At 65.7% G+C, this 90,158-nt stretch carries 63 protein-coding genes and 37 pseudogenes; 66 read left to right on the top strand and 34 right to left on the bottom strand.

The features are described from left to right. Positions 1 to 987: pseudogene (locus H0I39_RS20230) on the top strand (helix-hairpin-helix domain-containing protein); the annotation flags it as partial. Between the two features lie 105 nt (positions 988 to 1,092). On the opposite strand, the gene H0I39_RS23610 reads toward H0I39_RS20230, so the two are convergent. Further along, a complete protein-coding gene (locus H0I39_RS23610) occupies positions 1,093 to 1,299 on the bottom strand; it encodes a hypothetical protein (protein ID WP_180551507.1) in 207 nt (68 codons plus the stop codon). 184 nt (positions 1,300 to 1,483) lie between these two features. Between H0I39_RS23610 and H0I39_RS20220 the strand changes: the two genes are divergently transcribed. The 3 genes and pseudogenes from H0I39_RS20220 to H0I39_RS20210 form a co-directional block, all read left to right on the top strand. Continuing rightward, entirely contained in the window at positions 1,484 to 2,134 is a 651-nt protein-coding gene (locus H0I39_RS20220) for a glutathione S-transferase N-terminal domain-containing protein (RefSeq protein WP_180551909.1), read from the top strand. 66 nt (positions 2,135 to 2,200) lie between these two features. Continuing rightward, positions 2,201 to 2,566 (top strand): DsrE/DsrF/TusD sulfur relay family protein, encoded by a 366-nt coding sequence (locus H0I39_RS20215; protein WP_180551885.1) that lies wholly within the window; start codon positions 2,201 to 2,203, stop codon positions 2,564 to 2,566. A gap of 78 nt (positions 2,567 to 2,644) precedes the next feature. After that, positions 2,645 to 3,018 (top strand): annotated as a pseudogene (locus tag H0I39_RS20210) (phospholipase); the annotation flags it as partial. A 163-nt stretch (positions 3,019 to 3,181) separates the two neighbouring features. Here H0I39_RS20210 and gbd read toward each other — a convergent pair. Then, positions 3,182 to 4,255, bottom strand: a pseudogene (gene gbd, locus H0I39_RS20205) (4-hydroxybutyrate dehydrogenase). Here gbd and H0I39_RS22875 point away from each other — a divergent pair. From H0I39_RS22875 to H0I39_RS20180, 7 genes and pseudogenes are all read left to right on the top strand, one after another. After that, positions 4,139 to 4,381 carry a hypothetical protein gene (locus tag H0I39_RS22875; protein WP_257646287.1) on the top strand — a complete coding sequence of 81 codons (243 nt, stop codon included), beginning with the start codon at positions 4,139 to 4,141 and terminating at the stop codon, positions 4,379 to 4,381. The pseudogene gbd and the gene H0I39_RS22875 overlap by 117 nt on opposite strands. Beyond that, positions 4,378 to 4,926 (top strand): hypothetical protein, encoded by a 549-nt coding sequence (locus H0I39_RS23605; protein WP_307776938.1) that lies wholly within the window; start codon positions 4,378 to 4,380, stop codon positions 4,924 to 4,926. Before H0I39_RS22875 ends, H0I39_RS23605 begins: the two co-directional genes overlap by 4 nt. After that, positions 4,923 to 5,222, top strand: a complete 300-nt coding sequence (locus H0I39_RS23600) for a hypothetical protein (RefSeq protein ID WP_307776937.1) — start codon at positions 4,923 to 4,925, stop codon at positions 5,220 to 5,222. Before H0I39_RS23605 ends, H0I39_RS23600 begins: the two co-directional genes overlap by 4 nt. A gap of 261 nt (positions 5,223 to 5,483) precedes the next feature. Continuing rightward, a complete protein-coding gene (locus H0I39_RS23785; protein ID WP_180549139.1) occupies positions 5,484 to 5,726 on the top strand; it encodes a hypothetical protein in 243 nt (80 codons plus the stop codon). Further along, complete coding sequence (locus tag H0I39_RS22870) at positions 5,660 to 6,493, top strand: DUF3011 domain-containing protein (RefSeq protein WP_308645955.1); 834 nt, start codon at positions 5,660 to 5,662, stop codon at positions 6,491 to 6,493. Before H0I39_RS23785 ends, H0I39_RS22870 begins: the two co-directional genes overlap by 67 nt. A gap of 117 nt (positions 6,494 to 6,610) precedes the next feature. Continuing rightward, a pseudogene (locus tag H0I39_RS20185) lies at positions 6,611 to 7,574 on the top strand (alpha/beta hydrolase). 158 nt (positions 7,575 to 7,732) lie between these two features. Then, positions 7,733 to 8,598, top strand: a pseudogene (locus H0I39_RS20180) (YbgC/FadM family acyl-CoA thioesterase). A gap of 243 nt (positions 8,599 to 8,841) precedes the next feature. On the opposite strand, the gene H0I39_RS20175 reads toward H0I39_RS20180, so the two are convergent. From H0I39_RS20175 to ygfZ, 4 genes are all read right to left on the bottom strand, one after another. Further along, positions 8,842 to 9,732 (bottom strand): SMP-30/gluconolactonase/LRE family protein, encoded by an 891-nt coding sequence (locus H0I39_RS20175; protein ID WP_180551512.1) that lies wholly within the window; start codon positions 9,730 to 9,732, stop codon positions 8,842 to 8,844. Positions 9,733 to 10,001: 269 nt separating this feature from the next. After that, positions 10,002 to 11,690 carry a CLIPPER-2 domain-containing protein gene (locus H0I39_RS20170; RefSeq protein ID WP_180551513.1) on the bottom strand — a complete coding sequence of 563 codons (1,689 nt, stop codon included), beginning with the start codon at positions 11,688 to 11,690 and terminating at the stop codon, positions 10,002 to 10,004. Then, positions 11,579 to 12,115, bottom strand: a complete 537-nt coding sequence (locus H0I39_RS20165) for a hypothetical protein (RefSeq protein WP_180551907.1) — start codon at positions 12,113 to 12,115, stop codon at positions 11,579 to 11,581. The genes H0I39_RS20170 and H0I39_RS20165 overlap by 112 nt, the downstream gene beginning before the upstream one ends. 504 nt (positions 12,116 to 12,619) lie before the next feature. Continuing rightward, positions 12,620 to 13,537 carry a CAF17-like 4Fe-4S cluster assembly/insertion protein YgfZ gene (ygfZ, locus tag H0I39_RS20160; protein WP_308645954.1) on the bottom strand — a complete coding sequence of 306 codons (918 nt, stop codon included), beginning with the start codon at positions 13,535 to 13,537 and terminating at the stop codon, positions 12,620 to 12,622. Between the two features lie 84 nt (positions 13,538 to 13,621). Here ygfZ and mltG point away from each other — a divergent pair. The 6 genes and pseudogenes from mltG (at position 13,622) to H0I39_RS20130 (ending at position 18,305) form a co-directional block, all read left to right on the top strand. Further along, positions 13,622 to 14,649: pseudogene (gene mltG / locus H0I39_RS20155) on the top strand (endolytic transglycosylase MltG). Positions 14,650 to 14,657: 8 nt separating this feature from the next. Further along, a pseudogene (gene tmk / locus H0I39_RS20150) lies at positions 14,658 to 15,321 on the top strand (dTMP kinase). A 16-nt stretch (positions 15,322 to 15,337) separates the two neighbouring features. After that, positions 15,338 to 16,311, top strand: a pseudogene (locus H0I39_RS20145) (DNA polymerase III delta subunit-related protein). A gap of 17 nt (positions 16,312 to 16,328) precedes the next feature. Continuing rightward, entirely contained in the window at positions 16,329 to 16,706 is a 378-nt protein-coding gene (locus H0I39_RS20140) for a PilZ domain-containing protein (RefSeq protein ID WP_180551516.1), read from the top strand. Positions 16,707 to 16,830: 124 nt separating this feature from the next. Next, positions 16,831 to 17,637 (top strand): TatD family hydrolase, encoded by an 807-nt coding sequence (locus H0I39_RS20135; RefSeq protein ID WP_180551517.1) that lies wholly within the window; start codon positions 16,831 to 16,833, stop codon positions 17,635 to 17,637. After that, entirely contained in the window at positions 17,634 to 18,305 is a 672-nt protein-coding gene (locus tag H0I39_RS20130) for an ankyrin repeat domain-containing protein (RefSeq protein WP_180551518.1), read from the top strand. Before H0I39_RS20135 ends, H0I39_RS20130 begins: the two co-directional genes overlap by 4 nt. Before the next feature lie 300 nt (positions 18,306 to 18,605). On the opposite strand, the gene H0I39_RS20125 is transcribed toward H0I39_RS20130, so the two are convergent. Continuing rightward, positions 18,606 to 19,619 (bottom strand): FHA domain-containing protein, encoded by a 1,014-nt coding sequence (locus H0I39_RS20125; protein WP_180551519.1) that lies wholly within the window; start codon positions 19,617 to 19,619, stop codon positions 18,606 to 18,608. Positions 19,620 to 19,968: 349 nt separating this feature from the next. Between H0I39_RS20125 and H0I39_RS20120 the strand changes: the two genes are divergently transcribed. Further along, positions 19,969 to 20,223: a hypothetical protein gene (locus H0I39_RS20120; RefSeq protein ID WP_180551520.1), complete on the top strand. Its 255-nt coding sequence runs from the start codon at positions 19,969 to 19,971 to the stop codon at positions 20,221 to 20,223. Between the two features lie 36 nt (positions 20,224 to 20,259). Here H0I39_RS20120 and H0I39_RS20115 read toward each other — a convergent pair. The 3 genes and pseudogenes from H0I39_RS20115 to H0I39_RS20100 form a co-directional block, all read right to left on the bottom strand. Further along, positions 20,260 to 21,239, bottom strand: a pseudogene (locus H0I39_RS20115) (LD-carboxypeptidase). 66 nt (positions 21,240 to 21,305) lie between these two features. Then, complete coding sequence (gene tadA / locus H0I39_RS20110; RefSeq protein WP_180551522.1) at positions 21,306 to 22,712, bottom strand: tRNA adenosine(34) deaminase TadA; 1,407 nt, start codon at positions 22,710 to 22,712, stop codon at positions 21,306 to 21,308. Positions 22,713 to 23,045: 333 nt separating this feature from the next. Further along, positions 23,046 to 23,656, bottom strand: a pseudogene (locus H0I39_RS20100) (FMN-binding negative transcriptional regulator). Positions 23,657 to 23,933: 277 nt separating this feature from the next. Between H0I39_RS20100 and H0I39_RS23780 the strand changes: the two are divergent. After that, on the top strand, positions 23,934 to 24,410 hold the full coding sequence (locus tag H0I39_RS23780; RefSeq protein ID WP_308645952.1) for a DUF72 domain-containing protein: 477 nt from the start codon (positions 23,934 to 23,936) through the stop codon (positions 24,408 to 24,410). Continuing rightward, positions 24,305 to 24,733 (top strand): DUF72 domain-containing protein, encoded by a 429-nt coding sequence (locus tag H0I39_RS20095; RefSeq protein ID WP_308645951.1) that lies wholly within the window; start codon positions 24,305 to 24,307, stop codon positions 24,731 to 24,733. The genes H0I39_RS23780 and H0I39_RS20095 overlap by 106 nt, the downstream gene beginning before the upstream one ends. A 116-nt stretch (positions 24,734 to 24,849) precedes the next feature. Here H0I39_RS20095 and H0I39_RS20090 read toward each other — a convergent pair. After that, positions 24,850 to 25,383, bottom strand: a pseudogene (locus H0I39_RS20090) (Tn3 family transposase); the annotation flags it as partial. 145 nt (positions 25,384 to 25,528) lie between these two features. Between H0I39_RS20090 and H0I39_RS20085 the strand changes: the two are divergent. From H0I39_RS20085 to H0I39_RS20080, 3 pseudogenes are all read left to right on the top strand, one after another. Further along, positions 25,529 to 28,442 (top strand): annotated as a pseudogene (locus H0I39_RS20085) (Tn3-like element IS1071 family transposase). A gap of 135 nt (positions 28,443 to 28,577) precedes the next feature. Further along, positions 28,578 to 28,763: pseudogene (locus H0I39_RS24420) on the top strand (hypothetical protein); the annotation flags it as partial. 77 nt (positions 28,764 to 28,840) lie between these two features. Next, positions 28,841 to 30,384 (top strand): annotated as a pseudogene (locus H0I39_RS20080) (IS91-like element ISCR8/ISPps1 family transposase). Positions 30,385 to 30,603: 219 nt separating this feature from the next. On the opposite strand, the gene H0I39_RS20075 reads toward H0I39_RS20080, so the two are convergent. After that, entirely contained in the window at positions 30,604 to 31,221 is a 618-nt protein-coding gene (locus H0I39_RS20075; protein ID WP_373368320.1) for a VOC family protein, read from the bottom strand. A gap of 131 nt (positions 31,222 to 31,352) precedes the next feature. On the opposite strand from H0I39_RS20075, the gene H0I39_RS20070 reads away from it, so the two are divergent. The 6 genes and pseudogenes from H0I39_RS20070 to H0I39_RS20045 all read left to right on the top strand — a co-directional run bounded on the left by H0I39_RS20070 (position 31,353) and on the right by H0I39_RS20045 (position 36,047). After that, a complete protein-coding gene (locus H0I39_RS20070) occupies positions 31,353 to 31,970 on the top strand; it encodes an NADPH-dependent FMN reductase (protein ID WP_180551906.1) in 618 nt (205 codons plus the stop codon). Next, positions 31,967 to 32,815 (top strand): fumarylacetoacetate hydrolase family protein, encoded by an 849-nt coding sequence (locus H0I39_RS20065; protein WP_180551905.1) that lies wholly within the window; start codon positions 31,967 to 31,969, stop codon positions 32,813 to 32,815. Before H0I39_RS20070 ends, H0I39_RS20065 begins: the two co-directional genes overlap by 4 nt. A 20-nt stretch (positions 32,816 to 32,835) precedes the next feature. Continuing rightward, a complete protein-coding gene (locus tag H0I39_RS20060; protein WP_180551528.1) occupies positions 32,836 to 33,288 on the top strand; it encodes a Bug family tripartite tricarboxylate transporter substrate binding protein in 453 nt (150 codons plus the stop codon). Beyond that, on the top strand, positions 33,182 to 33,784 hold the full coding sequence (locus tag H0I39_RS20050; RefSeq protein ID WP_308645950.1) for a tripartite tricarboxylate transporter substrate-binding protein: 603 nt from the start codon (positions 33,182 to 33,184) through the stop codon (positions 33,782 to 33,784). Before H0I39_RS20060 ends, H0I39_RS20050 begins: the two co-directional genes overlap by 107 nt. A gap of 722 nt (positions 33,785 to 34,506) precedes the next feature. Continuing rightward, complete coding sequence (locus tag H0I39_RS24415) at positions 34,507 to 34,833, top strand: transposase zinc-binding domain-containing protein (RefSeq protein ID WP_373368362.1); 327 nt, start codon at positions 34,507 to 34,509, stop codon at positions 34,831 to 34,833. A 69-nt stretch (positions 34,834 to 34,902) separates the two neighbouring features. Beyond that, positions 34,903 to 36,047 (top strand): annotated as a pseudogene (locus tag H0I39_RS20045) (transposase). A gap of 220 nt (positions 36,048 to 36,267) precedes the next feature. Here H0I39_RS20045 and H0I39_RS20040 read toward each other — a convergent pair. Continuing rightward, complete coding sequence (locus H0I39_RS20040) at positions 36,268 to 36,885, bottom strand: VOC family protein (protein ID WP_373368320.1); 618 nt, start codon at positions 36,883 to 36,885, stop codon at positions 36,268 to 36,270. A 131-nt stretch (positions 36,886 to 37,016) separates the two neighbouring features. On the opposite strand from H0I39_RS20040, the gene H0I39_RS20035 reads away from it, so the two are divergent. From H0I39_RS20035 to H0I39_RS20010, 6 genes and pseudogenes are all read left to right on the top strand, one after another. Beyond that, positions 37,017 to 37,586 carry an NADPH-dependent FMN reductase gene (locus H0I39_RS20035; RefSeq protein ID WP_180551902.1) on the top strand — a complete coding sequence of 190 codons (570 nt, stop codon included), beginning with the start codon at positions 37,017 to 37,019 and terminating at the stop codon, positions 37,584 to 37,586. Positions 37,587 to 37,628: 42 nt separating this feature from the next. Next, positions 37,629 to 38,475: pseudogene (locus tag H0I39_RS20030) on the top strand (fumarylacetoacetate hydrolase family protein). 20 nt (positions 38,476 to 38,495) lie between these two features. Further along, entirely contained in the window at positions 38,496 to 38,948 is a 453-nt protein-coding gene (locus H0I39_RS20025) for a Bug family tripartite tricarboxylate transporter substrate binding protein (RefSeq protein ID WP_180551528.1), read from the top strand. After that, positions 38,840 to 39,448 (top strand): tripartite tricarboxylate transporter substrate binding protein, encoded by a 609-nt coding sequence (locus H0I39_RS20020; RefSeq protein ID WP_308645949.1) that lies wholly within the window; start codon positions 38,840 to 38,842, stop codon positions 39,446 to 39,448. Before H0I39_RS20025 ends, H0I39_RS20020 begins: the two co-directional genes overlap by 109 nt. 215 nt (positions 39,449 to 39,663) lie before the next feature. Further along, positions 39,664 to 40,017 carry a hypothetical protein gene (locus tag H0I39_RS20015; RefSeq protein ID WP_180551900.1) on the top strand — a complete coding sequence of 118 codons (354 nt, stop codon included), beginning with the start codon at positions 39,664 to 39,666 and terminating at the stop codon, positions 40,015 to 40,017. Between the two features lie 154 nt (positions 40,018 to 40,171). After that, positions 40,172 to 41,711 (top strand): annotated as a pseudogene (locus H0I39_RS20010) (transposase). A 189-nt stretch (positions 41,712 to 41,900) separates the two neighbouring features. Here the strand turns inward: H0I39_RS20010 and H0I39_RS20005 are convergent. Then, positions 41,901 to 42,569: pseudogene (locus H0I39_RS20005) on the bottom strand (MFS transporter); the annotation flags it as partial. A gap of 132 nt (positions 42,570 to 42,701) precedes the next feature. On the opposite strand from H0I39_RS20005, the gene H0I39_RS20000 reads away from it, so the two are divergent. Continuing rightward, positions 42,702 to 43,589: a M48 family metallopeptidase gene (locus H0I39_RS20000; RefSeq protein WP_180551899.1), complete on the top strand. Its 888-nt coding sequence runs from the start codon at positions 42,702 to 42,704 to the stop codon at positions 43,587 to 43,589. Between the two features lie 32 nt (positions 43,590 to 43,621). Here the strand turns inward: H0I39_RS20000 and H0I39_RS19995 are convergent, their stop codons facing one another. Further along, on the bottom strand, positions 43,622 to 44,413 hold the full coding sequence (locus tag H0I39_RS19995) for a GntR family transcriptional regulator (protein WP_257645893.1): 792 nt from the start codon (positions 44,411 to 44,413) through the stop codon (positions 43,622 to 43,624). Positions 44,414 to 44,437: 24 nt separating this feature from the next. Further along, positions 44,438 to 46,135: pseudogene (locus tag H0I39_RS24410) on the bottom strand (sigma 54-interacting transcriptional regulator). A gap of 287 nt (positions 46,136 to 46,422) precedes the next feature. Between H0I39_RS24410 and H0I39_RS19985 the strand changes: the two are divergent. The 10 genes and pseudogenes from H0I39_RS19985 (at position 46,423) to H0I39_RS19945 (ending at position 53,298) form a co-directional block, all read left to right on the top strand. Continuing rightward, positions 46,423 to 46,641: a phenol hydroxylase subunit gene (locus H0I39_RS19985; protein ID WP_047350239.1), complete on the top strand. Its 219-nt coding sequence runs from the start codon at positions 46,423 to 46,425 to the stop codon at positions 46,639 to 46,641. Between the two features lie 37 nt (positions 46,642 to 46,678). Beyond that, a pseudogene (locus H0I39_RS19980) lies at positions 46,679 to 47,670 on the top strand (ferritin family protein). Positions 47,671 to 47,681: 11 nt separating this feature from the next. Further along, entirely contained in the window at positions 47,682 to 47,963 is a 282-nt protein-coding gene (locus tag H0I39_RS19975) for an MmoB/DmpM family protein (RefSeq protein WP_180551531.1), read from the top strand. 49 nt (positions 47,964 to 48,012) lie between these two features. Next, positions 48,013 to 49,572, top strand: coding sequence for an aromatic/alkene/methane monooxygenase hydroxylase/oxygenase subunit alpha (locus H0I39_RS19970; protein WP_047350220.1), 1,560 nt, complete (start codon positions 48,013 to 48,015; stop codon positions 49,570 to 49,572). Next, positions 49,569 to 49,925, top strand: a complete 357-nt coding sequence (locus H0I39_RS19965) for a phenol hydroxylase subunit P4 (RefSeq protein WP_024538558.1) — start codon at positions 49,569 to 49,571, stop codon at positions 49,923 to 49,925. Before H0I39_RS19970 ends, H0I39_RS19965 begins: the two co-directional genes overlap by 4 nt. A 48-nt stretch (positions 49,926 to 49,973) precedes the next feature. Beyond that, positions 49,974 to 51,036: pseudogene (locus H0I39_RS19960) on the top strand (NADH:ubiquinone reductase (Na(+)-transporting) subunit F). 5 nt (positions 51,037 to 51,041) lie between these two features. Then, on the top strand, positions 51,042 to 51,398 hold the full coding sequence (locus H0I39_RS19955; RefSeq protein WP_180551532.1) for a 2Fe-2S iron-sulfur cluster-binding protein: 357 nt from the start codon (positions 51,042 to 51,044) through the stop codon (positions 51,396 to 51,398). Positions 51,399 to 51,434: 36 nt separating this feature from the next. Further along, positions 51,435 to 52,379: a catechol 2,3-dioxygenase gene (locus H0I39_RS19950; RefSeq protein ID WP_180551533.1), complete on the top strand. Its 945-nt coding sequence runs from the start codon at positions 51,435 to 51,437 to the stop codon at positions 52,377 to 52,379. Between the two features lie 32 nt (positions 52,380 to 52,411). Next, positions 52,412 to 52,717, top strand: a complete 306-nt coding sequence (locus tag H0I39_RS22850) for a hypothetical protein (protein ID WP_257646278.1) — start codon at positions 52,412 to 52,414, stop codon at positions 52,715 to 52,717. Next, the gene (locus H0I39_RS19945; protein WP_257646277.1) at positions 52,696 to 53,298 is read left to right on the top strand and encodes a SphA family protein; all 603 of its coding nucleotides are present in this window, start codon (positions 52,696 to 52,698) and stop codon (positions 53,296 to 53,298) included. The genes H0I39_RS22850 and H0I39_RS19945 overlap by 22 nt, the downstream gene beginning before the upstream one ends. Here H0I39_RS19945 and H0I39_RS24405 read toward each other — a convergent pair. The 4 genes and pseudogenes from H0I39_RS24405 to H0I39_RS24390 form a co-directional block, all read right to left on the bottom strand. Beyond that, positions 53,214 to 53,627 (bottom strand): annotated as a pseudogene (locus H0I39_RS24405) (LysR substrate-binding domain-containing protein); the annotation flags it as partial. The gene H0I39_RS19945 and the pseudogene H0I39_RS24405 overlap by 85 nt on opposite strands. Beyond that, positions 53,555 to 53,920, bottom strand: coding sequence for a LysR substrate-binding domain-containing protein (locus H0I39_RS24400; protein WP_373368363.1), 366 nt, complete (start codon positions 53,918 to 53,920; stop codon positions 53,555 to 53,557). The gene H0I39_RS24400 and the pseudogene H0I39_RS24405, both read right to left, overlap by 73 nt. Positions 53,921 to 53,964: 44 nt before the next feature. After that, positions 53,965 to 54,099, bottom strand: a complete 135-nt coding sequence (locus tag H0I39_RS24395; RefSeq protein ID WP_373368364.1) for a hypothetical protein — start codon at positions 54,097 to 54,099, stop codon at positions 53,965 to 53,967. 53 nt (positions 54,100 to 54,152) lie between these two features. After that, positions 54,153 to 54,230: pseudogene (locus tag H0I39_RS24390) on the bottom strand (LysR family transcriptional regulator); the annotation flags it as partial. Positions 54,231 to 54,436: 206 nt separating this feature from the next. Between H0I39_RS24390 and H0I39_RS19935 the strand changes: the two are divergent. From H0I39_RS19935 to H0I39_RS19860, 17 genes and pseudogenes are all read left to right on the top strand, one after another. After that, entirely contained in the window at positions 54,437 to 55,033 is a 597-nt protein-coding gene (locus H0I39_RS19935) for a putative antibiotic biosynthesis monooxygenase (protein WP_180551534.1), read from the top strand. A 268-nt stretch (positions 55,034 to 55,301) separates the two neighbouring features. Beyond that, positions 55,302 to 55,559 (top strand): 2Fe-2S iron-sulfur cluster-binding protein, encoded by a 258-nt coding sequence (locus H0I39_RS19930; RefSeq protein WP_308645947.1) that lies wholly within the window; start codon positions 55,302 to 55,304, stop codon positions 55,557 to 55,559. Beyond that, positions 55,550 to 56,474 (top strand): annotated as a pseudogene (locus tag H0I39_RS19925) (catechol 2,3-dioxygenase). Before H0I39_RS19930 ends, H0I39_RS19925 begins: the two are co-directional and overlap by 10 nt. 14 nt (positions 56,475 to 56,488) lie before the next feature. Beyond that, positions 56,489 to 56,920 carry a GlcG/HbpS family heme-binding protein gene (locus tag H0I39_RS19920; protein WP_180551535.1) on the top strand — a complete coding sequence of 144 codons (432 nt, stop codon included), beginning with the start codon at positions 56,489 to 56,491 and terminating at the stop codon, positions 56,918 to 56,920. Positions 56,921 to 56,982: 62 nt separating this feature from the next. Beyond that, positions 56,983 to 58,432 (top strand): annotated as a pseudogene (locus H0I39_RS19915) (2-hydroxymuconic semialdehyde dehydrogenase). Between the two features lie 73 nt (positions 58,433 to 58,505). After that, positions 58,506 to 59,368, top strand: a pseudogene (locus H0I39_RS19910) (alpha/beta fold hydrolase). Between the two features lie 42 nt (positions 59,369 to 59,410). Further along, positions 59,411 to 60,192: pseudogene (gene dmpE / locus H0I39_RS19905) on the top strand (2-oxopent-4-enoate hydratase). A 10-nt stretch (positions 60,193 to 60,202) separates the two neighbouring features. Next, positions 60,203 to 60,995, top strand: a pseudogene (locus H0I39_RS19900) (SDR family NAD(P)-dependent oxidoreductase). A 32-nt stretch (positions 60,996 to 61,027) separates the two neighbouring features. After that, positions 61,028 to 61,922: pseudogene (locus tag H0I39_RS19895) on the top strand (acetaldehyde dehydrogenase (acetylating)). A 51-nt stretch (positions 61,923 to 61,973) separates the two neighbouring features. Next, positions 61,974 to 62,957 carry a 4-hydroxy-2-oxovalerate aldolase gene (gene dmpG / locus H0I39_RS19890; RefSeq protein WP_373368361.1) on the top strand — a complete coding sequence of 328 codons (984 nt, stop codon included), beginning with the start codon at positions 61,974 to 61,976 and terminating at the stop codon, positions 62,955 to 62,957. Positions 62,958 to 63,054: 97 nt separating this feature from the next. Next, positions 63,055 to 64,512, top strand: coding sequence for a methyl-accepting chemotaxis protein (locus tag H0I39_RS19885; protein WP_180551537.1), 1,458 nt, complete (start codon positions 63,055 to 63,057; stop codon positions 64,510 to 64,512). 74 nt (positions 64,513 to 64,586) lie between these two features. Further along, positions 64,587 to 65,371, top strand: a pseudogene (dmpH, locus tag H0I39_RS19880) (2-oxo-3-hexenedioate decarboxylase). 53 nt (positions 65,372 to 65,424) lie between these two features. Then, positions 65,425 to 65,823, top strand: a complete 399-nt coding sequence (locus H0I39_RS22845; RefSeq protein WP_257646276.1) for a Bug family tripartite tricarboxylate transporter substrate binding protein — start codon at positions 65,425 to 65,427, stop codon at positions 65,821 to 65,823. Continuing rightward, on the top strand, positions 65,793 to 66,407 hold the full coding sequence (locus H0I39_RS22840) for a tripartite tricarboxylate transporter substrate-binding protein (RefSeq protein ID WP_308645946.1): 615 nt from the start codon (positions 65,793 to 65,795) through the stop codon (positions 66,405 to 66,407). The genes H0I39_RS22845 and H0I39_RS22840 overlap by 31 nt, the downstream gene beginning before the upstream one ends. A gap of 26 nt (positions 66,408 to 66,433) precedes the next feature. Continuing rightward, on the top strand, positions 66,434 to 66,625 hold the full coding sequence (thmT, locus tag H0I39_RS19870; protein ID WP_047350381.1) for a 2-hydroxymuconate tautomerase: 192 nt from the start codon (positions 66,434 to 66,436) through the stop codon (positions 66,623 to 66,625). A gap of 50 nt (positions 66,626 to 66,675) precedes the next feature. Then, positions 66,676 to 69,242, top strand: a pseudogene (locus H0I39_RS19865) (Tn3-like element IS1071 family transposase); the annotation flags it as partial. Positions 69,243 to 69,630: 388 nt separating this feature from the next. Further along, entirely contained in the window at positions 69,631 to 70,299 is a 669-nt protein-coding gene (locus H0I39_RS19860) for a hypothetical protein (protein WP_257646275.1), read from the top strand. 1,365 nt (positions 70,300 to 71,664) lie between these two features. Here H0I39_RS19860 and pntB read toward each other — a convergent pair. The 13 genes and pseudogenes from pntB to H0I39_RS19805 all read right to left on the bottom strand — a co-directional run bounded on the left by pntB (position 71,665) and on the right by H0I39_RS19805 (position 86,507). Beyond that, a pseudogene (pntB, locus tag H0I39_RS19855) lies at positions 71,665 to 73,075 on the bottom strand (Re/Si-specific NAD(P)(+) transhydrogenase subunit beta). 39 nt (positions 73,076 to 73,114) lie between these two features. Continuing rightward, positions 73,115 to 74,711: pseudogene (locus tag H0I39_RS19850) on the bottom strand (Re/Si-specific NAD(P)(+) transhydrogenase subunit alpha). A 336-nt stretch (positions 74,712 to 75,047) separates the two neighbouring features. Continuing rightward, positions 75,048 to 76,838, bottom strand: a complete 1,791-nt coding sequence (locus H0I39_RS19845; protein ID WP_180551898.1) for an acyl-CoA dehydrogenase — start codon at positions 76,836 to 76,838, stop codon at positions 75,048 to 75,050. Between the two features lie 146 nt (positions 76,839 to 76,984). Next, a pseudogene (locus tag H0I39_RS19840) lies at positions 76,985 to 77,778 on the bottom strand (enoyl-CoA hydratase-related protein). 335 nt (positions 77,779 to 78,113) lie between these two features. Next, positions 78,114 to 78,680: an EamA family transporter gene (locus H0I39_RS24755; RefSeq protein ID WP_307776936.1), complete on the bottom strand. Its 567-nt coding sequence runs from the start codon at positions 78,678 to 78,680 to the stop codon at positions 78,114 to 78,116. 86 nt (positions 78,681 to 78,766) lie between these two features. Next, positions 78,767 to 79,075, bottom strand: coding sequence for an enoyl-CoA hydratase/isomerase family protein (locus H0I39_RS23590; RefSeq protein WP_308645897.1), 309 nt, complete (start codon positions 79,073 to 79,075; stop codon positions 78,767 to 78,769). A 55-nt stretch (positions 79,076 to 79,130) separates the two neighbouring features. Further along, positions 79,131 to 79,538: an enoyl-CoA hydratase/isomerase family protein gene (locus H0I39_RS23585; RefSeq protein ID WP_307776935.1), complete on the bottom strand. Its 408-nt coding sequence runs from the start codon at positions 79,536 to 79,538 to the stop codon at positions 79,131 to 79,133. Next, a complete protein-coding gene (gene badI / locus H0I39_RS19825; protein WP_180551542.1) occupies positions 79,535 to 80,335 on the bottom strand; it encodes a 2-ketocyclohexanecarboxyl-CoA hydrolase in 801 nt (266 codons plus the stop codon). Before badI ends, H0I39_RS23585 begins: the two co-directional genes overlap by 4 nt. Before the next feature lie 18 nt (positions 80,336 to 80,353). After that, positions 80,354 to 81,121, bottom strand: coding sequence for a glucose 1-dehydrogenase (locus H0I39_RS19820; protein WP_180551543.1), 768 nt, complete (start codon positions 81,119 to 81,121; stop codon positions 80,354 to 80,356). Between the two features lie 28 nt (positions 81,122 to 81,149). Then, a pseudogene (locus tag H0I39_RS19815) lies at positions 81,150 to 82,795 on the bottom strand (AMP-binding protein). 28 nt (positions 82,796 to 82,823) lie between these two features. Further along, positions 82,824 to 84,848: pseudogene (locus H0I39_RS24380) on the bottom strand (oxidoreductase). 313 nt (positions 84,849 to 85,161) lie between these two features. Next, a complete protein-coding gene (locus H0I39_RS22835; RefSeq protein ID WP_308645945.1) occupies positions 85,162 to 85,614 on the bottom strand; it encodes an MFS transporter in 453 nt (150 codons plus the stop codon). Further along, positions 85,602 to 86,507 (bottom strand): MFS transporter, encoded by a 906-nt coding sequence (locus H0I39_RS19805; protein WP_257646274.1) that lies wholly within the window; start codon positions 86,505 to 86,507, stop codon positions 85,602 to 85,604. The genes H0I39_RS22835 and H0I39_RS19805 overlap by 13 nt, the downstream gene beginning before the upstream one ends. 344 nt (positions 86,508 to 86,851) lie before the next feature. On the opposite strand from H0I39_RS19805, the gene H0I39_RS19800 reads away from it, so the two are divergent. After that, positions 86,852 to 87,814, top strand: a complete 963-nt coding sequence (locus H0I39_RS19800; RefSeq protein WP_180551897.1) for an NADPH:quinone oxidoreductase family protein — start codon at positions 86,852 to 86,854, stop codon at positions 87,812 to 87,814. Between the two features lie 59 nt (positions 87,815 to 87,873). After that, positions 87,874 to 88,170, top strand: coding sequence for a DUF1330 domain-containing protein (locus H0I39_RS19795; protein WP_180551896.1), 297 nt, complete (start codon positions 87,874 to 87,876; stop codon positions 88,168 to 88,170). A 228-nt stretch (positions 88,171 to 88,398) separates the two neighbouring features. Here the strand turns inward: H0I39_RS19795 and H0I39_RS22830 are convergent, their stop codons facing one another. Beyond that, positions 88,399 to 88,662 (bottom strand): MarR family transcriptional regulator, encoded by a 264-nt coding sequence (locus tag H0I39_RS22830; protein WP_308645953.1) that lies wholly within the window; start codon positions 88,660 to 88,662, stop codon positions 88,399 to 88,401. Between the two features lie 984 nt (positions 88,663 to 89,646). Here H0I39_RS22830 and H0I39_RS19785 point away from each other — a divergent pair. After that, a pseudogene (locus H0I39_RS19785) lies at positions 89,647 to 90,158 on the top strand (ABC transporter ATP-binding protein); the annotation flags it as partial.

The raw sequence follows: 90,158 nt of genomic DNA, 5'->3' as shown, positions 1-90,158 counted from the left end.
CGCCGCCTGCAAGACCCGCTGGCCGAGCTGGTGAAGATCGACCCCAAGAGCATCGGCGTCGGCCAGTACCAGCACGACGTGAACCAGAGCGAACTGGCGCGCCAGCTCGACGCCGTGGTCGAGGACTGCGTGAACGGTGTCGGTGTCGATCTGAACACCGCCAGCGCGCCTGCTGGCGCGCGTGTCGGGCCTGTCGGGCACCGTGGCCAAGGCCGTGGTGCGCTGGCGCGAATCGCACGGCGCGTTCAGAAGCCGCCAACAGCTGCTGGAAGTCAGCGGCCTCGGCCCCAAGACCTTCGAGCAGAGCGCGGGCTTTCTGCGCATTCGCGGCGGCGACAACCCGCTGGACATGACCGGCGTGCACCCCGAGACCTACCCAGTGGTGGAGCAGATCATCGTCAAGACCGGCAAGCCCATCGACCAGCTCATGGGCCGCAGCGAACTGCTCAAGCCGCTCAAGCCCGAAGCCTTCGCCACCGAACAGTTCGGCGCCGTGACGGTGAAGGACATCCTGGCTGAGCTGGAAAAACCCGGCCGCGACCCGCGCCCCGACTTCAAGGTGGCGCGCTTCAACGAGGGCGTGGAAGACATTGCCGACCTCAAGGAGGGCATGGTGCTCGAAGGCACGGTGAGCAACGTCGCCCAGTTCGGCGCCTTCGTCGACCTGGGCGTGCACCAGGATGGCCTGGTGCACGTGAGCTGTCGAACAAGTTCGTCAACGACGCGCGAGGTCGTCAAGGCCGGCCAGATCGTGAAGGTGAAGGTGCTCGAAGTGGACGTGCCGCGCAAGCGCATCAGCCTGACGATGAAGCTGGACGCGCAGGCGCCGCGCCGCGATGGCCCACGCGAGAACCGCTTCGAGCACGCCGGCCGGGGCGACCGCGGCCGCGGTGGCTACGCAGGCGGGCAGGGCAGGGCAACGCGCCCACGCCCCAGGGCGCCATGGCTTCGGCGTTTGAAAAGCTCAAGGGCTTGCAGAGCAAATAGGCCTGCATCGCTTGTCTGGTCAGCGCCAGCAGCTATTGAAACGAGAGCGAAAAACAGATTCGGTCCAGCATCCGGCACCGTGGGGCGCCGAATGCGCGGTGGTCATCAGGCCGGCTTGGGCCAGGTGGCCAAAGGTACCGAGGGCACAGCCACGGTCGGCAAAGGCACCGTGGGCAGTTCGCGCGGCACTTCATCGTCGGGGTCGCTCTCGGGTGCGTGGCGCGTCATCGCGCGAAGCGCCGTGGTGGCATGGGCCGCGCCGGTCATCAGCGACAACCAGCGGACGGTGAATTGGGTCAAGAGCTGGTGCATGGTTTGTCTTCTCCATACATCGGCAGAAAGGGCGGTAGTCGGAACCTGTTCCGCCCCGCGTGGTGGGGCATGGTGCGCCACGTCCCCACTATAGGTGCGAGGCCGCACGAAGGCCAGAGTTCCCGCCCCGCCGGTGGGGGCGTGTTGTGACCAGCTGTGTCGCGCGCTTTGCCAGAATGCCCGCATGACGCCACGCCCCGTGCTCTACACCTTTCGCCGCTGCCCCTACGCCATGCGCGCCCGCTGGGCGGTGCAGGTGTCGGCGCTCGACGTGGAACTGCGCGAGATCACGCTGCGCGCCAAGCCCGCCGCCATGCTGGTCGCGTCGCCCAAGGGCACGGTGCCCGTGCTGGTGCTGCCGGGTGGCCAGGTCATCGACGAAAGCTTGGACGTGATGCGCTGGGCGCTGGCGCAGCACGATCCCGAGGGCTGGCTGACGCCCGCGCAGGGCACGCTGGCCGAGATGCTGGCCCTGATCGAGGCCTGCGAGCGCGACTTCAAGCCGCACCTCGACCGCTACAAGTACCCCGCGCGCTACCGCGCCGAGTGGGGCGGGGCGCCTGACGCGGGTGACAGCGATCCGTTGGCGCGCGCCTTTGCGGCGCAGCATTTCGATGTTGCCCAGGGCTTTCTGTCGCTGCTGGCGGTGCGGCTGGAGGGTGGTGCGGCACCGCGTTACCTGTTCGGTACCCGCCCCGCGCTGGCCGACTTCGCCATCGCGCCCTTCGTGCGCCAGTTCGCCCGCCACGACGCGGCACGCTTTGCACAGCAGACGGCGCCCGCGCTGTCGCAGTGGCTGGGCGCCTGCTCGCGCGGCCCGATTTTGAGGCCGTGATGGCGCGGCAAGCAGTGTGGGCCGACACCGGCGCGCGCTAACATCAGTCGGTCCTGATATCCCACCCTGAAAGACCATGCAAAAATCCTGCTCATCATCCATGCCGCGCCCTATGGCAGCGAGCGTTGCCTGTCCGCCCTGCGCCTGGCCCTGGCGCTGATGGGGCGCGAGGGCGAGAAGCCGCAGCTCGACGTGTTCCTGATGTCCGACGCCACCGTGCTCGGCCTGCCTAACCAGCAGGACGCCTCGGGCAACACCCTGCAGCAGATGGTGGAGCAGCTGGTGGCCCAGCAGGTGCCGGTGAAGGTGTGCAAGACTTGCGCCGGCAACCGCGGCCTGCTTTCGCTGCAGCTGATCGGCGGCGTCACCGTCGGCACGCTGGCCGAACTGGCCGACGCCACCATGGCGGCCGACAAGGTCATCACCTTCTGACGCCGCGCTTGCGGGCGCTGCGGCTGTACGCCGGCCCGGCCGCGTACCGCCACACGCGCTGCAGGCCAGCGGCTCGATCCCTTCGTGCTGAAGGTGGTGCACGACATTCCGGGGCGCCACGCGGCGCCTACTGGGACGGCGGCATCACCGACTACCACCTGCACCTGGCCTATGTCGCTTCATCTTCGATAGCTGTCAGCGCCCGCCCAGCAAGCGCTGAAGGCCGATTTGATGCTGAATTTGCCACCACCGGCGCGCTGGTGCTGTACCCGCACTTCCAGCAGGCGGTGGTGCCCAGCTGGCTGGGCGAGAGCTCAAGTGGCGCCACCGCGCCACACCACCCCGAGCGCGTGCAGGCCTGGAGCAGTGCCGTGCAGGCGGCGCGGCAACTGGCGGACGAGTTCGAGGCCTGGCCGGCGCGGCCCGATCCGGCGCAGGTGCAGCCGCTCTGAGCGCCACGCGGGCGCTGCGCCGCGGCGGCTTATAACGTCATCCCGGCGTAGGCCGGGATCCATGTTTCTCCGCACACGCTGTCTGGATTCCGGCCCCGTAGCGCGGTACGGGGCAGGCTTTGCGCCGGAATGACGAGATAGGGCAGCTTTGATCTGAATTGAATTACATCGACTCGGCCAGCATCTGCCGGTAGTCGTCGGCGCTGGCGATGCGCGGGTTGGTCTTGTGGCAGTGGTCAAGCTGGGCGTGCTCGATCACGCCAGCCCACAGGTCTTCGGTCACGCCCATGGCGGCCAGGCCGGTGGACAGGCCCAGGCGCGCGGTCATGTCGTGCACGGCGTCGGCCACGTCGCTGCCGGCGGGCAGGCCCATGGCCTGGGCCATGCGCGCCAGGCGGTCTTCCTTCTGGATGCTTTCGGCCCCAGCGTTGAAGCGGATCACGGCGGGCAGGAACACCGCATTCAGCGTGCCGTGGTGCAGGCGTGGGTTGGCGCCGCCCAGGCTGTGGCTCAGCGAATGCACCGCGCCCAGGCCTTTCTGAAAGCCCAGCGCGCCGTGCATGCTGGCGGCCATCATGTTCAGGCGCGCTTCGCGGTCGCTGCCGTCCTTCGTCGCGCGCTCGATGTGGGCCCAGCCGCGGCGCAGGCCCTCCAGCGCAATGCCGTCGGCCACCGGGTTGAAGGCGGGGGCCATGAACACCTCCATGCAGTGCGCGATGGCGTCCATGCCGGTGGCGGCGGTCAGCATGGGCGGCAGGCCCAGGTGAGCGCCGGGTCGCAGATGGCGGCCCGGGGCATCAGGCTCCAGCTGTGAAAACCCAGCTTGCGACCATCGTCGACGATGACGATGGCGCCGCGCGCCACCTCGCTCCCGGTGCCGGCGGTGGTGGGCACGGCGATCAGCGGCGCGGCCGCCTCGGTGATCTTGGGGCTGCCGCCTTCGATGGTGGCGTAGGTCTTCAGCGGGCCGGGGTGCGTGGCGGCAATGGCCACGCCCTTGGCGCAGTCGATGGCGCTGCCGCCGCCCACGGCGATCAGGCCGTCGCAACGCTCGCGCTGGTAGATCTCGGTGGCGGCGCACGGCGGCCTCGGGGTTGGGCGGCGTGCCGTCGAACACGGCATGCGGCAGGCCCTGCAGGGCGTCGATCACCGGCTGCAGCACGCCGGCGGCACGCACGCCCGCGTCGGTCACGATCAGCGGCCGCGTGATGCCCACGCGCTGGCACTGCGCCGGCAGTTGCTGCACGGCGCCGTAGTCGAACTCGATCTGGGTGAGGTATTGGATGAGGGCCATGGGTGGATTTCCAAAGTACGATGTTCAGGTTTCATTATTCAGTCAAACCCACAGGAGATCGCTACATGAAGTCCCGCACACTACAAGCCCTGGCCCTGGGGGCCGCCGTGTCGGTGCTGGCCGGCTGCGCCAGCACCTCGGCCCCGGTGGTGGCCAACACGCCCGGCTGCCTGGACGACGTCGCCGTCAACCGCCTGCTGGGCGACTACAACGCCCGCCGCCCGGCCGCCAACCTGCCGGAGAACCTGACCATGGTCGACGCCAACTGCACCCGCAGCAAGCTGCAGCAGCGCCTGGCTGGCCAGGCCGGCCGCCTGGCGGGCTACAAGGCGGGCCTGACCAACCCGGCAGTGCAAAAGCGCTTCAACACCACCGAGCCGGTGTGGGGCGCGCTGTACACCAACATGCTGCTGAACAGCGGCGCCACCGTGGACGCCGCCTTCGGCGCCCGCCCGCTGTACGAGGCCGACCTGTTGGTGCGCGTGAAGAGCGCCGCCATCAACAACGCCAAGACCCCGGCCGAGGTGCTGGCGCAGGTGGACCAGATCATTCCCTTCATCGAACTGCCCGACCTGGTGGTGGAGACCCCGCCAAGGTCAACGGCGCCGCGTTGAGCGCGCTGAACGTGGGTGCGCGCCTGGGCGTGCGCGGCGCGCCGCTGATGGTGCCGCAGGACGCCGTGGGCCAGGCCCGCGTGCTGAACGAGCTGCGCGACATGAACGTGCACCTGGTCGATGCCGCCGATGCGCCGCTGGGCGGCGGCAAGGGCAGCGACGTTCTGGGCCACCCACTGAACGCGGTGGTGTGGCTGGCGCAGGCGCTGAAGGCCGAAGGCCTGTCGCTGCGGCCGGGGCAGGTGGTCAGCCCTCGTTCTCGGCCCTGCTGCCGCCCAAGGCCGGCCAGAAGGTGACCGCGCATTACGACGGCGTGACCGGCCTGCAGCCGGTGACGGTGAGCTTCCGCTGATCGCCCAGGCATGCGCTGGAGCTATACCAATGATAGCTGCCAGCGCTTGCTGCATCAGCGCTGCAGGCCGATTTGGCTTGAAACCTGTGCCGGGCACGGTGCGCCGCCGTGGTGCGCCCTGAAGCTGGCGCGACAACCGCCCGGCCGGCCACCGCGCTGAGCAGTGGATTGCCCCTTCGGGCGCCACCCACAGGAGATCGTTCGCATGACCCGCATTCCGTCCCTCGCGGCCCTGGCACTGGCCGCCGTTGCGTTCTCGCCGCTGGCGCAGGCGCAGTACGACCAGCCCATCGGCCAGCCGCTGGGCCAGCCCTGGGGCACCGTGCCCTTCGGCAACCCGACCTATGGCAGTCCGGGGTACGACCCTACGGCGGCCCCGGCATCACCTGCGAAAGCCGTGACGGCGGCTTTCAGGAGTGCGGCACGCCCTTCCGCGGCCGGCCGGTGATTGCGGAAACCCTCTCGTCCGCGGCCTGCATCGAAGGCCAGACCTGGGGCACGCGCGGCGTCGGCTCCGTCTGGGTGATGAATGGCTGCCGCGCCCGCTTTGCCGACACCTACGGCGGCCAGGCCGGCGTGGGTGGCTATGGCGACACGCGCTACACCGTGCGCTGCGAGAGCGACCAGGGCCGGCGGCGCGACTGCCAGGCGCCGGTGGCGGCACGCCTGACCCTGCTGCGCCAGATCTCCGACGCGCCCTGCATCGAGGGGCAGACCTGGGGCAGCCATTTCAACGGCCAGGTGTGGGTCAGCGGTGGCTGCCGTGGCGACTTCGGGCCCGCGCAGGGTTGGGTCAATCCGGACTACGGCACCGCCGCCAATGCCTACCGCTGCGAAAGCGAACAAGGCCGCCACCAGGAATGCCGCGCGCCGGCGCCCGGGCGCCAGATGCTGGTGCGCCAGTTGTCCGAAACCGCCTGCGTCGAAGGCCAGACCTGGGGCAGCCGCGACGGCGGCGTCTGGGTGCGCGGTGGCTGCCGGGGCGAGTTTGCTGCCGCCGACTGGGGCGGACGCAGCCCCGGCTACGGCCGCACCGTGGTCTGCGAAAGCGTGGAGCAACGTCTGAACCGCTGCAACTGGGACCCGCGCTGGGGCCGGCCGGCGCTGATCGACCAGCTCTCGCAAGACAGCTGCCGCGAAGGCCGCAGCTGGGGCTACGACGGCCGCGAGATCTGGGTCGACCGGGGCTGCCGCGGACGCTTCGGGGCACGCTGACGGCGCCGCGCCGCGCCGCGCCGCGCCGCGGCGCAGCGGTGCGGCGCACCCTTTCCGTCACTACGTTATCAATAGCTGCCAGCTCCCGCCAGCAGGGCGCTGGCAGCTTATTTCATCATGAATCACTCGCCCGACATCCACGCCCGCCTGACCCCCGCCATGCGCCTGCTGGTCGAGCGCATGGCGCAGGCGCCTTACCCGCCCATGCACACGCTGACGGCGCAGCAGGCCAAGGCCGCCTACGCCAAGTCCATCGGCGTGCTCGACGTCAAGCCCGAACTGGCGCGCGTGGAGGAGGTGCGCATCCCGGCGCGCGACGGCCACGCCTTGCCCGCGCGCCTGGTCGCGCCCAGTACTGACACCGGCCTCCCCGTGCTGCTGTACACCCACGGCGGCGGCTTCACCATCGGCAGCATAGAATCGCACGACACCTTTTGCCGCGTGCTCAGCGCAACCAGCGGCGCCGCCGTGCTGTCGCTCGACTACCGCCTGGCGCCCGAATGGCGCTTTCCCACCGCGGTGCACGACGCCTGGGATGCGCTGCACTGGCTGGCGGGCGAGGGCGGTCGCGCCCTGGGCCTCGATACCACGCGCATCGCCGTCGGCGGCGATTCGGCCGGCGGCACGCTGGCGGCCGTCAGCGCCGTGCACGCGCGCGACGCGGGGCTGAAGCTGGCGCTGCAACTGCTCATCTACCCCGGCACCACCGACCACCAGGACACCGACTCGCACGCGCTGTTCGCGCACGGTCCGGTGCTCGACAAGGCGCTGATCGACTGGTTCTTCCACCACTACATCGACAGCGTGGACCGCAGCGACTGGCGCTTTGCGCCGCTGAAAGCGCCGACGTCGATAGCGTGGCCCCGCCTGGGTGGGCCTGGCCGAATGCGACCCGCTGGTGGACGAGGGCGTGGCCTACGCCGACAAGCTGCGCGCCGCCGGCGTGCCGGTCGATCTGGAGATCTACCGCGGCGTGGTGCACGGCTTCATCACCATGGGCCGCGCCATTGCCGAGGCGCGGCAGCTGCACCAGGATGCGGCGGCGGCGCTGCGGCAGGCCTTTGGACTGCCAGCACCATGATCCCGGGCTGTGGGAGCGGGCTTGCCCGCGATAGGGCGCTGCCGTAAGGCCGAGGTTCTATCGCGGGCAAGCCCCTCCCAGAACTTTAAGATCCATAGCTGCCAGCGCCCGCCGCCAAAGCGCTGGCCGCTGATTTGACTGAGAACAGGCAAACCGCCATGAAACCCACCGACTTCCGTCACCACCACCGCCTGCGCGTGCGCTGGGCCGAGGTGGACATGCAAAAATCGTCTTCAACCCGCACTACCTGGCCTATTTCGACTGCGCCATCAGCGACTACTGGCGCGCGCTGGCCATGCCTTATGCCGCGGCCATGCAGCGGCTGGGCGGCGACATCTTTCTGCGCAAGACGGCGGTGGAGTTCAACGCCTCGGCCGAGATGGACGACCGGCTCGACATCGGCTTGCGCTGCGACCGCATCGGCGCCTCGTCGATGACCTTCGTGGGCGGCATCTTCCGTGGCGATCGATTGCTGACGGCAGGCGAGCTGGTCTACGTGTTCGCCGACCCGGCCACGCAGACCTCGCGGCCGGTGCCGGCGCCGCTGCGCGCGCTGATCGAGGCCTACGAAGCCGGCCAGCCCGTGACCCATGTGCAGACCGGCGACTGGGCCGCGCTGGGCGACGCGGCGCGGGCTCTGCGCACGGCGGTGTTCATCGAGGAGCAGGGCATCGCCCGCGCGGACGAGTGGGACGAGGCCGATGCCACGGCCGTGCACGCCGTCGTCACCAACCTGCTGGGCATGCCCGTGGCCACCGGGCGCCTGCTGCAGCAAGCGCCGGGCGAGGGCCGCATCGGCCGCATGGCGGTGGACCGCGCGCTGCGCGGCAGCGGGGTGGGGCGGCAGCTGATCCAGGCGCTGCAGCAGGCCGCCTTCGAGCGCGGCGACCGCCGCATCGTGCTCAGCGCGCAGCGCAGTGCCGAAGGCTTCTACCAGCGGCTGGGTTATGTGCCCGAGGGCGCGCCGTACGACGAGGTGGGCATTGCACACATCGGCATGGCGCGGTCGTTTGAAAACCTTTGAACGCAGAAGATCGGCACATCTTCAAGGGCATGGCTTTCCCACCACACCGCTGGAGGGCGGAAACAAGCGATAGCCATTTGGCGCCATGTTGAAGTATCAATAACGTAGCTGCTTGCGCCCGTTATCTGGGCGCAAAGCCTTTATCAACCATGCAAAAAATCTGGGAAGTCCCCCCTTGCGGGAACCTCCTCAGCATCGCGCCGCGCCCAAGGCCGGCGGGCCGGCGGCCGGCGTCGCCGCGCGTCAGAACCCCGCGCCCGGCACGTCCACGCGCGTGGTCCAGATCTGCGCCTCGCGCGCGGCCGCGCGGTGGTGCTCCATGAAGTCGGGCGCCACGCACAGGAACAGCGTGCGCCCGTCCGGCCCGCCCAGCGTGCAGGCAAAGGTGCCCTGCGCGCCGGTCGACACCTCCTGCAGCACGCGCCCGCCCTCGGCCACGCGCAGGGCGCGGTTGCCGATGGCGTCGGCCACCCACACGGCGCCTTCGGCGTCCAGCGCGCCGCCATCGGCGGCCACCTTGCCGCCGGCGATGTAGTCGTCCAGCTTGTCGCTTTGCACCAGCGGGCCGAACACCGCCCAGTCGCGGCGCGGGCCCAGGCTGCCGTCGGCGGCGATGTCGAAGGCCGACAGGCGGTTGCCCAGCGTTTCGTTGACGATCAGCGTGCGGCCGTCGGGCGTGGGCAGGATGGCGTTGGGAAAGTAGAGGTCGCGCGCCGCCTCGTGCACGCTGCCGTCGGGGTCGACGCGCGCCAGGCTGGCCGTCTGCACCCCGCCGCCGCCCATCAGATCGAAGCCGAAGTTGCCCACCCAGGCGCGGCCCTGGGCATCCACGGCCATGTCGTTGCAGTGGCCGGTGGCGATGTTCGACAGGTCGGCGTGCGTCACCAGCTGGCCATCGGCCTCGCGCCGCAGCACGCGGCGGTCGCGCATGGAGACGATCAGCAGCCGCCCATCCGGCAGCCAGCCCAGGCCCGAGGGCTGGCCCGGCACGTCGGCGATTTTTTCGACGCGGCCCTGCAGATCGCAGGCGATGACCTGGTGCGTGTAGAAGTCCGACAGCCACAGCCGGCCGTCGTGCCAGCGCGGGCCCTCGAAGAAGCTGTAGCCGGAGAGCAGGGTGTCGAAAGCGGGCATGGCGGTGTCTCCTCGTGGTGGTGTTGTGCCGGGCATGATAGGCCGGTCACGGCGATACCGCCTTCCACCGGCGTCCTGGCGGGCCGGCGGGCCTGCACGCGACGCTCTTATTCCAATTCCAGATCAAAGCTGCCATATCTCGTCATTCCGGCGCAAAGCCTGCCCCGTACCGCGATACGGGGCCAGAATCCAGACGGCGTGTGCGGAGAAACATGGATCCCGGCCTTCGCCGGGATGACGGCGATTGACGCGTTGAATTGCAGATGGAATTACTTGCGCCCTGCCCAGGCACGGCGGCCCAGCCATGCCACCGCGCCAACCAGCAACCACCGGGCCAAGGGGTGGTTCACGGGCACGGCGGTCACGCCCTGGGGCGCCGCCCGGGTGCTGACGCTGGCCGTGCCTGTGGCCGGCGGCACGGCCACCAGGCCGTTGACCGGGTCGGCGGTTGCGGTGGCGGTGTTGCTGACCTGTCCGGCTGTGACGTCCGCGGCGTTGAGCGTGTAGGTGGCGGTGGCCGTGGCCTGCGCGCCCACGGGCAGGGTGCCGGGGTTGGCCGCATCGGGCCAGGTGATGGTGAGGGTCGAAAGGCCGGCCAGCGGGTCGGTCAGCACCACACCGCTCAGCGGCACGTTGCCGGCGTTGGTGGCGGTGAGGGTGTAGGTCACCACGTCGCCCGCATCGCCCTGCGTGCCGTTGCCATTGGTGTCGGCCACGGCGGCGGTCTTGGCCAGGGTGAGCTGCGGCGCCGGCGTGGGCAGCACGGGCTGGCTGGCCGTGGCCGTGGCGGGCGGCACGGCCACCTTGCCGTTGACCGGATCGGCGGTCACGCTGGCGGTGTTGCTGACCTGCCCGGCCGTCGCGTCCGTGACACTGAGCGTGTAGGTGGCGGTGGCGGTGGCCTGCGCGCCCACGGGCAGGGTGCCGGGATTGGCCGCATCGGGCCAGGTGATGGTGAGGGTCGAAAGGCCGGCCAGCGGGTCGGTGAGCACCACGCCGCTCAGCGGCACGTTGCCGGCGTTGGTGGCGGTGAGGGTATAGGTCACCACGTCGCCCGCGTCGCCTTGCGAGCCGTTGCCATTGGTGTCGGCCACGGCAGCGGTCTTGGCCAGGGTGAGCTGCGGCGCAGGCGTGGGCAGCACGGGCTGGGTGATGCTGTCGCTGCCCCGCGGCGTGACGCCGCCCACGGGGTTGGCCGTGGCGGTGACGGTGTTGCTCATCTGGCCCGATGCCGCGTCCGCGGGGGTCAAGGTGTAGGTGGCCGTGGCGGTGGCCTCGGTGTTGACGGGCAGGGTGCCGGGGTTGGCCGGGTCGGGCCAGGTGATGGCGAGGGCCGAGAGGCCGGCCAGCGGGTCGGTCAGGCTCACGCCGGTGAGGGCGACGTTGCCGTTGTTGCGCACCGTGAAGGCGTAGGTCACCAGGTCGCCGGCATCGCCGGTGACGCCGTTGTCGTTGGTGTCGGCCACGCCGGCGATGTCTTTGCCCACCACCAGGCTGGGCTGTGCGCTCAGGCTGTTGCTGAAGGTGCAGACGATGGGCGCGGCGCCGGCGCCCAGCGCGCCCACGGTGAGGGTGAAGCCGCTCAGGCCGACGTCGCCCGTGCATTGCAGGCCGGCGTGGTAGGTGGCCGTGGCGGGCGTGAAGGTTTCGGCCAACTCGATCACGTCGCCGGCGAAAACGGTGGTGGGCGTGGCGTCGGTGGTGGTCTGGCCGCCCGGCGCGTTGGCGGCGGCCGTGGCGGTGGAGCTGAGCGAGTCGATCTGCGTGCGCACGGCGGGCGTGCCGGCCACACGGGTGGCGGTCAGCGTCGCGGTGTTGCCCACGGTGGCGCCGGCCCAGTGCTTTTTCAGCGTGAGCGTGGTGGCGGGGCAGTCGAGATCGTCGACGGTGATCGATGCGTTGTCGAAATTGGTGGGGTTCGACATGTAGATGGCGTAGGTGATCTTGTCGCCAGGCACCACGGTGGCGGTGCCGGATACCTGCGTCCAGCGATTCCACGGCAATGCGGGGGTGAACTCACGGACGCGAGCAACACGCCCTCTCCGTCCACGGGCTGCACCCGACTGCCGGCCACCTGAACGTTGCCGCGCAGCAGGCGTACCGTGCCGCTGCCGCCGGTGCCGGTGTCGCGGCTGGAGAAATAGCCGGAGAACCGGAGCGTGCGCGGTCGGGTGTCACCGCTGCCGCAGCTGGGCACGACGAGGGTCTGGTACAGCTCGTTGACGCCGTCGATGTCCAGGTAATGCCGGCGAGTGCCGTTGGGGTTGGCCACCTCGGCATCGAAGTTGACGTTGATGCCGTAGTTGCAGGTGCCGCCGCCGGTTCGACCCAGGGCCGGGTCCACCGTCGTGCCACCGTCGACGGCGATGACGTTGGTGGCCACCGCCCGCCAACTGCCAGGGCGTGACCGACGCCCCCAGGTTATTGGCGCAAAGGGAGGGCGGCGGATTGTTCTCGAAGCCGCCGTTGACGAGAAGGTTGGCCGAAGGGGTCTGGGCCAGCGCCGGGGTGACCAGCGCCGCCAGCAGGCAGGCCCCGAACCAGGCGCCGCGCAGTTGCGCCACGGCGCGGTTGCGGGCAATGTCCGGGACACATGCCGGGTGATAGTGCGATGCCAGGGGGTGAGATGCGCACGGTGCGTTCCTGTCGTGTTGGAGGGCGCCGGCTGCCCATGCCGCTTGCGGGCACGGCAGCCGGCTTGGTGGTTCGCCCTTGGCGCCTGAGCGTAACGCGCCACATGGGGCGCGCCTATCGCAACAGGCGGCGGTGTGATTTTATCACGCCGGCGAGCGGCCGCGCTTGTGGGTGGCGACGCTTGAAAGTGCGCCGTTGCAGCGCTTCCAGGTCGCGGGCCAGAGCCTCTCGCGCCGGGGTTTTCAGCAAATGCTCAGATGTCTTCCGCGAGCGGGTACGGAATCGCCAGCCCCGTCAGCGCCGGGCCGATGGCGCTGCCGACGTGCAGTGCGGCGCCAGCCGCCACCTCGGCCACCTGCAGCACGGCGATCACCGCTGCAGCGTCGTCTGCCGCGGCGGCTTGCGCAATCTGGCCCACGGGCTGATCGGGGTCGGCCGCCGAGAACACCTCCTGCCCTGCCTGCGCCGCACCCGCCACGTGGCCGACGTAGGCACGCCGCTTGATGGCGCCGCGGAACTGGCTGCGCGCCACCACTTCCTGGCCGGGGTAGCAGCCTTTCTTGAAGTTCACGCCGCCCACGCTTTCGTAGTTCAGCATCTGCGGCACGAAGGCCTCGACCACCGGCGGCGTGATGCGCGCCACGCCGGCCAGCACCTCGGCCAGCAGCCAGTCGGCTTCGGTCAGGGGCGCCACGCCGGCGGGCAGGGCGCTGCCGGCGGGCGCCAACCACAGCGTGCGTGCCACGCCGCCTGCGGCGGGCAGGGCGATGCGGTGCGCTGGTTTTTCGGCATCGTTTTGGGCCTCAGCGCCCGCCCCATCGGCGCTGGCAGCTATCAAATCAGGAGTTTCGCCGAGTTGCCCCCAGACCGCGTAATCCCCGGTCGCGTCGCTCAGCTTGAGCCTGGCGCGCAGCACGAACATCGACAGGCGCTTGAGCGTGGCGGGCAGGGTGTCGGCGCTGGTCACCAGCAGCAGTTCGTCGGGCGCGGTCTTCAGCACCTGAAAGCTGGCCAGCATGCGGCCCTTGGCGCTGCAGAAGGCGGCCAGGCGCGCCTCGCCCTGCTTCATCAGCACCACGTCCTGCGTCAGTTGGCCCTGCAGGAAGGTGGCGGCGTCTTCGCCCCGGGCGCGGATGACGCCCAGGTGGGACAGGGGGCGATGCCGTTCGATGCGGCGACGGCGGGAAGGCAGATACGGACTCGGACATGGGCTGAATTATCATGGCCGGCTCGTTTTCAGGACGTTCATAGCCCCGTGCGAACCCTATTCAAATTGCTGGCATTGCTGCTGGCGCTGGCCCTGGCGGCCGGCGGCTGGGCCTGGTGGTGGACGCAGCAGCCGCTGCCGCTGGCGGCCGAGAAGGTCGAGATCAGCGTGCCGCAGGGCGCCTCGCTGCGCACCGCCGCCGCCAAGGCGGTGGAAGGCGGCGTGCGCACCAACGCCGATCTGCTGCACGCGTTCTTCCGCTTCGCGGTGGGCGAGCAGACCATCAAGCCCGGCGACTACGCCGTCACGCGCGGCATGACGCCGGGCGACCTGCTGGGCAAGCTGGTGCGCGGCGACCGCATCGTGCTGACGGTGACGCTGGTGGAAGGCTGGACGTTCAAGCAGTTCCGAGACGCGCTCTCCAAAGCCGAGCATCTGCGGCACGACACGCAAGGCATGGCGCCGGCCGAGATCATGAAGGCGCTGGGCAAGCCGGGCGTGGCACCCGAGGGCGCTTCTTCCCCGACACCTTCCACTACTTCAAGAACGCCAGCGATGTGGACGTGCTGCGCCAGTCGCTGCAGTTGATGGACCGGCGCCTGCAGGCCGCCTGGGACGCGCGCGCGCCCGGCCTGCCGCTGAAGTCGCCCGACGAGGCGCTGATCCTGGCCAGCATCGTCGAGAAGGAAACCGGCCAGGCCGGCGACCGGCCCGAGATCGCCGGTGTGTTCATCAACCGCCTGCGCATCGGCATGCGGCTGCAGACCGACCCGACCGTGATCTACGGCCTGGGCGATGCGTTCGACGGCAACCTGCGCCGCAGCCACCTGACCGCCGACACGCCCTTCAACACCTACACCCGCGCCGGCCTGCCGCCTACGCCGATTGCCATGCCCGGCAAGGCCTCGCTGATGGCGGCGGTGCAGCCGGCGCAGACCAAGTCGCTGTACTTCGTGGCGCGCGGCGACGGCAGCAGCAAGTTCAGCGAATCGCTGCAGGACCACAACCGTGCGGTCAACAAGTACCAGCGCGGCGGCGGCGCGCCCGCCCCGGCTCCGGCCGCCAGCGGCAACTGATGGCGGCGATGGCGACGATGGCGCAGACGGGCCTGTTCATCAGCTTCGAGGGCATCGACGGTGCCGGCAAGTCGACCCACATCGACGCGCTGGCCGACGCCCTGCGCGCTACCGGCCGCACCGTGGTGCTGACGCGCGAGCCCGGCGGCACGCCGCTGGCCGAGCAGATCCGCGCGCTGGCGCTGCACCAGCCCATGGACGCGCTGACCGAGGCGCTGCTGATGTTCGCCGCCCGGCGCGACCACATCCGCCAGGTCATCGCCCCGGCGCTGACACGCGGCGACGCGGTGCTGTGCGACCGCTTCACCGACGCGACCTTTGCCTACCAGGGCGGCGGGCGCGGGCTCGACTGGCAGTCGCTATCAAAATTGGAGCTTCTGGTGCAGGATACACGGGAGCTGGAGGCCGATTTGACCCATAAACCGCTGCTGCAGCCCGATCTGACCATCTGGTTCGATCTGCCACCCGCCGTGGCCGCCGAGCGCCTGGTGGGCGCGCGTGTGCCCGACAAGTTCGAGGCGCAACCGGCCGCCTTCTTCGACGCCGTGCGCGCCGGCTACGCCCGCCGCGCCGGCGAGGCCCGCGCGCTTCGCCCGCATCGACGCCGATCAGCCGCGCGACGCCGTGTGGCGCGACGTGCAGGCGGCGGTGCAGGGCAGGGGATGGCTGTGAGCGCGCCGGCCCCTGGATTGCGCGCCAGCTGGAAAGCCTGCTGGCCCAGCGCGGCCACGCCTGGCTGCTGCAGGGCCCGTCGGGTCTGGGCCAGTTCGAACTGGCTGAAGCCCTGGTGCGCGCCTGGCTGTGCGATGCCCCCACGCCCCAGGGCGCGTGCGGCAAGTGCGCCAGCTGCCACGGCATCGACGTGCACACGCACCCCGACCTGGTGGTGCTGATGCCCGAGACCGACATGATTGCGCGCGGCTGGCCGCTGCCCGAAAAGGCGCAATCCGACATTGACGACAAGAAGCGCAAGCCCAGCAAGGAGATCCGTGTCGATGCCATGCGCGACGCCATCGAATTCGCCCAGCGCACCAGCGGGCGCGCGCGCGGGGCGGTGCTGGTGTACCCGGCCGAGCGCATGAACCAGGTCACCGCCAACGCCCTGCTCAAGACGCTGGAAGAGCCGCCGGGCGACGTGCGCTTCGTGCTGGCCACCGACGCGGCGCACCTGCTGCTGCCCACCATTCGCAGCCGCTGCCTGGGCCACACCCTGCTGTGGCCGGACGCGGACGAGGCGCTGCCGTGGCTGAGCGCGCAGGGCATCGCGGCCGGGAGGGCGCCGCCCTGCTGCGCGCCGGCGGCGGGCGGCCGGCCGAAGCCCTGGCGCTGGCGCAGGGCAAGGACAGCGCGCGCCGCTGGGCACTGCTGCCACGGGCACTGGCGCAGGGCGAGGCCAGCGCGCTGGCCGATCTGCCACTGCCCGAAGCCGTGGCACGGCTGCAGAAGCTGTGCCACGACCTGCTGGCGTTGCAGGTGGGTGCCGCGCCGCGCTTCTTCGACCGCGCCGATCTGCCCGAGCGGCCGCTGCCCGTGGGCGCGCTCACCAAGTGGTGGCAGCAGCTGGCGCAGTCGACACGCACCGCCGAACATCCCTTAAACCCCGGTTTGGCGACAGAATTCCTGGTCAGCAGTGCACGGCAGGCCCTAAACTCGCGTCGCTGAACCCCTTTTGCACCGTCATGTCCACCAGCCCGAGCCAGAACGCCGCCCTGTCCACGCCCCGACCCAGCGTCATCCAGCTGGCGATCAAGGAAAAGGCGGCGCTGTACGCAGCCTACATCCCGATGTTCGCGGAAGGGGGCATCTTCATTCCCTCGGCGCGCGATCACAAACTGGGCGACGACGTGTACGTGCTGATCACGCTGCCGGACGACCCGCAGCGCTACCCGGTGGCCGGCAAGGTGGCCTGGATCACCCCGGCGCGCGCGACCGGCAACCGCACGCAGGGCGTGGGCATCCGCTTTCCGAAAGACGAGAAGTCGGAGCAGCTCAAGGTCAAGATCGAGCAGATTCTCGGCTCCGCACTGAGCTCGGACCGACCGACGCAGACCATCTGACGCGGGGGCTGCGGCCGGCCGGACGCGGCTCGCGCCGACAGCGCGCCTGCATGGGCGGTGCTAGCATCGAAATCAGTCATTTTTCTGCCAGCGCGCCGACGGGTTCGGCCGCTTGGCCTTGTGCATGTTCACCGATTCCCACTGCCACCTGACATTCCCCGAACTGGCGGGCGACATGGCCGGACTGCGCGCCGCCATGGCCGCTGCGCAAGTCACGCGCGCCTTGTGCATCAGCACCACGATGGAGGAGTTTCCGTCGGTGCAGGCGCTGGCCGCGCGCTACGACAACTTCTGGGCCACGGCCGGCGTGCACCCCGACAGCGAGGACGTGCACGAGCCGAGCGTCGATGAACTGGTGGCCGCCACCCGCCTGCCGCGCGTGGTGGCGGTGGGCGAGACCGGCCTGGATTACTACCAGATGGAAGAGCGCAAGGGCGGCCGCAGCATTGCCGACCTGGCATGGCAGCGCGAGCGTTTCCGCACCCACATCCGCGCCGCACGGCAGGCCGGCGTGCCGCTGGTCATACACACGCGCGCGGCGTCCGAAGACACGCTCGGCATCCTGAAGGAAGAGGGCGAGGAGGGCGGCCCCGGCAGTGCCGGCGGCGTGTTTCATTGCTTCACCGAAACGCGCGAGGTGGCCCGCGCCGCGCTGGACCTGGGCTTCTACGTGTCGCTGTCGGGCATCGTCACCTTCAAGAACGCCCGCGAACTGCACGAGGTGGCCGCGCTGGTGCCCGATGATCGCCTGCTGATCGAAACCGACGCACCCTACCTGGCGCCGGTGCCTTACCGCGGCAAGGTCAACACGCCGGCCTACGTGCCGCACGTGGCTGCGCGCCTGGCCGAGCTGCGCGGCACCACGGTCGAACGCATCGGCGAGATCACCAGCGCCAATTTCACCCGCTTGTTTCCGAGGGTTTCATCATGATCCGCAACGTCCGCAAGAGCATCACTGCCGTCGCATTCGGCCTGTTCACCGTCGCCGCCCTGGCCGATTCCGGCGCCTTCTTCCGCGCCATCAAGCAGGACAACGACGTCGCCATGCGCAGCCTGCTGGCCAGCGGGGTCGACCCCAACACCAAGGACGAAAAGGGCGTGCCGGGCCTGTACATGGCGCTGCAGGAAGGCTCGCTGCGTGTGGCCAGGCTGCTGATCGATTCGCCGCGGCTGAAACCCGAAACCCGCAACGCCACGGACGAAAGCCCGCTGATGATGGCCGCGCTGAAGGGCCACCTCGATCTGGCGCGGCAGCTGATCGCCAGGGATGCCGACGTCAACAAACCCGGCTGGACACCGCTGCATTACGCCGCCACCGGCGGTCATCTGGACATCATGCGCCTGCTGCTCGAAGAGCACGCCTTCATCGACGCTCAATCGCCCAACGGCACCACGCCGCTGATGATGGCCGCGTCGTACGGCACGCCGGAAGCCGTCAAACTGCTCATCGAAGCCGGCGCCGACATCCACATGCGCAACCAGAAAGGTTTGAGCGCCCTCGACTTCGCCCGCCGCGCCGAGCGCCGCGATTCGGTGGAACTGATGGAAACGGCGCTGCGCTGGTCGCAGCAGAAGCAAGGGCCGCGCGGACAGTGGTGATTGCCGGACGGCGCGCAGACCACTAAGCACTAAGCTGATGCGCAGCAGCCGGAAGGCCGCGAACGGGATGGCGTGGCGACCAGCTTCCCGGTTACGTAAACACCGCTCGGTGACGTGAAGATGCTTCGCGCAGTCGGCCCGCGACCCGCCGAGTGATCGGTACATGGCGCGCAGCTTGCGGCTTCGCTCGACGCGGCTTTGCACCACGTGGCCGGGTGGCCGACGCGGTGGCTTCACTTCATACGATGTGCATTATGTTAATAATAAACGAGGTGAAGCAGGATCAATCTGGGTCTCTACCTAAATTGCTGCGCTCGCGTCATCGAACAGATACGGCCCCTGGCCTGCTGAATCGCCGGAGCTGACGTTGAACGCCACCACTGGCGCGCTGAAGTCGCTGAAAGACGCACCCAGTGCGATCTCGCCGGTCGAGTGCAGAACGCAGTCGTTGCGCCGCAGCTGGACTTCGGCGTCGGGGTTCTCGCTGAAACGCACCCAGGTGCCGAAGCTGCTCAGGTCGGTCAGCACGAAGGCACCGTTGATGAACTCCAGGCGCGCGTGGCTGCGCGACACCCGCTGGTCCTTCACGACAAAGCCGCTGTCCGGAATGCGCCCGATGAACACCGGCAGTTGTGCGGCCGTGAACACCCGGGTCGTGCCGAACCAGGCCAGTGCGATGCTGCCGCCACTGCCGGCACCCGCACGTTGCGCCTCGGGCAACATGCCGCGCACGGTCATCAAGTCTGTCGTGACATCCTCGCTCCACTCGATCTGGAAGATCGACCGGGGCTCGGTCAATCCGCGCACGTTGATCATGCCCAGCGAGCGGTAACGCGCCGCGTCCATCACCCCGGGTTCGAGGTGGCCGGATTTGACGGCCGCTTCGCGATCCTGGCGCAGTTCGGCGATGACGCCCTCGTCTGCCCAGATGCCGTTGGCACCCGCCATGTCGGACAGGCGTGCCGCCAGGTTCACCGGGTCGCCATACACGTCGTCGTCGCGCTGCACCACGTCGCCGGAGGCCATGCCGATCTTCAGGCGCATGCGCAGCGGCTCGGGCCATTTTTCCAGGCGTTCGGTGTGGCTTTGCTGCAGGAAGATGGCCGATTCGACAGCCTTGGCACTGCGCGAGAACTGCGCCAGCACGCCATCGCCCAGAAACTTCACGGTGCGCCCTTCATGGGCCTCGCACACACGGCCGATCCACTGTGTCACCTTGGAGATGACATCGGCCACCTGGGCGTTCCCGAGCGCTTCATACGCGGCAGTGCTGCCGGTGAGGTCGATGAAGACCATGGTGGCGCGAACGTTCATCTGGACTGGTTTCCGATGGGAGCGGTCATGTAAAGCCGTTGCATTGGCAGGAATTCCCTTGTCTCGCCGCGGGCAATTGGCCTCAAAATGATAGCACCCGACAGCCCTTGGGGCCAAGCATGATGCTGCCCAGGGTGGCGAACGCGTTGTTTTTCACGGAATCCGTGGTTGGTCCGCCGCGTCAGGGTGGCGTCAGCACAAGCGCTTCGCTATGATCGTAACCGTTGGTTATTAACGAAACTTCATGGTAACAACACCGATGAGATGGTTCAAGCACGGGTGGGTGTCTGCCCTGTATGGCCGCTTGTCCAGGCCGCAGGAGCCTGATGCGGAGCGCCTGGCGCACCGGATGGAAGATATCCGCATGGCCATGCTGGACATGCTGGGCGATCCCGGCGCGCAGCAATACCCGCAGGTCGCCCGCCGCATTCGTGCCGGTGGCGATGCCCTGGCGCTGTGGTACGCCCGCGCCGACTTGATGGCCGCCCTCGCCGGCCTGCATGGCGAGCAGGTGGCGCGCACGCGCATGGTCAGCCTGTCGGCCATGTTCGAGGGCATGTTGCCCAGGGGCATGGTGTCGCGCCCCACCACGATCCGGGCCTGATCGGCTGCGGCCGGCCGCGGCAGGCTGCGCTGCGGTTCAGTGCTGGTGCCCCCACAGCACCAGCGCTTCCCTGCCCTCCACCAGCACGTCCACCGGCAGTCCCACGGGCAGCAGCACCTGGTGGGCACATGGCCGAAGGGCAGGCCCGTGAGCACGGGCACCTTCAGCCGGCTGCGCAGTTCCGCGACGACCTTGGCCAGCGAATAGCCCTTGTCATGGACGCTCAGGCTGTATTCGGTGAACTGGCCGAGCACGATCAGCTTCTGCCGCGCCAGCACGCCGGCGTGCAGCAATTGCAGCAGCATGCGTTCGATGCGGTAGGGGTGCTCACCCACGTCTTCCAGAAACAGCACGCCGCCCTTCACCTCGGGCCACCACGGCGTGCCCAGCAGCGACAGCACCATCGCCAGGTTACCGCCCCACAGCGGCGCCTGGCGCGCCACCAGGCCGTCCTTGCCGTTCAGCGCGGCGATGTCCGCGGCGGGCAGGCGCCAGCCCGTGCCTTCGCTGCTGCCGCTGACCATGTCGTCGAAGCAGGCCAGCATGATCTCGTCGGGGCCGCCCTGCCCGTTCGCACTGCCCAGCCCGCCATGGCCTTCGGCCGCGTCGCCGGCATCGGTGGCGCCGAAGCCCTCGCACACCGCCGGGCCGGCCCAGGTGACGGCGCCGGCCTTCTTCATCAGCGCCAGCTGCACCACCGTAAAGTCGCTGAAGCCGACAAAGCGCGTGCCGCGCTCGATGGCGCGGGCCATGGCCTTGTACGGAATCTGCTCCAGGATGCGCGTCAGCCCATAGCCGCCGCGCGAGATGAGCGCCACATCGGCCCCGCTGGCCGCGGCCCGCCCGATGGCGGCCAGGCGCGTGTCGTCGTCGCCGGCAAAGCGCTGCCAGCTGGCCAGTGCCGAGGGATCGACCTCGACCTCATGCCCCAGCGCCTTGAGCCGCGCCACACCGCGCTTGAAAGCCGCGCGGTCGCGCACAGCGCCGGAAGGGGAATACACGTAGACATGGGCCATGGCACGGCTTCTTTCAAATCAAATTGGCCTTTGCGCAGACCAGTCCTGCGCAGGCAGCTATCAAAATTATAGATCGTCGCCCGGCTGACGCGGCGGTGAGGCGAAGTGCCGCAGCGCCCGCTCGGCAATCTGGCGACCATGCTCGGGCACGAAATGGCCCGCCTCGGGCAGCAGCCACGGTTCGGAGCAACCACGGATGTCGGCGTGCAGCGCGCGCATCACCGGTTCGCCCAGCACCGGGTCTTGCGTGCCGATCACCATCAGGCTGCGGCCCTGCCAGTCGTGCTGCCAGAAGTCGCGCGCGGCGCGCGAGAGGGCCGCGCCGTCGTCATCCGGCCGCTCGGGCACCAGGGCCGGAAACGCGCGCGTCGCGGCGCGGTGCCCGGCATCCGGGAACGGCGCGCCGTAGGCCGCGCTTTCGGCCGCGCTCAACTGCGGGTTGCCGCGCGCCAGCAGGCGGCCGATGTCGAACGCCGGGTTCCTGGCGCACCAGTCGCGCCAGGCCAGAAAGCCCGCCGACAGCGGCGCCTCACCCGTCGCCAGCGTGGTGTTCATCACCAGCAGGCCGGCGTAGCGCCGGGGCGCTGCCATGGGCAGCGTCAGGCCCAGCAGGCCGCCCCAGTCCTGCACCACCAGCACCACGTTGTGCAGGTCCAGCCGCTCGACGAGTTCGAGCAGCACCTGACGGTGCCAGCTGAACGTGTGCGCGTCTTCCTTCTTCGGCTTGTCGCTCTTGCCGAAGCCGATCAGATCGGGCGCTACCACGCGGTGGCCGGCAGCGGTGAAGACGGGGATCATGTGCCGCCACAGGTAGCTCCACGCCGGGTTGCCGTGCAGGCACAGCCAAGTGCGCGGGGCGTCGGGCGGGCCTTCGTCCAGGTAATGCAGGCGCAGGCCGGCCAGCGCCGGCAGATCGCAGACGTAGTGCGGCACCCACGGGTAGCCGGGCAAGTTGTTGAACGCCGAGTCGGGCGGGCGCAGCGCGTCGTCGCGCAAGGGGCTGGCGTTCACGCGGCGCGGCTTGAAGAAATCGCGCAGCAGCGCCGCGCATTCATCGGCCAGCACGCCGCCCTGCACCTGCGTATGGTGGTTCAGGCGCGGTTCGGCAAACAGGTTCAGCACCGAGCCGGCGGCGCCGGTCTTGGGGTCGGCCGCGCCGTACACCACGCGCCCCACCCGCGCGTGCAGCATGGCGCCGGCGCACATGGCGCAGGGCTCCAGCGTCACGTACAAGGTGCAGCCGTCGAGCCGGTAGTTGCCCAGCGCGGCCGCGGCGGCGCGCAGCGCCACGATCTCGGCGTGCGCGCTCGGGTCGTGCGTGCCGATGGGGGCATTGCGGCCGGTGGCGATCATGCGCCCGTCCCTCACCACCACGGCGCCCACCGGCACCTCGCCCGCGGCGGCGGCGGCCCGGGCTTCGGCCAGCGCCAGACGCATGGCGTCGGCATCGTTGGTCAGCACGGCTTCGGGCATGGTGGTTGCTTCAATATCAATAGCTGCCGGCGCTTGATGGGCGGACGCTGGAGGCCTATTTGGCTTGAAATCGCGCGCGCACGTCGTCACCGGGCATCGTCAGGCACGTCGCGCGGCTGCGCCTTCATGGCGGCGTCCAGCGCCTCCTTGTACTGCTGCTGAATCTGCCGGCTCTGGTCGCGCACGGTGGCGGGCGGCGCATCGGCACCGGTCGATGCGGCGCGGCGGCGGCGCCGGCACGCTGGCGCGCGTGGCGCCCAGTTGCTGCTTCGCCAGCAAGCCCACGATGACCAGCGCGGCCACCAGGCCCAGCAAACCGAAGATGCGCATGGCTCAGTTCCCTCCTTGGTTGATGCGGTCCGTCATGCCCAGTGTCTCCATCCAGCCTGCCAGCGCGCGCTCGTTCGGCATGCCCTGGGCACAGGCGCTGTGCAGCGCCGCGTGCGACTCTTTCCGGTGCTGGTTCAGTTTGAGCTTGCACTGCCAGCTGGTCACTGTCAGCTCGAACGCGACGATGCCCTGCAGCAGCTTGCCCGCCAGTTCTTCGTCCAGCGCGCGCCATTGCGCGGCATAGGCCGGCTCGTGGTCGCCGATCAGGCATTTGAGCAGGCGCTCCTTGCCCGCCGCATCGTTGTGCGGCAGCAGGGTGGCCTGCACAGTGCAGTGCACGGCGACGTAGTTCCACGTCGGCACGCGCGCCAGATCGGGGTACACCTGCGGCGACATGTAGGCGTGCGGCCCCAGAAAGCTGACCACCGCGCGCGGCCGCGCCTGCAGATGGCGCCACTGCGGGTTGGGCCGGGCCACGTGCCCGAGCAGCGTGAAGCCCGCCGCGTCTTCCCCATCGGGCGATGCCTGGGGCTGCAGTGCAGCGGCAGGTGCGTGACGAAGGGCAGGCCCTCGTCGTCGGTGGTGATCAGGCTGGCGAACGGGTGCTCGCGCATCACGCGGGCGGCAAGGCGCGCGTCGCGGCTGGCAAAGTAAGGGGGCAGGTACATGGCGTGTGTGCGGCATCGGGCCGCAGGCACGATTCTGGCGCAAGGCAAGCGGCGCCGGCGCGGCAGCGTTCGATGCTATGCTCCTGATAGCTGCCGGTGTCGATGGCATAAAGGCTGCATACGGAATTTCTTTCAGGGTGACCAATCGCCTAATGCAAGGTTGAGCGCGTGAGCCGCTCTCCTGTGCGGCCAGCCCCAGCGCATCAACCCGATGGATTCTTCAATGACGCCACCGCCCCAGCCCGAGCAGAACGCCCTGTTCGACGAGCCGCTGGCGCCGGCTGATGCACCCGCCGCCGAGCCCACAGCGCCCCGGCCCGCCCGCCGCCCGCGCGCTGGCGTTGAGGCCACCGCCGTGGGCGACGCCACCCGCACACTCGCCGCCGCCCTGCCCCACGGGCTGCACCTGGGCACCTCGTCGTGGCACTTTCCCGGCTGGGCCGGGCTGGTGTGGGGCGGCGACTACGCCGAGGCGACGCTGTCGAAGCACGGCCTGGTCGCCTACGCCCGGCACCCGCTGCTGCGCAGCGTCAGCCTCGACCGCGCGTTCTACCGCCCCTCACCGCCACCCAGTACGCGGGCTATGCCGCCCAGGTGCCGGCGCACTTCCGCTTCGTCGTCAAGGCGCCTGCGCTGGTGTGCGACGCGCAGGTGCGCGCCGAAGACGGCCGCGGCCGTGCGCCCAACCCGGCCTTCCTGAGCACGGAGCTGGCCATCCGCCAGTTCGTGCAGCCCGCGCTGGAAGGGCTGGGCGACAAGATCGGCGCGCTGGTGTTCCAGATCAGCCCCTTGCCACGCCACATGCTGGCGCGCCTGCCCGAGCTGATCGACCGCATCGGCGCCCTGCTGTCTGCCCTGCCCCGCCTGCAACCCGCTGCCCCCGGCGGCGTGATCGCGCTGGAAGTGCGGGATGCGGCCTTTCTGGCGCCTGAGCATGCCCCGCACCTGGCCCGCACCCTGCGCGCCGCGCGCCGCCAGCGGCAACCGTGTCACCTAGGGGTCTCCTCGTTTTCAGTGCAATAAGTGACGGTACGAAAAGCTAGCACTGGCGCGGAGGTGGTGTTGGTAGATCGTTGATTTCATTGACTTTCCTGTTCACTTTCAAATCTGCGATTCGTGGCGTCAAACCGTGGTCGGTTTCATCCATTGGTGCCAGTTATCGATGCATTTGGCCGCGAAGGCAGGATTTGGTCAGCATAGCGGTCAACCGGGAAGCGAAACACACCCCGCAAGTTGATGCTCTCCAGCCTGGTGGGCGCAATCTTCCCGATCAGTTCCGGTGGAATGACCTGGCGGCGGTTCGACCAGCGATCCAGGACCGCCTGCATCTGTGAGGTATTCCACGCCATCACGATGTTGGCCATCAGGCTCAACGCATCGGCCACAGCCTGCATTTCATCGACACGTTTGGCCTGCGCCGGGCTGATCCGGCCGGTATAAATGGCGCGCTTGAGGGCGTTAACAGCCTCGCCCCGATTGAGCACCCGGCGCAACTCGTTCCTGAAAGCGTCCTTGACAAAGTAGTCAGCCAAAAACGCCGTACGCAGCAACCGCCCCAATTGCACGCCAGCCTCATAGATTGGATCGCCCTGGGCGGCAGAACCGAACCGCGCAAGAGCTGCCACCGCACTGGCATGTCCGCTCATGACCGAGGCTGCCAGGTGCACCAGACTAGGGTCTCCTCGTTTTCAGTGCAATAAGTGACGGTACGCAAAGCTAGCACTGGCGCGGGGGTGGTCTGGGTAGACCGTTGATTTCATTGACTTTCCTGTTCGCTTTGTAAACGGGTATGGTGGCCTCCCACTTTTGAGGTTCACGATGCAGGGTTGGCACACAACGTTTTTGGGGATGCGTGGGCCCCCGCGATATCAGCGACTTCGAGATGAAGGCATTTTTCACCTTCGATGGTGCCGAGCGCGACGCAATCAATGCACGCCGAGGTGATTCCCACAAGCTTGGTCTGGCGCTCCATATTGGTTTCCTGCGCATGAGTGGGCGTTTGCTCGGTGCCTTTCGGGTAATTCCAGTAGCCTTGTGGCGCCACCTTGGCAACGAGCTTGGCATTGCAGCACCAGAAGTCGCCTCGCTGAGAGCCATGTATGAACGCGGGCGCACGCTATTCGATCACCAACAAGTAGCCTGCACGGTCCTTGGATTCCAGTGGATGAGCGAGCACCAGCGCCGCTCACTGGTACGTGAACTGCGCGACGAAGTGGCGCGCTGCGCCGACCGCGATCAGCTACTCGTGCGGGCGCGTCAATGGCTGTACAAGAACAAGCTGGTGATCGTGCACGAGCGGGCAATTCGGACACTGATTGCGGCGGCACTTGCCCAGCTTGAAGTTGAAACAGGCACCGCCATCGCCGCCAGCGTTGATCCAGCAACACTTGATCGCTGGCGAGCCTCAGTTTCAGAGCTGCGCCCAGATGGACAAACCCAGCAGAGTTGGCTATGGGCTGCACCGGCGAAACACTCAACCCGCCAAATCAGCGAGGTACTGGAGCGCATCGACCTGCTTTACACGCTGGACGTTCATAAGCACCTGGCAGACATCCCCGATCTCATCTTGCGCCGCTACGCGCGCCGACTTGTCTCCAGGCCGCCCTCAGCCGGAGCCAAGATCAAAGAGCCAGCGCGCACCGTGGAGGTCGCATGCTTTCTTCGGTATTGCCTGTTCACCACCACAGACCAGTTGATCCTTATGGTGCAGCGCCGGATCGCCGATCTGTGGCGTCAGGCTGCCGCCGATGTCCCCGCTACCGTCAATTGGGCCGCAATGTACAAAACGCTGCTCGGCGAACTTGTTGCCTTGAGCGCGCAAGGTGCGGTGCCAGATGCTGAGTTGCGTGCCCGTCTTGAAGCCTTGATCACCGAAACCCAGAAACGCAAACCACCGAGCAGGGCCTCCCTGGTCCGCGAGGGATTGATTGATGGAATTCGCCCCGTGCGGTCGTTGCTCGTCGCCATTGCAAAGCTGCCCTGGCAGGCCACCGGCGAGCATCCTGCCATCGAGTACCTTGCCAAGCTGCAAGCTTTATATCTCAAAGGATCCAGAAAGCTGCCAGTTGAAGTGGTGGCACCAAGTCTGGGAATGATCTGGCAGGTTTCGATCTCCAGCCCAGACCGGGAACGGGCGTTTCAGGCGTTGGAGGTGGCCACCCTGTTTGCCCTGCGCCGCGCGGTGCGCAATGGCTCGGTCTGGATTGAGCACAGCCTGAGCTTTCGGGGTCGTGCGCGCTTGTTCTTCACGGACGAGCGTTGGCAGGCAGAGTCCAAGAAACACTATGCCCGTCTATCGTTACCCAGCAAGGCTGCCACTTTCTTGAAGCCTTTGCTGGCCAGAGTAACTGCCGGTGTCGATGCGGTGGCCGCTGCAGCCCGCAGTGGCGTACTGCGCGTGGATGATGAACTCCATTTGTCGCCATTGCCCGCAGAGGACGAAGACCCAGAAGTGACCAAGCTGCGCGCGGCTTTGGATCACCGCATCGGTGAGGTTCAATTGCCGGAAGTGATTCTGGCCGTTGACGCCCAGGTGCGCTTTAGCTGGATCATGCTCGGACGTGAGCCGCGCTCTACCGACGAGCTGCTGATGGTCTATGCCGGCATCATGGCCCACGGCACCAGTCTGACTGCGGTCGAATGCGCGCGCATGATTCCGCAATTGTCTGCCACCAGCATTCGCCAGGCCATGCGCTGGGCGCGGGACGAACGGCGTCTGAGCCAGGCCTGCCAGGCTGTGCTGGAATTCATGCAGCGACACCCGATTGCCGCCACCTGGGGGCGGTCCGATTTGGCATCTTCTGACATGATGAGCATGGAGACCACCAAACGGGTGTGGCAAGCCCGGCTTGATCCTCGGCGCAACACACCTTCCATTGGAATCTACTCCCATGTAAAAGACCGGTGGGGCATCTTCCATGCGCAGCCCTTTGTGCTCAATGAGCGCCAGGCGGGCGTGGCCATTGAAGGTGTCATCCGCCAAGAAAAGCTGGAGACCAGCCAGCTTGCTGTGGATACCCATGGCTACACCGACTTTGCCATGTCACATGCCCGTTTGCTTGGTTTTGATCTTTGCCCGCGGTTGAAGGAACTCAAACAGCGCCACCTCTTTGTGCCACGCGGCACCAAAGTGCCCGCAGAAATCGCTGCGGTGTGCGAAGCCAATGTCGACGTCGCTTTGATCGAAAAGCATTGGGATAGTCTGGTGCACCTGGCAGCCTCGGTCATGAGCGGACATGCCAGTGCGGTGGCAGCTCTTGCGCGGTTCGGTTCTGCCGCCCAGGGCGATCCAATCTATGAGGCTGGCGTGCAATTGGGGCGGTTGCTGCGTACGGCGTTTTTGGCTGACTACTTTGTCAAGGACGCTTTCAGGAACGAGTTGCGCCGGGTGCTCAATCGGGGCGAGGCTGTTAACGCCCTCAAGCGCGCCATTTATACCGGCCGGATCAGCCCGGCGCAGGCCAAACGTGTCGATGAAATGCAGGCTGTGGCCGATGCGTTGAGCCTGATGGCCAACATCGTGATGGCGTGGAATACCTCACAGATGCAGGCGGTCCTGGATCGCTGGTCGAACCGCCGCCAGGTCATTCCACCGGAACTGATCGGGAAGATTGCGCCCACCAGGCTGGAGAGCATCAACTTGCGGGGTGTGTTTCGCTTCCCGGTTGACCGCTATGCTGACCAAATCCTGCCTTCGCGGCCAAATGCATCGATAACTGGCACCAATGGATGAAACCGACCACGGTTTGACGCCACGAATCGCAGATTTGAAAGTGAACAGGAAAGTCAATGAAATCAACGATCTACCAACACCACCTCCGCGCCAGTGCTAGCTTTTCGTACCGTCACTTATTGCACTGAAAACGAGGAGACCCTGCATGCGGTGTTGTGCGCAGCCGGCTTCGACATCCGCTGGCTGCTGCGTGCCATCGCCCGGCGGGGCATTGCTCCAGCCTTTTTGCGCTCGCTTTGGCTGCTGTCAGCGCTCGCAGCGTCGGCGAGTCGACTCGCTACTCTTACACGTCCGGCGCTTCTCGTCGGCGCCGCGAGATGAATTTTGCAGGGCCGACGAGATCGACTCGGCGCAGTATTTCCAGGCCCTGGCGAATACTGTGCATTTGTACAGTATTCATGTCAGCCACTTCCAAGCCCAAGCTCTACAACCCACGCCACCCCGAACGCACGCTGCTCTACCAAACGGTAGCCGAGCACTACGAGACCTGGCTAGAGTTGGCCAGCGCGGGTCAGTTCGACGGCCAGGGCGACCACCACACCCCCAAGCCCTTCGTGCGCAAAGCGTTTGCCAAGTATCTTGAGTGCGGCATCTTTGCCCATGGCTTTGCCCGCGCTCGCTGCGGCGACTGTGGGCACGACTACTTTGTAGCCTTCTCCTGCAAAGGCCGGGGAGTCTGCCCCTCGTGCACCACCCGGCGCATGGTGGAGACAGCAGCGCACCTGAACGACCACGTCTCCCCGCCTGCCGGTGCGCCAGTGGGTGCTGTCGGTTCCCAAGCGGCTTCGGTACTTCATGCAGCGCGACGGAGCGGTGCTGAGCATGGTGCTGCGCATCTTTCTGCGGGTGATCGCACAAACTCTGCAGACCCACAGCCCCGGTGCGGCCCATATGGACAAGGCAGGCCTGCACATCGGTGCCATCGCCTTCATTCACCGATTCGGCTCCAGCCTCAATGAACACGTCCACTTCCACGTTTGTGTGGTGGACGGGGTGTTTGAGGAAGTGGAGGGCGAGGGCGATGCTGATGCGACCCCTCGAATCTCATCGCCGGGTGTCATCTTTCACGCGGCCACCGGCATCGATGCGGCTACCGTGGCCCCAGTGCAGACCACACTGCAAAAACGCATCCTGCGCGCCTTCGTTGCTCGGGGCCTGCTGGAGAACTGTGACGCCAAAGACATGCTGGGCTACAAACACAGCGGCTTCTCGGTGGACGCCGGTGTCTGCATCGAAGCCCACGACCGCGCTGCGCTGGAGCGGCTGCTGCGCTATTGCGCGCGTCCACCGTTTTCCATGGAGCGCCTACGCAAAGAGGAAGCAAACTGGTGTACCGCTGTGCCAAACAGCGCAGCGAGCCCACCAGTGACAAGCGTGGTGCCAAGGCAGATGAGCTGCACCTCACACCGCTGGAGCTCATCGACCGCATTGCCGCGCTGGTGCCACCGCCACGCACCCACCGGCACCGCTACTTTGGTGTGCTGGCACCAACTCGCCGCTGAGAGCGGCGGTAACGGCGCTGGCTCAGCCTGCTGCGTCGCAACCAGCCACGGTGGAGACTGCACAACCTGGCGCGGGCGTACCTGGGGTGGCGGCGCCGGGCAACGCGGCCACACCCACACCCGAACCTGAAGCACGCCCGAAGCGAGCGGCGCATTACTTGTGGGCGGTGCTGATTGCCCGCATCTACGAGGCATTTCCGCTGCTGTGCCCCATGTGCGGTGGGCAGATGCGCATCATTGCCTTCATCACCCACAGCGCCGAAATCCGCCACATCCTGAACCACATCGGGGTGGACTCGCAGCCACCGCACATAACCCCGGCACGCGGGCCACCGCTGTGGGAGGGCTGCGACGCGCCGGTGGATGATGGTGCGCAAGGCGAGCCGGATTGGGATCTGGCAGCTCAACCCGACGAGGTAGACCAGCGCGTCAATTGGTGACCCAGTGAAGCGGCGGTATCCATCGCTGCGGGGAAGCAGCTGCGCGCGCCAGGCCCAAATGCATACTGCCTCCCAAGCTCTTGCCATTGAGCGGCAAGCGAGCGCTCAACCTTCCTTGGCCGAACGTGTTTCGAGGCCCAAAACTCGTGCCATACTTGGCCTCATGCGGTTGAATTTCCTATCCGTGGGATGGCTTTGTGCATGGCGAAGAACCGGATGCTATCCCGCCGCGCCCTCCTGCGAGGTCCATCCCATGCGCCGGGCCATCTCCGCACGCCATTGCGCGCGCGGGCGGAAACCGGGCAGGCCGCGCGCGTGCGCCTCCAGGCGCTGCAGCAGCGTGGCCTCGTCGTCCAGGTCGATCGGCACGGCCATGGGTTGCGAGACATACCAGGGCAGGTCGAAGTACAGCTCGAGCCGGTTGCCCTCGGGATCCGGGACATAGATGGACACCGCGTTGCCGTGGGTGATGGGCCTGACTTCGCCTGCGCCACGGGCCTGGAGGGTGCGGTACATGCGGCACAGCGTGTCCAGGCTGTCGGCCTTCAGCGAGATCTGGTTGATCGGGTTGAAGTCCAGCTCCTTCGGACGGCCGGAGATCAGCACGAGCTGGTGGTGTTCGTCGGGATCGCGGCTGAGGAACACCAGGTCGCGCGGGCCATTCGGCCCCGGCAACTGGCCGCGGTCCGTGACGGTGAACGCCAGCAGCTCCGTGTAGAAGGCCTCGAGGGCGGCGATGTCGTGCACGAACATGCCGAAGTGGCTGAAGGAAAAGCCGGGACGCGTCACAAGAGTCTCCATGGAATCAGGGCCCCGGCGCAGGCACCCGATGGCCATGCGCGGTGCGCCGGCGGATTCTTGCGCTTCGCGGTTAAATATCGATATTTTTGCTTTAGAGATATATTTTTCCTTTTGTCGCTATGATCGCCGCGACCTGAATCCGAAGCGGGGCGCTCCGCCCCCACCGCATGCAACCCATCCTGAACGTCATCACCTGCAGCACGCGCCCCGGCGCGTCGGCCCGCCGTGGCCGCCTGGTTCGGCAAGTGGCCCGCGCGCAAGGCGAATTCGAAGTCGTCGCCTGCGATCTCAAGGAACTGGCCCTGCCCCTGCTGGACGAGCCGGAGCATCCGCGCACGGGCAAGTACAGCCACGCGCACACCCTGCGCTGGAGCAAGCTCACGGCGGCCGCGGATGCCTACGTCTTCGTGCTGCCCGAGTACAACTTCGGCCCGCCCGCCTCGCTGCTGAACGCGCTGAGCTACCTGAGCGCCGAGTGGGCCTACAAGCCGGCGGCATTCGTCAGCTACGGCGGCATGTCCGGCGGCATCCGCGCGGTGCAGGTCGCCAAGCAGTTGATGACCACCCAGAAGATCGTGCCGCTGCTGGAAGCCGTGGCCGTCCAGAACGTCGGCACGCTCGTGGACGCCGAAGGCAAGTTCCAGCCGGCGGCGCTGCACGGCGAGTCCGCCGCCGCGATGCTCAAGGAGCTCGCACGCTGGGCCGCGGCCCTGCGCCCCTGCGCGCGCCGACGCCCTGACGCGCAAGGCGTCCCAACCCGTAGTCACCAAGGAAGCACTCCATGAAATTGATCAGTTTCACGCGGGGCGATCGCCCCGGATTCGGGGCCGTCGTCGAAGGCGGCGTCGTCGACCTGGGCGCCGCCCTGGACGGCAAGTACGCGGACCTGCGGGCGCTGCTGGCCGGCGATGCGCTGGCCGAAGCGCGCGCCGCGGTGGCGCAGCGCAAGCCCGACTTCGCCCTGGAGTCGGTCACCCTGCTGCCCGTCATCCCCGAGCCCGGCAAGATCTGGTGCTGCGGCCTGAACTACCACGAGCACGTGCAGGAGACCAACCGCGAGGTCACCGAGCAGCCCACCTTCTTCCTGCGCGTGGCCGACTCCCAGGTGGGCCACGGCCAGGCCATCGTGCGGCCCCGCGAATCCACCCAGCTGGACTACGAAGCCGAGATCGCCGTGATCATCGGCAAGGGCGGCCGCCGCATCGCCGAGGCCGACGTGGCCCGCCACATCGCCGGCTACGCCTGCTACAACGACGGCAGCGTGCGCGACTGGCAGCGCCACACCTCCCAGTGGGTGCCCGGCAAGAACTTCTGGCGCACCGGCGGCTTCGGCCCCTGGATGGTCACCGCCGACGAGATCCCCTTCGGCACCAGCATGACGCTCGTCACCCGCCTCAACGGCCAGGAGATGCAGCGCGCCACCACCGAGATGATGATCCACAGCATCGCCCGGCAGATCGCCTACGTCTCGGCCATCGCCCCGCTGCAGGCCGGCGACGTGGTCGTCACCGGCACCCCGGTGGCGTGGCGCGCGGCGCCAGCCCCGGTGTGGATGAAGGCCGGCGACGTCGTGGAGATCGAGGTCGATCGCATCGGCGTGCTGCGCAACCCCATCGTCGACGAAGACTGAACCAACGAGGAGACCGGAAGATGAACAAGACCACTCGCATCCTCGCCGCCGCTGTCCTGGGCCTGGGCGCATCGGCGGTGTCGGCTTCGGACTTTCCGCAGGGGCCGATCGAGGTGACCGTGCCCTTCGCCGCCGGCGGCGGCCTGGACCAGAACGCCCGCGCGTTCGCCAAGGCCTTCTCCGAGGCGCTGAACACGCCGGTGGCGGTGATGAACCGCGACGGCGCGGCCGGCGCGATCGGCCTGGCCTTCGTGGCCGGCGCGCGCGCCGACGGCTACGCGCTGGCGTTCACGCCCGCCGTGTCGCTCACCAGCCAGCCGCACCGCGTCAAGACGATCAAGTACGGCGTGGAGTCGTTCTCCCCGTGTGCCACGTCTTCGACAACATCTTCGCGATCGCGGTGCTGGCGAACTCGCCGTACAAGACGATCGCCGACGTGCTGGTGGGTGCACGCAAGGAGCCGGGTGCGGTGAGCTACGGCACCTCTGGCATCGGCTCGATCCCCATCTGGGCACCGCCGACATCGAGGCCGCGGCCAAGGTGCAGCTGAACCACGTCGCCTACAAGGGCGACGGCCCGATGATGCAGGACCTGCTGGGCGGCCGCCTGGGCTTCGGCGCGGTGCTGGCCAGTTCGGTGCGCGCGCAGGTGCAGGCCGGCACGCTGCGGCTGCTGGCGGTGTACTCGGACCAGCGCCATCCGCATTTCCCGGCCGTGCCCACGCTGACCGAGTCGGGCGTGCCGGTGGTGCAGCTGAGCTTCGGCGGCCTGCTGGCGCCCAAGACGCCGACCGCCGTGCTGGACAAGCTGCAAGCCGCCTGCGAACGCGCGGTGAAGTCGCCCGGCTACGTGGACTGGGCCGCCAAGGCCGGCCAGGTCGTCGAGTACCAGCCGGCCGAAGCGTTCGGGCGCAAGCTGCGCGAGGACAGCCGGGCGAAGGCAGCGACGATCCAGCGGCTGGGCCTGTAACCGGCAGCGATCGCTGATCGAGGCTGAGGGCTCCCGCGTGGGAGCCCTTTGTTTCGCTCGGGCTTGCCGCGGCGCCGAAGGCCGCCGCACAGCCGGCATCACCTACGGCCGCGCAGGAAGCGGCGCACAGGTCGCCGCTGCATGCACCGGCTGCGCACCCGGCGCGCTGCAGTGCAATGGATCCAGAGCGGAAATGGATCCGCAGGAGCAGCTCATGAAGAAGTTCATCTTGTCTGCCGTCGCCGCCAGCGCGATGGCGTTCGGCGGCTTCGCGCACGCCGACCTGATCGATGGCGTGGGAAAGACGCTGTCGCAGATCTTCGGCGTCCCGTACGACCCGACGCCGCCCGACCGGCCCGCCTTCCCCGTGGGCACCGTGTACACCGACGCCAACGGCACGCGCTACCAGGTGGACCCGGCCGGCCGCCACATTCCGCTGGCGCAGGGGCCGCGCCCTATGCCGACGTCGTCGTGCCGCCCACGGTCGCCGTCGCGCCGGTCTTCGACGACGACGGCGACGGCGTGGCGAACCAGTACGACCGCTATCCGTACGACGGTCGCTACCGCTGACCCCGGCACGCCGCCGCCGACCACGGCAGGGCCGGGCGGCGGATCACGCCAGGGATCCGCTGGCCTACACGGCCACCCGGCCAGGCGCATCGACACTGCGTCATCGGCGCTACTGGAGCTAAATAGATACCCCTTGCATTTGTACAGTATTCATGTCAGCCACTTCCAAGCCCAAGCTCTACAACCCACGCCACCCCGAACGCACGCTGCTCTACCAAACGGTAGCCGAGCACTACGAGACCTGGCTAGAGTTGGCCAGCGCGGGTCAGTTCGACGGCCAGGGCGACCACCACACCCCCAAGCCCTTCGTGCGCAAAGCGTTTGCCAAGTATCTTGAGTGCGGCATCTTTGCCCATGGCTTTGCCCGCGCTCGCTGCGGCGACTGTGGGCACGACTACTTTGTAGCCTTCTCCTGCAAAGGCCGGGAGTCTGCCCCTCGTGCACCACCCGGCGCATGGTGGAGACAGCAGCGCACCTGAACGACCACGTCTCCCCGCCTGCCGGTGCGCCAGTGGGTGCTGTCGGTTCCCAAGCGGCTTCGGTACTTCATGCAGCGCGACGGAGCGGTGCTGAGCATGGTGCTGCGCATCTTTCTGCGGGTGATCGCACAAACTCTGCAGACCCACAGCCCCGGTGCGGCCCATATGGACAAGGCAGGCCTGCACATCGGTGCCATCGCCTTCATTCACCGATTCGGCTCCAGCCTCAATGAACACGTCCACTTCCACGTTTGTGTGGTGGACGGGGTGTTTGAGGAAGTGGAGGGCGAGGGCGATGCTGATGCGACCCCTCGAATCTCATCGCCGGGTGTCATCTTTCACGCGGCCACCGGCATCGATGCGGCTACCGTGGCCCCAGTGCAGACCACACTGCAAAACGCATCCTGCGCGCCTTCGTTGCTCGGGGCCTGCTGGAGAACTGTGACGCCAAAGACATGCTGGGCTACAAACACAGCGGCTTCTCGGTGGACGCCGGTGTCTGCATCGAAGCCCACGACCGCGCTGCGCTGGAGCGGCTGCTGCGCTATTGCGCGCGTCCACCGTTTTCCATGGAGCGCCTACGCAAAGAGGGAAGCAAACTGGTGTACCGCTGTGCCAAACAGCGCAGCGAGCCCACCAGTGACAAGCGTGGTGCCAAGGCAGATGAGCTGCACCTCACACCGCTGGAGCTCATCGACCGCATTGCCGCGCTGGTGCCACCGCCACGCACCCACCGGCACCGCTACTTTGGTGTGCTGGCACCAAACTCGCCGCTGAGAGCGGCGGTAACGCTGGCTCAGCCTGCTGCGTCGCAACCAGCCACGGTGGAGACTGCACAACCTGGCGCGGGCGTACCTGGGGTGGCGGCGCCGGGCAACGCGGCCACACCCACACCCGAACCTGAAGCACGCCCGAAGCGAGCGGCGCATTACTTGTGGGCGGTGCTGATTGCCCGCATCTACGAGGCATTTCCGCTGCTGTGCCCCATGTGCGGTGGGCAGATGCGCATCATTGCCTTCATCACCCACAGCGCCGAAATCCGCCACATCCTGAACCACATCGGGGTGGACTCGCAGCCACCGCACATAACCCCGGCACGCGGGCCACCGCTGTGGGAGGGCTGCGACGCGCCGGTGGATGATGGTGCGCAAGGCGAGCCGGATTGGGATCTGGCAGCTCAACCCGACGAGGTAGACCAGCGCGTCAATTGGTGACCCAGTGAAGCGGCGGTATCCATCGCTGCGGGAAGCAGCTGCGCGCGCGCCAGGCCCAAATGCATACTGCCTCCCAAGCTCTTGCCATTGAGCGGCAAGCGAGCGCTCAACCTTCCTTGGCCGAACGTGTTTCGAGGCCCAAAACTCGTGCCATACTTGGCCTCATGCGGTTGAATTTCCTATCCGTGGGATGGCTTTGTGCATGGCGAAGAACCGGATGCTATCCCGCCGCGCCCTCCTGCGAGGTCCATCCCATGCGCCGGGCCATCTCCGCACGCCATTGCGCGCGCGGGCGGAAACCGGGCAGGCCGCGCGCGTGCGCCTCCAGGCGCTGCAGCAGCGTGGCCTCGTCGTCCAGGTCGATCGGCACGGCCATGGGTTGCGAGACATACCAGGGCAGGTCGAAGTACAGCTCGAGCCGGTTGCCCTCGGGATCCGGGACATAGATGGACACCGCGTTGCCGTGGGTGATGGGCCTGACTTCGCCTGCGCCACGGGCCTGGAGGGTGCGGTACATGCGGCACAGCGTGTCCAGGCTGTCGGCCTTCAGCGAGATCTGGTTGATCGGGTTGAAGTCCAGCTCCTTCGGACGGCCGGAGATCAGCACGAGCTGGTGGTGTTCGTCGGGATCGCGGCTGAGGAACACCAGGTCGCGCGGGCCATTCGGCCCCGGCAACTGGCCGCGGTCCGTGACGGTGAACGCCAGCAGCTCCGTGTAGAAGGCCTCGAGGGCGGCGATGTCGTGCACGAACATGCCGAAGTGGCTGAAGGAAAAGCCGGGACGCGTCACAAGAGTCTCCATGGAATCAGGGCCCCGGCGCAGGCACCCGATGGCCATGCGCGGTGCGCCGGCGGATTCTGCGCTTCGCGGTTAAATATCGATATTTTTGCTTTAGAGATATATTTTTCCTTTTTGTCGCTATGATCGCCGCGACCTGAATCCGAAGCGGGGCGCTCCGCCCCCACCGCATGCAACCCATCCTGAACGTCATCACCTGCAGCACGCGCCCCCGGCGCGTCGGCCCCGCCGTGGCCGCCTGGTTCGAGCAAGTGGCCCGCGCGCAAGGCGAATTCGAAGTCGTCGCCTGCGATCTCAAGGAACTGGCCCTGCCCCTGCTGGACGAGCCGGAGCATCCGCGCACGGGCAAGTACAGCCACGCGCACACCCTGCGCTGGAGCAAGCTCACGGCGGCCGCGGATGCCTACGTCTTCGTGCTGCCCGAGTACAACTTCGGCCCGCCCGCCTCGCTGCTGAACGCGCTGAGCTACCTGAGCGCCGAGTGGGCCTACAAGCCGGCGGCATTCGTCAGCTACGGCGGCATGTCCGGCGGCATCCGCGCGGTGCAGGTCGCCAAGCAGTTGATGACCACCCAGAAGATCGTGCCGCTGCTGGAAGCCGTGGCCGTCCAGAACGTCGGCACGCTCGTGGACGCCGAAGGCAAGTTCCAGCCGGCGGCGCTGCACGGCGAGTCCGCCGCCGCGATGCTCAAGGAGCTCGCACGCTGGGCCGCGGCGCCCCTGCGCGCGCCGACGCCCTGACGCGCAAGGCGTCCCAACCCGTAGTCACCAAGGAAGCACTCCATGAAATTGATCAGTTTCACGCGGGGCGATCGCCCCGGATTCGGGGCCGTCGTCGAAGGCGGCGTCGTCGACCTGGGCGCCGCCCTGGACGGCAAGTACGCGGACCTGCGGGCGCTGCTGGCCGGCGATGCGCTGGCCGAAGCGCGCGCCGCGGTGGCGCAGCGCAAGCCCGACTTCGCCCTGGAGTCGGTCACCCTGCTGCCCGTCATCCCCGAGCCCGGCAAGATCTGGTGCTGCGGCCTGAACTACCACGAGCACGTGCAGGAGACCAACCGCGAGGTCACCGAGCAGCCCACCTTCTTCCTGCGCGTGGCCGACTCCCAGGTGGGCCACGGCCAGGCCATCGTGCGGCCCCGCGAATCCACCCAGCTGGACTACGAAGCCGAGATCGCCGTGATCATCGGCAAGGGCGGCCGCCGCATCGCCGAGGCCGACGTGGCCCGCCACATCGCCGGCTACGCCTGCTACAACGACGGCAGCGTGCGCGACTGGCAGCGCCACACCAGTGGGTGCCCGGCAAGAACTTCTGGCGCACCGGCGGCTTCGGCCCCTGGATGGTCACCGCCGACGAGATCCCCTTCGGCACCAGCATGACGCTCGTCACCCGCCTCAACGGCCAGGAGATGCAGCGCGCCACCACCGAGATGATGATCCACAGCATCGCCCGGCAGATCGCCTACGTCTCGGCCATCGCCCCGCTGCAGGCCGGCGACGTGGTCGTCACCGGCACCCCCGGTGGCGTGGGCGCGCGGCGCCAGCCCCGGTGTGGATGAAGGCCGGCGACGTCGTGGAGATCGAGGTCGATCGCATCGGCGTGCTGCGCAACCCCATCGTCGACGAAGACTGAACCAACGAGGAGACCGGAAGATGAACAAGACCACTCGCATCCTCGCCGCCGCTGTCCTGGGCCTGGGCGCATCGGCGGTGTCGGCTTCGGACTTTCCGCAGGGGCCGATCGAGGTGACCGTGCCCTTCGCCGCCGGCGGCGGCCTGGACCAGAACGCCCGCGCGTTCGCCAAGGCCTTCTCCGAGGCGCTGAACACGCCGGTGGCGGTGATGAACCGCGACGGCGCGGCCGGCGCGATCGGCCTGGCCTTCGTGGCCGGCGCGCGCGCCGACGGCTACGCGCTGGCGTTCACGCCCGCCGTGTCGCTCACCAGCCAGCCGCACCGCGTCAAGACGATCAAGTACGGCGTGGAGTCGTTCTCCCCGTGTGCCACGTCTTCGACAACATCTTCGCGATCGCGGTGCTGGCGAACTCGCCGTACAAGACGATCGCCGACGTGCTGGTGGGTGCACGCAAGGAGCCGGGTGCGGTGAGCTACGGCACCTCTGGCATCGGCTCGATCCCCCATCTGGGCACCGCCGACATCGAGGCCGCGGCCAAGGTGCAGCTGAACCACGTCGCCTACAAGGGCGACGGCCCGATGATGCAGGACCTGCTGGGCGGCCGCCTGGGCTTCGGCGCGGTGCTGGCCAGTTCGGTGCGCGCGCAGGTGCAGGCCGGCACGCTGCGGCTGCTGGCGGTGTACTCGGACCAGCGCCATCCGCATTTCCCGGCCGTGCCCACGCTGACCGAGTCGGGCGTGCCGGTGGTGCAGCTGAGCTTCGGCGGCCTGCTGGCGCCGGCCAAGACGCCGACCGCCGTGCTGGACAAGCTGCAAGCCGCCTGCGAACGCGCGGTGAAGTCGCCCGGCTACGTGGACTGGGCCGCCAAGGCCGGCCAGGTCGTCGAGTACCAGCCGGCCGAAGCGTTCGGGCGCAAGCTGCGCGAGGACAGCCGGGCGAAGGCAGCGACGATCCAGCGGCTGGGCCTGTAACCGGCAGCGATCGCTGATCGAGGCTGAGGGCTCCCGCGTGGGAGCCCTTTTGTTTCGCTCGGGCTTGCCGCGGCGCCGAAGGCCGCCGCACAGCCGGCATCACCTACGGCCGCGCAGGAAGCGGCGCACAGGTCGCCGCTGCATGCACCGGCTGCGCACCCGGCGCGCTGCAGTGCAATGGATCCAGAGCGGAAATGGATCCGCAGGAGCAGCTCATGAAGAAGTTCATCTTGTCTGCCGTCGCCGCCAGCGCGATGGCGTTCGGCGGCTTCGCGCACGCCGACCTGATCGATGGCGTGGGAAAGACGCTGTCGCAGATCTTCGGCGTCCCGTACGACCCGACGCCGCCCGACCGGCCCGCCTTCCCCGTGGGCACCGTGTACACCGACGCCAACGGCACGCGCTACCAGGTGGACCCGGCCGGCCGCCACATTCCGCTGGCGCAGGGGCCCGCGCCCTATGCCGACGTCGTGCCGCCCACGGTCGCCGTCGCGCCGGTCTTCGACGACGACGGCGACGGCGTGGCGAACCAGTACGACCGCTATCCGTACGACGGTCGCTACCGCTGACCCCGGCACGCCGCCGCCGACCACGGCAGGGCCGGGCGGCGGATCACGCCAGGGATCCAAGCTGGCCTACACGGCCACCCGGCCAGGCGCATCGACACTGCGTCATCGGCGCTACTGGAGCTAAATAGATACCCCTTGCATTTGTACAGTATTCATGTCAGCCACTTCCAAGCCCAAGCTCTACAACCCACGCCACCCCGAACGCACGCTGCTCTACCAAACGGTAGCCGAGCACTACGAGACCTGGCTAGAGCGCCAGCGCGGGTCAGTTCGACGGCCAGGGCGACCACCACACCCCCAAGCCCTTCGTGCGCAAAGCGTTTGCCAAGTATCTTGAGTGCGGCATCTTTGCCCATGGCTTTGCCCGCGCTCGCTGCGGCGACTGTGGGCACGACTACTTTGTAGCCTTCTCCTGCAAAGGCCGGGAGTCTGCCCCTCGTGCACCACCCGGCGCATGGTGGAGACAGCAGCGCACCTGAACGACCACGTCTCCCCGCCTGCCGGTGCGCCAGTGGGTGCTGTCGGTTCCCAAGCGGCTTCGGTACTTCATGCAGCGCGACGGAGCGGTGCTGAGCATGGTGCTGCGCATCTTTCTGCGGGTGATCGCACAAACTCTGCAGACCCACAGCCCCGGTGCGGCCCATATGGACAAGGCAGGCCTGCACATCGGTGCCATCGCCTTCATTCACCGATTCGGCTCCAGCCTCAATGAACACGTCCACTTCCACGTTTGTGTGGTGGACGGGGTGTTTGAGGAAGTGGAGGGCGAGGGCGATGCTGATGCGACCCTCGAATCTCATCGCCGGGTGTCATCTTTCACGCGGCCACCGGCATCGATGCGGCTACCGTGGCCCCAGTGCAGACCACACTGCAAAACGCATCCTGCGCGCCTTCGTTGCTCGGGGCCTGCTGGAGAACTGTGACGCCAAAGACATGCTGGGCTACAAACACAGCGGCTTCTCGGTGGACGCCGGTGTCTGCATCGAAGCCCACGACCGCGCTGCGCTGGAGCGGCTGCTTATTGCGCGCGTCCACCGTTTTCCATGGAGCGCCTACGCAAAGAGGGAAGCAAACTGGTGTACCGCTGTGCCAAACAGCGCAGCGAGCCCACCAGTGACAAGCGTGGTGCCAAGGCAGATGAGCTGCACCTCACACCGCTGGAGCTCATCGACCGCATTGCCGCGCTGGTGCCACCGCCACGCACCCACCGGCACCGCTACTTTGGTGTGCTGGCACCAAACTCGCCGCTGAGAGCGGCGGTAACGGCGCTGGCTCAGCCTGCTGCGGCGCAACCAGCCACGGTCGAGACTGCACAATCTGGCGCGGGCGTGGGCGTACCTGGGGTGGCGGCGCCGGGCAACGCGGCCACACCCACACCAGAACCTGCAGCACCTCCCAAACGCCCAGCGCACTACCTATGGGCGGTGCTGATTGCCCGCATCTACGAGGTCTTCCCACTGCTGTGTCCGAACTGCGGGGGCAAATGCGCATCATTGCCTTCATCACGCACAGCGCCGAAATCCGCCACATCCTGAACCACATCGGGGTGGAGTCTGCCCCCGCACATCACCCCGGCACGCGGGCCACCGCTGTGGGAGGGCTGCGACGCGCCGGTGGATGATGGTGCGCAAGGCGAGCCGGATTGGGATCTGGCAGCTCAACCCGACGAGGTAGACCAGCGCGTCAATTGGTGACCCAGTGAAGCGGCGGTATCCATCGCTGCGGGGAAGCAGCTGCGCGCGCGCCAGGCCCAAATGCATACTGCCTCCCAAGCTCTTGCCATTGAGCGGCAAGCGAGCGCTCAACCTTCCTTGGCCGAACGTGTTTCGAGGCCCAAAACTCGTGCCATACTTGGCCTCATGCGGTTGAATTTCCTATCCGTACAGCAGTACCGTCACCACGCCCAGCAGCATGGATGCCGCCATCACCAAGTAGGCCGTGGTCCAGGCGCCGGCCTGGTAGCCCGCCAGGCCGGCCACTTCAGCGCGCGCGGCCACCCACAGCACGCCCGCGCCGGCCCAGATCAGGCGGTAGCCCGTCTGGTAGGTGGCGGCCAGGGCGGCCTGGTGGTCGGCGTCGGCGGATTCGATGCGGAAGGCGTCCAGCGCAATGTCCTGCGTGGCAGAGCCAAAGGCCACCAGCAGCGCGCACCACACTATGGGCCCCAGGGCGTCGCGCGGGTCGGCCAGCGCCATGCCGACCAGGCCGGTCATCACCAGCGCCTGCGCCAGCAGCAGCCAGCCGCGCCGCCGGCCCAGCCAGCGTGTGAGCAATGGCAGCGGCAGGCGGTCCACCAGCGGCGACCAGACCCACTTGAACGCATAGGCCAGCCCCACCCACGACAGGTAGCCGATGGTGGTGCGGTCGATGCCCGCCTCGCGCAGCCTGAAAGACAGCGTGCCCAGCACCAGCAACAGCGGCAGCCCCGCCGCAAAGCCCAGGGCCAGCATGCGCAGGCTGGCGGGCTCCAGATAGACAAGCCAGGCCTGGCGCCAGGAGCGGCGAGGGGGCAGCGGCAGCAGGGGAGCGTTGGTGGCGGTTTCGGCAGGCATGGGCAAGGGCGGGGGATGGGTGCAATCGCGGGATTATCCGCACCGCAGCGCGCAGCGCGCAGCGCGCAGGACGCCATGACACCCGCCGGCCAGCATTGGCGGGGTGCGCCAGTCTGTCCTAGACTCGCGCCCATGACCATCCGCACCCCCAACCCCTTGTCCTCGTTGTCCGCCTGGCCGGGCTGCCTGTGCTGCGTCGCGCGCGGTGATCAGTCCGGCGGAATCTGGCAGGCGCGCCGCGCCTTTGTGCTGGCGGCGGCTGGGGCGGCGGCGCTGCCGGCGGCGGCGCAGGTGGATGTGGGCAGCGCATCGGGCATGCGCATGCTGGTGCCCGCCGAGACGCTGGAAGAATCCGCCGTGCAGCAATACAACCAGCTGCTGGCGCAGGCCAAGGCCAAACGCGCACTGGCGCCGGACAACCACCCGCAGCTGGTGGCGCTGCGCGGTATTGCCCGCCGCCTCATTCCCCACGCCGCGCAGTGGAACAGCCGCGCGGCCCAGTGGCGCTGGGAGATCAACCTGATCGCTAGCCGCCAGATCAACGCCTTTGCATGCCGGGCGGCAAGATTGCGTTCTACACGGGCATCCTGGACCAGCTCGCTGACCGGCGACGAGGCCGCCATGATCATGGGCCACGAAATGGCCCACGCGCTGCGCGAGCACGCCCGCTCGCGCGTGGCCAAAAGCCAGGCCACCAGCATTGGCCTGTCGCTGGGCGCGCAGCTGCTGGGCCTGGGCGAGCTGGGCAACGTGGCGGCCAACCTGGGCACGCAGCTGCTCACGCTCAAGTTCAGCCGCTCCGACGAGACCGAGGCCGACCTGGTCGGCCTGGAGCTGGCCGCCCGCGCCGCCTACAACCCGCAGGCCGCCGTCAGCCTGTGGCGCAAGATGGGCGCGGCCACGGGCAACAACGGCGTCGCGTTCTTGTCCACCCACCCCTCGGGGCCAGACCGCATCCGCGAGCTGGAGGGCAACGTGCCCAAGGTGCAGGGGCTGTACCAGGCGGCGCGGGGTGGTTGATTTGCTTCTTTATTGATAGCTGTTGGCGCTTGTCAGTCAAGCGCTGGTGGCTGATTTGGCTTGAAGCTGCGGCGGTGCGCAGCCCGGCAAAAGGCGCGGCCTTCGCGCAGGGCGCGGATCAGCAAATCGGGCGTGGCGCGGATGTGTGCCTCCAGCGCCAGCGCGGCGCGGGCGTCCTGGCCTGACATGGCCAGCGCGAAGATTTCGGTGTGCTCGGCGTGCACATCGCGCACACCACCCGGCAGGCCCATGGCGCAGAAGCGGTAGCGCTCGCTGTGGCGCGACAGCAGGCGCAACACCCGCACCGTCCAGGGCGAGGTGTGGCCCGCCAGCAGCGCCTCATGAAAGCGCACGTTCAGCAGCTCCCACTGGCGGCGGCGGTGCGGCGCGATGGGCTGCTCTTCGGCCGAGATGGCCGCATAGGCCTCGGCAAGCGCTTCGCGCCACTGTGCATCACCGGCGCGAATGGACTGGCGCAGCGCGTCGGTCTCGATGTGCACGCGCAGCGTGGTGATGTCTTCCAGCTCTTGCAGCGCGATGGGCGCCACGCGAAAGCCGCGCTGCCCCTCCACGGTCACCAGCGCGTCGCTCACCAGCCGCGTGAGCGCCTCGCGCAGCGTGCCCGCGCCCACCTCGTACTGGGTGCGCAGGTGCTCGATGCGCAGCTTGCTGCCGGGCGCAAGGCGGCCCTCGACGATGTCGCTGCGCAGCGTGGCGTAGGTTTGCTCGATCAGCGTGCGCGAGGGTGCGCCGTGCAGGCTGGCATCGGCGGCGGCGTGGCCGCCAGCCAGCGCAATCAAAGGGTGAAAGCTGCGTTTGGCCATGGCAATGCGGGGCTGGTGTGCGCCTCACGAAGCCGCCAGCGGCCGCTCTTGCAGGCGCGACAGGCGGTAGCTCAGCTGCGGGCGCGTCAGGCCCAGCGCGCGCGCCGCCGCGGCCAGGTTGCCGCCTGCGCGCGCCACGGCCTCGCGGATCAGCGCGTCTTCGAGCGCGTCCAGCGTCAGGCCGCTGGCTTGCAGGGTGTCGTACAGACTGGCGCTTTGCTGGCAGTGCGCCTCGCTCTCCAGCGCGCCGACGGCGTTCACGGTGTGCGCCGCGGGCGTGGCGGAGGCGGGGAAAAGCATGGCGGCGTCCACCAGGTCGTCGTTGGGCGCCAGGATCACGCCGCGCTCGACCAGGTTTTCCAGCTCGCGCACGTTGCCGGGCCAGGCGTGCTGGCGCATGGCGGTCATGGCCAGGTCAGTGAAGCCCGCCAGGCGCTTGCCGTGCAGGGCGGCGTAGCGCTGCAGCAGGTGCATGGCCAGCAGTTCGATGTCGTCCGCGCGCTCGCGCAGCGCCGGTATGCGGATGGGATAGACGTTCAGGCGGTAGAGCAGGTCGCGCCGAAAGCGCCCTTCCTCCACGGCTTTTTCCAGATCGACGTTGGTGGCGGCAATCACGCGCACGTCCACCTTGCGCGGCTGCGTGCCGCCCAGGCGCTCCACTTCGCCCTGCTGCAGCACGCGCAGCAGCTTGGCCTGCGCGGGTAGCGGCAGCTCGCCCAGCTCGTCCAGCAGCAAGGTGCCGCCGTGCGCGCGCTCGAAGCGGCCCACGCGCGCGGCGGTGGCGCCGGTGTAGGCGCCTTTTTCGGCGCCGAAGAGCTCGCTTTCGATCAAATCGGCGGGCAGCGCCGCGCAGTTGACGGCCACGAAGGGCTTGTCGCGCGCGGGCCCATGGCGTGCAGCGCGCGCGCCGCTCTTTGCCCACGCCGGTCTCGCCGGTCAGCAGCACGGTGACCTGCGTGGGCGCGGCCTGCGCAGCAGCTCCACGGTGTCGTTGAAGGCGCGCGAGCGTCCCAGCAGCGGGCCCTGGTCGTCCGCGGGCTGTAGCTGGGTGCGTAGCGCATCCGCCTGCGACTGCAGCTCGCCCAGGCGCACCAGCATGGAGTCGGGGTCGTAGTCGCGCGCCAGTTGCTCGCCGTCGGGCCATTCGTGCTCAAAGCGGCCCTCGATCAGGCAGTGCGGGTGGCCGCAGGCAGTGCACTGCACTTCCTTGAAAAGGGCCGGGCGGCGAAAGAACGCGCTGGTGTAGCCCGAGGCATAGCCCAGCAGCATCCAGCACACGGGCGCACCTTGCGGGCCCCAGGCGCGCTGGTGCACCTCGGCCTCCCAGCTGTGATCCCACTGAAAGATGCCGTGAAAGTGGCTTGCCGCCTCGTCCAGCTCGAACACCTTCGGCTGCACGCGCACAGCGCCTTCCAGCATGTGCAGCTGCGGCCCTACGGCAAAGGCGTCGAACAGCGATGCGCCCGGCCGCACCTGGCGCGCCAGCAGCGCATCGCGCTCGCCCGATGCGTAGCCCGCACGCATCAGCAAGCGGCGGGCGTGCTCCGGCCCCAGGCTGGCCACCAGCTCGCGCCGCAACGCCTGAAAGGCCGCCGCATGTACCAGCAGCATGCGCTGATCAGCCAGCCAGATGCGCCCATCGACGGGCGAGAAGTGCACCAGCCGGCGCAAGTCGGCGTCGGACGGGTAGGGGGCAGGGTGGTGGCTGGCATGAAAAAGTATCGATAAACAGCGGGTGGTCGTCCATCGGGATCGACCCGGGGAGGTTTTTCATCATTTCATGAACTGGCTGACCCCTGGGTCTCATCAAAACATCATGCTGCTGTGCAGCAATCGCGGCTCCGGGCTGTCCGCGGGTGCCGCAGCCGGCGGCTACCAACCTGCGGGCGGGCCTCTTTGACGCGATTTGCTAGGGATTAACCCTGGATTTATCGATATTTGCGCGCAAAACGCCAGCATTGGCATGGCCCGTGCAAAACAGATGGCGCAAAACCGAAAAGGAGACCGTCATGACCCACACCGCCATTGCCACCGACGCATCTGCCACCCCGCAACCCGTCTGCGATCTGTCGCAGCGGTTTGTGCGCGTGCTGGGCCGCCGCGACAACGGCTTTGTCGAGTTTGCTTTCTCGATCGGATGGCCCGAGCTGTCGGTGGAGCTGATGCTCCCTGAACCGGCATTCGATGCCTTTTGCGCGGCGCACCGCGTGCGCCACCTGGATGACTGAGCCCTGCCCCAACAACCACGACCAGGAGATAAGCCCCATGAACATCGACTTGCAGGCGCGCGAAATTCAGCCGCTGCGCAACACCTTCGCCCGCGTGGCGGCCTACACGGGCGACAAGCCCGCGTCGCGCTACCTTGAAGCCACGCTGGGCATTCAGAACGCCGCGAACTTCCATTACCGCCCGACCTGGGAGCCCGAATTCGAGCTGTTTGATGCTGGCCGCACGGCCGTCAAACTGGCTGACTGGGATGCCCTGCGCGACCCGCGCCAGTATTACTACGCCAACTGGACCATGGCGCGTGCGCGCCAGCAAGAGGCGATGGAGGCCAACTACCAGTTTGTCGAGTCGCGCGGCCTGATCGACAAGATTCCCGACGCGCAGCGCGCCGCAGCCTGCGAGGTGCTCATGCCGCTGCGCCACGCGGCCTGGGGCGCCAACATGAACAATTGCCAGGTGTGTGCACGCGGCTATGGAACGGCCTTTACCGCCCCGGCCATGATGCACGCCATGGACCAGCTAGGCGTGGCCCAGTACCTGACCCGCCTGGGCCTGGCGCTGGGGAGCCCGGCGCACTGGAAGCCGGCAAGAACGACTGGCTGCAGGACCCGCGCTGGCAGGGACTGCGCAAGCTGGTGGAGGACACGCTGGTCGTCAACGACCCGTTCGAGCTGTTTGTGGCGCAGAACCTGGCGCTCGACGGTCTGCTGTACCCGCTGATCTACACGCATTTCGTGGACGACCACCTTGCGGTGCAGGGCGGTACGGCGGTGGCCATGCTCACGGCCTTCATGCCCGAATGGCATGACGAGAGCGCACGCTGGGTGGACGCGGTCATCAAAGTGGCCGCCGCCGCATCGGACGACAACCGCGCGCTGATTACCGGCTGGTTCAAGACCTATGCCGACAGTGCGCAGGCCGCGCTGGCGCCGGTGGCAGAGATGGCCTTGGGCGCTGCCGGTGCCGAAGCCCTGCTGGCCGTGCGCGAAACCCTCAACACCCGCGCCCGCAAGGCCGGTCTAACCCTCTGAGAAAGTTTGTGATGACCGAACCCGTTTCTAAAGTTTTCATTGCCTTCCAAGACAACGAAGAATCGCGCCCGATTGTCGATGCCATCTTGGCCGACAACCCCGAAGCCACTGCCGTGCATTCGCCCGGTTTGGTCAAGATCGACGCCCCCGGCCGCTTGGTAGTGCGCCGCGAGAGCATCGAAGAGCAAACCGGCCAGCGTTTTGACCTGCAACAGATTCACGTCAATCTGGTCACGATCTCAGGCTACATCAATGAAGACGACGACGAGTTGTCGTTGAGCTGGCTGCGCTAAAGCAGCCGCCACCCCCGATTTATTGCCGCAACCACCAGGAGATAACACCATGGACGCACCCGTTACCAAAAAGAAGCTCGGCCTGAAAGAACGCCACATCGCCATGACGCGCGATCTGGCCTGGGACACTACCTACCAACCGATGGACAAGGTGTTCCCGTTCGACAAATACGAAGGCATCAAGATCCACGACTGGGATAAATGGGAAGACCCGTTTCGCCTGACCATGGACGCCTACTGGAAATACCAGGGCGAGAAGGAAAAGAAGCTCTATGCCGTGATCGAGGCCTTTGCGCAGAACAATGGCCAGCTGGGTATTTCGGATGCGCGCTATGTGAATGCGATCAAGATCTTCTTCCAGGCCGTGACCCCGATAGAGTACCTCGCGCACCGCGGCTTTGCCCATGTGGGCCGCCACTTCACCGGTGCCGGTGCCCGCGTTGCCGCGCAGATGCAGTCCATTGACGAGCTGCGCCACTGCCAGACCGAAACCCACGCCCTGTCGCACTACAACAAGTATTTCAATGGCCTGCACCAGGCACCCCACATGTTTGACCGTGTGTGGTACCTGTCCGTGCCCAAGTCGTTTTTTGAAGACGCCTCCACCGCAGGGCCGTTCGAGTTCCTCACCGCCGTGAGCTTCTCGTTCGAGTACGTGCTGACCAACCTGGTGTTCGTGCCCTTCATGTCCGGCGCCGCCCACAACGGCGACATGAGCACCGTGACGTTTGGCTTCTCGGCCCAGTCCGACGAATCGCGTCACATGACCCTGGGCATCGAGTGCATCAAGTTCATGCTCGAGCAGGACCCGGCCAACGTGCCGATCGTGCAGAAGTGGATCGACAAGTGGCTCTGGCGCGGCTACCGCCTGCTGACCATCGTGGCCATGATGCAGGACTACATGCTGCCCAAGCGCGTGATGAGCTGGAAGGAGGCCTGGGAGATGTACGCCGAGGAAAACGGTGGCGCGCTGTTCCGCGATCTGGCCCGCTATGGCATCCGCGAACCCAAGGGCTGGAAGGAGGCGTGCGCCGGCAAAGACCACATCAGCCACCAGGCCTGGAATACCTTCTACAACTATGCGGCTGCTGCGCCCTTCCACACCTGGATTCCCAAGGAAGACGAGATGCAGTGGCTGAGCGAAAAGTACCCCGACACCTTCGACAAGTACTACCGGCCGCGCTTCGAGCATTTCCACGCGCAGCAGCAACAGGGCAAGCGCTTTTACAACAAGACGCTGCCCATGCTGTGCACCATCTGCCAGGTCCCCATGTTCTTTACCGAGCCCGGCGATCCGACCAAGATCTGCTACCGCGAGTCCGACTACCACGGCGACAAGTACCACTTCTGCAGCGACGGTTGCAAAGAAATTTTTGACGACGAGCCCGAGAAATATTCGCAAGCCTGGCTGCCCGTGCACCAGATTTACCAGGGCAACTGCTTCCCCGAGGGCACCGACCCGACGGTGGAGGGCTTTGACCCGATGGCTGCCGTGATGGACTACTACGACCTGAAGGTGGGCCGGGACAACCTCGACTTTGAAGGCTCGGAAGACCAGAAGAACTTTGCCGCCTGGCGTGGTGATGCTGTTCAAGGAGACAAGGCATGAGCGTCGTTGCTGTCAAACCCTACGACTTTCCCGCCCGCGACCGGCGCGAGAACTTCCCCGCACCGCTGCTCTACATCGGCTGGGAGGATCACCTGATGTTTGCATCACCGGTCTGCCTGCCGTTGCCGCCGGATACCCCGTTCGGCGCGCTGGCCCAGGGCGTGCTGCCCGGCGTGTACGGCGAGCACCCCGACTTTGCCAAGATCGACTGGTCCCAGGTCGAGTGGTTCAAGTCCGGCCAGCCGTGGACGCCCGATCCGGCCAAGTCGCTGCAGGCCAATGGCCTTCAGCACAAGGACGCGATCCGTTTTCGCACCCCGGGCCTGACCGGCATCCAGGGTACGTGCAGCTAAGTCCCATTCGGTGAAGCCCGGGGCTACCCCCGGCCCCGCGTCCATGCCATGACCTACCAACTGACCATCGAGCCCTTGGGCGCAACGATCGACGTCGAAGAGGGCCAGACCCTGCTCGACCGCCGCGCTGCGCCAGGGCATCTACATTCCCCACGCCTGCGGCCACGGCCTGTGCGGCACCTGCAAGGTGCAGGTATCCGACGGCGAGGTGGACCACGGTGCCGCCAACCCCTTTGCGCTGCTGGAGATGGAGCGCGACGACGGCAAGACCCTCGCCTGCTGCGCCACGCTGCAGTCGGACGCCACCATTGAGGCCGATATCGACGACGAGCCCGATGCACAGATCATCCCCATGCGCGACTTTGAAGCCACGGTGGCGCGCATCGAGCAGCTCACGCCAACCATCAAGGCGCTGCATTTGCGTCTGAACCAGCCCATCCGCTACCAGGCGGGGCAGTATGTGCAGGTGCAGATTCCCGGCGTGGAAGGGGGCCGTGCGTTCTCGATTGCCAATGCCCCGCAAGCCGGCGGCCAGAGCAGCGAGATCGAGCTGAATGTGCGCCGGGTGCCCGGCGGTGCGGGCACCACCTGGCTGCACGAATCGCTCAACGTGGGCGACCGGTTGCAGCTGACCGGGCCGTATGGGCGCTTTTTGTGCGCCGCTCGGCCGCCATGCCGATGGTGTTCATGGCCGGCGGCTCGGGCCTGTCGAGTCCGCGCGCCATGATTCTGGATCTGCTGGCCAGCGGTTGCACGCAGCCCATCACGCTGGTCTATGGCCAGCGCAGCGCAGGAGCTTTATTACGACGCCGAGTTTCGCGCCCTGGCGGCGCGCCACCCGCATTTCACCTACGTGCCCGCGCTGTCGGAAGCTGCCGACAGCGATGGCTGGGACGGTGCGCGCGGCTTTGTGCATGAAGCGGCCAGGGCGCACTTTGGCGGCAGCTTCACCGGTCACAAGGCATACCTCTGCGGGCCGCCGCCCATGATCGAAGCGTGCATCGGAACGCTGATGCAGGGGCGCCTTTTCGAGCGCGACATCTACACCGAGAAATTCCTCTCGGCAGCCGATGCGCAGCAGGCGCGCAGCCCGTTGTTCCGGACCATCTAGGAGCCATGGGTGCCACCACCTGCCAGCAAGTGCGTGTCAGCGTGTCGCAGACCGGCGACTGTTTTGACTGCGCCACCAACGAAAGTCTGCTCGCCGGCATGTTGCGGCTGGGCCGCAAGGGCATTCCAGCCGGGTGCGTCAATGGTGGCTGCGGGGTCTGCAAGGTGCGCATTGTGGAGGGTGCGGTGCAGTCGCTCGGACCCGTCAGCCGTGCGCATGTCAGCACCGAAGAAGAAGCCAACGGCTACACGCTGGCCTGCCGCGTGGCGCCCACCCAGGCGGTGTGCCTGGAAGTGGCCGCCCGATTGCGCAAACCGTTTCTGGGCAGTGCCGCCTCGGTGGCGCAACGTCCAGCCAATTGAGTCATTGAAGATTTATCAACCAAGAGGAGACATGAAATGGGTGTACTGAGAATCGGCCACGCGAGCCTGCGGGTCATGGATATCGCTGCTGCCGTCAAGCACTACGAAGAGGTCCTGGGCCTCAAGACCGTCATGAAGGACAGTGCGGGCAACGTCTACCTGAAATGCTGGGACGAGTGGGACAAATACTCCATCATCCTGACCCCCAGCGACCGGGCGGGCCTGAACCACGTTGCCTACAAGGTGGAGAAAGACGAGGATCTGGACGCGCTGCAGGCACGCATCGAGGCCTGGGGCATCAAGACCACGCTGCTGCCTGAAGGCACGCTGCCCTCCACCGGCCGCATGCTGCAGTTCAACCTGCCCAGCGGCCACGAAATGCGCCTGTACGCCATGAAGGAATACGTGGGCACCGATGTGGGCACTGTCAATCCCGACCCGTGGCCCGACGGTGTCCGGGGCGCGGGCGCGCACTGGCTCGACCACCTGCTGCTGATGTGCGAGATGAACCCCGAGGCCGGCATCAACACCGTGCAGGACAACACGCGTTTCATGAAGGAATGCCTGGACTTTTTCTTGACCGAGCAGGTGCTGGTGGGCCCCCAGGGCGACATGCAGGCCGCCACCTGGATGGCGCGCACGTCCACGCCACACGACATCGCCTTTGTGGGCGGCCCTGTCAGCGGCCTGCACCACATCGCGTTTTTCCTGGATTCGTGGCACGACGTGCTCAAGTCCGCCGACGTCATGGCCAAGAAGAAGGTCAAGATCGACGTGGCCCCTACGCGCCACGGCATCACGCGCGGCGAGACCATTTATTTCTTCGACCCCAGCGGCAACCGCAACGAAACCTTTGCCGGACTGGGCTACCTGGCGCAGCCCGACCGCCCAGTGACCACCTGGAGCGAGGACAAGATGGGCAGAGGGATCTTCTATCACACGGGTGACCTGGTGCCGTCCTTCACGGACGTCTATACCTGATCGGGCGCGCATCCATGCACAAGGAACACAGCATGAAAAACACAGGGTCATTGCCGCGCTTGCCCTGGCAGGCGGTCTGGCCGCGCCGCTGGCTCAGGCCGAGGGCACTACGTGCCCGGCGTCGAGGGATGCAGGCGGCGAGCGTGCCGCCGCCCGGCTTCTACTACCTGGGCTATCTCCTCAACTACGACATCGACGATTTCCGCGCGCCAGGCACCAAGAGCAACCTGCCGGGGCACAACCGCGGCACCGTCTCGGCGCTGCCAACCGCTTCGTCTGGGTCACGCAGCACAAGCTGCTGGGCGCCGACTACGGCATGGAGGCCATCGTGCCCCTGATGCGCACTTCGCTCACCATCAACGCGGCGGGCATCTCCGACACCCGCTCGGGCGTGGGCGACGTGTATCTGGGGCCGCTGGTGCTGGGCTGGCATGGCCCCCAGTGGGACGCCGTGGCGGCCGCGGGCATGTGGTTCGACACCGCCAGCACCAGCGACCCCGCCTCCCCGGGCAAGGGCTTCAAGAGCACCATGCTCACGGGCGGCCTGACCTACTACTTCGACGGCGCCAAGACCTGGTCGGGTTCGGGGCTGATGCGCTTCGAGCGCAACGGCAAGAACGGCGCGGGCATGCGCCCTGGCAACCAGATCACGCTGGAATGGGGCCTGGGCAAGTCCTTCGGCGCCTGGCAGGCGGGGCTGGTGGGCTACAGCCAGTGGCAGACCAGCGAAGACAGCGGGCCGGGCGCCAGCACCCACAAGGCATCGCGCCACGCGCTGGGCGCCGAGGTGGTCTATCCCGTGCCTGGCGCGGGCATGTTCCTGAAGGGCGCGCTCTACAAGGAGCTGAGCGCCGAGGCCGGCACCGGCGCGCAGCCCAAGGGCTCTCTGCTGCGCTTCTCGCTCGTAAAAGCCTTCTGAGCGGTGAGCGGTGAGCGCTGCCGCAGGCGGCTACCCCGGCGCAGCGGCGCGCACTTGTGCAAAGGCGCGCACCACGTCCAGAAATGCCCCCAGCACGGGGAAGGGTCATCGCTGCGGTACAGGCAGCTGAGCTCGATGTCGCTCAGGTGGCGCGAGCGCAGCGGCCGGTAGGTCACGCCGGGCAGGCGCAAGCTGGTGGCCGAGCGGGTGGTGATGCAGCAGCCAAAGCCGCCCGCCACCAGCGCCACGGCGGTCACTACGTCCTGCACCTCCTGCTCGACGCGCAGGGGACGCCCTCGGCGCGGAAAGCGTCCGTCACCTCCTGTGCCAGACCGCGCAGGGGCACGTTGGGGTAGAGGATGAGCGGCATGCCCTCCAGGTCGGACAGGCGCAGCGAGGGGCGCACCGCCAGCGGGTGGCTGGCCGCCAGGGCCACCACCAGCGGCTCGTGCAGAACGGTTTCGATGCTGATGTCGGCCTCTTGCGGCACCAGACGGTTAAAGCCCACGCTGATGCGCCGCTCGCGCAGCGCCTGCAGCTGGGCGTCTTTGGTCAGGTTATGCAAAACAATTTTGACTTCGGGGCGCTCCTCGTGAAAGCGCGCCAGGATGCGTGGGATCACATCCAGCACGCCCGAGCCGAACAGCCCCACATCCAGCTGCCCGATCAGGCCCTGGCCTGCCAGTCGCGTGCGCTCCAGCGCCTGCTGTGCCAGCGCGAGCAGTTGGGGGTTTCCTGCAGCAAGGTGTGGCCGGCGTCGGTGAGCTGCATGCCTTTGGGGGTGCGCACAAACAGCGGCACGCCGATTTTTCTTCCAGCGCCTGGATGTGGCGCGTCAGCGGCGGCTGCGACAAATGCAGGCGGGCCGCCGCACGGCCAATGTGGCCCTCTTCGGCCACGGCAAGAAAGTGGCGCAGGTCACGCAAATCCATGGGGGCTCCCGTCCGTGCTGTAAAGATGCTGAAATGGTATGGGATACCGCAAAAAACAGTATTGGAAGGTATCGGGAGGGCGTCCCATCATCGCGGGCATGGCCTGCTTGCCGAGTGGCGCAGCTTTTCAAGGACACCGAATGACGGCTTCTTCACCCGCCTCTCCCGCCTCCCACACTTCCCCTTCGGCGACCGCCCGCGGTGCAGTGTCCGACGCTTCCCGCCGTGTGGTCACCGTGCTGATTGCCCGCCGCGTGGCGCCCGCGTCGGTGGCGGCGTTTGAGGTGGCCATCCAAGGCATGCTGGCCGCTGCCGAAGGGTTTGCCGGGCACCTGGGCGGCCAGGTCATCCGACCCGGTGACAGCGACACCCCGGGCGAATCGCTTGCTGCGGACGGCAGCACCGAGCCGCTGCTCTACCACGTCGTTTTTGCGTTCGATAACGAAGCCCACCTGGCCGCCTGGCAAAACTCCGCCGAGCGCGCGCACTGGCTGGCCCAGGTGCTGCCGCACACCGTGGGGCAGCAGCAGCTGCACCGGGTTACCGGCCTGGACTACTGGTTTGCCGCCCCCAACAGCACCACCCGCCCCGCGCCGCCGCGCTGGAAGGTGGCCACCGTGACCTGGCTGGGCATTTTTCCTACCGTGCTGCTGCTGTTTCTGACCATTGCGCCGCTGATGGCCGACTGGTACCTGGTGCCGCGCGTGATGGTCATTACCGTGCTGGTCGTGCTGATCATGACCTGGGTGGTGGCGCCGCGCCTGACGCGCTGGCTGCATTCCTGGCTGCACGCCAAGCGTTGAAATCGCCCTATCACAAAAATCAAGGGAAACCCTAATAAATGCCAAAACGGTATTGAGGGTGGGCAAAAATGGTATTGGACGGTATTGAAATGTCTTTCTATCGTTGCTTCCTGGCTCGCAATTGCTGGTTTTTAAAGGCACCGCGTAAGCGACACACCACCATGCAGAAATTTGTCGTCAGCATCGAAGACACCGGCGAGCAGTACAGCTGCGTCGGCGGTCGCTCCGTGCTGGAAGGCATGGAAGCGTTGGGCAAAAAGGCATTCCCGTGGGCTGCCGGCAGGGCGGCTGCGGCGTGTGCAAGGTGCACATCCTGGAAGGCCAGTACGCGCGCCGCGTGATGAGCCGCGCGCATGTCAGTGCCGAGGAAGAAGCCGCTGGCTGCGTACTGTCGTGCCGCATCTACCCGACCAGCGACCTGCGTCTGCAGGTCGTGGGTGCAATGAAAAGAACGTCTGCCGCCCGCTGGCGGCGCCCCGTCAACCCACCCGTGAACCCCATCAAAGGAGACCCACCATGGCATTAACCGGCGTTTTGCGCCCAGGACACGCACAAATCCGCGTGCTGGATCTGGAGGAATCGGTCAAGTGGTACACCGAGGTCATGGGCCTGGTGCCCATGGGCCGCGACAGCCAGGGCCGCGCCTATTTCAAAACCCGCGCCGAGCGCGATCACAACAGCGTGATCCTGCGCCAGGCCGACCAGGCGGGTATCGACCTGTTTGCCTTCAAGGTGCTGGACAAGGCCACGCTGGAAGACTTCGACAAAGCTGCAAGCCTTCGGCGTGAAAACCGAGCGCATCCCCGCCGGTGAGCTGCTGGAGACCGGCGAGCGCGTGCGCTTCCAGATCCCCACGGGCCACACCGTCGAGCTGTACGCCGAGAAAACCGACGTGGGCAACGGCATCGGCTACTTCGACCCCGATGTGGACGTGCTCGACGGCCCTGGCATTCGCCCCATCCGCATGGACCACTGCCTGCTGTACGGCGGCGACATCGAAGGCAACCTCAAGCTGTTCACCGAAGTACTGGGCTTCACCCTGGTCGAGCGCGTGAAGCTGGAAGACGGCAAGACCGACCTGGCCATCTGGATCACCTGCAGCGCCAAGGCGCACGACATCGCCTTCGTGCGCAGCCCCGAGGACGGCAAGCTGCACCATGTGTCGTTCCAGATGCCCAGCTGGGAGAGCGTGCTGCGCGCGGCCGACATCATGAGCATCAACCGCGTCTCGATCGACATCGGCCCCACGCGCCACGGCGTCACGCAGGGCACGACGATCTACTTCTTCGACCCCAGCGGCAACCGGCTGGAGACCTTCTGCGGCGGCTACGACCACTACCCCGACATGCACCCCATCACCTGGAGCTGGGAGAACGTGGGCCGCGGCATCTTCTATCACGACCGCAAGCTCAACGACGCTTTCCTGAGCGTGGTGACCTAAAGGAGCAGGCGGCAATGGCACAACACAGCGTTGAACAACGCGCCATCACTGCCGAGGCCGCCAACGCGGCCGTGGTTGCAGCGGTGGCCAAGGCGGGCGAGCTGGGCATCCGCATCAATGTCGCCGTGACCGACGCATCGGGCGTGCTGGCGGCCTTTCTGCGCATGCCGGGGGCGTTTTTGCATTCGGTGGACATTGCCATCGACAAGGCCTACACCAGCGCCGGCTTTGGCTTTGCCACGGCGCAGTGGGCCGGCATTTTGCAGGGCGACGAAGCGCTGCGCCTGGGCATGCCCACGCGCCCGCGCAACGTGGTTTTTGGCGGCGGCCTGCCCATGCGTGAGGGCGGGGCGCTGATCGGCGGCATTGGCGTGTCCGGCGGCAGCGCCGAGCAGGACGAAATCTGTGCCCGCGCCGCGCTGGCCGCGCTGGGGCTGGATTGCTGAGGATGCCCGGCATCCCGGACAAGCCGCAGCGTTGTTCAACATTTCCATAGCAAGGTAACACCATGAAAGAGTTTCTGAATTTCATCAACGGCGAATATGTTCGCAACGCCAGCGGCAAGACCTTCCAGGACATCAACCCGGTGAACGGCAGCGTCATCGGCAATATTTACGAAGCGGGGCAGGCCGAGGTCGATGCCGCCGTGGCCGCCGCGCGCGCCGCGCTCAAGGGCGACTGGGGCCGCCTGTCGGTGGCCGAGCGCTGCAAGCTGCTGGACGCCGTGGCCGGTGAGATCAACCGCCGCTTCGACGACTTTTTGCAGGCCGAAATTGCCGACACCGGCAAGCCGCACCACCTGGCCTCGCACGTGGACATTCCGCGCGGCGCCGCCAACTTCCAGATCTTCATCGACACCATCAAGAGCACGGCCACCGAGTCGTTCAACATGCGCACGCCCGACGGCAAGACGGCATTGAGCTACGGCGTGCGCGTGCCGCGCGGCGTGATTGCCGTGGTCTGCCCCTGGAACCTGCCGCTGCTGCTGATGACCTGGAAGGTGGGCCCGGCCCTGGCCTGCGGCAACACCGTGGTCGTCAAGCCCAGCGAAGAAACCCCGCTACCGCCACGCTGCTGGGCGAGGTGATGAACGCTGTGGGCATGCCCAAGGGCGTGTACAACGTGGTGCACGGCTTTGGCCCTGCCTCGGCCGGTGAATTTTTGACCAAGCACCCCGGCGTGAACGGCATTACCTTCACCGGCGAGACGCGCACCGGTACCGCCATCATGAAGGCCGCTGCCGATGGCGTGCGCCCCGTGTCGCTGGAAATGGGCGGCAAGAACGCCGCCGTGGTGTTTGCTGATTGCGACTTCCAGGTAACCATCGATACGCTGACGCGCTCGTGCTTTGAAAACGCTGGCCAGGTCTGCCTGGGCACCGAGCGCGTGTACGTCGAGCGACCCATCTTCGACAAAGTGGTGGCTGCCCTGAAAGAGCGCGCCGAAGCCATGAAGCCCGGCCTGCCGTTTGATCACGACACCAAGATTGGCCCGCTGATCAGCAAGAAGCACCAGGCCAAGGTGCTGGGCAAGACAGCCAAGGACGAAGGCGCCACCATCGTCACCGGCGGCGGCATCCCCGACATGCCCGACGCGCTGAAGGATGGCTCCTGGGTGCAACCCACCATCTGGACCGGCCTGCCCGAAACCGCCACCGTGGTGACCGAAGAAATTTTTGGCCCCTGCTGCCACATCAGCCCCTTCGACAGCGAAGAGGAAGTGCTGGGCAAGGTCAACGCCAACCGCTACGGCCTGGCCACGGCCATCTTCACGCAAGACATTGCGCGCGCCAACCGCCTGGCGCACCAGATCGAAGTGGGCCTGTGCTGGATCAACGCCTGGTTCCTGCGCGACCTGCGCACGCCGTTTGGCGGCTCCAATCGGGCATCGGCCGCGAAGGCGGTGTGCACTCGCTCGAGTTTTATACCGAGCTGCGCAACGTGATGGTGAAGTTCTAAGCCAAATCGGCCTCTCGCGCTTGCCAGGCAAGCGCGAGTAGCTCTTATAAAAATAGCAAGGAGACAGTTTCACATGAGCAATACATCGTCCAACCCCGAGATCGGGCACAGCATCGAAGCAGCGGGCATTCGCACCAACTACCACGACAGTGGTGGCCAGGGCGCGCCCGTGCTGCTCATCCACGGCTCGGGGCCGGGTGTTTCTGCCTGGGCCAACTGGCGCCTGGTGATGCCCGCGCTGGCGCAGAACGCCCGCGTGATTGCGCCCGACATGGTGGGCTTTGGCTACTCGGAGCGCCCGCAAGGCTTTGTCTACAGCATGGACGCCTGGGTGCGCCAGGCTGTGGGCCTGCTCGATGCCCTAGGCATTGAGCGCACCGACCTGGTGGGCAACTCGTTTGGCGGCGGCCTGTCGCTGGCGCTGGCCATTGCCCACCCCGAGCGCGTGCGCCGCTTGGTGCTGATGGGCAGTGCCGGTGTCTCCTTCCCTGACCGAGGGGCTGGACGCCGTGTGGGGCTACCCCCTCGGTAGAGAACATGCGCGCCATCATGGACTACTTCGCCTTCGACCAAGGCCTGATGAGCGACGACCTGGCGCGCCTGCGCTTTGAGGCCAGCATCCGCCCCGGCTTTCAAGAATCGTTCGCCGCCATGTTCCCCGCCCCGCGCCAGCGCTGGATTGAAGCCCTGGCCAGCGCCGAGGCCGACATCCGTGCCCTGCCGCACCAAGCCCTGGTCATCCATGGCCGCGAAGACCGCGTGATCCCGCTGAGCACCTCGCTGACCTTGTCCAGCTGGATTCAGCGCTCCCAACTGCACGTCTATGGCCAATGCGGCCACTGGACGCAAATTGAACACGCCGCGCGCTTTGCCCGCCTGGTGGGCGACTTCCTTGCTGAAGCGCACCCCGACGAGCCGCTGCCGCTGCGGCCCTGAACGACTTTTCTGAACACCCTCGCCAAAGGAACCCCCATGACCATGACCCCTGCCTTGATCGAACAACTGGGCGACGAGCTGTACCAGGCCCTGACGCAGCGCCAAACGCTGGAGCCGCTGACCAACCTCCATGCCGACATCACCATTGAAGACGCCTACGCCATCCAGCAAAAATGCTGGCGCGCCGCTTGGCCGCTGGTGAAAAAGTGGTCGGCAAGAAAATTGGCGTGACCAGCCAGGCCGTGATGAACATGCTGGGCGTGTTCCAGCCCGACTTTGGCTGGCTCACCGACGGCATGGTGTTCAACGAAGGCGAGGCCGTGCCCGCCAACACGCTGATCCAACCCAAGGCCGAGGGCGAGATTGCCTTCGTGCTGAAGAAAACCCTCAAGGGCCCCGGCGTGACGGCGGCCGACGTGCTGGCCGCCACCGAGGGCGTGATGGCCTGCTTTGAAATCGTGGATTCGCGCATCCGCGACTGGAAAATCAAGATTCAAGACACCGTGGCTGACAACGCCAGCTGCGGCGTGTTCGTGCTGGGCGACCGCCTGGTCGATCCGCGCGACGTGGACTTGGGCACCTGCGGCATGGTACTGGAAAAGAATGGCGAGATCGTTGCCACCGGTGCTGGCGCTGCGGCCCTGGGCCACCCCGCCAACGCCGTGGCCTGGCTGGCCAACACGCTGGGCCGCCTGGGCATTGCGCTGGAAGCCGGTGAAGTGGTGCTGTCGGGTTCGCTGGGCATCATGGTGCCTGTGCAAGCGGGCGACAACCTGCGTGTGACCATCGGCGGCATCGGCGGTTGCTCGGTGCGTTTCCTCTAAGGAGCGCGGCATGGACTTGCAACTCAGCGGCAAACGCGCCCTGGTCACCGGCTCCACCGCAGGCATTGGCTTTGCCATTGCCACCGAACTAGCACGCGAAGGCGTGGCCGTCGTGCTCAATGGCCGCAGCGAGGAGCGCGTGGCCCAAGCCGTGCAGCGCCTGCAGGCGGCCGTGCCACAGGCCCAGGTGCGCGGCGTGGCTGCCGACGTGGCCACGGCCGTCGGCTGCGACCTGCTGGCCCAGGCCAGCGCGGGCGTGGACATTCTGGTGAACAACTTCGGCATCTTCGATCCGCAGCCCTTCGGGGCCATCGACGATGCCCAGTGGCAGCGCTTTTTGATGCCAACGTGATGAGTGGCGTGCGCCTAAGCCGCGCACTGCTGCCCGCCATGCAGGCCGCAGGCTGGGGCCGGATCGTGTTCATTAACAGCGAGTCCGGCGTGAATCCCCCACCGAAATGGTGCATTACGGCATGAGCAAGGCAGCACAGCTGTCCGTCTCACGCGGGCTGGCGCAGCACTGCGCAGGCACGGGCGTGACGGTCAATGCCGTGCTGCCCGGCCCCACCAGCACTGAGGGAGTGGGCGACTTTTTCGCCAAGCTGGCTGCCGACCAGGGCGTGGATCTGGCCGAGGCCGAGCGGCGCTTTTTCGCCCAGGCACGCCCCACCTCGCTGCTGCGCCGCTTCATCGAACCTTCCGAGGTTGCCGCACTAGTGGCCTATGTGTGCAGCCCCCGATCCTCCGCCACCAATGGTGCAGCGCTGCGGGTTGAGGGCGGCATCCTGTCTTCGATTTGCTGACCCTTTTTCCAAAGGACTTCTTATGACCCAAAATCAAATGTGCCCTGATCGGCCCCGGTAACATCGGCACCGACCTGCTGGCCAAGCTGCAGCGCAGCCCCGTGCTCGAACCCGTGTGGATGGTGGGTATCGACCCCGAATCGGACGGCTTGAAGCGTGCCCGTGAGATGGGCATCAAAACCACCCACGAAGGCGTGGATGGCCTGATCCCCTACATGAAGGCAGACGGCGTGCAAATCGTCTTCGACGCCACCAGCGCCTACGTGCACGCCGAGAACTCGCGCAAGGTCAACGCGCAGGGCGCCCTCATGATCGACCTCACGCCTGCGGCCATCGGCCCGTTCTGCGTGCCGCCCGTCAACCTGAAGGAGCACGTGGGCAAGGCCGAGATGAACGTCAACATGGTCACCTGCGGTGGCCAGGCCACCATCCCCATGGTCGCAGCGGTGAGCCGCGTGCAGCCTGTGGCGTATGGCGAGATCGTCGCCACCGTCTCCAGCCGCTCGGCGGGCCCCGGCACGCGCAAGAACATCGACGAGTTCACCCGCACCACCGCCGGTGCCATTGAGAAGGTGGGCGGCGCCAAAGGGCAAGGCCATCATCATCATCAACCCGGCCGATCCACCGCTGATCATGCGCGACACCGTGCACTGCCTGGTGGAAGGCGAGCCCGACCGCGAAGCCATCACCAAGAGCATTCACGACATGCTGGCCGAAGTGCAAAAGTACGTGCCCGGCTACAAGCTGGTCAACGGCCCGGTGTTTGACGGCAACCGCGTCTCGGTCTTTCTGGAGGTTGAAGGCCTGGGCGACTACCTGCCCAAGTACGCCGGCAACCTGGACATCATGACCGCCGCTGCCGCGCGCACCGCCGAAATGTTTGCCGAAGAAATTTTGGCCGGCACGCTCACCTTGCAAGCCGCCTAAGGAGTTTTGACATGACACAAAAAATCACCCTGCACGACATGACGCGACGGCATGCACCCCAAGCGCCACCTGATGACCTTGGAGCAAATGAAGTCCGTGGCCCAGGGGCTGGACGCTGCAGGCATCCCACTCATCGAGGTCACCCACGGCGATGGCCTGGGCGGCGCTTCGGTGAACTACGGCTTTCCGGCGCACAGCGACGAAGAGTATTTGAGCACCGTCATCCCGCTAATGAAACAGGCCAAAGTCTCGGCCCTGCTGCTGCCGGGCATCGGCACCGTCGATCACCTCAAAATGGCCCATGGCCTGGGTGTGCACACCATCCGCGTGGCCACCCACTGCACCGAGGCCGATGTGAGCGAGCAGCACATCACCATGGCCCGCAAACTGGACATGGACACCGTCGGCTTTCTGATGATGGCGCACATGAGCGATTCTGCCGGTCTCATCAAACAAGCCAAGCTGATGGAAGGCTACGGTGCTAACTGCATCTACGTCACCGACTCGGCCGGCTACCTGCTGCCCGACCAGGTGAAAGAGCGCATCGCTGCCGTGCGCGATGCCCTGAAGCCCGAGACCGAGCTGGGCTTTCACGGCCACCACAACCTCGCCATGGGCGTAGCCAACAGCGTGGCCGCCATCGAGGCCGGTGCCAACCGCATTGATGCCGCTGCTGCTGGCCTGGGCGCTGGCGCAGGCAACACCCCGATGGAAGTGCTGGTGGCCGTTCTCGACCGCATGGGCATCCAAACCGGGGTGGACGTGTGGAAGATCCAAGACGTGGCCGAAGACCTGGTCGTACCCTTGATGGACTTCCCTATCCGCATCGACCGCGACGCGCTCACGCTGGGCTACGCCGGGGTGTATGGCAGCTTCTTGCTGTTTGCCAAGCGTGCTGAGAAGAAGTACGGCATTCCGGCGCGCGATCTGCTGGTCGAGCTGGGCCGCCGTGGCATGGTGGGTGGTCAGGAAGACATGATTGAAGACACCGCCCTGACCATGGCCCGCGAACGTGGCATTGCCCTGCCTGCATAACCTGCTTGCAAAGCAACGTCAGCACTGCCCCAGCGCGGTGCTGACCTGGGCCACCACGCTCAACCCTTGATCAACCCTTGAACCAGGAGTGCCTCCAATGAACATGCTCGCATGGTGGAACCCCGCTACAGGGCTTGGCTTTGCGCTGGGCCTGCTGTGCGGAATGGCCTTGGTGGCCCTGGTGGCCTGGTGCAGTCGTGGAAGACTTCGGTGGCGCAACCGCCGGGGCGCTTCTCGCCAGACCGTATTGGCACAGATCGACCAGCACGCGCTGGACGTGATTGTCAATAACGCGAGCATGCTGTCCTCCTTCACCCGGGTGGTGGCTTTTTCTCGCACGCAAGAGAGCAGCCTGCAGGCCCTGGATCAGAGCGTGCATGGCTTGTCTGAAAGCGTCGAGACGGTGGTGCAATCGGCCGACATCTCTCGCCAGCAAGTGCAATCCATGTACGAGCTGGCACTCGATGGCGACCGCTTGCTGCGCGAGACAACAGAGCAAATCACCGCCCTGGGCAGTTCTGCCCATGGCCTGGATGTCCGTTTTGGCGAAGTCCGCCAGCACACTGCCGCCATTGACGGCATCCTGTCCATGATTAAGAACGTAGCCATGCAAACGCACTTACTCTCCCTCAACGCCGCCGTGGAAGCCGCCCGAGCGGGCGAGCAGGGTCGGGGCTTTGCCGTGGTGGCCGACGAAGTGCGCAAACTGGCCGCCCGCACCAGCGAAGCGACCCAGCAAATTCAGCAGATGGTCGTCGGCATCACCCATAGCACGCAAGAAGCCGATCAATTTCTGCAAACCGTGCTGCAAGGCATGGATAGCGGTGTGGCCCGCACCCAACAAACGAGCAATGCCCTGGCCGACATCCGCGCCCGGGCTGAACAGGCGCTGACCGCTACCAGCAGCATGGCCCAGGCGGTGCAAACACAAACCCACTGGGGCGAACGCCTGCGCCAGCAAAGCGAAACTCTGTCACAAGCGGCCAAGGAATCGGTGGAATGGATTGGCAAAAGCAACACCCAGGTGCGCACCGTGCAAGCCATGGTGGGCCAGCTCAAACGCGAAACAGCCGCCCTGCAGCCCAAGCGCCAGGCGCTGGAAGTGATCAGCGATGGGGTGGAAGAAATGCGTGCCTGCAACATCCTTATCATGAATTCCGAAACATGGAACGATGTGGCCGCCGTAGTTCACCGCATTGGTGAACTCGACCAGCTCATCGACCAGGCATGGGCCCAGGCCGCCACCCTGCGCACCCGCGCTGCCGGCCAAGACTTTGACCGCGCCATGGCGCACTACCGCCAAGTGCGTGCCCGAATGCTGGAGTGTGCCCGCCAGGGCGACTTTGACACCATCCGGCAACTGGTCCCCGAGCAGGTGCGCCCCGCTTACGACCGCGTCAAAAACGCCTTGAGCGCCCTGGGCGATAGCACAGGCCGCAACGTTCCGGCCACCGCCGCCGCAGCGACACCCCAAACAAGCGCACCGGTGCCCGCCGTACCCAGCAACCGGGTGACCCCAGTTCTGCGCCAGGCAGGGCAGCCTTTCAGGCTATAGCCCATTAACCAACGCGGCACTTGGGCTAACGATTTCCGACTTTTTATTCATCCCAACTTTTTGGAGTATTCACTATGGCACTCTCACCCCAAACCATCGCCCAACTTGCTGAACACCTGGAAACCTGCCAGCTTGAAGTTCGCGATACACCCAAAATCACCAACGACCACCCTGATATGGACTGGGACGATGCCTATGCGATTCAAGATGTCATCCTGCAGCGCAAGCTGGCACGCGGCGCGCGCGTTGTTGGCCTGAAGGCGGGCCTGACCTCACACGCCAAAATGAAACAAATGGGCGTGACCAACCCGGTGTTCGGCTTCCTGGTCGATGAATACGTGGTCTCCGAAGGGGCCACCGTGAACACCGCCGAACTGATTCACCCCAAGGTAGAACCCGAAATCGCCTTCGTGCTCAAGCACGCGCTCAAGGGCCGGGCTGCCACATCGGCGCCGTGCTGGCGGCAACCGACTTCGTGCTGCCCGGCATCGAGGTCATCGACAGCCGCTACCGCGACAAGTTTGACCTCAAGAGCGTGGTGGCCGACAACACCTCGGCCTCGCGCTTCGTGGTCGGCGGGCGCGCGATGCGCCCCGAAGACGTGGACCTGCGCACCGTGGGCATCGTGCTGGAGAAAAACGGCGAGCCCGTCGCTCTGGGCGCTGGCGCTGCCGTGCTGGGTCACCCCGCAGCGGCCATTGCCATGCTGGCCAACCACCTGGGCCGCCGCGGCCAGGAGATCCCGGCCGGCAGCCTGATTCTGTCGGGCGGCGCCACCGAAGCCGTGGCCGTGGCCGCGGGCGACAGCGTCTGCCTGCGCGTGCAGGGCATGGGCAGCGTCTCGCTGCGCTTTGCCTGAGGGGCCGCGTCGCCCCTTTTTGATGCAACCACAACGATAACTGGAGACAGCGCATGCAACGACGTGACTTCATGACCGCAGGCGCGCTGGCCGCGCTGGGCGCAACCCTGCCCGGCGCCGCCTGGGCGCAGTCGGCCTACCCGACCAGGCCTGTGCGCCTGATCGTGCCCTTTCCGCCCGGCGGGCCGACAGACATCATGGGCCGCACGGCCGCCAAGGCCATGGGCGACCAGCTGGGCCAGCAGTTCGTGGTGGAAAACAAGGCCGGCGCGGGCGGCAACATCGGCACCGACGCGGTGGCCAAGTCCGCGCCGGATGGCTACACCGTCGGCCTGTCGGCCATCAGCAGCCTGGCGATTGCCCCGCACCTGTATGGCAGCGTGCCGTTCAATGTCGAAAAAGACTTTGTCCCGATCTCCTGGTGGGCACCACGCCTTGCGCGCTGGTCGTGAATCCGTCGGCGCCGTTCTCCGACTTCAAGGGCATGGTGGCCTATGCCAGGGCCAACCCCGGCAAGCTCAGCTACGCCACTTCCGGCATCGGCACCAGCAACCACCTGGCGGCCGAGCTGCTGCAGTCGGTGGCGGGTATCAAGCTGACCAACGTGCCGTACAAGGGCTCCAGCCAGATCGTGCCGGACCTGCTGTCGGGCACGGTGCTGATGAGCATGGAAAGCTCGCTGGCCACCACCTTGCAGCATGTCAGGGCAGGCAAGCTCAAGGCCATCGCGGTCACATCGCAACAGCGCACCAGGGCCCTGCCCCATGTGCCGACGATCGCCGAGTCCGGCTACCCCGGCTTTGAGGTGGAGACCTGGTTTGGCCTGATCGCGCCCGCCGGCACACCCGCAGCCATCGTCCAGAAGCTGCAGGCTGCCTGGGCCGCCGGCTCTGCCGCCCCCGAAGCGCAGACCGCGTTTGACAACATCTCCGGCAACCTGCGCGTCACCACGCCGCAGCAGTTTGCCGAGTTCATCCGCACCGAAAACCGCCGCTGGGGCGACCTGATCCGCAAGAACGGCATCAAGGCGGAATAAACCCCTTTTTCACAGACGGACACACCATGCCATTCGCACAGATCTACATTATCGAAGGCCGCACCGAGGAGCAGAAAAAGGCTGTCATCGAGAAGGTGACCCAGGCCCTCGTCGATGCAGTGGGCGCGCCGCCCGCCAACGTGCGCGTCTGGATCCACGATGTTCCCAAGGAAAACTGGGGCATCGCGGGCGTCAGCGCCAAGGAACTGGGACGGTAAGCGCCTTGTGGCCAAAATAGCTTGCAGCGCTTATCCAGCAAGCGTTGCGGATGAGCGAGCACCAGCGCCGCTCACTGGTACGTGAACTGCGCGACGAAGTGGCGCGCTGCGCCGACCGCGATCAGCTACTCGTGCGGGCGCGTCAATGGCTGTACAAGAACAAGCTGGTGATCGTGCACGAGCGGGCAATTCGGACACTGATTGCGGCGGCACTTGCCCAGCTTGAAGTTGAAACAGGCACCGCCATCGCCGCCAGCGTTGATCCAGCAACACTTGATCGCTGGCGAGCTCAGTTTCAGAGCTGCGCCCAGATGGACAAACCCAGCAGAGTTGGCTATGGGCTGCACCGGCGAAACACTCAACCCGCCAAATCAGCGAGGTACTGGAGCGCATCGACCTGCTTTACACGCTGGACGTTCATAAGCACCTGGCAGACATCCCCGATCTCATCTTGCGCCGCTACGCGCGCCGACTTGTCTCCAGGCCGCCCTCAGCCGGAGCCAAGATCAAAGAGCCAGCGCGCACCGTGGAGGTCGCATGCTTTCTTCGGTATTGCCTGTTCACCACCACAGACCAGTTGATCCTTATGGTGCAGCGCCGGATCGCCGATCTGTGGCGTCAGGCTGCCGCCGATGTCCCCGCTACCGTCAATTGGGCCGCAATGTACAAAACGCTGCTCGGCGAACTTGTTGCCTTGAGCGCGCAAGGTGCGGTGCCAGATGCTGAGTTGCGTGCCCGTCTTGAAGCCTTGATCACCGAAACCCAGAAACGCAAACCACCGAGCAGGGCCTCCCTGGTCCGCGAGGGATTGATTGATGGAATTCGCCCCGTGCGGTCGTTGCTCGTCGCCATTGCAAAGCTGCCCTGGCAGGCCACCGGCGAGCATCCTGCCATCGAGTACCTTGCCAAGCTGCAAGCTTTATATCTCAAAGGATCCAGAAAGCTGCCAGTTGAAGTGGTGGCACCAAGTCTGGGAATGATCTGGCAGGTTTCGATCTCCAGCCCAGACCGGGAACGGGCGTTTCAGGCGTTGGAGGTGGCCACCCTGTTTGCCCTGCGCCGCGCGGTGCGCAATGGCTCGGTCTGGATTGAGCACAGCCTGAGCTTTCGGGGTCGTGCGCGCTTGTTCTTCACGGACGAGCGTTGGCAGGCAGAGTCCAAGAAACACTATGCCCGTCTATCGTTACCCAGCAAGGCTGCCACTTTCTTGAAGCCTTTGCTGGCCAGAGTAACTGCCGGTGTCGATGCGGTGGCCGCTGCAGCCCGCAGTGGCGTACTGCGCGTGGATGATGAACTCCATTTGTCGCCATTGCCCGCAGAGGACGAAGACCCAGAAGTGACCAAGCTGCGCGCGGCTTTGGATCACCGCATCGGTGAGGTTCAATTGCCGGAAGTGATTCTGGCCGTTGACGCCCAGGTGCGCTTTAGCTGGATCATGCTCGGACGTGAGCCGCGCTCTACCGACGAGCTGCTGATGGTCTATGCCGGCATCATGGCCCACGGCACCAGTCTGACTGCGGTCGAATGCGCGCGCATGATTCCGCAATTGTCTGCCACCAGCATTCGCCAGGCCATGCGCTGGGCGCGGGACGAACGGCGTCTGAGCCAGGCCTGCCAGGCTGTGCTGGAATTCATGCAGCGACACCCGATTGCCGCCACCTGGGGGCGGTCCGATTTGGCATCTTCTGACATGATGAGCATGGAGACCACCAAACGGGTGTGGCAAGCCCGGCTTGATCCTCGGCGCAACACACCTTCCATTGGAATCTACTCCCATGTAAAAGACCGGTGGGGCATCTTCCATGCGCAGCCCTTTGTGCTCAATGAGCGCCAGGCGGGCGTGGCCATTGAAGGTGTCATCCGCCAAGAAAAGCTGGAGACCAGCCAGCTTGCTGTGGATACCCATGGCTACACCGACTTTGCCATGTCACATGCCCGTTTGCTTGGTTTTGATCTTTGCCCGCGGTTGAAGGAACTCAAACAGCGCCACCTCTTTGTGCCACGCGGCACCAAAGTGCCCGCAGAAATCGCTGCGGTGTGCGAAGCCAATGTCGACGTCGCTTTGATCGAAAAGCATTGGGATAGTCTGGTGCACCTGGCAGCCTCGGTCATGAGCGGACATGCCAGTGCGGTGGCAGCTCTTGCGCGGTTCGGTTCTGCCGCCCAGGGCGATCCAATCTATGAGGCTGGCGTGCAATTGGGGCGGTTGCTGCGTACGGCGTTTTTGGCTGACTACTTTGTCAAGGACGCTTTCAGGAACGAGTTGCGCCGGGTGCTCAATCGGGGCGAGGCTGTTAACGCCCTCAAGCGCGCCATTTATACCGGCCGGATCAGCCCGGCGCAGGCCAAACGTGTCGATGAAATGCAGGCTGTGGCCGATGCGTTGAGCCTGATGGCCAACATCGTGATGGCGTGGAATACCTCACAGATGCAGGCGGTCCTGGATCGCTGGTCGAACCGCCGCCAGGTCATTCCACCGGAACTGATCGGGAAGATTGCGCCCACCAGGCTGGAGAGCATCAACTTGCGGGGTGTGTTTCGCTTCCCGGTTGACCGCTATGCTGACCAAATCCTGCCTTCGCGGCCAAATGCATCGATAACTGGCACCAATGGATGAAACCGACCACGGTTTGACGCCACGAATCGCAGATTTGAAAGTGAACAGGAAAGTCAATGAAATCAACGATCTACCAACACCACCTCCGCGCCAGTGCTAGCTTTTCGTACCGTCACTTATTGCACTGAAAACGAGGAGACCCCAACAGCACCGGCACCACATCGAGCGGCTTCGAGCAGTTCGGCGAGACGGTCAACCGGCTGGACCAGATCAGCAAAAGTGTGGCGGACACGACGGGGCTCACGCAATCTCAGGTGGCACGCATTGCCATGGGTGCATCCGGTCACGTGGGAATCAATACCCCCTTGCGGGACTAGGCGCAAACGCGTCTGGCGACAAGAGCTATTTATCGGGGCTATCTGCCGCTGAACAAAAGGTGCTGACCTCCATGAACAGCGAGCAACTGGCCGAGTTCAAGCAGTTTGGCGACCGGGTGTCTCGGGACAGAAGCTTCATCAGCATGGTCGCCAGCGATAGCCGTGAAGCCCAGGACCTGTCCGCCCGGCTGGCATCGACCACCGCGCGGACCGAGCGGGCTGACGCCAGCCTGAACGAGCGTAGCGCCTTCGCAGAGCGGGTCTCGACGGCCTATGAGCGAGGAGAGACTATCTCGATCGATATCGCCCAGGATCCCCACAACCTCGCGATGTTCACCCGCTACGCCGAGCAGTATGGTGGCAACAGCGCGTCGGCGCGCGTGCTGATGGAAGCGGAGCTGGCCAGGCAGTCGCTGCAGCCCAACCGGGTGTTCTCGGACGGCACTGCAGTGCCGTCCGCCTTGGGGACCTGTCCGTCCAGCACCTGCAGAATTCCAGCAGCCCTGCCCTTGCGCCGGATCTTGGAGGCCAGCACCGCGCCAACCAAGGCAGCGTGCGCAGCTCTGGCGGTGGGCCCAGGGCTGCGTCGCCGGGCGAGTCCCCGTCGGCCATGCGCAGCGAGGTCCAGGCAGAAGGCCAGCGTATCCGTGCAAGCTCCTCCGCGGATCAGGCCACCTTCGAGCGCAAAGCGCAGATCACCAAAACGCCGGATGGGACCCTGGCTTCGGAGCGGTCCCTGATGCTGCAAACTGGCAAGCAGGTGAAGGAGGATGCCGCCCCATCGTTGAGGACGCCAAGCAAGCTGTCAAAGATGCGCTGAAGAAATAGACCCGTTAGAGGCTCTTGTCTGCGTCGTGCATGCGATTGCCGTACTCAGAGTGCGGCGGCTTCATGAACGGCGGATGTCCTTCGTCCCGCCAGTAGTTCGCCGCCAGGTCTCGACCGGAGGTACCCATTCCGGGGATCGGATTGAGTTCCTCCTCCGTCGGAGCTCGGCGAAGCAAACGCTGCCGCTTCCCAACTTGCGATAGCGCTCCTCCGATTGCCCCCGAACAGCATCCCCAAGACCATCATGACAACGCGTACCCCCAGTCTTCGTGGCGCGCAGGCAGGTAGCCGAGACCTGCGCCCAGCACTAGGATGAAGAGGAAGATGGCTTTTCGCATAGAACCTCCTTGCGATACGAGACACCTTACTGATCGACAGCCAGAAATCAAGGCGATCGGCGCATCCGCCACCGAGCTTCAAGCTCCTGTAACGCGCTGAAGCTATATCAGATTGGCTACGAGCTGTTCCAGTGTGAGGCGTTCTCGCGGAAATTGCGCTCGCACCGCGCTAGGCTCGGCGATACCCAGTAGCAGTCCAACTTGCACTTCGTCCGCCCTCTCGCATACAGCTTTGCCGCAACAGTATGGCGCGCTCGAAGCGCCGTCATATTCTTGAGCTCGGCATAGCAGAAGATCTTGCGATAGGCTTCCAGGATGCTGCGGCATTGAAACTGCCTCTGACCGTTCGCTTCGTACGGCGTGATTTCAAAACCCCGTCCACTGGAAGACAAGAACAGTCGAGTGGTTGGATCGAGCCCTCTATATGCCCTATCGTCACCAAGTCCGAGTTTTCGGAGAACGCGCTCGGCGAGATAGCTGCTCAGAACCTCATCTAGCCTAGAGCTGCGAAAGAACAATGGCCGCGACCGGCCATTGATCGCGACCTCTGGTCGAAACTCGGACGAGTGGCGCACGCCCCAGTGGGGTCAAGGTAGTCTCGGATCTCCAGACGCGCGATCTCCAACGGTCGAGCCCCAGTGGCCAAGAGGAGAAAGTACAGCCCCAGATCTTCATGAGGCTGATGACTACGGCCGCGGATGCGTTGAGCACCTTCAGCGATCTCCTCTTCACTGAGGACGTGAGTGTTATGACTTGGCATAGGCTTCCCCTCTGTCCGCCCACTTCGAGAATTGAATCGCCATCCGATGCAAGCGAACTTGCTGCACAAACCTCTCGTTCTGGACTCCTGAACGCCCCCACCACCCTTACATCCTCCGAGCAGATACGTGCCCATTCAGTCGTCGTATCAGTTCTCGGACTCGACTCGCACACTCGCCCTCAGCCTTTGAGCGCGGCCAGCCCTTCGTCCAACATCTTCTTCGCATCCCCGAACAGCATGCGGTTGTTCTCTTTGTAGAACAGCGGGTTGTCCACGCCGGCGTAGCCCGAGGCCATGGAACGCTTCATCACGATGCTGGTCTTGGCCTTCCACACTTCCAGCACCGGCATGCCGGCGATAGGGCTGTCCGGGTCTTCCAGGGCGCTGGGGTTCACGATGTCGTTCGCGCCGATGACCATGGCCACGTCGGTGTCGGGGAAGTCCTCGTTGATCTCGTCCATCTCCATCACGATGTCGTAGGGCACCTTGGCCTCGGCCAGCAGCACGTTCATGTGGCCGGGCATGCGGCCCGCCACCGGGTGGATGGCGCACTTCCACGCCCTTGGCGCGCAGGGTCTGGGTGATTTCGTTCACCGTGTGCTGGGCCTGGGCCACGGCCATGCCGTAGCCGGGTACGATGATGACGCTCTTGGCCTCGCGCAGCAGCTCGGCCGTTTCGACGGCGCTGATGGGCACCGCCTCGCCCTGCGGCTCGGCGGCAGCGGCGCCACCATCGGCCTTCTTGGGCGCGCCCGAGCCGAAGCCGCCGGCGATCACGCTGATGAAGTTGCGGTTCATCGCGGTGCACATGATGTAGCTCAGGATCGCGCCCGACGAGCCCACCAGCGCGCCGGTGACGATCAGCAGGTCGTTGTTCAGCATGAAGCCGGTGGCCGCGGCCGCCCAGCCCGAGTAGCTGTTGAGCATGGACACCACCACCGGCATGTCGGCGCCGCCAATCGCCATCACCATGTGCACGCCGAAGAGCAGCGCGATCACGGTCATCACGACCAGCGCCGTCATGCCCGCGCCGGGGCCGTGCGCGTTCAGGAACACGCGGCCGAACCAGATCACGACCAGGAGCGCGACCAGGTTGAGCCAGTGGCGCGCCGGCAGCAGCAGCGGCTTGCCGCCGATCTTGCCGTTGAGCTTGCCGAAGGCGATCAGCGAACCGGAGAAGGTGACGGCGCCGATCAGGATGCCGATGTAGATCTCCACCTCGTGGATGATCTTTTCCGCGCCCTGGAACTGCACCGAGGTGTCGATGTAGCTGGCAAAACCCACCAGGCAGGCCGCCAGGCCCACCAGGCTGTGCATGAGCGCGACCAGCTCCGGCATCTGGGTCATCTTGACGACCTTGGCCGCGTACAGGCCGATGGCGCCGCCGATGACCAGCGCGATGACGATCCAGGTGATGCCCGAGGGGCTGACGCGCGGGCCGAACACCGTGGCCAGCACGGCCAGCGCCATGCCGATCATGCCGAACAGGTTGCCGCGGCGCGAGGTCTCCGGGTTGGACAGGCCACCCAGGCTGAGGATGAACAGGATGGCGGCGCCCAGGTAGGCGACCGTGGCGAGACTTGGGGACATGGTGTTGTGCTCTCCTCGTTCTTCTTGTTGTGGCGATGCCTACTTGCGGAACATGGCCAGCATGCGGCGCGTGACGGCAAAGCCGCCGAACATGTTGACGGCCGTGAGCACCAGGGCGGCGAACGCCAGCCACATGATGAGCCCATCGGGCCGTCCGTTGGTCCCCGCCTCGGGGGTGCGATCTGCACCAGCGCGCCGATGGCGATGATGCTGGAGATGGCGTTGGTCACGCTCATCAGCGGCGTGTGCAGCGCGGGCGTCACGTTCCACACCACCATGTAGCCGATGAAGCACGCCAGCACGAAGACCGTGAAGTGGCCCAGGAAGGCCGCGGGCGCATAGGCGCCAATGAGCCAGAACAGCACGGCCGCCACGGCGAAGATAATGGTCAGCGCCTTGGCGGACATGGGCGCGCCGCGCCATGGCCGTGGCCGTTCTTCTTCTCGGCCACCGCCGCGGCCGCGGCCTTGGGCGCCGGTGCGGGCGCCTGCTTGAGGGGCGGTGCGGGCCAGGTGATGGCGCCGTCCTTGACCACGGTGAGGCCGCGGATCGCCTCGTCTTCCATGTTGACCACGGCCACGCCGTCCTTGGCCTTGCACAGCTCTTCGGTCAGGCGCAGCAGGTTGGTGGCGTACAGCGTGGACGACTGCTTGGCCAGGCGCGAGGCCAGGTCGGTGTAGCCGATGAGGGTCACGCCATGGCGCACCACGGCCTCGCCGGGCACGGTGAGCTCGCAGTTGCCGCCCTGCTCGGCGGCCATGTCCACGATCACGCTGCCGGGCTTCATGCTCTGCACCATCTCGGCGGTGATGAGCTTGGGCGCAGGCTTGCCGGGGATCAGCGCGGTGGTGATGATGATGTCGGCGTCCTTTGCCTGCTCCGCGTACATCTTGCGCTGCGCAGCCTGGAAGCCCTCGCTCATGACCTTGGCGTAGCCGCCGCCGCCCGAGCCGTCTTCCTCGTAGTCCACCTTGACGAACTCGCCGCCCAGCGACTTGACCTGGTCGGCCACCTCGGCGCGCGTGTCGTTGGCGCGAACGATGGCACCCAGGTTGGCCGCCGTGCCGATGGCAGCCAGGCCGGCCACGCCCGCGCCGGCGATGAAGACCTTGGCCGGAGGCACCTTGCCCGCGGCCGTGATCTGGCCGTTGAAGTAGCGGCCGAAGGCATTGGCCGCCTCGATGACGGCGCGGTAGCCGGAGACGCCGGCGGTGGAGGTCAGCGCATCCATCTTCTGCGCGCGCGAGAGCGTGCGCGGCAGGCAGTCGATGGCCAGCACCGTGGTCTTCTTGGCGGCCAGCTGCTGCATCAGCTCGGGGTTCTGCGCGGGCCAGATGAAGTCGATCAGCGTGCCGCCTTCGCGCATCAGGCCGACTTCGGCCTCGCTCGGCGGGCGCACCTTGAACACGATGTCCGACGCGGCCCACAGCGCGGCCGCGTCCGGCAGCACCTCGGCCCCGGCGGCGCGGTAGGCATCGTCGCTGAAGTTGGCGGCTTCACCCGCGCCGGATTCGATGGAGACCTTGAAGCCCAGCTTAATGAGCTTTTCGACCACGTCGGGCACGGTGGCGACGCGTTTTTCGAGCGGGAAGGTTTCGCGGGGAATGCCAATGCACTGGGCGTCACGGCGATGCATTGCTGCGCTGGGGGCTGACTGCATGAATACTCCTCTCGATATGTGGCATTCCTTCTGGTGCATAGCGGTGCACCTGCCCTCGAAGGAGCGTTGAAGAAACTACTTCGTCAAACCTCTTCTCTTCACCGCCTCTAGCAACCATCCCTCACTGGCGGGTATCCCGGAATGAACACCTGCAGCGGCATGAGATAGAGCGACGGTTTCGCAGGCGGCATTCCCAACGAGAATCCCCACCGGGGCTTCCCGCAGATTCAGGCCGCTTGACTGGCCGATTGCAGCATTCGCAGGTTCACGGCACAGAGAGTGACCGCGTCTGCAATACAAGCAATTGCCTCTTCAGAACGCTGCGTCAGAGAACTCCAGCGTGGCGCCCGAGCCAGAGACGATTGCATGCCGCAGCCCCGCCGATTTGGAAAGAACGTGGTCACCGTAGAAGCGGCAGGTCAAAATCTTGTAGGTCAAGAAGTCCGAGCCAGGATCCGATGCGAGGAGGCGGTCGGCAGCCAATGCGGCCCGTCCCATTTGCCATCCAGCCGCGACGATGCCCAGGAGCTCCAGGAACGGACCAGAACCCGCCAGGGCAGGCTTGGGACCGCCCTCCCAAGACTTCACAAGCGACTCCACTGCTGCCTCGAGGTCGCCGATACCCTTGTTCAACTGAGCACCAATGGCGCGGAGTTCGGCATGCGCATGGGATTCCAGGTCAGCCTGGACCTGCCGCATACGCACGATCACCGCACCAATCGCGCGTCCGCCATCGCGGCCGATCTTGCGTCCCACCAGATCCATCGCCTGGATGCCGGTCGTGCCCTCATAGATCGTCGTGATGCGGGCGTCGCGGAGATACTGCGCGGCTCCGGTTTCTTCGATGAAGCCCACGCCGCCGTGAACCTGGATCCCCATGGAGGCGATATCCAGACCGGTTTCCGTGAACCACCCCTTGGCGACCGGCATCATCAGTTCGACGAAGGCCTGGTGGGCATCCCGGACTTCCGGATCCTGATTCAGCGCAGCCTGGTCCATGCTTGCCGCCATCACCGCCGCCAGCGCGCGCATGGCCTCAATCCGGGATTTCATGCTCAACAGCATTCGGCGCACATCGGGGTGCCGGATGATCGCAACTTTGGCGCTGGTCTCACCGCCTTGCTCCACGCCTTGAACCCGCTCCCGCGCATATGCCCTGGCCTTCTGGTAAGCGCGTTCGGCCAGCCCAATGCCCTCCAGGCCCACGGCGAAGCGCGCCGAGTTCATCATGATGAACATGTACTCCAGCCCGCGGTTCTCCTCACCGACCAGATAGCCGACCGCTCCCGCACCGTCGCCGAAAGCCATGACGCACGTGGGCGTGGCATGCAGGCCGAGCTTGCGCTCGATCGACACTGCTCGCACGTCGTTGTGCTCGCCCAGCGAACCATCTTCATTGACCAGCACCTTCGGCACCGCGAACAGCGAGATCCCCTTGGTTCCGGCCGGGGCGCCTTCGACCCTCGCAAGCACCAGATGCACCACGTTCGGAACCAGATCGTGGTCCCCGTAGGTGATGAAGATCTTGGTGCCATGCAATCGGTACGAGCCATCGGCCGCGCGGGTGGCGCGGGTGCGCACGGCGGAAAGGCAGCCTGCCTGCGGCTCGGTCAGCACCATCGTGCCGGTCCATTCACCGCTGACCATGCGCGGCAGGTACCGCTGCTGCAGTTCAGGCGAACCAGCGTGACGCAGCACGTTCACCGCGCCTCGCGACAGCAGGCTCAGCAGGCCAAACGCGACGCTGCCGCTGTTCCACATTTCTTCGACTGCAGCGGCCAGCACGCCGGGAAGATTCTGTCCGCCCTGCTCTTCAGGCGCGGACAGTGCAGGCCAACCGGCCTCGACGAAACGCGCATACGCCTGCGCCCAGCCCGCTGGCATACGGGGCGCGCCACCTTCAAGGCGAACGCCCTCAATGTCTCCCGAGTGGTTCAGAGGAGCGATGACCTCCGAGGCAAAGACTCCAGCCTCTTCCAGCACTGCGCGAGCAAGGTCGGGAGTGGCCTCGCCATAGCCGGGCAGCGCTGCGATTTCATGCAGGTCCGCGAGCTCATTCAGAACGAACTGCATGTCCTGCAAAGGTGGGGTGTACTGACTCATAGTGCCTCCTGTGGCGAAGCGCTTGCGTTCAACAACGCAAACAGATGGATAAATTTCTTATTCGGATCTCCAACCGTGTGCGATGCCTCGGTCGTGAAGTACCGCTGCCTGAGACATCGCAAGGGCTTGCTGCAAGAGCATGCCGCTCACTCGCCGGTGAAGTTCGGGGGCCGCTTTTGGGAGAACGCCTGCAGACCTTCCCGGTAGTCGGCACTCCAGCCCATTTCGCGAATGAAGCTGGCCTCCATGGACAGTTGCTGCTCCAGCGAATGGCTGGTGGCCGCATGCATCAACTGCCGGGTGCGTACCAACGCCTTGGTCGGCATCTGGGCGATTTGTGCTGCCAAGGCATCGATGGTGCCGGCGAACTTCGAGTCCTCGACCACCTGCCAGATGAGCCCCACTCAGCCGCCGTCGCGGCTGGGAGCTTCTCGGCGAGCATTGCCAGACCCAGAGCACGCACGGTGCCAACGGATCGCGTGAGAAACCAGGTACTGCCGGTATCCGGCGTCAGCCCGATCCTGGAGAAGGCTTGCAGAAAGTAAGCGGATTGGGCGGCCACCACCAGATCGCAAGCCAGCGCGATGGATGCGCCGCCTCCCGCAGCCAACCCTTGCACCGCCGCGACAGTAGGAACCTGCAGGCTCTGCAAGCGCATCACCAGCGGCTTGAAGTACCGCTCCACCAGATTGCCGATGTCCGGCAACTTGCCATCGACCTCCTGCATGGCGGGATCGGCAAGATCCTGCCCCGCGCAGAAGGCACGTCCCGCCCCGCCAAGCACCAGCACCCGCAACTGGCGGTCGGCTTCAATTCGGGACATGGCCTCATGGAGCTCCACCATGGTCTCGGCGTCCAGGCTGTTGAGCTTCTCCGGCCGGTTCAGCACGATGCGCGCCACGCCGCTGTCCACCGTGAAAAGAATGTTCTTGAATGTCATGCTTCAACTCCTTCAGGACGTGATCGGAATCAGTTCGGCTTGCGCACGACGATCCCGACGCCGATTGCGGTGACGACCATCCCGGCGACCGTCAGCCCCGTGACCGGCTCGCCAAAAGCACCCACGCCATCACCGCTGTCGTGGGAGGTACTAGGTAGAAAAGACTGGTGACGGAGGTTGCGGCGCCTCGCTGGATCAACAGATACAGCAAAGAGCTGCCTCCCAACGTCAGCCCCAGCACGGACCAGGCCATGGCCCCCGCCAGCCCGAATTCAGGCCCCCAGCGGCGCCGACCCACCGCATCGGCTCCGTTTCCAGCAACGCCAGAGGTGTGGTCACCACAAACGCCGCCAGCAATTGGATGAAGCTGGCGGTCCGAACATCGCAGGAGCCACGAAGCGCTTCTGGTACAGGGTTCCCATGGTGATGGCCAGCAGAGCCGTCAACGCGCAACCCAAACTGGCAGGGCCGACCTCCCCGAACCCCAGCTTTGCCCAAACCACCAGCAGCAATCCCAGCAGTCCGAGAACAAGCCCCACCCATTGGGCTCTTGTCACGCTGCCGCCTCGGCGGGAAAGCCAGATCGCCGTCAGAACGGGCTGCAACCCGACGAGCAATGCAGTCAGGCCCGCGCCCATCCCCATCTTCACTGCGGCCCACACGCCGCCCAAGTAGATGGCGTGCATCAGCATCCCGGTGACGCTCAGGTGCAGCCAGCTCCGGGCGTCCCGCGGCCACGTCGCCCGGGCGGCAACGGCCCAAATGCCAAAGCAGCCGACGGACAAGGCATAGCGAACCGCCAGGAACTTCATGGGCGGCGAATGCGGCATGCCGTACCTGGCCACGACAAAGCCCGTGGCCCAGATGACCACGAACACAAGGGGCATCGAGCGCACCAGCATCGGACTTGCCGCCGAATGCGCTGGCTCCCGGAGATCAGATGCGCTGGAAATAGGGACTCCCTGAATCAAAGACTGCGGGAAACCACTCAGTGTCCGGTGAACAGAGGCTTGCGCTTGCCCAGGAAGGCAGTGACTCCTTCGACGGCATCACCGGTCTGGGTCGCCGCCGAGAAACACTCCGCCTCCTGCTGCAGCCCGTCCTCCATGCGCATGGACTGCGAATGCCGGATCGCCTCGAGCGCATGGCCCAGGGACGCCGGAAACGGCTCGCCGAGGCTCTTCAGATAGGCGACTCCCGCATCGATCGGATCCTCGACCTCGACGATGCGATGGATCAGGCCGATGCGCTCTGCTTCCTGGGCATCGATCGCACGGCCGCTGGCAATCAACTCCACAGCTCGCCCAACGCCCACCAGGCGCGGCAGCCGCTGCGTTCCCCGTAGCCGGGAATCAGGCCCAGCTTGATCTCGGGAGGCCGAGCCGCGACGTGGGCGTCGCGATCCGAAAGGTGCACGCCATCGCCAGCTCGAGCCCGCCCCCGAACGCCACGCCAGTGATGACTGCGACGGAAGGAATGCGCAGGCTGTCCAGCTTGGCGAACGCCAACTGACCACGCCGTGCGGTTTCGCGCTGCTCGCCGGCATTCTTGCCCTGCAGTTCGCTCACATCGGCGCCCGCGCAGAAGGACTTGCCGCCGCCTGCACCAACGATGAGCAGTGCCCGGGCGTCCGATACCGCGACCTCGTCAAGACGGTTGGAGATCTCTCCGACCATCTCGGCGTTCAGCGCATTCAAGGCCTTCGGGCGGTTCAGCGTCAGGATCGCGACACCATCACGGTAGGTCAGCTCCGCGCTCATGCCTGGCTGCCTTCGTCGGATTGGGGACGGAAACGCGGCTTGCGCTTCTCCAGGAACGCCTTGACACCCTCGTGAGACTCTTCGGTACCGTAGTACAGCGCCAGCGCCTGCATGCCCAGGCCGCCAATACCACGGATCGAATCCGAATCGGCGTTGAAGGAGCGCTTGGCGATGGCAATCGCTGTCGGGCTCTTTTCCATGATTTCCTGGCACCAGCGATCGACTTCGGCATCCAGTTCCGCCATGGGAACGACAGCGTTGACTAGCCCCATGGCGAGCGCTTCCTGCGCCTTGTAGCGGCGGCACAGATACCAGATCTCACGGGCTTTCTTCTCGCCAACCACGCGGGCGAGATAGGCCGTGCCAAAGCCGGGATCCACCGAGCCGACCTTCGGGCCGACCTGGCCGAACTGAGCCGTGTCCGCAGCAATCGCGAGATCGCAGCAGGTCACCAGCACGTTGCCGCCACCGATGGCAAAGCCATTGACGCGGGCAATCACGGGCTTCGGCACCTCGCGGATCATTCCTTGCAGTTCCTCGACCGGCAGACCGATCAGGCCCCGGCCGTCGTAGCCACCATCATGGGCCGACTGGTCGCCCCCTGTGCAGAACGCCTTCTCGCCCACGCCGGTGAGCACGATGACGCCAATGCTCTTGTCCCAGCCGGCACGGTGCAGCGCGTCGATCAGTTCGTCGCAGGTCTTGCCGCGAAATGCGTTGTACTTTTCGGGACGGTTGATGGAGATGCGGGCAACGCCGCCCTTCACTTCGTAGAGGATGTCCGTGTAGTTGCTCATGGTCGTCTCCTGGTGGGGTTAGCCGTGCATGGTCAGGCCGCCGGACACCGAGATGACCTGGCCGGTGATGAAGTTGGCGTCGTCGCTGGAGAGGAACGCCACGGCGCCGGGAATGTCCTCGGGCTGGCCAAGGCGCTTCAGGGGAATGGCCCGCTTGAGACCGTCGTAGATCTTCTGGCCGAACTCGCCGCCGCCCGTGAAGGACTGCAGCAGCGCGGTATCGGTGGGCCCCGGGCACACCACGTTGACGCGCACATTGCTGCGTGCCGTCTCACGGGCCAGCGTCTTGCTGAAGGCGATGATGCCGCCCTTGCATGCGGAGTAGACGGATTCGCCGGACGAACCGACGCGCCCCGCATCGGAGGCGATGTTGACGATCTTGCCGCCGCCGGCCGCCACCATGAAAGGCACCACGGCATGCTGCAGGCTCAGGGGGCCCTTGAGGTTGATCGCGATCAGTTTGTCCCACAGATCGGGCGTGGTCTCGACAAACTGCTTGGCCACGTCCCAGCCGGCGTTGTTGACGAGGATGTCGATCTGCTTGAGATCGGCGTGGATCTTCTGCACAGCCTTGGCAACCGCGTCGTGATCCGTGATATCCAGCTGAGCCGTGGTCAGCTGACCCGCGTACTGTTGGAACTGGCCCTTGATTTCATCGAGGCCAGCCTGGTTCAGATCCAGTGCGGCGACGCGCGCACCCTCCTCCAGGAAACGCTGCACCAGGCTGCGCCCGATGCCGCCGGCTGCGCCAGTGATGATGGCCACTTTGTCTTTGAGTCCACGCATGGGAATGCTCTCCTGTAAATAAATTGAGTCAGTGATTGCGGTTGGCGATGACCTGAGCGACGTGGTCGCGCAGCTTGAATTTCTGCAGCTTGCCGGTGGCAGTGCGCACGATGGGCTCGAAGAGCACGTGCTTCGGCGTCTTGAAACCCGGTAGCCTGGCGCGGCAGAACTGGATGACCTCTTCCTGCGTCAAGGTGCCGACGTGCTGCGGATGCAGCTCCAGCACTGCACAGGGGACCTCACCCCATTTCTCGTCCGGCACGGCGACCACCGCGGCCTGGAACACCGCCGGGTGCGTGAACAGGACCTCCTCGACCTCGATGGAAGAGACGTTCTCGCCGCCGGAAATGATGATGTCCTTGAGCGGTCCTTGATCTCGATGTAGCCGTCCTCATACACCACGGCCAGATCGCCACTGTGCATCCAGCCACCCTCGAAGGCCTCTCGCGTAGCCTCGGGGTTCTTGAGGTAGCCCTTCATGCCCAGATTCCTCGGAAAAGCACCTCGCCGATCGTCTTGCCGTCGCGGGACACGGGCTGCAGGGTATGGGGATTGGCCACCATCATGTCTCCCGCGACCGCCGTGCGAACGCCCTGACGGCCCATGTGGCGCAGACGCTCTTCAGCCGGCATGGCGGCCCACGAATCCTGAGGCACGCAGGTGGTGTTGACACCGTGCTGCTCAGTCATGCCATACACGTGCAGCACCTCGAAGCCCAGGGCCTCGGTTTGAGCGATCACCGACACTGGCGGCGAGGCTCCGGCGCAGGCGACCCAGATGGGGAGCTTGGCTTGCTCCAGTTCTGCGGCTTGCCTGCGATCAGCGAACTGAGCACCGCCGGGGCGCCGCAGAAATGCGTCACGCTATGCTGGCCGATGGCGTCGTAGATGTCCTCCGCGACCACCTTGCGCAGGCACACACTCGTCCCGGCCACGGCGGCCAGGGCCCACGCATAGCACCAGCCGTTGCAATGGAACAGCGGCAAGGTCCACAGGTAGACCGGGACTCCTACGTTCAACCGCGCATAGAGGAGGTGCCGAGCGCATTGAGATAGGCCGCACGGTGGTGGTAGACCACGCCCTTGGGGTTGCCCGTGGTTCCCGAGGTGTAGTTCAACGCGATGGCGTCCCACTCGTCCTCGGGGTAGCGCAGCTGCGCATCAGCAGGCGCATCGGCCAGGAAACGCTCGTAGTCGATCACACCCACCGGGTCGGCGTCTGGGACGTCGCTTGCACGGATGTCCACCACATCCATTTGCAAGCCGGAGAGCTTCACCGCCGCACGCGCCACCTCGGCAAATTGCTGGTCCACCATCAGCAACCGGGTCTCGGAATGCTGCAGGATGAAGGCGATCGCCGCCGCGTCCAGGCGGATGTTGATGGAGTTGACGACAGCGCCCGCCATGGGCACCCCAAACTGCGCCTCCAGCATCTCGGGGATATTGGCCGCGAGGATGGCGACCGTATCTCCACGCTGGATGCCCGCGCCGATCAACGCGCGTGCCAGGCTGCGGCAACGCTGGGCGTAGGCGGCCCATGTATAGCGCCGCTCGCCATGAATGACAGCGATGCGGTCTGGATGGATGTCCGCCGCTCGGTCGAGCAACGCCAGCGGGGTCAGTGGCTGGTAGTTGGCCGGGTTCTTGTCAAGACCTTGTTTGAATTTGTTCGTCATGCTTGTCTCTGAGTTAGGGCTGTCAAAGTCAGAACGAAACGGCCAGACGCGTTGCCTGGTCGATGGCGCGCAATGCGTCCAATTCGGCAGCAACATCGGCTCCGCCGATCACGTAGGGCTTGACGCCTCGCTCGGCCAAACCATCAAACAGCGTCCGGTTCGAGAGCTGTCCCGCGCAGAGGATGACAGTGTCCGCGTCCAATACGCGAGCCTCGCCATTCACGCTGTAGTGCAGGCCCTGGTCGTCAACGGCCTGGTAACTTGCTCCGGCCGTCATCGCCACGCCTGCCTTGCGCAGCTTGGCCTTGAGAATCCACCCGGTGGACTTGCCCAAGTTCTTGCCCAGTGACTCGGGCTTGCGTTGGAACATGTGGATGACGCGCTCGGTGCCGTGCTGCGCAGGCGCCTTGAGCCCGCCCGCGCTGCGAATGGCCGTATCCACACCCCAGGCATCCATGAATACCTTTGGCTTGAGCGACTCCTCGGCACTGCCGACCAGGTACTCGGCCACGTCGAAGCCGATTCCGCCCGCGCCGATGATAGCGACCTTGTTGCCCACCGGCACGCCGTTGGCCAGCACATCCAGGTAGCTGACCACCTTCGGGTGATCAAGGCCTTTGATCTCGGGCTCGCGCGGGATCACGCCCGTCGCAATCACCACCTCGTCGAACTCACCCGAACGCACACGCGCGGCGAGATCCTCCGCATCGGCTCGGGTTTTCAGATGCACCGCGACCTTCAGGCGCTCCAGCGAGACCCGGAAGTAGCGCAGCATTTCGTTGAACTCGTTCTTGCCCGGCACTTTGCGAGCCATATTCAGTTGGCCACCGAGCTGATCGCCTGCCTCGAACAAGGTGACCCGATGACCACGCTGCGCGGCATTGATCGCAAAGGCCATGCCGGCAGGCCGCCACCGACAACGGCGAAATGCTTGGGCGCGGTGGTCTTGCTATCGTCGAACTCGATCTCGCGCCCTGCCCTCGGGTTCACCAGGCAAGTCGCCACGCGGTCGGTAAAAATGCGGTCAAGGCAGGCTTGGTTGCAGGCGATGCAGGTATTGATCTCGTCGGCGCGGTTCTCGCGCGTCTTGCGGGCGAACTCGGGATCGGCGAGCAGCGGACGGGCCATCGAAACCAGATCGGCAGCGCCGGAAGCGATGATCTCTTCAGCCACATCAGGAGCATTGATGCGGTTGGACGCCATCACCGGAATGCCGACCGCACGCTTCACGTTGCGGATCGCGTCGATCCATGCCGCACGCGGGACCGGCGCTGCCATGGTCGGCACGGACGATTCGTGCCAGCCGATGCCGGTGTTGATCATGTCGGCACCCGCCGCTTCGACCCGGCGGGCGAGTTCGGCCACTTCTTCGCCGGTCATACCCCCGTCCATCAGGTCGATGGACGAGATGCGGTAGATGACCATGAATTCGGGCGAGACCCGCGCCCGCACGGCCTTCACGATTTCAGGGGAAGCGGATCCGGCGATCAAAGTCGCCGCCGAACTCGTCGTCGCGCTGATTGGTCAATGCTGCGGTGAACTCGTTGATCAGGTAGCCCTCGGAGCCCATGATTTCGACACCCACGTAGCCAGCCTGCTCTGCCAGTGCCGATGTGTTCGCAAAGCTCTCGACCGTTGCCCAGACCTCTTCGGTCGTCAGCGCACGTGGAGGAAAGACGTTGATCCGCGCCTTGCCGGCCGACGGCGCCACACAGGTGGACACCTTGGCATAACGGCCTGCGTGAAGAATCTGCAGGACGATGCGTCCACCGGCCTCATTCACCGCCGAGGTGATCGCGCGATGCTCGCCCAAATCCCCGGGCTTTTGCAGCACCAGACCACCTTCATCCATCACCCCTTCGGGCACGGGAGTAGCCGCCGGTAAGGATGAGGCCGATCTCACCTGCGGCACGGGCCGCGTAGAAGGCCGCCAGTCTTTCATGGGGACGATCCATTGTTTCCAGGCGCGTATGCATTGCGCCCATCACCATGCGGTTCGGCAGATCTACCCCAGCGACGCGCAGGGGCTCAGGAGGTGTGGATAGGTTGACATGTTTGTCTCTCGTGCTGGGTTTGGGGTGAGTGCAATGATCCTCGCCCCATCAATTTACGTCAAGATCATGACGTATTTTATTTGAGAAATACAGGGTTAACACCTACTTCATATAACATCTCAATCCAAATAACCATCAACATCACTACACAAATGAAAGCGATCGGCGCTACGACGATGACAGCTCCTACAGGCGTGCGGGGATGCCGAACCAGGTGTGGAACTCGCATTCGACGCGCGGCGCCCCTCCCCGGCAAGGCGAGGTTGGGCTAGCAGCACCTGGCCAGGCCGCGAGGCCCCACATCCATGCCACTCACGTGGCAGTACTCGTCTTGAGGGTCTTGAGGGTCAGTTCCGAAGCCGATCGGCCATGGTTGATGCACGCAAGCGCAATCGCTCCCACAACGCCTGCGGCACCGATGACCAGGAAGTTCTGCTCAAGAGGAAGTTGCAGGGACACGATCAACCCGATCAGCAAAGGCGCAGCGATCGCCCCCATGCGCCCGATGCCCGACGCCATGCCGATGCCGGTGGACCGAATGTCTGACGGGTAGTACTGGCCGCTGTAGGCGTAGACCACAATTTGCGCCCCCGTCGAGCAAGCCCCAACCGCTGCGATGATGAAATAGAGCACCTCCGTCGAGGTTTTCAGCGTCATCATGTACAGGAAGACGCCGCCCAACGCGTACATGCAGACCACGACCCATTTGATGTGGAACCGGTCCGCAAGCCACCCGCCGCCGATCGATCCGATCACCGCACCCACATTGAGTGCGATGACAAACTCAATGCGGAGCCAAGGCTGTAGCCCGACATGGCCATCAGCTTCGTCAGCCAGGTGCTGAGCGCGTAGATCATGAACAAGCCAGTGAAGAAAGCCACCCAGAACATCACCGTGCTCAGTCCGCGCCCATCTTGGAACAGTTGCGCTACGGTGGCACCGGCCCCAGCATTGGTGGCCCGAGGCGGATGGAAGGTGTCGTTGGCGCCGATCTTCAACCCCGGATCGATGGATTGGGCGATCTGACGCAGTTGCGCACTGTCTCGCCGGGATACCAGGAACGACAGCGATTCAGGCATCGACTTCAGGATGAAGGGGATCAGCAGCACCGGGACACCGGCGGCAAAGAACACGATCTGCCAGCCAAACTGCGCAATGAACTGCTTTCCCAGCACGGCAGCCAGAATGCCGCCGATGGCGTAGCCGGAAAACATCACGGTCGTCAGGAAACTCCGGATCCGCTTGGGCGCGTACTCGGTCATCTGAGCTGTGATGTTCGGCATCACGCCGCCAATGCCCAGCCCGCGATGAAGCGCGCGATGCTGAAGGTGACAGGATCTTTGGTCAGCCCCGCTGCCGCGGTGAATACGCTGAAGAGAAACACAAAGAGAGATCGTCCAACGGCGGCCGATCTTGTCCGACAGCGCGCCCAGAAAGATAGCGCCGAACATCATCCCGAACAGAGCCGAGCTGGCCATGAAGCCAGCGGTCGCGGCTTCCACGCCCATCTCCTTCATGATGGCCGGAAGCGCCGCTCCAGCGACCGCCAAATCATAGCCATCAATGATGATGACCACGAAGCACCAGGCCAGCACCTTGGCATGGAAACGATTGAACTTGGCCTCATCGGCAAGTTCGTGCACGTTGATCTCTCGCATGGGTCTTGTCTCCTTGTTTCGGTAGGGATACATCGGAACCACGACCAAGACGTGCTACATCGGCGCGCTCATGCGAAGCACAAGCGACCAGAACAGACCTGCGCGCAGCCCATCGCTCTAGCGACGGCGCGATCTTTGCAGAGCCAGCAATTTATATCAAGTTATTGATACATAATTTCTCTAAAGACTAGGGTTTACACCTATATTTATACGGAAAATCAAACCGATCTATGCAAATATGATTACATAATTCCAAGAATCGACGCATCAGAATCATCAGCAGAATTGGGCAACTTGAGTCCGTAGTTTTGACACGTCCCCATCACCCCCCCCCTCCGAGCAGCATGAAAGCCGTACTCATTCGTCAGTTCAGCGAGGACCCTCGCACACATCACGTCGAAGAAGTGGCCGAACCGGTTGTCGGCTCCGATGACATCCTGATCGCTGTCAAAGCAGCGTCTCTCAACTTTCCCGATCTCCTGGTCATGAGCGGGAAGTACCAAATCCTTCCCGAGCGCCCGTTCACTCCTGGAAAGGACGCAGCTGGCATCGTGGAGGCCGTCGGCCCGAACGTCCGCACCTTCAAGCAAGGGGACCACGTTGTGGCCCAAGTGGAGAACGGCTGCTTCGCAAGTCGCCTGTCCGTTCCTCAGTCGAGCGCAACAAAGATACCAACAGAAATGCCCTTCGCTGATGCGGCCGCGATGGGCCTCGTGTACCAGACGGCGTACTTTGCGCTCACGGACCGCGGCAATTTCCGCAACGGAGAGACCGTGCTGATCAGTGGAGCTGCCGGGGGTGTAGGGCTTGCCGCCGTTCAGATCGCCAAGGCCCTAGGCGCGAAAGTCCTCGCGGGCGTGACCTCGGAAGCCCAGGCGAAAGCAGTGCATCAATCCGGAGCCGATGAGGTGATTGACCTCTCGGCCGCCAACCTTCCCGAGTCCACTCGCGAGCAAGTGCATCGCGCTACGAATGGAAAAGGAGCCGACGTCTTCCTCGATCCCGTGGGCGGCGATGTGTTCGATGCGTGCATTCGCTCGCTCGCGCGGCGCGGCCGGGCGGTGATCATCGGGTTCGCCGCTGGCAAGATTCCGGTGATCAAAGGCTCCTACCTGCTGCTCAAGAACATCTCTGTCTCCGGTATGCAGTGGACGGACTACCCGACCTACTCGCCCGAGCTCGTCGCAGAGGCTCAAGCAAAACTGAACGAACTCTACCTGCAGGGACTCTTGCGCCCACACATCACGCAAGTGTTCGCTCTTGAATCTTTCGCTGACGCAGCCGCCCGGCTGACATCAAGAGGGTGATCGGGAAGCTTGTCCTAACCATCCACTAGCACTGTTCACTACTCACTTCGGAGACTTGGATGAAAGGCTACGTGCTGGCATTCATTGACGTGGAAGATCCGTCAAGCTATGCCTATGCAGCAGGCGCACCTGCAACGATCGCAGCCCATGGCGGCAAGTACCTCATCCGCAACGGAGCCAAGGAACTGCGCGAAGGAGCGCTTCCAGCAGACCGCCTCGTCGTCCTGGAGTTCCCGTCCGTGGCCCAAGCCCGCGCCTGGTACGAATCACCCGAGTACCAGGCGCTGGTACCAATTCGCCAAGGAGCCTCGAAAGGATCTCTCATGATCGTGGAAGGATTTGGCGAAGTTTCGTGAGGCGTGCAGACGGACACCCTTGCTCCCGATCAAGCAAACGCTTGAACCACCGTTGCCGTTGCATTGCCTCGGATCCACCTCCGGCGACGTGGCGCCCTAGCCATGACGCTCAACCAGAACGCCCTACAGCGGACGATAACTCACCTCGGAATCTCGGTTCTAGCCCTCATCTTCCTCAGGGATAGCATCCATTTCAAGGCGACCTTCGACATCCCGTCATTGAGCTGGTTAATGTGGTGCAGCAGAGATCTTGTCGTCGAAGCGAAAGCTTGCCACCGCTTGACGATAGAACTCGTAGATTCTTGGCTGGATTCCGTCCCAGAACGCCCGACCCGGTGGCAGCATCACAACTTTCTTGGCGCGCCTATCAGCTGGATCCACGACGCGAGCCACGTGCCCTTCGCGCTCCAGGCGCTTGAGAACCCCATCGAGACTCTGGCGGCTCACGACCAGATAGTCCGCCAGGTCGGAAAACGACATTCCATCCTTCACCTGCTTACGCGACAAGGCTCCCAGCGTCGCCCACTGGACTGTGGTGATGCCAAGCTCCTTGACGGACTGGCGATCAAGGTGTTGCCAGCTTGGAACAGGCGAAAAACAATCGGTTGTGAACGGCGGAAACCGATTGATCGTAGTTTTCGTTATCAGACATGCGCAGGTTAGTAGTCAGGAGCTTCAAAGAGTTCAGAACCGAGCCATCAGGTAGCTGAACACCTCACGGGAACGACGGACAGGCGCCGTACCGCGATCCGCGAAAACGCGTCTTCCTAAGCGCCGCGAGCATCGACAGCCATTTGTCCATCTTAGCGGCTTTGCGCAAGGATGTTGACATAAACCCCTTTGGATTGAAGGCCGGGCCCAAATTGCCCGTCAGGTACTCGCCAAGAGATGGGGCACTCCTCATGTCGGCGCTTTACCGCAGTTGCCGCGGTCGCCCGGATCATCGGCGTCGCCAAGAGTCGTTCAAGGAAGTCATCACCCCGCTGTCCGACAAGCTGACGCCCGCGGCCCGAAAGGAAAAGCGGCCTAGTCACACAAAGCCCATCACGGCGACGGACTTCGCGGCCGCTCGCGCAGTGTCTCGCGGCCTTGGCGCCCAGCAGTTCATCAGGGAAACATGGCACCCCAAACAGGAGCCAGAGCCAAGGACACCCCGGATTCACATCTACATCCTTATATACCTTAACCACCCACATCTCTCACACCACAGTAAAAGCCCCAGGTTTTCCCTAGTTTTTATATCAAGTTATTGACGTATATTCTCGGCATCCAAAAGACTTCAAGAAGTTTCACGAGACAACGTATGGGATCCGGTATCTGCTTCCAAGGGCCGTCCACCCGGGCCGGCCCACTTCTTCCCGACAGCTTCGCACGACCGATTTAGCCACCCGGCGACGACCGAATGCGACCGAGGCCCTCGCCTCCCGCAACGCCTGACGCGCCGCTCTGCCCACCATCAGCCCGAGAAGGACGCCCATGGGATCCGACACCATCCTCGAGACCACCGATCTCACCAAGACGTTCAGTGGCTTCACTGCCGTGAACAAGGTCAACCTGCGCGTGCGCCGGGGTTCGATCCACGCCCTGATCGGCCCTAACGGCGCTGGCAAGACGACGGTGTTCAACTTGCTGACGAAGTTTCTGCCGGTGTCCAGCGGCACCATCCGCTACCGCGGCGACGACATCACCCACGAGACCCCCGCGAAAACTGCTCGCAGGGGCATCGTCCGGTCCTTCCAGATCTCGGCCACGTTCCCGCATCTCACCGTGTTGCAAAACGTGCGGGTTGCGCTTCAGCGCAGGCAAAGCGCGTCCTTCGAGTTCTGGCGCCATGAGAAAGCGTTGAGCGTGCATGACGCCAGAGCCATGGAACTGCTCGAGTCGGTCGGCCTCGGTGGCCTGGCCGGCGTGAAGGCCGTGGAACTGCCCTACGGCCGCAAGCGCGCTCGAACTAGCCACCACCCTGGCCCCGAGCCAGAGCTGATGCT

This window comes from Ottowia beijingensis (assembly GCF_013423955.1).
GTDB classification, from domain to species: domain Bacteria; phylum Pseudomonadota; class Gammaproteobacteria; order Burkholderiales; family Burkholderiaceae_C; genus Ottowia; species Ottowia beijingensis.
This window is presented reverse-complemented; position numbering and strand designations above follow the sequence as displayed.

Coding starts and splice junctions, on each gene's coding strand:
- tadA (WP_180551522.1), bottom strand. CDS start 22,712: ATGCCCGAAGCCGTGCTGACCAACGATGCCGACGCCATGCGTCTGGCG.
- dmpG (WP_373368361.1), top strand. CDS start 61,974: ATGCACCCCAAGCGCCACCTGATGACCTTGGAGCAAATGAAGTCCGTG.
- H0I39_RS23605 (WP_307776938.1), top strand. CDS start 4,378: ATGAAGTCCCGCACACTACAAGCCCTGGCCCTGGGGGCCGCCGTGTCG.
- thmT (WP_047350381.1), top strand. CDS start 66,434: ATGCCATTCGCACAGATCTACATTATCGAAGGCCGCACCGAGGAGCAG.
- H0I39_RS19820 (WP_180551543.1), bottom strand. CDS start 81,121: ATGCGTGGACTCAAAGACAAAGTGGCCATCATCACTGGCGCAGCCGGC.
- H0I39_RS19860 (WP_257646275.1), top strand. CDS start 69,631: ATGAACAGCGAGCAACTGGCCGAGTTCAAGCAGTTTGGCGACCGGGTG.
- H0I39_RS20000 (WP_180551899.1), top strand. CDS start 42,702: ATGACCATCCGCACCCCCAACCCCTTGTCCTCGTTGTCCGCCTGGCCG.
- H0I39_RS23585 (WP_307776935.1), bottom strand. CDS start 79,538: ATGAGCGCGGAGCTGACCTACCGTGATGGTGTCGCGATCCTGACGCTG.
- H0I39_RS20065 (WP_180551905.1), top strand. CDS start 31,967: ATGAAATTGATCAGTTTCACGCGGGGCGATCGCCCCGGATTCGGGGCC.
- H0I39_RS20075 (WP_373368320.1), bottom strand. CDS start 31,221: ATGGCCATCGGGTGCCTGCGCCGGGGCCCTGATTCCATGGAGACTCTT.
- H0I39_RS22845 (WP_257646276.1), top strand. CDS start 65,425: ATGCAACGACGTGACTTCATGACCGCAGGCGCGCTGGCCGCGCTGGGC.
- H0I39_RS19950 (WP_180551533.1), top strand. CDS start 51,435: ATGGGTGTACTGAGAATCGGCCACGCGAGCCTGCGGGTCATGGATATC.
- H0I39_RS20060 (WP_180551528.1), top strand. CDS start 32,836: ATGAACAAGACCACTCGCATCCTCGCCGCCGCTGTCCTGGGCCTGGGC.
- H0I39_RS24755 (WP_307776936.1), bottom strand. CDS start 78,680: ATGCTGGTGCGCTCGATGCCCCTTGTGTTCGTGGTCATCTGGGCCACG.
- H0I39_RS19920 (WP_180551535.1), top strand. CDS start 56,489: ATGGCACAACACAGCGTTGAACAACGCGCCATCACTGCCGAGGCCGCC.
- H0I39_RS19970 (WP_047350220.1), top strand. CDS start 48,013: ATGGACGCACCCGTTACCAAAAAGAAGCTCGGCCTGAAAGAACGCCAC.
- H0I39_RS19885 (WP_180551537.1), top strand. CDS start 63,055: ATGAACATGCTCGCATGGTGGAACCCCGCTACAGGGCTTGGCTTTGCG.
- H0I39_RS23780 (WP_308645952.1), top strand. CDS start 23,934: ATGACGCCACCGCCCCAGCCCGAGCAGAACGCCCTGTTCGACGAGCCG.
- H0I39_RS22875 (WP_257646287.1), top strand. CDS start 4,139: ATGCGGCAGGCCCTGCAGGGCGTCGATCACCGGCTGCAGCACGCCGGC.
- H0I39_RS20025 (WP_180551528.1), top strand. CDS start 38,496: ATGAACAAGACCACTCGCATCCTCGCCGCCGCTGTCCTGGGCCTGGGC.
- H0I39_RS20220 (WP_180551909.1), top strand. CDS start 1,484: ATGACGCCACGCCCCGTGCTCTACACCTTTCGCCGCTGCCCCTACGCC.
- H0I39_RS19995 (WP_257645893.1), bottom strand. CDS start 44,413: ATGGCCAAACGCAGCTTTCACCCTTTGATTGCGCTGGCTGGCGGCCAC.
- H0I39_RS19945 (WP_257646277.1), top strand. CDS start 52,696: ATGGAGGCCATCGTGCCCCTGATGCGCACTTCGCTCACCATCAACGCG.
- H0I39_RS24415 (WP_373368362.1), top strand. CDS start 34,507: ATGTCAGCCACTTCCAAGCCCAAGCTCTACAACCCACGCCACCCCGAA.
- H0I39_RS20040 (WP_373368320.1), bottom strand. CDS start 36,885: ATGGCCATCGGGTGCCTGCGCCGGGGCCCTGATTCCATGGAGACTCTT.
- H0I39_RS19985 (WP_047350239.1), top strand. CDS start 46,423: ATGACCCACACCGCCATTGCCACCGACGCATCTGCCACCCCGCAACCC.
- H0I39_RS23610 (WP_180551507.1), bottom strand. CDS start 1,299: ATGCACCAGCTCTTGACCCAATTCACCGTCCGCTGGTTGTCGCTGATG.
- H0I39_RS20130 (WP_180551518.1), top strand. CDS start 17,634: ATGATCCGCAACGTCCGCAAGAGCATCACTGCCGTCGCATTCGGCCTG.
- H0I39_RS19845 (WP_180551898.1), bottom strand. CDS start 76,838: ATGAGTCAGTACACCCCACCTTTGCAGGACATGCAGTTCGTTCTGAAT.
- H0I39_RS20070 (WP_180551906.1), top strand. CDS start 31,353: ATGCAACCCATCCTGAACGTCATCACCTGCAGCACGCGCCCCGGCGCG.
- badI (WP_180551542.1), bottom strand. CDS start 80,335: ATGAGCAACTACACGGACATCCTCTACGAAGTGAAGGGCGGCGTTGCC.
- H0I39_RS19795 (WP_180551896.1), top strand. CDS start 87,874: ATGAAAGGCTACGTGCTGGCATTCATTGACGTGGAAGATCCGTCAAGC.
- H0I39_RS22850 (WP_257646278.1), top strand. CDS start 52,412: ATGAAAAACACAGGGTCATTGCCGCGCTTGCCCTGGCAGGCGGTCTGG.
- H0I39_RS19805 (WP_257646274.1), bottom strand. CDS start 86,507: ATGCGAGAGATCAACGTGCACGAACTTGCCGATGAGGCCAAGTTCAAT.
- H0I39_RS19975 (WP_180551531.1), top strand. CDS start 47,682: ATGACCGAACCCGTTTCTAAAGTTTTCATTGCCTTCCAAGACAACGAA.
- H0I39_RS20125 (WP_180551519.1), bottom strand. CDS start 19,619: ATGAACGTTCGCGCCACCATGGTCTTCATCGACCTCACCGGCAGCACT.
- H0I39_RS19800 (WP_180551897.1), top strand. CDS start 86,852: ATGAAAGCCGTACTCATTCGTCAGTTCAGCGAGGACCCTCGCACACAT.
- H0I39_RS19955 (WP_180551532.1), top strand. CDS start 51,042: ATGGGTGCCACCACCTGCCAGCAAGTGCGTGTCAGCGTGTCGCAGACC.
- H0I39_RS20120 (WP_180551520.1), top strand. CDS start 19,969: ATGGAAGATATCCGCATGGCCATGCTGGACATGCTGGGCGATCCCGGC.
- H0I39_RS20035 (WP_180551902.1), top strand. CDS start 37,017: ATGCAACCCATCCTGAACGTCATCACCTGCAGCACGCGCCCCCGGCGC.
- H0I39_RS19965 (WP_024538558.1), top strand. CDS start 49,569: ATGAGCGTCGTTGCTGTCAAACCCTACGACTTTCCCGCCCGCGACCGG.
- H0I39_RS20135 (WP_180551517.1), top strand. CDS start 16,831: ATGTTCACCGATTCCCACTGCCACCTGACATTCCCCGAACTGGCGGGC.
- H0I39_RS20140 (WP_180551516.1), top strand. CDS start 16,329: ATGTCCACCAGCCCGAGCCAGAACGCCGCCCTGTCCACGCCCCGACCC.
- H0I39_RS20175 (WP_180551512.1), bottom strand. CDS start 9,732: ATGCCCGCTTTCGACACCCTGCTCTCCGGCTACAGCTTCTTCGAGGGC.
- H0I39_RS23785 (WP_180549139.1), top strand. CDS start 5,484: ATGACCCGCATTCCGTCCCTCGCGGCCCTGGCACTGGCCGCCGTTGCG.
- H0I39_RS20015 (WP_180551900.1), top strand. CDS start 39,664: ATGAAGAAGTTCATCTTGTCTGCCGTCGCCGCCAGCGCGATGGCGTTC.